At 63.9% G+C, this 110851-nt stretch carries 113 protein-coding genes (2 of these 113 only partly in view); 54 read left to right on the top strand and 59 right to left on the bottom strand.

The window, feature by feature from the left end; all coding sequences use genetic code 11:
* The 6 genes from ACGYLQ_RS12605 to ACGYLQ_RS12580 form a co-directional block, all read right to left on the bottom strand.
* Window positions 1-392 carry the 5' end (the start) of an ABC transporter substrate-binding protein gene (locus tag ACGYLQ_RS12605; protein WP_394443314.1) on the bottom strand. Its footprint begins 889 nt before the window's first position, so only the first 392 of its 1281 coding nucleotides appear in the window; the start codon lies at window positions 390-392; its stop codon lies beyond the left edge, outside the window.
* Between the two features lie 82 nt (window positions 393-474).
* The gene (locus ACGYLQ_RS12600) at window positions 475-1551 is read right to left on the bottom strand and encodes a branched-chain amino acid ABC transporter permease (protein WP_394443312.1); all 1077 of its coding nucleotides are present in this window, start codon (window positions 1549-1551) and stop codon (window positions 475-477) included.
* A gap of 90 nt (window positions 1552-1641) precedes the next feature.
* Entirely contained in the window at window positions 1642-2631 is a 990-nt protein-coding gene (locus tag ACGYLQ_RS12595; RefSeq protein ID WP_394443336.1) for a branched-chain amino acid ABC transporter permease, read from the bottom strand.
* A gap of 56 nt (window positions 2632-2687) precedes the next feature.
* Window positions 2688-3506, bottom strand: coding sequence for an ABC transporter ATP-binding protein (locus ACGYLQ_RS12590; RefSeq protein WP_209218595.1), 819 nt, complete (start codon window positions 3504-3506; stop codon window positions 2688-2690).
* Between the two features lie 44 nt (window positions 3507-3550).
* Window positions 3551-5521 carry an AMP-binding protein gene (locus ACGYLQ_RS12585; RefSeq protein ID WP_394443310.1) on the bottom strand — a complete coding sequence of 657 codons (1971 nt, stop codon included), beginning with the start codon at window positions 5519-5521 and terminating at the stop codon, window positions 3551-3553.
* 159 nt (window positions 5522-5680) lie between these two features.
* Entirely contained in the window at window positions 5681-6103 is a 423-nt protein-coding gene (locus ACGYLQ_RS12580; RefSeq protein WP_394443308.1) for a c-type cytochrome, read from the bottom strand.
* A 127-nt stretch (window positions 6104-6230) separates the two neighbouring features.
* Between ACGYLQ_RS12580 and ACGYLQ_RS12575 the strand changes: the two genes are divergently transcribed.
* Window positions 6231-8141, top strand: a complete 1911-nt coding sequence (locus ACGYLQ_RS12575) for a PAS-domain containing protein (RefSeq protein ID WP_394443306.1) — start codon at window positions 6231-6233, stop codon at window positions 8139-8141.
* Entirely contained in the window at window positions 8138-8854 is a 717-nt protein-coding gene (locus tag ACGYLQ_RS12570; protein WP_271688890.1) for a response regulator transcription factor, read from the top strand. The genes ACGYLQ_RS12575 and ACGYLQ_RS12570 overlap by 4 nt, the downstream gene beginning before the upstream one ends.
* A gap of 6 nt (window positions 8855-8860) precedes the next feature.
* Here the strand turns inward: ACGYLQ_RS12570 and ACGYLQ_RS12565 are convergent, their stop codons facing one another.
* Together ACGYLQ_RS12565 and fdhF are read right to left on the bottom strand one after the other, a co-directional pair.
* Window positions 8861-10054, bottom strand: a complete 1194-nt coding sequence (locus tag ACGYLQ_RS12565) for a hydantoinase/carbamoylase family amidase (protein WP_394443304.1) — start codon at window positions 10052-10054, stop codon at window positions 8861-8863.
* Between the two features lie 15 nt (window positions 10055-10069).
* Entirely contained in the window at window positions 10070-12835 is a 2766-nt protein-coding gene (gene fdhF / locus ACGYLQ_RS12560; protein ID WP_394443302.1) for a formate dehydrogenase subunit alpha, read from the bottom strand.
* Window positions 12836-13008: 173 nt separating this feature from the next.
* Between fdhF and ACGYLQ_RS12555 the strand changes: the two genes are divergently transcribed.
* Genes ACGYLQ_RS12555 through ACGYLQ_RS12545 form a run of 3 tightly spaced genes read left to right on the top strand, consistent with a single transcriptional unit; the run spans window position 13009 to window position 15360 of the window.
* Window positions 13009-13659 (top strand): histidine phosphatase family protein, encoded by a 651-nt coding sequence (locus ACGYLQ_RS12555; RefSeq protein ID WP_209218422.1) that lies wholly within the window; start codon window positions 13009-13011, stop codon window positions 13657-13659.
* A gap of 25 nt (window positions 13660-13684) precedes the next feature.
* A complete protein-coding gene (locus ACGYLQ_RS12550; RefSeq protein ID WP_394443300.1) occupies window positions 13685-14308 on the top strand; it encodes a glutathione S-transferase family protein in 624 nt (207 codons plus the stop codon).
* On the top strand, window positions 14305-15360 hold the full coding sequence (locus ACGYLQ_RS12545) for a saccharopine dehydrogenase (RefSeq protein ID WP_394443298.1): 1056 nt from the start codon (window positions 14305-14307) through the stop codon (window positions 15358-15360). The genes ACGYLQ_RS12550 and ACGYLQ_RS12545 overlap by 4 nt, the downstream gene beginning before the upstream one ends.
* A gap of 3 nt (window positions 15361-15363) precedes the next feature.
* Here the strand turns inward: ACGYLQ_RS12545 and ACGYLQ_RS12540 are convergent, their stop codons facing one another.
* The 12 genes from ACGYLQ_RS12540 to ACGYLQ_RS12485 form a co-directional block, all read right to left on the bottom strand.
* Window positions 15364-16095: an SDR family oxidoreductase gene (locus ACGYLQ_RS12540; protein ID WP_271692936.1), complete on the bottom strand. Its 732-nt coding sequence runs from the start codon at window positions 16093-16095 to the stop codon at window positions 15364-15366.
* Window positions 16092-16658 carry a DUF3833 family protein gene (locus tag ACGYLQ_RS12535; protein WP_394443296.1) on the bottom strand — a complete coding sequence of 189 codons (567 nt, stop codon included), beginning with the start codon at window positions 16656-16658 and terminating at the stop codon, window positions 16092-16094. Before ACGYLQ_RS12535 ends, ACGYLQ_RS12540 begins: the two co-directional genes overlap by 4 nt.
* Complete coding sequence (locus tag ACGYLQ_RS12530; protein ID WP_394443294.1) at window positions 16655-17890, bottom strand: MFS transporter; 1236 nt, start codon at window positions 17888-17890, stop codon at window positions 16655-16657. Before ACGYLQ_RS12530 ends, ACGYLQ_RS12535 begins: the two co-directional genes overlap by 4 nt.
* Entirely contained in the window at window positions 17887-18675 is a 789-nt protein-coding gene (locus ACGYLQ_RS12525) for a DUF1365 domain-containing protein (protein ID WP_394443292.1), read from the bottom strand. Before ACGYLQ_RS12525 ends, ACGYLQ_RS12530 begins: the two co-directional genes overlap by 4 nt.
* On the bottom strand, window positions 18672-19991 hold the full coding sequence (locus ACGYLQ_RS12520) for an NAD(P)/FAD-dependent oxidoreductase (protein ID WP_394443290.1): 1320 nt from the start codon (window positions 19989-19991) through the stop codon (window positions 18672-18674). Before ACGYLQ_RS12520 ends, ACGYLQ_RS12525 begins: the two co-directional genes overlap by 4 nt.
* A 135-nt stretch (window positions 19992-20126) precedes the next feature.
* Entirely contained in the window at window positions 20127-21140 is a 1014-nt protein-coding gene (locus ACGYLQ_RS12515) for a pyridoxal-phosphate dependent enzyme (RefSeq protein WP_394443288.1), read from the bottom strand.
* Window positions 21141-22385 (bottom strand): DNA recombination protein RmuC, encoded by a 1245-nt coding sequence (locus tag ACGYLQ_RS12510; protein ID WP_394443286.1) that lies wholly within the window; start codon window positions 22383-22385, stop codon window positions 21141-21143.
* Window positions 22382-24271: a DNA mismatch repair endonuclease MutL gene (gene mutL / locus ACGYLQ_RS12505; protein WP_394443284.1), complete on the bottom strand. Its 1890-nt coding sequence runs from the start codon at window positions 24269-24271 to the stop codon at window positions 22382-22384. Before mutL ends, ACGYLQ_RS12510 begins: the two co-directional genes overlap by 4 nt.
* A gap of 296 nt (window positions 24272-24567) precedes the next feature.
* Complete coding sequence (locus tag ACGYLQ_RS12500) at window positions 24568-25497, bottom strand: metal ABC transporter permease (RefSeq protein WP_394443282.1); 930 nt, start codon at window positions 25495-25497, stop codon at window positions 24568-24570.
* Complete coding sequence (locus ACGYLQ_RS12495; protein ID WP_394443280.1) at window positions 25494-26699, bottom strand: metal ABC transporter permease; 1206 nt, start codon at window positions 26697-26699, stop codon at window positions 25494-25496. Before ACGYLQ_RS12495 ends, ACGYLQ_RS12500 begins: the two co-directional genes overlap by 4 nt.
* Window positions 26696-27490 (bottom strand): metal ABC transporter ATP-binding protein, encoded by a 795-nt coding sequence (locus tag ACGYLQ_RS12490; RefSeq protein ID WP_394443278.1) that lies wholly within the window; start codon window positions 27488-27490, stop codon window positions 26696-26698. The genes ACGYLQ_RS12495 and ACGYLQ_RS12490 overlap by 4 nt, the downstream gene beginning before the upstream one ends.
* 3 nt (window positions 27491-27493) lie before the next feature.
* Window positions 27494-28483, bottom strand: a complete 990-nt coding sequence (locus tag ACGYLQ_RS12485; protein WP_394443276.1) for a metal ABC transporter solute-binding protein, Zn/Mn family — start codon at window positions 28481-28483, stop codon at window positions 27494-27496.
* 177 nt (window positions 28484-28660) lie between these two features.
* Between ACGYLQ_RS12485 and deoC the strand changes: the two genes are divergently transcribed.
* The gene (gene deoC / locus ACGYLQ_RS12480; protein ID WP_394443274.1) at window positions 28661-29674 is read left to right on the top strand and encodes a deoxyribose-phosphate aldolase; all 1014 of its coding nucleotides are present in this window, start codon (window positions 28661-28663) and stop codon (window positions 29672-29674) included.
* 44 nt (window positions 29675-29718) lie between these two features.
* Window positions 29719-32064, top strand: coding sequence for an aldehyde dehydrogenase family protein (locus ACGYLQ_RS12475; protein WP_394443272.1), 2346 nt, complete (start codon window positions 29719-29721; stop codon window positions 32062-32064).
* Window positions 32065-32120: 56 nt separating this feature from the next.
* Here ACGYLQ_RS12475 and ACGYLQ_RS12470 read toward each other — a convergent pair whose 3' ends face one another.
* From ACGYLQ_RS12470 to ACGYLQ_RS12445, 6 genes are all read right to left on the bottom strand, one after another.
* Entirely contained in the window at window positions 32121-33443 is a 1323-nt protein-coding gene (locus tag ACGYLQ_RS12470) for a M16 family metallopeptidase (RefSeq protein WP_394443270.1), read from the bottom strand.
* On the bottom strand, window positions 33440-34786 hold the full coding sequence (locus ACGYLQ_RS12465) for a M16 family metallopeptidase (protein WP_394443269.1): 1347 nt from the start codon (window positions 34784-34786) through the stop codon (window positions 33440-33442). Before ACGYLQ_RS12465 ends, ACGYLQ_RS12470 begins: the two co-directional genes overlap by 4 nt.
* Window positions 34787-34850: 64 nt before the next feature.
* Window positions 34851-35363 (bottom strand): DUF3035 domain-containing protein, encoded by a 513-nt coding sequence (locus ACGYLQ_RS12460; protein WP_271688871.1) that lies wholly within the window; start codon window positions 35361-35363, stop codon window positions 34851-34853.
* Between the two features lie 52 nt (window positions 35364-35415).
* Window positions 35416-35904 (bottom strand): signal peptidase II, encoded by a 489-nt coding sequence (gene lspA, locus ACGYLQ_RS12455; RefSeq protein ID WP_394443268.1) that lies wholly within the window; start codon window positions 35902-35904, stop codon window positions 35416-35418.
* Window positions 35905-35919: 15 nt separating this feature from the next.
* The gene (gene purH, locus ACGYLQ_RS12450; protein WP_394443267.1) at window positions 35920-37506 is read right to left on the bottom strand and encodes a bifunctional phosphoribosylaminoimidazolecarboxamide formyltransferase/IMP cyclohydrolase; all 1587 of its coding nucleotides are present in this window, start codon (window positions 37504-37506) and stop codon (window positions 35920-35922) included.
* Between the two features lie 16 nt (window positions 37507-37522).
* Window positions 37523-39271, bottom strand: a complete 1749-nt coding sequence (locus tag ACGYLQ_RS12445) for a heparinase II/III family protein (RefSeq protein ID WP_394443265.1) — start codon at window positions 39269-39271, stop codon at window positions 37523-37525.
* Window positions 39272-39435: 164 nt separating this feature from the next.
* Between ACGYLQ_RS12445 and ACGYLQ_RS12440 the strand changes: the two genes are divergently transcribed.
* The gene (locus tag ACGYLQ_RS12440; protein WP_394443263.1) at window positions 39436-40185 is read left to right on the top strand and encodes a phosphate/phosphite/phosphonate ABC transporter substrate-binding protein; all 750 of its coding nucleotides are present in this window, start codon (window positions 39436-39438) and stop codon (window positions 40183-40185) included.
* 3 nt (window positions 40186-40188) lie between these two features.
* Here the strand turns inward: ACGYLQ_RS12440 and ACGYLQ_RS12435 are convergent, their stop codons facing one another.
* Complete coding sequence (locus tag ACGYLQ_RS12435) at window positions 40189-41460, bottom strand: RsmB/NOP family class I SAM-dependent RNA methyltransferase (RefSeq protein WP_394443262.1); 1272 nt, start codon at window positions 41458-41460, stop codon at window positions 40189-40191.
* A 199-nt stretch (window positions 41461-41659) separates the two neighbouring features.
* Between ACGYLQ_RS12435 and ACGYLQ_RS12430 the strand changes: the two genes are divergently transcribed.
* Window positions 41660-41860: a DUF1674 domain-containing protein gene (locus tag ACGYLQ_RS12430; protein WP_271689916.1), complete on the top strand. Its 201-nt coding sequence runs from the start codon at window positions 41660-41662 to the stop codon at window positions 41858-41860.
* Between the two features lie 5 nt (window positions 41861-41865).
* On the opposite strand, the gene ACGYLQ_RS12425 is transcribed toward ACGYLQ_RS12430, so the two are convergent.
* On the bottom strand, window positions 41866-42225 hold the full coding sequence (locus ACGYLQ_RS12425) for a dihydrodipicolinate reductase (RefSeq protein ID WP_394443261.1): 360 nt from the start codon (window positions 42223-42225) through the stop codon (window positions 41866-41868).
* 79 nt (window positions 42226-42304) lie between these two features.
* Window positions 42305-43123 carry a 4-hydroxy-tetrahydrodipicolinate reductase gene (gene dapB / locus ACGYLQ_RS12420; RefSeq protein ID WP_394443259.1) on the bottom strand — a complete coding sequence of 273 codons (819 nt, stop codon included), beginning with the start codon at window positions 43121-43123 and terminating at the stop codon, window positions 42305-42307.
* A gap of 96 nt (window positions 43124-43219) precedes the next feature.
* Between dapB and rbfA the strand changes: the two genes are divergently transcribed.
* The 9 genes from rbfA (at window position 43220) to ACGYLQ_RS12375 (ending at window position 51016) form a co-directional block, all read left to right on the top strand.
* Window positions 43220-43663, top strand: a complete 444-nt coding sequence (rbfA, locus tag ACGYLQ_RS12415) for a 30S ribosome-binding factor RbfA (protein ID WP_067266736.1) — start codon at window positions 43220-43222, stop codon at window positions 43661-43663.
* Window positions 43660-44406 carry a phosphodiester glycosidase family protein gene (locus ACGYLQ_RS12410; RefSeq protein WP_394443258.1) on the top strand — a complete coding sequence of 249 codons (747 nt, stop codon included), beginning with the start codon at window positions 43660-43662 and terminating at the stop codon, window positions 44404-44406. Before rbfA ends, ACGYLQ_RS12410 begins: the two co-directional genes overlap by 4 nt.
* A 78-nt stretch (window positions 44407-44484) precedes the next feature.
* Complete coding sequence (gene truB / locus ACGYLQ_RS12405; protein WP_394443256.1) at window positions 44485-45411, top strand: tRNA pseudouridine(55) synthase TruB; 927 nt, start codon at window positions 44485-44487, stop codon at window positions 45409-45411.
* A 6-nt stretch (window positions 45412-45417) separates the two neighbouring features.
* On the top strand, window positions 45418-45954 hold the full coding sequence (locus tag ACGYLQ_RS12400; RefSeq protein ID WP_394443334.1) for a DUF1643 domain-containing protein: 537 nt from the start codon (window positions 45418-45420) through the stop codon (window positions 45952-45954).
* Window positions 45955-46041: 87 nt separating this feature from the next.
* Window positions 46042-46980 (top strand): calcium-binding protein, encoded by a 939-nt coding sequence (locus ACGYLQ_RS12395; RefSeq protein ID WP_394443255.1) that lies wholly within the window; start codon window positions 46042-46044, stop codon window positions 46978-46980.
* Between the two features lie 168 nt (window positions 46981-47148).
* On the top strand, window positions 47149-47418 hold the full coding sequence (gene rpsO / locus ACGYLQ_RS12390) for a 30S ribosomal protein S15 (RefSeq protein ID WP_067266742.1): 270 nt from the start codon (window positions 47149-47151) through the stop codon (window positions 47416-47418).
* Window positions 47419-47700: 282 nt separating this feature from the next.
* Window positions 47701-49842, top strand: coding sequence for a polyribonucleotide nucleotidyltransferase (gene pnp / locus ACGYLQ_RS12385; protein WP_067266744.1), 2142 nt, complete (start codon window positions 47701-47703; stop codon window positions 49840-49842).
* Window positions 49843-50040: 198 nt separating this feature from the next.
* Entirely contained in the window at window positions 50041-50709 is a 669-nt protein-coding gene (locus ACGYLQ_RS12380) for a stealth family protein (RefSeq protein ID WP_394443253.1), read from the top strand.
* Window positions 50678-51016: a hypothetical protein gene (locus ACGYLQ_RS12375; RefSeq protein ID WP_394443252.1), complete on the top strand. Its 339-nt coding sequence runs from the start codon at window positions 50678-50680 to the stop codon at window positions 51014-51016. Before ACGYLQ_RS12380 ends, ACGYLQ_RS12375 begins: the two co-directional genes overlap by 32 nt.
* 15 nt (window positions 51017-51031) lie before the next feature.
* Here ACGYLQ_RS12375 and ACGYLQ_RS12370 read toward each other — a convergent pair whose 3' ends face one another.
* The 4 genes from ACGYLQ_RS12370 to ACGYLQ_RS12355 all read right to left on the bottom strand — a co-directional run bounded on the left by ACGYLQ_RS12370 (window position 51032) and on the right by ACGYLQ_RS12355 (window position 54270).
* Window positions 51032-51685 carry a peroxiredoxin gene (locus ACGYLQ_RS12370; protein WP_271688855.1) on the bottom strand — a complete coding sequence of 218 codons (654 nt, stop codon included), beginning with the start codon at window positions 51683-51685 and terminating at the stop codon, window positions 51032-51034.
* Window positions 51686-51868: 183 nt separating this feature from the next.
* Window positions 51869-52516 carry a pseudouridine synthase gene (locus ACGYLQ_RS12365; RefSeq protein WP_394430804.1) on the bottom strand — a complete coding sequence of 216 codons (648 nt, stop codon included), beginning with the start codon at window positions 52514-52516 and terminating at the stop codon, window positions 51869-51871.
* A 49-nt stretch (window positions 52517-52565) separates the two neighbouring features.
* Window positions 52566-53024, bottom strand: coding sequence for a GAF domain-containing protein (locus tag ACGYLQ_RS12360; RefSeq protein WP_394443251.1), 459 nt, complete (start codon window positions 53022-53024; stop codon window positions 52566-52568).
* A gap of 73 nt (window positions 53025-53097) precedes the next feature.
* Window positions 53098-54270: a thiolase family protein gene (locus ACGYLQ_RS12355; protein ID WP_394443250.1), complete on the bottom strand. Its 1173-nt coding sequence runs from the start codon at window positions 54268-54270 to the stop codon at window positions 53098-53100.
* 87 nt (window positions 54271-54357) lie between these two features.
* Here ACGYLQ_RS12355 and ACGYLQ_RS12350 point away from each other — a divergent pair, with 87 nt between their 5' ends.
* From ACGYLQ_RS12350 to ACGYLQ_RS12340, 3 genes are all read left to right on the top strand, one after another.
* Window positions 54358-54696, top strand: coding sequence for an STAS domain-containing protein (locus tag ACGYLQ_RS12350; RefSeq protein ID WP_067266757.1), 339 nt, complete (start codon window positions 54358-54360; stop codon window positions 54694-54696).
* Between the two features lie 4 nt (window positions 54697-54700).
* Window positions 54701-55165, top strand: a complete 465-nt coding sequence (locus ACGYLQ_RS12345; RefSeq protein ID WP_394443248.1) for an ATP-binding protein — start codon at window positions 54701-54703, stop codon at window positions 55163-55165.
* Between the two features lie 226 nt (window positions 55166-55391).
* Window positions 55392-56969: a gamma-glutamyltransferase family protein gene (locus ACGYLQ_RS12340; protein ID WP_394443247.1), complete on the top strand. Its 1578-nt coding sequence runs from the start codon at window positions 55392-55394 to the stop codon at window positions 56967-56969.
* Window positions 56970-57007: 38 nt separating this feature from the next.
* On the opposite strand, the gene hspQ is transcribed toward ACGYLQ_RS12340, so the two are convergent.
* Complete coding sequence (gene hspQ, locus ACGYLQ_RS12335) at window positions 57008-57334, bottom strand: heat shock protein HspQ (RefSeq protein WP_067261750.1); 327 nt, start codon at window positions 57332-57334, stop codon at window positions 57008-57010.
* A gap of 305 nt (window positions 57335-57639) precedes the next feature.
* Between hspQ and ACGYLQ_RS12330 the strand changes: the two genes are divergently transcribed.
* Window positions 57640-58230: a lytic transglycosylase gene (locus ACGYLQ_RS12330; protein WP_394443246.1), complete on the top strand. Its 591-nt coding sequence runs from the start codon at window positions 57640-57642 to the stop codon at window positions 58228-58230.
* Between the two features lie 69 nt (window positions 58231-58299).
* Here the strand turns inward: ACGYLQ_RS12330 and ACGYLQ_RS12325 are convergent, their stop codons facing one another.
* The 4 genes from ACGYLQ_RS12325 to ACGYLQ_RS12310 form a co-directional block, all read right to left on the bottom strand.
* Entirely contained in the window at window positions 58300-58905 is a 606-nt protein-coding gene (locus tag ACGYLQ_RS12325) for an outer membrane lipoprotein carrier protein LolA (protein ID WP_067261746.1), read from the bottom strand.
* 171 nt (window positions 58906-59076) lie between these two features.
* Window positions 59077-62013, bottom strand: coding sequence for a DNA translocase FtsK 4TM domain-containing protein (locus tag ACGYLQ_RS12320; protein ID WP_394443244.1), 2937 nt, complete (start codon window positions 62011-62013; stop codon window positions 59077-59079).
* Between the two features lie 12 nt (window positions 62014-62025).
* Window positions 62026-63210 carry an aminotransferase class I/II-fold pyridoxal phosphate-dependent enzyme gene (locus ACGYLQ_RS12315; RefSeq protein ID WP_394443243.1) on the bottom strand — a complete coding sequence of 395 codons (1185 nt, stop codon included), beginning with the start codon at window positions 63208-63210 and terminating at the stop codon, window positions 62026-62028.
* 121 nt (window positions 63211-63331) lie between these two features.
* A complete protein-coding gene (locus ACGYLQ_RS12310; protein WP_394443241.1) occupies window positions 63332-64666 on the bottom strand; it encodes an amidase in 1335 nt (444 codons plus the stop codon).
* 85 nt (window positions 64667-64751) lie between these two features.
* Between ACGYLQ_RS12310 and ACGYLQ_RS12305 the strand changes: the two genes are divergently transcribed.
* On the top strand, window positions 64752-65978 hold the full coding sequence (locus ACGYLQ_RS12305) for an FAD-dependent monooxygenase (RefSeq protein WP_394443240.1): 1227 nt from the start codon (window positions 64752-64754) through the stop codon (window positions 65976-65978).
* A 15-nt stretch (window positions 65979-65993) separates the two neighbouring features.
* Here the strand turns inward: ACGYLQ_RS12305 and ACGYLQ_RS12300 are convergent, their stop codons facing one another.
* The 5 genes from ACGYLQ_RS12300 to ACGYLQ_RS12280 form a co-directional block, all read right to left on the bottom strand.
* The gene (locus ACGYLQ_RS12300) at window positions 65994-66176 is read right to left on the bottom strand and encodes a Trm112 family protein (protein WP_271692896.1); all 183 of its coding nucleotides are present in this window, start codon (window positions 66174-66176) and stop codon (window positions 65994-65996) included.
* Entirely contained in the window at window positions 66173-66817 is a 645-nt protein-coding gene (locus ACGYLQ_RS12295; RefSeq protein ID WP_067261736.1) for an LON peptidase substrate-binding domain-containing protein, read from the bottom strand. Before ACGYLQ_RS12295 ends, ACGYLQ_RS12300 begins: the two co-directional genes overlap by 4 nt.
* Before the next feature lie 27 nt (window positions 66818-66844).
* Window positions 66845-67765 (bottom strand): thioredoxin, encoded by a 921-nt coding sequence (gene trxA / locus ACGYLQ_RS12290; protein WP_394443239.1) that lies wholly within the window; start codon window positions 67763-67765, stop codon window positions 66845-66847.
* A 54-nt stretch (window positions 67766-67819) separates the two neighbouring features.
* The gene (locus ACGYLQ_RS12285) at window positions 67820-68608 is read right to left on the bottom strand and encodes an exodeoxyribonuclease III (RefSeq protein ID WP_067261733.1); all 789 of its coding nucleotides are present in this window, start codon (window positions 68606-68608) and stop codon (window positions 67820-67822) included.
* A 293-nt stretch (window positions 68609-68901) separates the two neighbouring features.
* The gene (locus ACGYLQ_RS12280; protein WP_067261731.1) at window positions 68902-69588 is read right to left on the bottom strand and encodes a response regulator transcription factor; all 687 of its coding nucleotides are present in this window, start codon (window positions 69586-69588) and stop codon (window positions 68902-68904) included.
* Window positions 69589-69750: 162 nt separating this feature from the next.
* Here ACGYLQ_RS12280 and ribA point away from each other — a divergent pair, with 162 nt between their 5' ends.
* Both ribA and ACGYLQ_RS12270 read left to right on the top strand, forming a co-directional pair.
* Window positions 69751-70842 carry a GTP cyclohydrolase II gene (gene ribA / locus ACGYLQ_RS12275; protein ID WP_394443237.1) on the top strand — a complete coding sequence of 364 codons (1092 nt, stop codon included), beginning with the start codon at window positions 69751-69753 and terminating at the stop codon, window positions 70840-70842.
* A complete protein-coding gene (locus tag ACGYLQ_RS12270) occupies window positions 70839-71333 on the top strand; it encodes a L,D-transpeptidase (RefSeq protein WP_394443235.1) in 495 nt (164 codons plus the stop codon). The genes ribA and ACGYLQ_RS12270 overlap by 4 nt, the downstream gene beginning before the upstream one ends.
* On the opposite strand, the gene ACGYLQ_RS12265 is transcribed toward ACGYLQ_RS12270, so the two are convergent.
* Both ACGYLQ_RS12265 and ACGYLQ_RS12260 read right to left on the bottom strand, forming a co-directional pair.
* Complete coding sequence (locus tag ACGYLQ_RS12265) at window positions 71323-71976, bottom strand: YggS family pyridoxal phosphate-dependent enzyme (RefSeq protein WP_394398761.1); 654 nt, start codon at window positions 71974-71976, stop codon at window positions 71323-71325. The genes ACGYLQ_RS12270 and ACGYLQ_RS12265 overlap by 11 nt on opposite strands.
* Before the next feature lie 102 nt (window positions 71977-72078).
* Entirely contained in the window at window positions 72079-73056 is a 978-nt protein-coding gene (locus ACGYLQ_RS12260) for a porin (RefSeq protein WP_394443233.1), read from the bottom strand.
* Window positions 73057-73334: 278 nt separating this feature from the next.
* On the opposite strand from ACGYLQ_RS12260, the gene ACGYLQ_RS12255 reads away from it, so the two are divergent.
* The 5 genes from ACGYLQ_RS12255 to ACGYLQ_RS12235 all read left to right on the top strand — a co-directional run bounded on the left by ACGYLQ_RS12255 (window position 73335) and on the right by ACGYLQ_RS12235 (window position 78553).
* Window positions 73335-73829 carry a DUF3576 domain-containing protein gene (locus tag ACGYLQ_RS12255; protein WP_394398757.1) on the top strand — a complete coding sequence of 165 codons (495 nt, stop codon included), beginning with the start codon at window positions 73335-73337 and terminating at the stop codon, window positions 73827-73829.
* 82 nt (window positions 73830-73911) lie between these two features.
* Window positions 73912-76458 (top strand): leucine--tRNA ligase, encoded by a 2547-nt coding sequence (gene leuS / locus ACGYLQ_RS12250; protein ID WP_394443232.1) that lies wholly within the window; start codon window positions 73912-73914, stop codon window positions 76456-76458.
* Window positions 76445-76945, top strand: a complete 501-nt coding sequence (lptE, locus tag ACGYLQ_RS12245) for an LPS assembly lipoprotein LptE (RefSeq protein ID WP_271688836.1) — start codon at window positions 76445-76447, stop codon at window positions 76943-76945. The genes leuS and lptE overlap by 14 nt, the downstream gene beginning before the upstream one ends.
* On the top strand, window positions 76942-77940 hold the full coding sequence (gene holA, locus ACGYLQ_RS12240) for a DNA polymerase III subunit delta (protein ID WP_394443231.1): 999 nt from the start codon (window positions 76942-76944) through the stop codon (window positions 77938-77940). Before lptE ends, holA begins: the two co-directional genes overlap by 4 nt.
* Window positions 77941-77959: 19 nt before the next feature.
* Window positions 77960-78553, top strand: coding sequence for a glutathione S-transferase family protein (locus ACGYLQ_RS12235; protein WP_394443230.1), 594 nt, complete (start codon window positions 77960-77962; stop codon window positions 78551-78553).
* Here the strand turns inward: ACGYLQ_RS12235 and ACGYLQ_RS12230 are convergent.
* Window positions 78550-79728 carry a TIGR03862 family flavoprotein gene (locus ACGYLQ_RS12230; RefSeq protein ID WP_394443228.1) on the bottom strand — a complete coding sequence of 393 codons (1179 nt, stop codon included), beginning with the start codon at window positions 79726-79728 and terminating at the stop codon, window positions 78550-78552. The two genes, ACGYLQ_RS12235 and ACGYLQ_RS12230, sit on opposite strands and share 4 nt — an antisense overlap.
* Before the next feature lie 121 nt (window positions 79729-79849).
* Between ACGYLQ_RS12230 and ACGYLQ_RS12225 the strand changes: the two genes are divergently transcribed.
* Window positions 79850-80155, top strand: coding sequence for an HNH endonuclease (locus ACGYLQ_RS12225; protein WP_231886283.1), 306 nt, complete (start codon window positions 79850-79852; stop codon window positions 80153-80155).
* Here ACGYLQ_RS12225 and ACGYLQ_RS12220 read toward each other — a convergent pair.
* Together ACGYLQ_RS12220 and ACGYLQ_RS12215 are read right to left on the bottom strand one after the other, a co-directional pair.
* The gene (locus ACGYLQ_RS12220; RefSeq protein WP_394443227.1) at window positions 80152-80766 is read right to left on the bottom strand and encodes an enoyl-CoA hydratase/isomerase family protein; all 615 of its coding nucleotides are present in this window, start codon (window positions 80764-80766) and stop codon (window positions 80152-80154) included. The two genes, ACGYLQ_RS12225 and ACGYLQ_RS12220, sit on opposite strands and share 4 nt — an antisense overlap.
* The gene (locus tag ACGYLQ_RS12215; RefSeq protein ID WP_394443226.1) at window positions 80763-81512 is read right to left on the bottom strand and encodes an SDR family oxidoreductase; all 750 of its coding nucleotides are present in this window, start codon (window positions 81510-81512) and stop codon (window positions 80763-80765) included. Before ACGYLQ_RS12215 ends, ACGYLQ_RS12220 begins: the two co-directional genes overlap by 4 nt.
* Window positions 81513-81654: 142 nt before the next feature.
* Here ACGYLQ_RS12215 and ACGYLQ_RS12210 point away from each other — a divergent pair, with 142 nt between their 5' ends.
* The 6 genes from ACGYLQ_RS12210 (at window position 81655) to lpxK (ending at window position 88053) form a co-directional block, all read left to right on the top strand.
* Window positions 81655-83295, top strand: coding sequence for a DUF2125 domain-containing protein (locus ACGYLQ_RS12210; RefSeq protein WP_394443224.1), 1641 nt, complete (start codon window positions 81655-81657; stop codon window positions 83293-83295).
* 112 nt (window positions 83296-83407) lie between these two features.
* Window positions 83408-84754 (top strand): TldD/PmbA family protein, encoded by a 1347-nt coding sequence (locus tag ACGYLQ_RS12205; protein ID WP_394443222.1) that lies wholly within the window; start codon window positions 83408-83410, stop codon window positions 84752-84754.
* Window positions 84747-85523, top strand: a complete 777-nt coding sequence (locus tag ACGYLQ_RS12200; protein WP_394443332.1) for a 3'(2'),5'-bisphosphate nucleotidase CysQ — start codon at window positions 84747-84749, stop codon at window positions 85521-85523. The genes ACGYLQ_RS12205 and ACGYLQ_RS12200 overlap by 8 nt, the downstream gene beginning before the upstream one ends.
* A gap of 63 nt (window positions 85524-85586) precedes the next feature.
* Window positions 85587-85829, top strand: a complete 243-nt coding sequence (locus ACGYLQ_RS12195) for a DUF4170 domain-containing protein (RefSeq protein WP_067262181.1) — start codon at window positions 85587-85589, stop codon at window positions 85827-85829.
* Window positions 85830-85835: 6 nt separating this feature from the next.
* Complete coding sequence (locus tag ACGYLQ_RS12190) at window positions 85836-87080, top strand: 3-deoxy-D-manno-octulosonic acid transferase (protein ID WP_394443221.1); 1245 nt, start codon at window positions 85836-85838, stop codon at window positions 87078-87080.
* Window positions 87067-88053, top strand: a complete 987-nt coding sequence (gene lpxK, locus ACGYLQ_RS12185; RefSeq protein WP_394443220.1) for a tetraacyldisaccharide 4'-kinase — start codon at window positions 87067-87069, stop codon at window positions 88051-88053. The genes ACGYLQ_RS12190 and lpxK overlap by 14 nt, the downstream gene beginning before the upstream one ends.
* Here lpxK and ACGYLQ_RS12180 read toward each other — a convergent pair.
* Genes ACGYLQ_RS12180 through ACGYLQ_RS12170 form a run of 3 tightly spaced genes read right to left on the bottom strand, consistent with a single transcriptional unit; the run spans window position 88050 to window position 90399 of the window.
* Window positions 88050-89168, bottom strand: coding sequence for a CaiB/BaiF CoA-transferase family protein (locus tag ACGYLQ_RS12180; RefSeq protein ID WP_067624451.1), 1119 nt, complete (start codon window positions 89166-89168; stop codon window positions 88050-88052). The genes lpxK and ACGYLQ_RS12180 overlap by 4 nt on opposite strands.
* Window positions 89168-89854: a DsbA family protein gene (locus ACGYLQ_RS12175; RefSeq protein WP_394443218.1), complete on the bottom strand. Its 687-nt coding sequence runs from the start codon at window positions 89852-89854 to the stop codon at window positions 89168-89170. Before ACGYLQ_RS12175 ends, ACGYLQ_RS12180 begins: the two co-directional genes overlap by 1 nt.
* 35 nt (window positions 89855-89889) lie before the next feature.
* On the bottom strand, window positions 89890-90399 hold the full coding sequence (locus tag ACGYLQ_RS12170; RefSeq protein ID WP_271688827.1) for a DUF721 domain-containing protein: 510 nt from the start codon (window positions 90397-90399) through the stop codon (window positions 89890-89892).
* 82 nt (window positions 90400-90481) lie between these two features.
* Here ACGYLQ_RS12170 and mutY point away from each other — a divergent pair, with 82 nt between their 5' ends.
* The 3 genes from mutY (at window position 90482) to ACGYLQ_RS12155 (ending at window position 93255) form a co-directional block, all read left to right on the top strand.
* Window positions 90482-91546 carry an A/G-specific adenine glycosylase gene (gene mutY / locus ACGYLQ_RS12165; protein WP_394443216.1) on the top strand — a complete coding sequence of 355 codons (1065 nt, stop codon included), beginning with the start codon at window positions 90482-90484 and terminating at the stop codon, window positions 91544-91546.
* A 66-nt stretch (window positions 91547-91612) separates the two neighbouring features.
* Window positions 91613-92761 carry an alkane 1-monooxygenase gene (locus tag ACGYLQ_RS12160; protein ID WP_394443214.1) on the top strand — a complete coding sequence of 383 codons (1149 nt, stop codon included), beginning with the start codon at window positions 91613-91615 and terminating at the stop codon, window positions 92759-92761.
* 68 nt (window positions 92762-92829) lie between these two features.
* Window positions 92830-93255: a response regulator gene (locus ACGYLQ_RS12155; RefSeq protein ID WP_394443212.1), complete on the top strand. Its 426-nt coding sequence runs from the start codon at window positions 92830-92832 to the stop codon at window positions 93253-93255.
* Between the two features lie 124 nt (window positions 93256-93379).
* Here the strand turns inward: ACGYLQ_RS12155 and ACGYLQ_RS12150 are convergent, their stop codons facing one another.
* The 3 genes from ACGYLQ_RS12150 to ACGYLQ_RS12140 all read right to left on the bottom strand — a co-directional run bounded on the left by ACGYLQ_RS12150 (window position 93380) and on the right by ACGYLQ_RS12140 (window position 95904).
* On the bottom strand, window positions 93380-94480 hold the full coding sequence (locus ACGYLQ_RS12150; protein WP_136720258.1) for a site-specific DNA-methyltransferase: 1101 nt from the start codon (window positions 94478-94480) through the stop codon (window positions 93380-93382).
* A gap of 88 nt (window positions 94481-94568) precedes the next feature.
* Window positions 94569-95198, bottom strand: a complete 630-nt coding sequence (locus ACGYLQ_RS12145) for a ribonuclease HII (RefSeq protein WP_394443210.1) — start codon at window positions 95196-95198, stop codon at window positions 94569-94571.
* 124 nt (window positions 95199-95322) lie between these two features.
* A complete protein-coding gene (locus ACGYLQ_RS12140; RefSeq protein ID WP_394443208.1) occupies window positions 95323-95904 on the bottom strand; it encodes a hypothetical protein in 582 nt (193 codons plus the stop codon).
* Between the two features lie 217 nt (window positions 95905-96121).
* On the opposite strand from ACGYLQ_RS12140, the gene ACGYLQ_RS12135 reads away from it, so the two are divergent.
* The 3 genes from ACGYLQ_RS12135 to ACGYLQ_RS12125 all read left to right on the top strand — a co-directional run bounded on the left by ACGYLQ_RS12135 (window position 96122) and on the right by ACGYLQ_RS12125 (window position 98237).
* The gene (locus ACGYLQ_RS12135) at window positions 96122-96430 is read left to right on the top strand and encodes a hypothetical protein (protein WP_120349986.1); all 309 of its coding nucleotides are present in this window, start codon (window positions 96122-96124) and stop codon (window positions 96428-96430) included.
* 1 nt (window position 96431) lies between these two features.
* A complete protein-coding gene (locus ACGYLQ_RS12130) occupies window positions 96432-97106 on the top strand; it encodes a transcriptional regulator (protein WP_394443331.1) in 675 nt (224 codons plus the stop codon).
* Window positions 97107-97214: 108 nt separating this feature from the next.
* Complete coding sequence (locus ACGYLQ_RS12125) at window positions 97215-98237, top strand: aspartate-semialdehyde dehydrogenase (protein ID WP_067266005.1); 1023 nt, start codon at window positions 97215-97217, stop codon at window positions 98235-98237.
* Between the two features lie 72 nt (window positions 98238-98309).
* Here the strand turns inward: ACGYLQ_RS12125 and ACGYLQ_RS12120 are convergent, their stop codons facing one another.
* Window positions 98310-98960 (bottom strand): carbonic anhydrase, encoded by a 651-nt coding sequence (locus ACGYLQ_RS12120; protein WP_322328477.1) that lies wholly within the window; start codon window positions 98958-98960, stop codon window positions 98310-98312.
* Window positions 98961-99115: 155 nt separating this feature from the next.
* Here ACGYLQ_RS12120 and ACGYLQ_RS12115 point away from each other — a divergent pair, with 155 nt between their 5' ends.
* The 3 genes from ACGYLQ_RS12115 (at window position 99116) to ACGYLQ_RS12105 (ending at window position 101718) form a co-directional block, all read left to right on the top strand.
* Complete coding sequence (locus ACGYLQ_RS12115) at window positions 99116-99493, top strand: hypothetical protein (RefSeq protein ID WP_209218490.1); 378 nt, start codon at window positions 99116-99118, stop codon at window positions 99491-99493.
* 63 nt (window positions 99494-99556) lie between these two features.
* Window positions 99557-100939 (top strand): leucyl aminopeptidase family protein, encoded by a 1383-nt coding sequence (locus tag ACGYLQ_RS12110; protein WP_394443206.1) that lies wholly within the window; start codon window positions 99557-99559, stop codon window positions 100937-100939.
* Window positions 100936-101718: a C40 family peptidase gene (locus ACGYLQ_RS12105; RefSeq protein ID WP_394443204.1), complete on the top strand. Its 783-nt coding sequence runs from the start codon at window positions 100936-100938 to the stop codon at window positions 101716-101718. Before ACGYLQ_RS12110 ends, ACGYLQ_RS12105 begins: the two co-directional genes overlap by 4 nt.
* Here ACGYLQ_RS12105 and ACGYLQ_RS12100 read toward each other — a convergent pair.
* A complete protein-coding gene (locus ACGYLQ_RS12100) occupies window positions 101715-102062 on the bottom strand; it encodes a DUF2794 domain-containing protein (RefSeq protein ID WP_394443202.1) in 348 nt (115 codons plus the stop codon). The two genes, ACGYLQ_RS12105 and ACGYLQ_RS12100, sit on opposite strands and share 4 nt — an antisense overlap.
* Window positions 102063-102192: 130 nt before the next feature.
* Here ACGYLQ_RS12100 and paaI point away from each other — a divergent pair, with 130 nt between their 5' ends.
* Window positions 102193-102630 carry a hydroxyphenylacetyl-CoA thioesterase PaaI gene (paaI, locus tag ACGYLQ_RS12095; RefSeq protein WP_394443200.1) on the top strand — a complete coding sequence of 146 codons (438 nt, stop codon included), beginning with the start codon at window positions 102193-102195 and terminating at the stop codon, window positions 102628-102630.
* Window positions 102630-103940, top strand: a complete 1311-nt coding sequence (gene paaK / locus ACGYLQ_RS12090) for a phenylacetate--CoA ligase PaaK (protein ID WP_394443198.1) — start codon at window positions 102630-102632, stop codon at window positions 103938-103940. The genes paaI and paaK overlap by 1 nt, the downstream gene beginning before the upstream one ends.
* Window positions 103941-103949: 9 nt before the next feature.
* On the opposite strand, the gene ACGYLQ_RS12085 is transcribed toward paaK, so the two are convergent.
* Window positions 103950-104411, bottom strand: a complete 462-nt coding sequence (locus ACGYLQ_RS12085) for an I78 family peptidase inhibitor (RefSeq protein WP_394443196.1) — start codon at window positions 104409-104411, stop codon at window positions 103950-103952.
* A 254-nt stretch (window positions 104412-104665) separates the two neighbouring features.
* Here ACGYLQ_RS12085 and ACGYLQ_RS12080 point away from each other — a divergent pair, with 254 nt between their 5' ends.
* Genes ACGYLQ_RS12080 through ACGYLQ_RS12060 form a run of 5 tightly spaced genes read left to right on the top strand, consistent with a single transcriptional unit; the run spans window position 104666 to window position 108477 of the window.
* Complete coding sequence (locus ACGYLQ_RS12080) at window positions 104666-105595, top strand: AEC family transporter (RefSeq protein WP_243266482.1); 930 nt, start codon at window positions 104666-104668, stop codon at window positions 105593-105595.
* Window positions 105596-105623: 28 nt separating this feature from the next.
* Complete coding sequence (gene fghA / locus ACGYLQ_RS12075) at window positions 105624-106457, top strand: S-formylglutathione hydrolase (protein WP_394443194.1); 834 nt, start codon at window positions 105624-105626, stop codon at window positions 106455-106457.
* Between the two features lie 3 nt (window positions 106458-106460).
* Entirely contained in the window at window positions 106461-106913 is a 453-nt protein-coding gene (locus ACGYLQ_RS12070) for a YaiI/YqxD family protein (protein WP_394443192.1), read from the top strand.
* Window positions 106914-106945: 32 nt separating this feature from the next.
* The gene (locus ACGYLQ_RS12065; RefSeq protein WP_394443190.1) at window positions 106946-107566 is read left to right on the top strand and encodes an HAD family hydrolase; all 621 of its coding nucleotides are present in this window, start codon (window positions 106946-106948) and stop codon (window positions 107564-107566) included.
* The gene (locus ACGYLQ_RS12060; protein ID WP_394443188.1) at window positions 107563-108477 is read left to right on the top strand and encodes an ornithine cyclodeaminase family protein; all 915 of its coding nucleotides are present in this window, start codon (window positions 107563-107565) and stop codon (window positions 108475-108477) included. The genes ACGYLQ_RS12065 and ACGYLQ_RS12060 overlap by 4 nt, the downstream gene beginning before the upstream one ends.
* On the opposite strand, the gene ACGYLQ_RS12055 is transcribed toward ACGYLQ_RS12060, so the two are convergent.
* A complete protein-coding gene (locus tag ACGYLQ_RS12055) occupies window positions 108474-109715 on the bottom strand; it encodes an MFS transporter (RefSeq protein ID WP_394443187.1) in 1242 nt (413 codons plus the stop codon). The two genes, ACGYLQ_RS12060 and ACGYLQ_RS12055, sit on opposite strands and share 4 nt — an antisense overlap.
* Before the next feature lie 123 nt (window positions 109716-109838).
* On the opposite strand from ACGYLQ_RS12055, the gene ACGYLQ_RS12050 reads away from it, so the two are divergent.
* Window positions 109839-110270 carry an Lrp/AsnC family transcriptional regulator gene (locus ACGYLQ_RS12050; RefSeq protein ID WP_067262523.1) on the top strand — a complete coding sequence of 144 codons (432 nt, stop codon included), beginning with the start codon at window positions 109839-109841 and terminating at the stop codon, window positions 110268-110270.
* A 1-nt stretch (window position 110271) separates the two neighbouring features.
* Here the strand turns inward: ACGYLQ_RS12050 and ACGYLQ_RS12045 are convergent, their stop codons facing one another.
* Window positions 110272-110851 carry the 3' portion of an OmpA family protein gene (locus ACGYLQ_RS12045; protein ID WP_394443186.1) on the bottom strand. Its footprint extends 371 nt past the window's final position, so 580 of the gene's 951 nt are visible here — the last part of the coding sequence; its start codon lies beyond the right edge, outside the window — the gene reads right to left on this strand; it ends in the stop codon at window positions 110272-110274.

Raw genomic sequence — 110851 nt, 5'->3', positions numbered from 1 at the left:
ACATTGCCGTTCTTGGCCGAGGTGCGGCCCAGACCGGAGGTCAGCATCGAAATGTCATCGGCGGTGACCTTGGGGATCAACTGGTAGGTGATGCCGGTCGAGAGCGGCTGGTACACCAACGCGCCTTCACCCTTGGTGGATTCGTAGCATTCCACGCCCTTCTCGGTGTTATAGGCAGTCTCGCATTCCGGGACGCGGATGGGCTCGCCACCGATGCCGCCGTCACGCTCATTGAGCAGGGTGAAGTAATCGGCATAGCCGTCGGCGAAGGGGATGCCGCCTGCGGCATAGGGCCCGGTGCGATAGCTCAGCGACGGAAAGACGAGGTCCGCCATCACGGGGCTTGCCGCCATCAGGCCAGCTACGGCCAGTGTTCCCAGTTTGTATTTCATCGGTGTTTCCTCCCTTGGATTGTCCGACTTGGGTGTTTGGGCCGGGTTTCCTCCCTCCGGCCTCGCTTTTCATGGCTCCCGCTTAGTGCGGGAAGGGCCACAATCTCAGTTTTTCCTTGGCCACGCGCCACAGCTGCGCCAGCCCGTGCGGCTCTGCGATCAGGAAGACCACGATCAGCCCGCCCACGATCACCAGCTGCAGGTGCGCCACGATATCCGTGGGCCAGCCCAGCCAGTCGACACCGACGATCTTGAGCAAGACAGGCAACAGTACAAGGAACGCCGCCCCGGCGAAGCTGCCAAAGATGCTGCCCAAGCCCCCGATGATGATCATGAAGAGCACGAGGAACGATTTGTTGATGCCAAAGGCTTCGCCCACTTCGACCGCGCCGAGGTAGATCGAGAAGAAGAGCGCGCCGGAGATGCCGATGAAGAAGGAGCTGACCGCGAAGGCCGTAAGCTTGGCGCGCAGCGGGTTCACCCCGATGATCTCGGCGGCGATGTCCATGTCGCGGATGGCCATCCACTTGCGGCCCACCGAGCCGCGCGTCAGGTTGCGCGCCACCAGCGCCGAGCCCACGGTGAAGATCAGGCAGAACATATAGGTCGCCCAGGCTTCGGTATTGGGGCCGGTGATCAGGATGCCGAATGTGTCCCGCTCGGGCGCGCTGATCTGGCCAGAGGCGGAGTAGTTGTAGAACCACGGCACCCGGTTGAAGAGCCACACGAGGAAGAACTGCGCCGCCAGCGTGGCTACGGCAAGGTAAAAGCCTTTAATCCGCAAGCTCGGCAGACCAAAGAGCGCGCCCACCGCGGCGGTGATGCCGCCCGCCAGCAGGATGTGGATGAACATGCTGACCTCGGGCATGGCCGTCATCAGCTTGTAGCAGGCATAAGCCCCCACCGCCATGAAGCCCCCGGTGCCGAGGCTCACCTGCCCGCAATAGCCCACGAGGATGTTCAGCCCGATCGCCGCGATGGCGTAGATCAGGAAGGGCAGGAACAGCGAGTTCACCCAGTAGTCGTTGACCACGAAGGGCACGACAAAAACCGCGATGAACAGCACCAGATAGTAGCGGTACCGGTCGAACCGGATCGGGAAGGTCTGCTGGTCCTGGTCGTAGGATGTGTTGAAATCGCCCGCTTCACGATAGAACATTAGACTGCTTTCCCTTCTGCGGTAGTCATTTGCACTGCGATGCCAGTGATCGCCCCGTAGGGTGCGCGCTCGCCGCGCACCGCGCCTGTCTCAAACCCGTTCAATGATCTTCTCCCCGAACAGGCCCTGCGGGCGGAAGACAAGGAAGACGAGCGCCAGCATGTAAGCGAACCAGTTCTCGGTCGCGCCGCCAAGGAAGGGGGCTCCGATGAGGAACTCGAAGAGCTTCTCGCCCACGCCGATGATCAGCCCGCCGACAATCGCGCCGGGGATCGAGGTGAAGCCGCCCAGCATCAACACCGGCAGCGCCTTCAGCGCGATGAGCGAGAGCGAGAACTGCACGCCCGACTTGGCCCCCCACATGATGCCTGCAACCAGCGCCACGAAACCCGCGAGCGACCAGACGAGGATCCAGATGAAGTTCAGCGAGACACCGACCGAAAGCGCGGCCTGATGGTCATCCGCCACGGCGCGCATGGCGCGGCCCTGTTTGGTGTATTGCGCGAACATCACCAGCCCGATCACGAGGATCGCTGCGACGATGGAGGCTACGATGTCGAGGTTGTCGATGAAAAAGCCGTAGCCGGTGGCGTTATAGGTGAATTCGTCGATCCAGACGTTAATGCCCTGCGGCAGGCCGACGTCGAGGGTCTTGATCTCCGACCCCCACATCAGGTCGCCCACACCTTCAAGGAAATAGGCCAGACCGATGGTCGCCATGAAAAGGATGATCGGCTCTTGCCCCACAAGGTAGCGAAAGACGAAACGCTGCACGCAATAGGCCAGCACGATCATCACGACCATGGTCAGCACGATGGCAAGGAAAGCCGGAATGTGCCAGCCGAAGTGATGCACCTCGGTGCCAAGGATCGCGTTGATCAGATGGCCGAAAGGCACCTGCCCTTCCATGATCCCCACCAGCGTCAGCGCGGCGAAAAGCGCCATGACACCTTGGGCGTAGTTGAAGATGCCCGAAGCCTTGTAGATCAACACAAAACCAAGTGCCACGAGCGCGTAAAGCACCCCGGCCATCAGCCCGTTGAGAAAGACCTCGATCGTAAACGCCAGTTGCTCAGGCATCATTGGCCCTCCCCAAAGTCAGAACGGCAGTGTCGTTGCGGGTGATCAAACGGGCCTCAGTCATGGGCCACCCCCAGATAGGCGTCGATCACCTCTTGGTTGTTGCGCACCTCGTCGGGCGAGCCGTCCCCGATCTTGCGGCCGTAATCCATCACGACCACGCGGTCGGACAGGTCCATGACCACGCCCATGTCGTGTTCAATCAGCGCGATGGTGGTGCCGAACTCGTCGTTCACGTCGAGGATGAAGCGGCTCATGTCCTCCTTCTCTTCGACGTTCATGCCCGCCATCGGCTCGTCCAGCAGCAGGATCGTAGGCTCGGCGGCCAGTGCGCGGGCAAGTTCGACCCGTTTCTTCAGGCCGTAGGGCAGACGCGCCACGGGTGTCTTGCGGATCGCCTGAATTTCCAGAAAGTCGATGACCTTCTCGGCGATCTCGCGGTTCTCAATCTCTTCACGCTCCGCTGCGCCTTTCCAGAAGGATTGCGCCAGCATCCCGGTCTTCATCTGCGTCAGACGCCCCGTCATCACGTTGTCGAGCACCGACATGCCCTCGAAAAGCGCGATGTTCTGGAAGGTCCGGGCGATGCCCTGCTGGGCCACCTGATAGGGTTTCATCGGGGGCCGCTTGGCGCCCTTGTACCAGACCTCGCCCTCCTGCGGGACATAGAAGCCGCTGATCACGTTAAGCATCGAGGACTTGCCCGCCCCGTTCGGCCCGATGATCGCGCGGATCTCGCCCTCGCGGATGTCGAAGGAAATATCCTTGATCGCCTCCACACCGCCAAAACGCAGGGTGATGTTCTTCATCTCCATCACCGTCGGGCCGATGGTGCGGCCGTCATCGGTGACATAGCTGTCAGCCTGATCTTTCACGCTGTCCCTTTCCATAGTTCCCGCCTGCCCGGCGCTGGCCGCGCTCATTCCGCTGCCATCCGGCGGCTGACCGGCTGCACCGCGGCGTCGCGAATTTCGAGCGTCGCCTTGATCGAGCCCTTGCGGCCGTCCTCGTAGGTCACTTCCGTCTCGGTGCTGACCTTGTCGGACCCGTCATAGAGGGCGGCAATGATGTCGGCGTATTTCTCCTCGATGATCTTGCGGCGGACCTTGCGGGTACGCGTCAGCTCGCCATCGTCGGCATCGAGTTCCTTATGCAGCACGACAAAGCGGTGCACCTGACAGCCCGAAAGCATCTCGTCCTCGGCGACCGAGCGGTTCACCTCCTCCACATGAGACTGGATCGTGTCCATCACCTGCGGATGCCGTGCCAGTTCCTGATAGGAAGCGTAGCCGATGTTGTTGCGCTCGGCCCAGTTGCCCACCGCCGTCAGGTCGATGTTGATGAAGGCGGTGCATTCCGTGCGCTTGTTGCCAAAGACCACGGCCTCAAGAATGTTGGGGAAGAACTTGAGCTTGTTCTCCACGTATTTCGGCGCGAAGAGGCTGCCGTCGGCCATCTGGCCTACGTCCTTGGCGCGGTCGATGATGCGCAGATGGCCCGAGCTTTCCTCGATGAAGCCCGCGTCGCCGGTGGCGACCCAGCCTTCCGGGTCCTTGGTGTCGGCGGTGCTTTCGGGGTTCTTGTAGTATTCCACGAAGACGCCGGGCGAGCGGTAGAAGACCTCGCCATTGTCGGCGATCTTCAACTCCACGCCCGGGCAGGTGACGCCCACGGTATCGCTGCGCACTTCGCCATCGGGCTGCGCGGTGATGAAGACCGTCGCCTCGGTCTGGCCGTAGAGCTGCTTGAGGTTGATGCCGAGCGAGCGGTAGAAATCGAAGATTTCAGGCCCAATCGCCTCACCGGCGGTATAGCCCACCCGCACCCGGCTAAAGCCGAGGGTGTTCTTCAGCGGGCCATAGATCATCAACTCGCCCAGTGCGTATTTAGCACGGTCCATGAAGGAGACCTTCTTGCCGTCCAGAATGGCGGGGCCGACCTTGCGGGCATGGGCCATGAAAGTGTCGAAGAGCCACTTCTTGAACCGGCTCGCGTCCTCCATGCGGATCATGACGGAGGTCAGCTGCGTCTCGAAAACACGCGGCGGGGCGAAGTAATAGGTCGGCCCGATCTCGCGCAGGTCGACATGCATCGTGTCGGCGCTTTCGGGGCAGTTGGTGCAGAAGCCGGTCCAAAGCGCCTGACCCACGGAGAAGATAAAGTCCCCCACCCATGCCATCGGCAGATAGGCGAGAATCTCGTCATCGCGCTTGAGATCGTCGAACTCCGACGACGACTTCGCCGTCTCGATCACGTTGCGGTTGCTCAGCACCACGCCCTTAGGCTTGCCGGTGGTGCCCGAGGTATAGAGCATCACGCCGGTGGAATCGTAATCCAGCTTGGCCTGACGCGCCTCCAACTCGGCGATATGTTTCTCGCGGTTGGCACGGCCCATCTCCTGCACGGCGGTATATTGGTCAAGCTTGGAATGATCGTATTTGCGCAGGCCGCGCGGGTCGAGGTAGATCATCCGCTCGAAGTCGGGCAGTTGGTCCTGCACCTCGATGATCTTGTCGACCTGTTCCTGATCGCCCACCACGGCAAGGCGCGCGCCGCAATGGCCCATGACATAGGCCATCTCTTCGGCATTGGCGTCCTGATAGAGCGGCACCGGCACGGCCCCGGCCATTTGGGCTGCCATCATCGCCCAGTAGAGATAGGGACGGTTGCGCCCGATGATGGCGACGAAATCGCCCTCGTTCAGCCCCAGTTCCAGAAACCCGAGGGCCAGCGCCTCGACCTCGTCGCGGGTCTGCGACCAGGTCCAGCTTTGCCAGATCCCGTATTCCTTCTCCCGGTAAGCGGGGGCGTTTGCGAATTCACTTGCGTTGCGGTGCAACAGCGCCGGCACGGACTGAGGTCCGTCGGCACGCGTCAGCGGCTTGGCCAAATTGTCTTCCTCCCATGCCCGCCCTCCCCGGCGGGTTCGATCGCTTGTGCGATTCTATGATCCCACAAGTGACGTTCTCTTTTTTGTGGAGGTCAACTTTTTCCTGATCTTTTCCGAATTCTAACGAATTGTTACAGCGCCCCCGCGGCCCATTTTCCGCTAGTCGATCCCATTGGCGCGCTGCACTTCGCGCACATAGGTCACGATTGATTCCACCTCTGCCGGGGCAATCCCTTCGACCGGGGGCATATTGCCGAAAGACCAGTGATGCTGGCGCACGCCATTAGTGGCGGCGACCATGAAGGATGCGTCGCCGTGGTGGCTGGGCTCATAAATCTTGTGGATCAGCGGCGGACCAACCCCCTCGCGCCCGGCGGCGTTGCCCCCGTGGCAGGCGGCGCATTGCGCCTCGAACGCCTGCGCGCCGATCTGCGCGGGGCCGCTCAAGCTCTCCGGCACGGTGACCTTCACCATGGCCGCGCCGCTGGCAGCGGGGGCCGGGGCCTCTTCGGCCTGCCACCAGATATGCCCGCCTGCGAAAACCAGCGCCGCCGCTGCGCCTGCTCCGATTTTCTTGTTCATGCTCTGCCTTTCCGGTTTCCATTCGGCGCGCTTCTCGGGGCCTCCAGCGCAAGAAGGTCAAGCGCGATTTACGCGCGGCTCTTTGCCTTTCGCCCGCGCGGTGCTAGCCCTATGCGAAAGGATGCCGATGCAGATCACCGACGACCAAACCAAAGCGCTGACCAATGCCGGTCTGAACCTGATCGCTCAGGCGCTGACCATCTATGACAGCGACCTTCGGCTCGCGGTCTGCAACGCCCCGTTTCAATCCATGTTCGACTTGCCCGACCGGCTGGTGACCCCCGGCGCGCCCTTTGAGGATACGATCCGCCATCTGGCTGGCACCGGCGAGTATGGCGAGGTGGGGGATGTCGACGCATTCGTGGCCGAACGGGTGGAACAGGCCCGCGCCTTCGTGCCGCATTACATGGAGCGGACCCGCTCGAACGGGCGCACCATCAGCGTCGAAGGCTCACCCCTGCCGCAGGGCGGCTGGGTCACCGTCTATACCGATATCACCAACACCAAGCGGCAAGAGGCGCTGTTGCGCGCACGTTCAGACGCGCTGAGCGATCAACTGCTGTCCCATGCCGAACAACTGGCCGCCACGAACCGCCAATTGGAGGCGACGATCACCGCACTGGAGGAAGCCAAGCGGCAGGTCACCGAAAGCGAGGCCCGCACCCGGCTGACGACCGAGATGATGCCCGCCCATATCGCCCATGTCGACGCGAGCGGGCGTTACATCTACTCCAACCGCCGCCTTAGCAGCGTGATGCCGGGGCGGCCCAGCAACATCTACGGGCTGCATATCAGTGACGCGCTTGGGGCGGCGGCCTATGCGCGGATCAAGCCTGCGCTGACCCAAGCCTATGCGGGCAGCCCGGCGGTGATCGAATTCACCCATGACGAATCCGCCCGCCGCATTCGCGGTGCCTTTACCCCCGATGGGCGCGGCGGGGTCTATATCCTGTCGATGGACATCACCGAAGAGACCCAGACCCGTGTCGCCCTGCAACAGACGCTGAAACGCGAGTTGGCCTCGCGGATGATCTCTGGGCTGGCGCATGATTTCTCGAACCTTTTGACGATCATCCTCGGCATGCAATCGAAACTGGCCCGCCTGCCCGACATGCCGCCGCAAGCGGGTGAATTGGTCGAAGGCACCTTGGCCGCCGCGCGGCGGGGCGGCACGCTGCTCAGCTCCATCGCCGATGTGACCGAACCCCGCGCCCTGCGCCCCGTGGCCACCGACCCCGCCGCTTTGCTGAGTGAGCTTTCGACCCTCGCCGCCCCCACCCTGCCGCCGAAATGCGCGCTGGTGGTGCGCAATGACGTGCCCGAGGGGGCGGTGCTGCTCGACAAAGGCCGGGTGCAGGATGCGCTGTTGAACCTCATCCTCAATGCCCGCGACGCCTGCGGCGCGCGGGGCACGATCACGCTGACCCAACGGCTGGTGCATAACACATGGATCGAATGGGTGATCCACGACACCGGGCCGGGCTTTGCGCCCTCGGCGCTGGAGCGTGGGGTCGAGCCGTTCTTTACCACCAAGGGCAGCGAGGGGTCAGGGCTGGGCCTGTCGATGGTCTATGACATGACCAAATCCTCAGGCGGGGATCTGCGGCTGAGCAATGCGCCCGAGGGCGGCGCGCAGATCAGCCTGCGCCTGCCCTACCGCGCCGCCGTGCCCGCCACCACCGGGCTGGTGCTGCTGGTCGAGGACACCACCGATATCCGCGCCGTGGTGCGCGACATGCTCATGGATCAGGGCCATTCGGTGATCGAGGCCACCAGCGCGGATGAGGCCACCGCCCTCATCGCCGATCTGCCCGACATCGCGCTGGTGCTGTCGGACATCCAGCTGTCGGGCGAGGGCACCGGGATTGACCTTGCCCGCCGCATCGGCAGCAGCCTGCCGCTCTTGCTGATGACCTCCCTGCCCCCCGATCACCCGCTTTTCGTCGAGGCCCAGACCCTCGCGCCGGTGCTGCGCAAACCCTTTGAAAAAGACGATCTGCAAGCCTTGATCGCCCCATTGAAAGCCACCGCCCCATGAGCCGTGATACCGCCCCGCGCCCGCTGGTCACCATTCTGGATGACGAACCCGAGATCCGGCAGATGCTGTCGGACACGTTGCAGGAAGCGGGCTTCGACACGCTCAGCTTTGGCCGCGCGCGGGCCTTTGAGGCCGCATTGGCCAGCCATACGCCCGATGTCTGCCTTGTCGATCTGTCGCTGCCCGACACCGACGGGCTGACGCTGGTGCACCGTCTGGCGCTTGAGCAGGGCGCCATCGTGATCATCATCTCGGGCCGCGCGCAAGTGCAGGACCGTGTCACGGGGCTGGAACTTGGCGCCGATGACTACATCATCAAACCCTTCGACCCGGCCGAGGTCGTGGCCCGTATCCGCGCCCGCCTGCGCAGCGCTAAACCGACGCCGCAGGCCGGGACTACGGCGCGGTTCAACGGCTGGACCGCGCATTTCGACCGCTATGTCTTGCAGGACGCCTCGGGCGCCGAGGTCACCTTCTCCCATGCCGAGGGCGAGGTGCTGCGGCTCTTCCTCGATGCGCCGAAACGGCTGATCAGCCGCGCGCAGATGCAAGAAAGCCTCGGCGGTGTCGCCTCGGAAAGTTTCGACCGGGCGATGGACGTGCGCATCTCCCGGCTGCGCACGAAGCTTGGCGAAGACCCGAAGAACCCGCAGTTGATCAAGACGATCTACGGCGCGGGCTATATTTTCCTCGGCGATGTGGACTGGGACTGAGCGCGTTTAGAGCGCCGCCACCGCCCGCCCCAACACCTCGACTGCCGCGACCAAATCGGCCTCATCCGTGTCTTCTTCGAAGGCATGGCTGATCCCGTTGATCGACGGCGCGAACAGCATCGCCACGGGCATCAGCCGTGCCACATTGGTCGCGTCATGCAGCGCACCCGAAGGCATCTTGCGCCATTTGCCGGGGGCCACAGCTTCAGCCGCCTTCGCCAACGCATCGCGCAGCCGCGCGTCCATGGCAACCGGCTGCAGTCCCAGCATCGGGCCAAAGGACAGCTCCATCCCGCGGCCCTTGACAACCTCTTCAGCGGTTTCGCGAATGATCTTCTCCATCCGCCCCAAACGGTCGCTATCCCCGTCGCGCCATTGCATGGAGAACACGGCCTTACCCGGCACGATGGACGAGGCATTGGGGTGCAGGCTGACATGGCCGATGGTCCAGACGGTGCTCGGCGTCACCACATTGCGCAGCCGGTCGTTCAACAGACCGTTGAATTCCGACACCGCCTGAAAAGCATCGCGCCGCACCGCCATCGGGGTGGTGCCCGCGTGGTTCTGCTGGCCCTCAAAGGTCACCTTCATATCGCGGATGCCGACGATATCGCTGACCACGCCGATCTGCTCACCGCTGTCATCCAGCGTCGGCCCCTGTTCAATGTGCAACTCGATATAGCCAGTGAACTGCGCGGGATCGACGGGGCCGGTGACCATATCCGTCATCGCGCGGCGCGCCTCGGCCAAGCTGACCCCGGCGTCGTCGGTAAAGCCATCGGCCTCGGCCTGATCCAACGCGCCGGACCAGACGGTCGAACCGGTGGTCACGCCAAAGCGCCCCTCTTCGTCCTGAAAGGACACGACCGAGACTGCAGGCCCTCCGGCCTCACCCGCCGCGCGGGCGACTTCAAGCGCGGCGATCACGCCCAAGGCCCCATCAAGCCAGCCGCCTTCGGGCTGGCTGTCGGAATGCGACCCCAGCAGGATCGACGGGCCCTCAGCAAGCCCAAAGAGGTTGCCCATGGCATCGACCTCGACCTTCAGCCCCGCATCGCGCATCCGCCCGGCAAGCCATTCGCGCGCTTCCACATCGGCGGCGGAATAGGCCGGGCGCACCACGCCCTTGCCCACACCCGCAGCGCCGATAGCGCGCAGATCGTGCAGGTCTTTCAAGAAACGGGCGGCATCAATCTTCATTCTTCCAAACTTTCCTTACTCGGCGGCGACGGCCCCTTTCGCCGCCTCCACCTTGACGGCAGAGAACTTAAACTCCGGGATCTTGCCATAGGGGTCAACCGCTGGATTTGTCAGGATATTCGCCGCCGCTTCGACATAGGCGAAGGGCAGGAAGACCATGTCGGGAGATACCGCCCGATCCTCGCGGGCCATGATCTCGATACTGCCGCGCTTGGTCGACAGCCGCACATGCTCCCCCGGGGCCACGCCGAGACGGCGCAGGGTTGACGGGTGGAGCGAGCAATTCGCCTCGGGCTCCAGCCCATCAAGCACCTTGGAGCGCCGGGTCATCGAGCCGGTGTGCCAATGTTCCAACTGGCGCCCAGTGGTCAGGATCATCGGATAGGCGTCATCCGGCGCGTCATCCGGGGCCACGATCGCGGCGGGGGTGAATTTGGCGCGGCCTTCGGGCCGGGGGAACCCGTCGCTAAAAACAATGGCACGCCCGGGATCGTTTTCGCTGAGCGACGGGTAGGTCACCGCATTCTCCTGCGCCAGCCGCTCCCATGTGATATTGTCGAGCGAGGCCATGTTGCGCTTCATCTCGGCAAAGACCTCTGCCGGGCTTTCGTAGGACCAGCCCAGCCCCAGCCGCTTGGCCAGTTCCACCTCGATCCACCAATCCTCGCGCGCTTCTCCGGGGGGTGTCACCGCCGGGCGGCCCATCTGCACCTGCCGGTTGGTGTTGGTCACCGTGCCGGACTTCTCGGCGAAGGCCGAGGCGGGGAGGATCACGTCGGCGTAATTCGCCGTCTCGGTCAGGAAGATGTCCTGCACCACGAGGTGGTCGAGCTTCGCCAGCGCCGCGCGCGCGTGATCGACATCCGGGTCCGACATCGCCGGGTTCTCGCCCAGCACATACATCGCCTTGATCTCGCCCTCGTGCACCGCGTCCATGATCTCGGTCACCGTCAGCCCCTTCTCGGCGCTGAAATCATCCGAGCCCCAAACCTCGGTGAAGGCCGAGCGCACGCCGTCGTCGTCCACAGGTTGATAATCGGGCAGGAACATCGGAATGAGGCCCGCGTCCGAGGCGCCCTGCACATTGTTCTGCCCGCGCAGGGGGTGCAGACCGGTGCCGGGGCGGCCGACATGGCCGGTCATCAGCGCCAGCGAAATCAGGCAGCGCGAATTGTCGGTGCCGTGGATATGCTGGCTCACCCCCATGCCCCAGAAGATCATCCCCGCCTTGGCCCCGGCAAAGGTCCGCGCCACGTCGCGCAGCACCTCGGCCTCGATGCCGCAGACGGCGGCCATGGCCTCGGGCGGGAAATCCTTTAGATGCGCCTTCTCGGCCTCCCAATTCTCGGTATAGGCCTTAATATATTGCTCGTCGTAGAGACTTTCCTCCACGATCACATGCATGATCGCGTTCAGCATCGCCACGTCGGTGCCGGGGCGGAACTGTAGCATATGCGACGCAAACCGGCGCAGGCCCTGCCCGCGCGGGTCCATGACGATGAGCTTGCCGCCGCGTTTGGTGAACTGCTTGAAATAGGTCGCGGCGACGGGGTGGTTCTCCACCGGGTTGGCCCCGATCACGATGGCCACATCGGCGTTCTCAATCTCGTTGAAGGTGGCGGTGACCGCGCCGCTCCCGACATTCTCCATCAGCGCCGCGACCGAGGAGGCATGACACAGCCGCGTGCAGTGATCGACGTTGTTGTGACCAAACCCCTGCCGGATCATCTTCTGGAACAGATAGGCTTCCTCATTGGTGCATTTGGCACTGCCGAAGCCCGCCACCTCGCGCCCGCGCCCTTTCAGACCCTTGGCGGCAAAGTCGAGCGCCTCGTCCCAGGTCGCCTCGCGGAACACCTCGCCCCAGTTGCCCGGATCGACGTTCAGTCCCTTGGCGGGGGCATCTTCGCGGCGGATCAGCGGCGTGGTCAGGCGGTGCTCGTGGTGGATGTAGTCGAAGCCGAAGCGGCCTTTGACGCAAAGCCGCCCCTCGTTCGCCGGGCCGTTGATCCCTTCGACATATTTGACCTTGTTGTCCTTCACCTTCAGCGAAATCTGGCAGCCCACACCGCAGAAGGGGCAGACGCTGGCGACCTCCGTATCGTAATCGGCGCTGTCGCCGACCTGCGCCTCGTCCACCACGCTGGCGGGCATCAGCGCCCCCGTCGGACAGGCCTGTACGCATTCGCCGCAGGCCACACAGGTCGAGGCGCCCATGGGGTCGTCGATATCGAAGACCGGGTAAGCGTCATGGCCGCGCCCCGCCATGCCGATCACGTCATTGACCTGCACCTCGCGGCAGGCACGGACGCAGAGGTTGCACTGGATGCAGGCGTCGAGATTGACCCGCATCGCGACATGGCTGTCGTCCAAAAGCGGCACGCGGTCGCGCTCCAACTTCGGAAAACGGCTTTCCTCTACGCCATTCAGCGCCGCCATTTCGCGCATGTGGCTCGACTTGTCATGCGCCACGTCCTGCGCAGGCTGGTCGGCCAGCAGCAGTTCCATCACCATCTTGCGCGCATTCTCGGCCCGGGCGTTGTTGGTGGTGACGACCATCCCCTCGGCAGGCTCGCGGATGCACGACGCCGCCAGCACGCGCTCGCCCTCGATCTCAACCATACAGGCGCGGCAATTGCCATCGGGGCGGTAGCCGGGGGCGGGTTTGTGGCACAGATGCGGGATTTTCAAACCCCGACCGTTGGCGACCTCCCAAATGGTCATGCCAGCCTCGGCCTCGACGGTCTGCCCATCAAGCGTGAATGTGATCCTCTCGGCCATGGCTGCCCCCTCCCCTTGGCTGTTGCCCAAACTATAGGCAAAATCCGGCGCTTGTCAGGGGCCAATCCCGACACCCCGGCACGGATAAACGCCGCGCCAGTGCATTGCGGCGCATTGCATTGTATGGCCTGACAAGCTGCCCTATCACTTGGGCGAACAGTGAAAGCCATTTGATGTCCCACATTACCCTGATCCGCCACGGCCAAGCCAATTCCACCGCCAAGGACGAGCTGAGCTATGATCAACTCAGCCCGCTTGGCCATGAGCAAGCCGCGTGGCTGGGCGACCATCTGCGCCAGAGCGAGACCTACCACACAAGGCTCTATACCGGCACGTTGACCCGCCATATCGAAACGGCCGAGGGGATGAACACCGGGCTGGAGCCGATCCGCGATGCGCGGTTGAACGAGTTGGAGTATTTCACCCTCGCCAATCTGATGGAGCAGCAGCACAAGGTGCCCTTCCCCCGCGAGGGCGAATTCGTGCACCACCTGCCGCAGGTCTTTGACTATTGGAAAGCGGGCAAACTTGCCGATACGCCCGAAACCTATGAGAGTTTCGAGACGCGGGTGCAATCCGTCCTCGCCGAGATCGCTGAGGGCGAAGGCCCGGCGCTGGTGGTGACCTCGGGCGGGCTGATCTCTCTGGCGATGGCGCAGGCGATGGGCGTGGGGATTCCGGCGATGGCGCGGCTGGCGCTGGCGATCATGCATACGTCGATGCACCGGCTCTTTCCCATCGGCGGGCATTGGTCGCCGGTGCTGTTCAACGCCGTGCCGCATCTTGACCGGCCCGACCGCCGCCTTGCACAAACGCATATGTAACCCCTCGCCCGCGAAAGGCTGACCCATGCTGAAACTTCACTACGCCCCCGGCACGATCTCGGTCGCCGTTGCCATCGCCCTCGAAGAAGCGGGGCTGGACTATGAGCCGGTGAAGGTCGATTTCGCCAGCGCCGAACAGACCGCAGCACCCTATCTGGCGCTGAACCCCAAGGGCCGCGTGCCGACCCTCGTGACCGAAGCGGGCAGCGCCCTGACCGAGACCGGCGCGCTGTTGGACTATGTCGCCGCCCGCGCGCCCGAGGCAGGGCTGGTCCCTGCCGACCCTGAACGCGCGGCGCATATGCGCGGGGTGATGTATTACCTCGCCTCGACCATGCATGTGGCCCACGCGCATAAAATGCGCGGCCACCGCTGGGCCGATCAGCAATCCAGCTTTGACGATATGAAAGCCAAGGTGCCACAAACCATGGCCGATTGCGCCGCCTATATTGAGAACCACGCCTTCCGGGGTGACTTCGTCGCGGGCGATGCCCTGTCGCTGGCCGATCCCTATCTCTTTGTCGTCTCGGGGTGGCTGGCCGGTGACGGGGTCGACCGCGCGGCTTACCCACGGCTCGACACCTTCGCCGCCCGGCTGGAAGACCGCGACAGCGTCAAGACCATGCGCGCGAAAGGACTTTTGGCATGACCCATCTATGGCTCCGCGCCGAGCAGCGCGACAATGAGACCCGCACCGGGCTGACGCCCGAAGGGGCCGCCGCGCTGATCGCATCAGGCATGAAGGTAAGCGTCGAAGACAGCGACAGCCGCGTGATCCCCACCGCCGCCTATGCGCAGGCGGGCTGTGAGATCGTTCCGGCCCATAGCTGGCCCGAGGCCCCGCGCGATGCGGTGATCTTTGGCCTCAAGGAACTGCCCGAAGACGGCACGCCCCTGCCGCATACGCACATCATGTTCGGCCATGCCTACAAAGGCCAATCCTCGGGCCGCAAACTGTTGCAGCGGTTCAAGGCGGGCGGCGGCGCGCTGCTGGATTTGGAGTATCTGACCGATGACAATGGCCGCCGCGTTGCCGCCTTTGGCTATTGGGCGGGTTTCGCGGGAGCGGCCGTCTCGGTCAAATGCCGCATCGCGCAGCTGCGCGGGGAGACTTGCGGCCCTGTTGCGCCCTACGCTGACGCCGAAGCTCTGAAAGCCGCACTAACCGAAGAACTCGCCCAAGTCGACGCAAGCGGCGACCGCGCGCTGGTCATCGGCGCTTTGGGCCGGGTGGGCCGCGGGGCGAGCGATCTTTGCGCGGCACTTGGCATCCCCGTCACCGGTTGGGACATGGCAGAGACGGCTCACGGCGGGCCCTTCCCCGAAATCCTCGACCACGCCTATTTCTTCAACTGCATCCTCGCGGGGCCAGACACCCCCGCCTTCGTCCGCCCCGATGCCCCTCAGGCCGAGCGTGCCCTGCGCGTGATCGGCGACATCGCCTGCGACCCCGACAGCGCCTTCAACCCCGTGCAGGTCTATGACCGCGCGACCACTTGGGCAGAGCCAGCGCTGCGCGTGCATGACGCCCCGCCGCTGGATGTCATGGCCATCGACAACCTGCCATCCATGCTGCCGCGCGAAAGCTCAGAAGATTTCGCGGGCCAGTTGCTGCCGACCCTGCAGGCGCTGCCAAAGACGGATCATGCCGTCTGGCAACGTGCTCGAGATCTGTTCGATCAGCATGTCGCCGAGGTCTGACCTTCAGGAAAAGAACCGGTAGTACAGCCAGTCCGGCAGAAAGCGCCCCAAACGGAACAGCAGTGAGAAGCCGTACGGGAAGTCCAGTTTAAAACTGTCCCTGTTCATATGCTCGAAGACACGGCGCGCGGCGTCATCGGGCTCCATCAAAAAGGGCATTTTGAAATCGTTCTTGTCGGTCAACTGGGTCTTGATAAAGCCCGGGTTGATCGCCTGCACCTGCACGCCCGTCTTGCGCAGATCGGCATGCATACACTCCGCCAAGGACAGCGTCGCCGCCTTGGAGGCCGTATAGCCGATGGAGCCGGGCAGCCCGCGATAGGCGGTCAGGCTAGAGGTGATGACGATATGCCCATGATCGCGGGCGACCATCTGCGGCACCACCTGCCCCAAGACGCGCATCAAGCCGGTGAAGTTCACATCGGCCATAGTCACCCCATGTTTCGCGTCCCACTCCTGCGCGCCGAAGGGCCAATAGGCCCCCGCCAGATAGACCAGCCCGTCGATTGGCCCCACATCCTTCGCCGCCTGTGCGACGTCTTCGTCATCGGTCACATCCATGACCCGCACCCGCGCCCGCCCCGGCAGCGCCTGCGCGAGTTCGGTCAGCTTGTCTTCGGACCGGGCAGAAAGGATCACCTCGGCCCCGGTGCGGCTTAGCTGATGCGCCAATGCTGCGCCAAGCCCGTCGCTCGCGCCCACCAGCCAATAGGTCTTGCCTTGCCAGTCTTTCATCTTTCCTCCGCCGGTCGCAGGGTGGCGACCAATTCTGCTACTTTGATCCCGAACTTCCGAAACTGGCTGCGATTGACGATGGTGCCATCGGGGGTGAGATACATCCAATCGACGGTTTTCAGCACATGGCTGCCCAGTTCCTCGGGCAGTTGGATACGATAGCGCAACTGCAATGTCGGACCAGCCTGAACGCCCTGCCCCACCCCGATCACATCCGGCGCGGTGCTGGTGAAACGGCCATTCTCGCCCAGTGTCACGGTCCATTCGCGCTGCTGACGCGAGCCATCGTTATAACGAAAACTCTCGGCCACAGTGGCGACATCGCCCTCCCAAGACACGTCGAACTTGGCCGTGAAACTGCTGGTGACCCGACCAAGGGGGCCGAAAATCACCCCCTCGCAAATCATCTGGTCGCGTAGATGCAACCGCAGATCAAAGACGGGGAAGGAATCCACATAGTCGCTGGGCAATTGCCCGTGAAACTCCCCCAACCGGCGGCGCAGGAAGGTGAGCAATAGACCAAGGCCCAGCCCCACAGCGATAAAGATCAGCGGCTCTGTCACGATGTCTCCACGTCTTTTGCACCGGCGAGAAGAGCGATCGCCAGCAATTTCAGGGCGCAAGGTACACCGGCATAGAACCAGATCAACAGGGAGATGGATGTGTCGGAACTGGTCCCCGTTGCGATCTGCAACCCTGCACTTTCTAGGGCGGGAAGTAGGGCCCCCGCCGCGAAAGCCAAGGTCAGTTTGGACACGAAAGACCAAAGGCCAAAGCCTTCGGCTGCCGAGGGGGAAATCTGCGCCATGCGGCTGGCGAACATGGCAGGCAGTAGGGTGAGGTCGGCCCCCAAAACCGCGCCGGAAGCCAGACAGACCAAGGCGAAAAGCACCACATCCCCCGGCCCCAGAAACAGCGCCCCGCCGAAAGCGGCGATGCCCAAGGCCATCGCCGCCAAGAGCACCCGGCGCGGGCCGTGGCGTTCGGCCAGCATCCCCCAAAGTGGTGCTGCCGCAGCCGCCGCGATGAAAAACAGCAGCAAGAGCGGCCCCTCCCATCCCGGTGCCTCAAGCGCCAGTTCGACGTAGAAGAGAAACAGGGTCGAGGTCACGGCAACCGGGGCGGCATTGACCAAGGCGATCAGCAACAGCCGCCGCGCCTGCCCGTCACGCAAGACGGTGCCGAAACCGCTCGCGCCCGGCAGTCCTGTCGCCCGCCACTCCCTGCGCATCGCGACCACGGCCCAGAGCGCCAGAACCGTGAAACCCACCGCAAATCCGGCAAAGGGCTGGTTCAGCGCCATGCCCAGCAGCAGGGGCGCAACAGAGGCGTGACAGACGCCCAAAAGCGCCCCGGTCTCGCGCCAGCGGGCGAGGGTCAGATGCCCGGCCCCCGGCAGGCTGTCGGCCTTGGCCACCCCTTGGGCATAGAAACTGATGGTTAGAAAGCTGAAGGCCGAGAAGACCAGCGTCAGCATCAGCGCGAACCACAGCACGGGCGCCATCGGCGCGGGCACCGCGAAAAGCCCCAGCATCGCCAGCGCCATCACCGCCCCCGCCACCGTCACCGCCAGCCCGCGTTTGTGGCGCAGCGCTTGGGCCAGCCATCCGAGCGCCGGGTCTTGCACCACGTCCAACAGCCGCAATCCAAAAAGCACAGAGCCAAGCGCCGTCAGCGAAACCCCGTATTCATCGACATAGAACTTCGGCGCGTGAATGTAGATTGGCAGCCCCGCCGCGGCGAGCAATGCGGCGAAAAGCGCATAGGCGGGCAGCCGGGCCGCGCGCGCCCTCATCGCCCGCCCGCGCCATGGGCCGCATCGCGGGAAACCTCGACCTGCGGTGCCTCGGGGCGGTTGCGGAACCCGGCCCCTTTGAGCCAGAGCTTCAGCGCCTGCCAATGGATCAACGCCAGCACCCGCCGCGCCCCAAAGGGGCGGCGCAGCAGCGACCAGAGGATACGGCCATTGGTCAGCGGCGCCCGCGGCCCGGTCAATGTGGCGATCAACCCATTCTCCCCATCCGAGAAATCGATCCAGATGCCGATCCGCTCAGCACTTATGTCAAAGCGAAAGACATAGCCGCCCGAGATGTCCTGAAAGGGCGAGACATGCATGAGCTTTGCAGCTCGCAAGCGATCCTCGGACGCGATGGGGCGCAGGTCGGGGTGATGGCAAAGATAGGAATGCCGGTCGCCATAGGTATTCGTGACCTCGGCAATCACGGCAATCAGCGCATCATCGGCCCGACGGCAGAGCCAAAAGCTGACCGGGTTGAAGACATGGCCCAGCACCCGCGGCTGTGCCAATAGTTCGATCCGCGCGACCCCGGTGATGTCATGCGCCGCCAAAACCTCGCGCACCCAAGGGGCGGCGCGCCCCTGCCCCGGCGGGCCGCCGTGGTCGCTGTCATGCAGGCTGGTCACATTCGCACCGTTGCGGGCGAAAAGTGCGGGCGTCCTTAGCGCCTCGGCCTCGGCATCGCAGATCACATAGTCGACCGAATAGCGGAAACGGTTCTCGACCGCGCCCTTGCGGCCATGGAAGGTCTGGCCGCGGATATGATCGACCTGAGCCGTCACTCCGCCGCCAAGGGCGCCGCCCGCGCGGCCCGCATCCGTTCGACCACATCCACCGCGCTGGCCAGCCCGTCTTCGTGGAAACCATTGCGCAGCCACGCCCCGCAGAACCATGTGTTATGGCTGCCGTTGAAGGCGCGTACCTCGTCCTGCGCGGCCAAGGCGGCAAGGTCATAGACCGGATGGCGCAGGGTCACTTGGTCATAGATCAACTCCTCGCGGATGGTGCGTTTGGTGTTGAGCGTGACAAAATGCGGATCGTCCTGCGGGATCGGTTGCAGCGAGTTCATCCAATAGGTCAGGTCGATCCGGTCGGACTTCTGCTCGCGATCCTCGGTATAGACCCATGACGCCCAAGTGGAGCGCCGCTTGGGCATGATATTGGCATCGGCATGCAGCACGATGTCATTGGGCTGGTAGCGGATGGCGCCGAGGGCGCGTTGTTCAGCGTCCGTCGGATCGGAAAGCATCGCCAGCGTGTCATCGGAATGGGTGGCAAAGATCACATCGTCGAAGGTCTCCCACTCCCCGCCATAAGCGCGGACCTCGGCCCCCTGCGCCGTGCGGCGCACCGCCTGCACAGGGCTGTCGGTGCGCAGATCGACACCTTTGGCGCGCAGCGCACTCTCCAACCGGTCAACATATTGGCGCGAGCCGCCTTTGACCGTGTACCACTGATGCTGGCCCGAATAGTTCAGCAGCGCGTGGTTTTCGAAAAAATTGACCATGGCATGGGCGGGGAAATCCATGATCTTTTCCGTCGGCGTAGACCAGATCGCGCCCGACAGGGGCGACAGGTAGAAGTCGCGGAAATATGGCCCGGTGCCCAACTGGTCGAGAAACTCTGCGATGGTCATCGACGGGTCGCGCGACACGGCCAGCGCGTTCTTGTTGAAATGCAGAATGTCCCGCAGCATCCGCAGAAAGGGCGGGCTGAACATATTGCGTTTCTGGGCGAAAACCGCGTTGAAATTGGTCAGCGCATATTCCAGCCGCCCGCCATCGATCGACGCGCCAAAGCTCATGTTCGAGGGTACGACCGGCACGTCCAACTCCGCAAAGAGCGCCGCAAGATGCGGGTAGTTGGCATAGTTGAACACGATGAACCCGGTATCGACCGGCTGATCGCCATTCTTGCCCGCGATCACCGTCCGCGCATGGCCGCCGATCTTGGCCCCCGCCTCATAGAGCGTGACGCGGTCCGCAGGTGCCAGCATATGCGCCGCCCCCATGCCGGAAATCCCGCCGCCAATCACGGCGACACGCCGCCCAAGCGGCTGTTGAGGGAGGGTACTGTCGTTCAGAGCTTCGAAAGGCATAGGCGTCCTGCTTTGGTCCGGAACTTTGGATATGGGGCACCCACGGGTAAAGGGGAGTTAAAGTTGCAGCGCCCGATAGATTTTCTTGGAAGAATGCACGCAGCACCGCGACCGCGTGCAAGCCCTTGGAGGGCACTAGGACAGCAAGCTGTCGAGCGCGGCTTGCCCGCGGCTGAGTTGGCCCAAATAGCTGTCGGTGTCGATATTGGCCCCGCAGACGATCACGCCGACGCGCCGCCCGGCCAATTGCCCGCGCAGAGGGCCGAGCGCGCCCGCCATCGCGGCCCCGGCGGCAGGTTCCACCGCCAGTTTCGCCGCCTGTTGCAGCACCACCATCCCGGCGCAGATCGCATCGTCGCTGACCGTCACCACGTCATCGACATAAACCGCGCAGAGCGCATGGCCGAAAGGCAGCGCCATCGGCGGGCCGAGGCTGTCGGCGATTGTGTTGACCTGGGGGATCGTCACCGGCGCGCCGGAGGCGAGGCTTTGCGACATGCTGTCGGCGCCCTCGGGCTCCACCCCATAGACCCGACAAGCGGGGTTGATCGCCTTGACCGCGGCGGCGACACCGCTGATCAGCCCGCCACCGCCGACAGAGACGACGACCGCGTCCAAATCCGCCACCTGCGCCATCAGTTCCAGCCCCACCCCGGCAGTGCCGAGGGAGGTGTGCAGCCCCTCGAAAGGATGGATAAAGAACCGCCCCTCTTCGCGCACCAGTCGCTCGGCCTCGGCAAAGGTCTCTTGCCCGGCGGGTTTCATGATGACCTCGGCCCCGGTGGCACGGGCGAGGGCGACGCGAAAAGGGTTGGCATTGTCCTGCATCACCACCTTGGCGCTGATGCCAAGCTTGGCCGCGGCCCAGCCTGCGGCGATGGCGTGGTTGCCCGCGCTGGCCGCGGTGATCCCGCGCCCGCGGGTGTCATCGTCAAGCTGTCGCGCCACCGAAAGCGCGCCGCGGGCCTTGAAGGTGCCGGTATGCTGAAAACACTCCAGTTTGAGCGCGACCCGCGCGCCGCCAAGCACATCATCGACCATGGGAGAGGAGAGCATCACCACCGGCGTTTGCAAGATATCGCTGCGCAACGCGGCGGCCCGCGTCTGCATCGCCTCCAGCGTCATCCCGGTAATGTCCACGTCGTTCATTCAGCCGTTCCCTTCGGGTGTCCTTAGGGGAACAATAGCCTCGGTTTTGGCTTCTGCCAGTTCTTCGAAGTCGAAATTATGCAAGCGCCCCGCGCGTTTGGCGGCTTTTTCGCTGCTGACTTTGATCTCTTCCACGTCCCGCCGCGCTTGGGTGAAATGCCGGTCGAGATTGCCCACCCGGGTCGCCAGACGTTCGACGTCCTTGTTCAGATTGCCCAGCTCCTTGCGGATCGCGCCTGCCTGTTCACGCATCCGCGCGTCCTTCAGGATCGCACGCATGGTATTGAGCGTGGCCATGCAGGTGGTCGGGCTGACGATCCAGACGCGTTTCTCAAAGCCTTCGCGCACGAGTTCGGAAAAATTCGCGTGCAACTCGGCATAGACCGCCTCGGAGGGCAGGAACATCAAGGCGCCTTCCGCCGTCTCCCCCTCCAGAATGTATTTGTCGGCGATGGCATTGAGGTGCACCCGCACGGCGGTCTTCATCTGCTGGGCGGCGGCGCGGGTCTCGGCTTCGGTCTTGGCGCGGCGCAGGGCCTCATAGGCCTCCAGCGGGAATTTACTGTCGATCACGATCGGGCCCGGCGGGTTGGGCAGATGGATCAGGCAATCGGGCCGCTTGCCGTTGCTGAGCGTGGCTTGCAGCGAATAGCTGTCGCTTGGCAGGGCTTTCGACACGATATCCCTCAACTGGATTTCACCGAAGGATCCGCGCGTCTGCTTGTTGCTCAGGATGTCTTGCAGCGACAGCACGTCGCCCGACAGTTTGGTGATATTGTCCTGCGCCTTGTCGATGGAGGCGAGCCGTTCCTGCAACTGCGCAAGGCTGGAGGTGGTGCGTTTGGACGAGCCGTGCAGCGTCTCGGTCATGCGCTGCTGCATCTCGGCCAGCGAACGGGCCGAGCGGGCGGCGTTGTCGGCCAGACGGTCCTGCATCTGCTGCTGCACATAGGCCAGCCGCGCTTCCATCGTCTGCATCATCTGCGCTTGGGTATTGCTTTGCGTGTCCGAGACCATTTGCAAGCCACCGCGCAACTGCTCCTGCCCCTGCCCCAATTGCTGCACATGGCCGCCAAGCACCCGCATTTGCTGCGCCAAGGGGGCCGCCACACGGGCCGAACGGCCCGCGGCGCGGACCGCCATGATCAGCAGGATGACGATGAGCAACAGCAGCCCCGCGCCCGCAAGGGCCAAGAGCGTCACAGGGTCGGAGAGGGTCAGGGTCGTGCTGCCAAGCTCCATCAAGTGCGCCCGAAGAGCCGTTCGATATCGGCGAGTTTGAGTTCAACATAGGTGGGCCGCCCGTGGTTGCACTGGCCCGAATGCGGCGTCGCCTCCATCTCGCGCAAGAGCGCGTTCATCTCTTCGGCGCGCATCCAGCGGCCCGAGCGGATCGAGCCATGACAAGCCACCCGGCTCAGGATCGCTTCGATCTTGGCCTGAACGATGTTGCTGCTCTCGCCCTCAGCCAACTCATCGAGCACGTCGAGGATCAGCGCACGGGCGTTCACGGTGCCGAGGATCGCAGGCGTCTCGCGCACTGCGATGGCGCTGCCGCCGAAGGCTTCGATGCCGAGGCCGAGTTTCGCCAGTTCCTCCGCCAGTTCCAGCAGGCGCGCGCAGTCATTGGCGGAGAGTTCGACGATCTCGGGGATCAGCAGCGCTTGGGCCGCGACGCCGTTCTCGTTCATCTGGCGCTTGAGTTTCTCATAGACCAGCCGCTCATGCGCGGCGTGCTGATCGACGATAACCATGCCATTGGCGGTCTGGGCGATGATGTAATTTTCGTGCACCTGCCCCCGCGCGGTGCCAAGCGGGTAGTCGGGGGCGGGCGCGGCCTCTTCCGCTTCGGGGGCGGCGGCATGGCTCGGCGCGGGGGTCTCGGGCAGCGGCGTGCCCTCCACCCGGCCCCAAACGCCTGCGGTCTCGGCAAAACCGGGGGCCTGCGCCTGATAGGCGGCCTCCCGCGCGGCGGGGCTGGGGCGGTCCATGCCCGCGCGGTCCATCTGATAGACCCGCGCGCCCTGCGGCTCGGGCTGCATCGCGCCCAAGGTCGCCTGCGCCACGGTGGTCGAAGCGCGGTGGCCCGCTTCAGCCAGCGCGTGGCGCAGGGCCGAGACGATCAGCCCGCGCGCCAACCCCGGATCGCGAAAGCGCACTTCGGATTTCGCGGGATGCACGTTCACATCGACCAGCGTCGGCGGGCATTCCACGAAAAGCGCCGCCGCCGGGTGACGGTCGCGGCTGAGGAAATCGAAATAGGCGCCGCGCAGTGCGCCCGTCAGCAGCTTGTCCCGCACCGGGCGGCCATTCACGAAGAGATATTGCGCCACGGCAGAGCCGCGCGAGTAGGTCGGCAGAGCAGCGAAACCGGTCAGATGCAGCCCCTCGCGCATCGCATCAATAGGCAGGGCATTCTCGGCAAACTCCCGGCCCAGCACCTGCGCCAGACGGCCATGCAGCGCATCGAAGAGATCGCCCTGCTCGGCCTCGGCGCGGAACACATCGCGGCCCTTACCGTCACCCGCGACATCGCGCAGCACGAAACGCACGAAGGGCTCGGCCATGGCCAGCCGTTTGATAACATCGCCGATCGCCTGCGCTTCGGCTCGGTCGGTGCGCAGGAATTTGAGCCGCGCAGGCGTGGCGAAGAACAGATCGCGCAGGGTGACGATGGTGCCGCCGTTCAACGCCGCCGGGCGCACCTCGCCCATGCGGCCCCCGTCGACAGTGATCTCGGCCCCGTCGAACCCAGCCGCGCGGCTGGTGATCGTGAGCCGCCCGACAGCACCGAGCGAGGGCAGCGCCTCGCCGCGGAAGCCGAAGGTGTGGATATCCAGCAGGTCGGAGCCGTCGATTTTAGAGGTCGCATGACGCGACAGGGCCAGCGGCAAATCTTCGGGCGCGATGCCGCAGCCATCATCCGTCACGCGGATCATCGTCTTGCCGCCATCGGCATATTCCACGGTGATGCGCCGCGCGCCCGCGTCGATGGCGTTCTCAACCAGCTCCTTGACCGCCGAGGCGGGCCGTTCGACCACCTCGCCTGCGGCGATGCGGTTGATCGCGGAATCGTCCAATTGACGGATGACGGGGCGAATTTCGCTTATATTGGGGGTCGGGCTGGGCATACCGCAAGACCTAGCATAGCGGCTTTTGATTCTGCCAGATGTGAATGCGTCTATGAGAGCCGGGTATCAGAGGTTCTGGGCAAAGTCAGCGGACCGCCGCCAAAGGTGGGGCGATCCGCTGCTGGGTCGGCTACTCGGCGCACTGGTGCTTTTGTTATTCCGGTCTTATCAGAGCGGCGGGCGACCCGGGTACAAGTCGTCTCCGGCGGAGCTTGCCACCTGTATAGACGCAGGACGAATCACAGGTCAAAGCAAAAGCGAATCAGTCGCCGATAAAACGAATCGTTGCGATTCGGTTAAGCAATGGGCGCGGCGGCGCCTCTATGCCGATGCGGCCCCATCACTGCCGCGGCGCCAAGGATCAGCCCTGAGACAGTCGCGATCATCCCCGCCGCCGAGACCGAATCCCGCAGCCCGATCCACAGCGGCCCGTAACCTGCCAAGACATAGCCCAAAATCGCGGCCACCGTGGCAAAACCCACCGACCATGCGATCTGATGCTCCAGCCGGTTGGTCATCATCCGCGCGGCAGCGGGCGGGCAGATGAACATGGCGATCACGATGATGCTGCCCACCGCGTCAAAGGCGGCCACGGCGGCAATGGCAGCAACGATCACCAGCCCGAGGCCCAATGGGCCGGTCTTCATCCCGATGGTGCGGGCAAAGCCTTCGTCGAAGGTGCTGATCTTGAGCGGACGCCAAAAGAGCGCCGTGAACAGTGCCACGAAAAGCAGCGTCACCGCCATGCGCGGCAGCTCTACCGGGATGGTCGCCAGCGCCTCGGGGTCGAGCAGCGACGCCCAGCCGGTGGCATCCAGCCAGATTAGGCTTTCGAGATTGCCATAAAGCGCATGTTCCACGTCGAGATGCACATTACTGGTGTCGGATTGTTCCAGCAGCAACACGCCGCCCGCGAACATCGCGGTAAAGACCACGCCCATGGCCGCGCCGGATTCGATCTTGCCCAAACGCCGCACGCCTTCGATGGCCAGCACGGCGCCCAGCGCTGCGCCCGCCGCGCCCAGCAGCATCGGCCAAGTGCTGACCACACCGGTCAGCAGGAACGCCACGACGATCCCCGGCAGCACCACATGGCTAATCGCATCGCCGATCAACGCTTGGCGGCGCAGGACAAGGAAGTTCCCCGGCAAGGCGCAGGCCACCGCCACGAAGATGCCCGTCAGCATCGGCACCAAGGACAGGGGGACAAATTCGGAACCGTTCATGCCATCACCCCGCCGCGCATGTCGATGCGGCTGTCGATTTCGCGGATTTGGTCGGCGGTCAGCACCGTCTCAATGGGGGTCAGACCGTCATATTGCTGGGCCGCCGCCTCGTAAGCCGGATCGCGGCGGATCAGTTGCCAGCGGGTTTCATCGCGCAGCGCCTTGGCCGCGCGGCCCCGGCCCGCCTTGGTGGCGACCCCATCGGGCAGGGCGTAGCCCTCGGCCCGCAGCAGGCGCAGGGTGAGTTGTTCATAGATCGGCTGCCCATGGGCCAAGGCCAAGAGCCCCTGCCGCAGATGGACCAGACGCTGATAGCGCCGATGCCGCAGTAGCGCCGACAGCGCCCCGCGCCCCGGTGCCAACAGCAGCGACAGCGCAAAGAGCGCGAAGCCCACCAGAACAATGATCGGCCCCGTCGGCAGGTTCGGCTGGGCCGCCGACAGCGCCGCGCCGATATAGGCCGCAATGCCGCCGAGCGCGCCCGAAATCAGCACCACATGGTCGGTTCGTTCGCTCCAGAAACGCGCGGTGACGGGCGGGATGATCAGCAGCGCCACGATCAGGATCAGCCCCACGATCTTGAGCCCAACCACCGTCACGGCCAGCACCAGCCCCATCATCGCCAGATCCGTGCGCGGCACGTTCTGCCCGATGGCGGTGCCATATTCGGGATCGAAAGAGGCCAGCGTCAGCGGGCGGCGCAAGAGCAACACCAGCGCCAGCGTCAGCGCCGCCGCCACGGCGATGATCAGCGCATCGCTGCGCAGCATCCCGGCGGTGGAGCCCAAAAGGAAATCCTCTAGCCCCGCCTGTCGCCCCGCGCTCATGGTCTGGATCACCGTGAGCAGCACGATGCCAAGGCCAAAGAAAACCGACAGGACCGAGCCAATCGCCGCATCTTCGGCCAGTCGCGTGCGGTTGCTGAGCCATGAGACCAAGAGCAGCCCCACCCCCGCCGACAGCGCGGCCCCCAGCAGCAGGCCGATCAGATTGCGCCCATCGCCGCCCAAAGCGACCATCACCATGAAGGCCAGCGCTACGCCGGGCAGTGTCGCATGCGAAATCGCATCGCTCACCAACGCCCGTTTGCGCAGAAACAAGAAGGTGCCGCCGACGCCTGCAGCCATGCCCAAAAGCGTGGCCCCCAGCGTCACCAGCGTGGCGTTGTAGCCCAATTGCAGTGTCAGCGCGTCCCAGATCATGACAGTTGCAAAGCATCCATCTGCGCGCCCGCCAAACGCCCGCCATAGGCGTCTTGCAGGTGGTTGGACTTGAAAACCTCAGCGACGCTACCCTCGGCCACGCGGTGGGTGTTGATCAGGAAGACATTGTCGAAATACTCAGGCACCGTGGACAGATCATGGTGCACGGCGACGACCGTCTTGCCCCCATCCCGCAGGGATTTAAGCACCGCGATGATCGCCTTTTCCGTCGCCGCATCGACCCCGGCAAAGGGTTCGTCGAGCAGGTAGAGGTCCGCATCCTGCGCCAAGGCCCGCGCAAGGAACACCCGCTGCTGCTGGCCGCCCGAGAGTTGGCCGATCTGGCGGGTGGCGAAATCCTCCATCCCGACGCGGGCCAGACAATCGGCGGCGCGGGCACGGTGCACGGTGCGGATGCGGCCCAAAAGGCCCAGTTGCGGGTAAAGCCCCATCAGCACCACGTCGATCACGCGGGTCGGGAAATCCCAATCCACGCTTGCACGCTGCGGCACATAGGCGATGCGGTGGCGCTGCTCGGCCACGGGTTTGCCATAGACGGTGGCGGTGCCCGCCAGCGGGGTAAGGATGCCCAAAGCGGCCTTGAGCAGCGTCGATTTCCCCGCCCCGTTCGGCCCGATGATCGCCGTCATCTTGCCCGGCGCGACGGTCATATCCACCGAAAAGACCGCAGGCTTCTGCCCGTAGGAAACGGTCATGCCACGCAGGGCGAGCGGGCTGTCGGCGCGGGCGGTCGGCGCGGTCTCACGCGTGCTGGCGAGTTCGAGTGTCATGGATCAGCTTCCCTGTGCCAGCTTGCCGGTCATCCCGCCCGCATCCACCGGCGCGCCGAGCGCGCGAGCGATGGTGGTGACGTTGTGATCGATCATACCGATATAAGTGCCCTCATAGCTGCCGGGTTCCCCCATGGCGTCACTATAGAGCGACCCGCCGATCACGACCTCATGACCGCGCGCCGCAGCCCCCTCGACCAGCGCGCGCATGTTACGGTCGGACACCGAGGTTTCGACGAAAACCGCGCCAATCTCGCGTTCGACAAGCTCATCGACCAGCGAAGAGATGCGGTTGAGCCCCGCCTCGCTGTTGGTCGAGATGCCTTGAATGCCGATCACCTCGAAGCCGAAGGCGCGCCCGAAGTAGCTGAAAGCGTCATGCGCCGTGACCAAGACGCGCTGGCCTTCGGGCACCTGCGCCACGGTCTCGGCGGCATAGGCGGCGAGTTGGTCCAGTTCCGCACGGTAGGTCTTGGCATTCGCGGCAAAGCTCTCGGCCCCTGCCGGATGTGCTTCGCTCAGCGCGCGGGTCACCTCATCCACCACGGCGGTCCATGTCTTGGGGTCCATCCAGACATGCGGGTCATAGCGGCCCTCGTAATCCGGGTGGCTGAGCAGCCCCTCCTTGGGCAGGGCTTCGGCCACGGCGATCACGGCGCGTTTGCGGCCCAGATCCTCAAAGAACCGCTCCATCTGCGCCTCAAGGTAAAGGCCGTGCCAGAGCACCAGATCGGCCCGGGTCAGCGCCACGATGTCGCTGCGGGTCTGGCGGTAGCTGTGCGGATCGACGCCCGACCCCATGAGCGAGCGGACCTCAACCAGATCGCCACCGATCCGCCGGGCGGCGTCAGCGATCATGCCGGTGGTCGCAACGACGTTGAGCTTTGGCGCGGCAAAGGCAGCGGGCGCGGCCCCGAGCAGGGCAAAAGCGCTCAGGCCGCCGATCAAAGCGCTGCGGCGTGACGGGCGAAAGGGATCAGATGCATGTGTCATGGGGGTATTAATGAGAACGATTCTCAATTAAGTCAACAGTTGAGAATGGTTCTCATTAACAGTTTCCACATTTCGCCTATTTTTCAGGCATTCGACCGGTGACGCGGGGTTAGCGTCGCTTGCTTTGGCCCTTGCCCCATGCCATTTTGCGCGCCTGACCAAACCGGAGAGACCCCGATGGCCACCCAGACGACCCCGCAGCAACGTGAGACAGAGACCGACGCGCCGGGCCATCTGCCCCAGGTCACCGAACCCCGCGTCGAACCGATGCCGCTTGATATGGATTGGCTGCGCTCGGTGCAGGCGAACACCTCGGCGATCGAGCGCCGCGCCGCCGCCCTGCCCGCCCGCCGTTCGCTGAAAAAGGACCACCAAGCCGCGTGGCTGCTGCGCGCGGTGACCTGTATCGACCTGACGACCCTTTCAGGCGACGATACCGCGCGCCGGGTCGAGCGGCTTTGCGCCAAGGCGCGCCAACCGATTGCGCCCGATCTGCTCGAGGCGCTTGGCATGGCGCCGATCACCACCGGCGCGGTCTGCGTCTATCACGAGATGATCCCCGCCGCGCGCCGCGCGCTGGAGGGCACGAACATTCCCATCGCCGCCGTCTCAACCGGGTTCCCGGCAGGGCTGTCGCCCTTGGAACTGCGCATTCGCGAGATCGAGATGAGTGTTGAGGCCGGGGCGAGTGAGATCGACATCGTGATCTCGCGCCGTCATGTGCTCTCAGGCGACTGGCAGGCGCTTTACGATGAGATGCGCGCCTTCCGCGAGGCCTGCGGAGAGGCCCATGTAAAGGCGATCCTCGCCACCGGCGAATTGGGATCGCTGCGCAATGTGGCCCGCGCGTCGCTGGTTTGCATGATGGCCGGGGCCGATTTCATCAAGACCTCGACCGGCAAGGAAAGCGTGAACGCCACCCTGCCCGTGAGCCTCGTCATGATCCGCGCGATCCGCGAGTATTACGCGCGCACCGGCGTGCGCGTAGGCTACAAGCCCGCGGGCGGCATCTCGAAGGCCAAGGATGCGATCACCTATCTGGCGCTGATGAAGGAAGAGCTGGGCGACCGTTGGTTGCAGCCTGACCTGTTCCGCTTTGGGGCGTCCTCGCTCTTGGGCGATATAGAGCGGCAGTTGGAGCATCATGTGACCGGCAATTATTCGGCGGCTTACCGCCACGCGACCGCCTGAGCCCGTTGCAGGCTGCGGGAAGGTATTTGGAAAAGGATGAAGGCATGAGCGTGTCCGACATATTCGAAAGCATGGAATACGGGCCAGCCCCGGAATCGGCGGCAGATGCGCTGGCTTGGCTCGTCGATCAGGGCGGGCGGTTTGGCCATTTCATCGATGGCGCCTTCACCGCGCCGGGGGCGGGGTTTGACAGCACGAACCCGGCGACGGGTGAGGTCTTGGCCAGTCTGACGCAGGCGTCGCAGGGCGATGTGGATGCCGCCGTGAAGGCAGCGCGCAAGGCGCAGCCCAAGTGGGAGAAGCTTGGCGGCCATGGCCGGGCGCGGCATATCTATGCGCTGGCGCGGCTGTTGCAGAAACACGCGCGGTTGTTTGCGGTCTTGGAGGTCTTGGACAACGGCAAGCCCATTCGCGAGGCGCGCGATATCGACGTGCCCTTGGCGCAGCGGCATTTCTATTATCACGCGGGCATGGCGCAGTTGATGGAGAGCGAACTGCCCGATGCGCAGGCGCTTGGGGTTTGCGGGCAGATCATCCCCTGGAACTTCCCCCTGCTGATGCTGGCGTGGAAGATCGCGCCCGCACTGGCGATGGGCAATACCGTGGTGTTGAAACCTGCGGAATACACCTCGCTGACCGCGCTTTTGTTTGCCGATATCTGCCGTCAAGCCGGGCTGCCCAAGGGTGTGGTCAATATCGTGACGGGCGATGGCACCGTCGGTGAGATGATCGTCGGCCATGAGGATATCGACAAGATCGCCTTTACCGGCTCCACCGCCGTAGGCCGCCGCATTCGCGAGGTGACGGCGGGGTCCGGCAAGGCGCTGACCTTGGAGCTGGGTGGCAAATCGCCTTACATCGTTTTCGACGATGCCGATCTGGACAGCGCCGTCGAAGGGCTGGTCGATGCGATCTGGTTCAATCAGGGGCAGGTCTGCTGTGCCGGGTCGCGCTTGCTGGTGCATGAGCCGGTCGCGGATCGGTTCTATGCCAAGCTGCGCGCGCGGATGGAGAAGCTGCGCGTTGGCGATCCCTTGGACAAAAGCATTGACGTGGGCGCGCTGGTCGACCCGGTGCAATACAAGCGCGTGAGCGAGATGGTCGAGGCCAATACCGCCGGTGAGCGTTTCGTGGCACCGGGGGCGATGCCGGAGAACGGCTGTTTCTATCCGCCCACCCTGATTACCGGGCTGAATCCGGCGGATCGGCTGATGCAGGAAGAGATTTTTGGGCCTGTGCTGGTTTCCACCACCTTCCGCACGCCCGGCGAGGCGGTGCAGCTGGCCAATAACACGCGCTACGGTCTGGCGGCGACGGTCTGGACCGAGAATGTGAACCTCGCCCTCGACATCGCACCGAAGCTGGAGACCGGGATCGTTTGGGTCAATGGCACCAATATGATGGATGCCGCAGCCGGGTTCGGCGGCAAGCGTGAGAGCGGCTTTGGCCGCGAGGGCGGTTGGGAAGGTCTGGCGGGCTATACCAAGCCCAAGACGGCGCGGAAGCCTTTGAAGGAGATCGAAGCCTTCGCCGGTGAGGGTGCGCCGGAGGATGGGATCGACCGGACCGCAAAGCTCTATATCGGTGGCAAACAGGCGCGGCCCGATGGCGGCTATTCGGCGCCGGTCTGGGGCAAGTCGGGCGGGCTGTTGGGGCATGTGAGCCTTGCCAACCGCAAGGACCTGCGCAATGCGGTCGAGGCCGCGCATGCGGCGAAGGGCTGGTCGAAAACCACCGGCCATCTGCGGGCGCAGATCCTGTACTACATTGCGGAGAACCTTTCGGCACGGGGCGATGAATTCGCAGCACGTCTGGATGCGATGCAGGGGGCGAAGACGGGCCGTAGGGAGGTCGATGCGGCCATTGACCGGCTTTTCACCTATGCCGCTTGGGCCGATAAATACGACGGTCAGGTGCATGGGGTGCCGATCCGCGGCGTGGCGCTGGCGATGAAGGAACCCGTGGGTGTGATCGGCGCGCTTTGCCCCGCCGAGGCGCCTTTGCTGGGGCTGATCTCTTGCATGGCCCCCGCCATCGCCATGGGCAACCGGGTGATCCTTTCGGCCTCCGAACCCTTCCCGCTGGCGGCGACGGACTTCGTTCAGGTGCTTGAGACATCGGACGTGCCCGCGGGCGTGGTGAATATCCTGACCGGCCCGCAGACGGATTTGGCCGAGGCGATGGCGCGCCATATGGATGTAGATGCGGTCTGGTCCTTCGGCGCCGCGGCGCTTTCCGGCATTGTCGAGAAAGGGGCCGCGAGCAATATCAAACGCAGCTGGGTCAACCACGGCATGGCGCGGGATTGGTTCGGGGCCGAGGGCGCGGGGCGCGACTTCCTGCAGGCCGCGACCGAGGTCAAGAATATCTGGGTGCCCTACGGCGAATAACGCCCACCGCCCGGCCTATGCAGAAGCGCCGCCCTCTTTCGGGAGCGGCGCTTTTTTCATTCCTGCGCCGTGTCTGCGGCCTCTAGCCCTTCGGGCTGGCCGACGACAACGAAATGCAGGTTTTCGGGCTCCAACAGCTCGGCAGCGACGCGTTTGACGTCTGCGAGCGTGACCGCCTCGACCCTGTCGTTGCGGGTGGCGATATAGTCGGTCGGCAGGCCCAGCATCTGCATGCCGACAAGGATGTTGGCAATGGGCGTGTTGCCATCGAAGCGCAGCGGATAGGCGCCGGTGATATAGGTTTTGGCGGCGTCCAATTCCTCTTGCGTGATGCCTTCGGCGGCGGCCTTGGCCCATTCGGCGCGGATCACCTCAATCGCTTCGGCGATGCGGTCATTGGACGAGCTGACGGAGCCAAGATAGGTCTCGGCCAGATCACGCGGGGCGAGGTAGGAATAGACGCCGTAGGTCAGGCCACGTTTCTCGCGCACCTCGGTCATCAGCCGGGATTCGAAACCGCCGCCGCCAAGGACGCGGTTCAGCACCGTCGCGGTGAACCAATCGGGATCGTCCTGCGCGAGGCCGGGCTGACCAAAGAGCGCGACGGACTGCGGCGTGGCGAAATCGACGACCGTGGTGCCACTGGGGATATCGACCTCGGCCCGGGGCGGCATCGGCGCACCTTCGGCGGGCAGGTTGCCCAGCAGCGTGTCGAGCATCTGGCCCAATTCCTCGGGCGTGATGTCGCCCACTGCGCCGACGATGATGCGGTCCCGCGCCAGCACCGCGCGATGCGCGGCTAGCAGATCGTCACGGGTCAGGCCCGCGACGCTTTCCAGCGTACCATTGAGCGAACTGCCATAGGGGTGATCCCCAAAGGCGATCCGGTCAAAGGTCTGTTGGGCGATTTTGTTGGGGTCTTTCTGGTTCGACTGGATGTTCGATATCACTTGGCCGCGCACGCGTTCAATGGCGTCTTCGTCGAAACGCGGCTCCTGAAGGGCCGCGCGCAGAAGGTCGATCGACGGCGCGCGGTTCTCGGTCAGGAAGCGCGCGGAAACGGAGAGCGCATCGTCAGAGACATCAAAGCTGAGGTTCGTGGCCAGCCCTTCGGTCGCGCGACTAAAGCCCCGGGCGTCCATTTCGCCTGCCCCCTCTTCCAAGAGGCCGGTCATCAGGTTGATCGCGCCGCGTTTGCCGGGGGCATCGAGAGACGCGCCGCCACGGAAACGGATTTCCAACGCCACGAAGGGGATCGAATGTTCCTCGACCAGCCAAGCGGTGATGCCGCCGGGGCTGGTCACCTCTTGAATATCGACCTCGGCACGGGCGGGGAGTGCGGCAATTACCGTCAGGATCAGGGCGTAGATCAGTCTCATTGCGCGTCCTCCTTCATCAGCCAGCCGGTGACCGATGCGCGTTTGTCGAACAGGTCGCGGGCGGCCTGCATGATGTCTTCGGCGGTGACGGCCTGAAGCACATCGGGCCAGGCCTGCACGTCTTCGACCGTGAGGCCGATGGCGAGGGCCGAACCATAGCGGTGCGCCACGCGGTCCGCGTCGTCGCGGGCGTAAATTTGGTCGGCGCGCAACTGCGCCTTGAGACGTTCGAGGTGTTCGGGGTCGACACCGGCCTCCATAAACTGCGCGAGCGCCTCGTCCAGCGCCTCTTCGGCCTGTTGCAGGCTGACGCCGGGCACGGGCAGCACGACAAGGTCAAAGGTCGTGTCGTCCAGCGTGTCGGCCTTGTAGAAAGCGCCGGTGTAATTGGCGATCTGCGCGTCGAATTGCAGTTTCTCAGCAAGGTAGGACGTGGTGCCGCCGCCCAGCAATTCGCTGAGCAGCAAGAGCGCCGCCGCTTCCTCCTGTTCGCCGCTGTCGCGTTCCTGCGCAAGGTAGGAGCGGCGGACATAGGGCTGGGCCACGCGGGCGTCTTTGTAGATCAACCGGCGCTCGGCGATCTGGGGCGGCTCTTCGGTGCGCAGACGTTCCGGCAAGGCGGGGTTGGCGGGGATTTGGCCATAGGTGGCCTCGGCCAGTTCGCGCACTTCTTCGGGCGTCACATCGCCCGAAACTACGAGGATCGCGTTATTGGGCGAGTAGTAGAGTTCATAGAACGACAGCGCATCTTCGAGGTCCAACTCCTCCATCTCATGTTTCCAGCCGATGATCGGCACGCCGTAGCGGTGGTTGAGATATTGCGCGGCGTTGAGTTGTTCGCTGAACAGCGCGGCGGGGTTATTCTCGGTCCGCTGGTTGCGCTCTTCGAGGATCACATCGCGTTCGGTTTCGATGTTTTCGGGGGTCAAACGGATGTTCTTCATCCGGTCGGCCTCCATCTCCATCATCAGGCCAAGGCGGTCTGCCGCGACGCGCTGGTAATAGGCGGTGTAATCGTAGCTGGTGAATGCGTTGTCGCGTCCGCCGTTGGCGGCCACGGTGGCGGAAAATTCGCCCGCTTCCAGCTTGTCGGTGGCTTTGAACAGCAGGTGCTCAAGGAAATGCGCCACGCCGGAGGCGCCTTTGGGCTCATCCGCTGAACCTGCGCGGTACCAAACCATTTGCTGCACGACCGGGGCGCGGTGGTCTTCGACGACCACGACCTCCATGCCGTTACCAAGGGTGAAATGGGTGACCGCTTCGTTCTCGGTCTGCCCCGCCTGCGCGGCGGGGGCTGTGAAAAGCGTTGCCACCAGGGCCGCCATCATCGGCAGTCGGATCATTGCTTACCTCGAAATATATCGCCTGCCGCATTACCTACGCGGTCTGGCGCTACTTTCAAGAAGCCTAGCGAAAACGTGTGTCTTGTGGCGGGTAGGACGGCGTGCGCCCGCCTGCCCTGCGCCAGCGCTCCGCCTCGCTATGGGCGTCGAGGATCATGCGCTTGTAGGCTTGGCCGTAGCGATCAACCGGCACGATGCGGAATTGGGTGAAACGGCCCTTGCGCTTGCGGAATTTCGCGTCGGCCTCGGCCAAGCTCTCACGGATGCCGGGCTGCACGCCCATCCGGCCCGCATGTTGGACCAGCGCCGCATCCCCCGCCGGAATGCCAGCAGAGGTATCCAAACGCCCGCCGAATGCTGCCACCCCTTCGGCCACCGCCGAGCGGTCGGTCAGGTTCGCCTGCCCCGGCGCCGGTGTGGGCAGGGTGTTCAGGTTGTCGGGACGTTCCAGCGGCTTGACCGGTTGGATCAGGAACTCATCCGGCCCTTCAGAAGTCGGCTGCAAATCGCGAAGGCCCTGATTGCTGCAGGCGGCGAGGGCCAGCGGGATCAAGCTGATGAGGGCAATGCGGCGCATGGTGTCTCCTTTCGGGGTCTGCTTGTTCAATATCGCAGGCAAGCGGGCAATGTCACTGACCTTTTTTGCCCCGGCGTTTGGGCGCGCTTTTCGGCTCTCCGGTAAAGAGGATCAGCCCCAAGGCCCCGGCAAAGATAAAGACATCCGCCAAGTTGTAGACGAAAGGGTTGTTGATGCCGCAGCAGGAGTTGTTCAGGAAATCGAGCACATAGCCGTAGATCAGTCGGTCCGCTACATTCGCCAGCGCCCCGCCGACCAGCAGGCCACCGCTGAGCTGCGCCCAACGCCCATGCGGGCTGCGCCAGAGCCATAGGGTGACGCCCGCGCAGATCACCAGCGCCACCACGATCAGCACCCATTGGCTCATGTCGCCGCCAAGGCCAAAGTTGATGCCCCGGTTTTCCCCGTAGCGGAAATTCAGCACCGGCGGCAGCACGTCGATGGAGCGGATACGCGCCAGTTCCATCATGTGAATGACCACATATTTGCTGATCTGGTCGATCAGAAAGGCCACGAAGGCCGCGATGCCGAATGTCCGCATGGGGCTCCCCTTCGTTTAGTGCCGGAAGTGGCGCATGCCGGTAAAGACCATGGCAAGCCCCGCCTCATCCGCCGCCGCGATCACCTCGTCGTCACGCATCGAACCGCCGGGCTGGATCAGCGCCGTGGCGCCGGCCTCTGCTGCGGTGATCAGGCCGTCCGCGAAGGGGAAGAAAGCATCGGAGGCCACGACCGAACCCTGCGTCAGGGGGGCGTCGATGTCCATCACCTCGGCCATGTCTTGGGCCTTGCGCGCGGCGATGCGGGTGCTGTCCACACGGCTCATCTGGCCCGCGCCCACGCCGACGGTGGCGCCATCCTTGACGTAGATGATGGCGTTGGACTTGACGTGTTTGGCCACGGTCCAAGCAAAGAGCATGTCATCCAGTTCCTGATCCGAGGGCTTGCGCTTGGTCACGACTTTCAGGTCATCGCGCGTGATGCGACCCACGTCCTTGTCCTGCACAAGGAAGCCGCCCGAGACCTGCCGCACCGCCAGTTCGGCGGCGGTCGGATCGGCGAGGCCCTCGGTGGTCAGCAGGCGCAGGTTTTTCTTGGCGGCGAAGATGCGCTTGGCATCCTCGTCCGCGCCGGGGGCGATGACGACCTCGGTAAAGATCGCGGCGATGGCCTCGGCCGTCGGCCCGTCCAGCGGCTGGTTCAGCGCGATGATGCCCCCGAAGGCCGAGGTGCGGTCACAGTCGAAGGCCCGTTTGTAGGCTTCCAGCAGCGTCTCCCCGCGCGCCACGCCACAGGGGTTGGCGTGTTTGATGATGGCGCAGGCGGGGCCGTCCTTGGGGTCGAACTCGCTAACCAGCGCAAAGGCCGCGTCGGTGTCGTTGATGTTGTTGTAGGACAGTTCCTTGCCCTGATGCTGCACCGCGTTGGCCAGACCGGGGGCGTTCGAGCCATCGGTGTAGAAGGCCGCCTGCTGATGCGGGTTCTCGCCATAGCGCAGGGTCTGGGCCAGCGTGCCGCCGAAGGTGCGACGGCGCGGCGTGGCCTCGACCTGCGCGGCCATCCATGTGCTGACGGCGGTGTCATAGGCGGCGGTGCGGGCATAGGCGGTCTGGGCCAGACGCTGGCGCAGGGCGTAAGTGGTCTGGCCGTCGTTGGCCTCCAGCTCCGCGATGACCTCGGCGTAATCCTCGACATCCACCACCACGTTGACGAAACCGTGGTTCTTGGCCGCCGAGCGGATCATCGCCGGGCCGCCGATGTCGATATTCTCGATCACCTCGGCGTATGCCGCGCCCTTGGCGACGGTTTCCTCGAAGGGGTAGAGGTTCACCACCACCAGATCGATCGCGCCGATGTTATGTTCGTTCATCGCGCCGACGTGTTCGTCATTGTCGCGCAGGGCCAACAGACCGCCGTGCACGACCGGATGCAGCGTTTTCACGCGCCCGTCCATCATCTCGGGAAAGCCGGTCACATCGGCCACATCCAGCACCTCAAGCCCCGCATCGCGCAGCGCTTTCGCGGTGCCGCCGGTGCTGAGCAATTCGACGCCCCGCGCCGCCAAAGCCTTGCCAAGGTCCAAAAGACCGGTCTTGTCGGATACGGAAAGCAGGGCGCGTTTGATGGGATAGAGGTCGGGCATGGGGCTGGTTCCTTGGTCAGTCTTCATCAGCATAGGGATCGTCGATCGACAAATCTCGCACGCCAATCGCAGTTTCCTGCGCTTTTGACAACGACCAGCGCACCCGCGTGGCATAGTTCATGGCATAGCCCGAGAGCACGATCTGCTGCGCGGCGCGCGGTTTCAAGCGGGTTGTCTCGAGGTAAACCCCCGGTTCCAAAGACAGATTATGCGTGCCGTCATGGCGAAACACCCAAATCTCCCCGCTTTTCAGCGCCATTGAGATCGCAGCCCCGCCAAGGTCCAACGTGGCATCTACATCCGGGTGCAGGTGAAACCGGATGTCGAAGGCGACCCCCTTTGACTGGGCCGCGTTCAGCACTTTGTCAAAGCGCCGCTTCTCCGCCCCCTTGATCGCCAGCAGCATATCCTCCCCCGAGAGGCCGCGCCCGTCTGCGGTCAGCTCCAGCCGCCGCGCATGGGTCAGACCGTGGCTGCGCAGATAGGCGTCATGCGCGCCTTCGAAACGCAGCCCATCCGCCGCCTCTCCGATCTCGACAGGCACATGGCGCGGGCCCGCGATCAGCGCCTCCGCCCCGCTATGCGGATCAGGCTCCGCCAGTCGCGCGCTGGAATGGCCGACAAGCGACAGGGCCGAATGCGACGGCGTGGCCCGCCCCGCCCGCCGCCACTCCAACCCGAAAGACGCGCCGGAGCCGCAGTTCACCACCAAGGGCCGCCGCCCCGAGGTGAGCTCGAACGCCAATGTCGAGGCATGGGCGTTGGTCGAGGCCGCACCGCTTGGCGGGGCTGCCGCATCGACGATCACGCTGGTGCGGCCTGCGGACAGTCTTGCAAAGCCCATGGCCAGCCCATCGGGCTGCCGCGTCCTGACCTTGGCCGCCGCCAGCGCGTGGTCCAGCCAGCCCTCCATGCCGCGCCCGCCGCCGTGAAACCGCGCCAGCGCCCCATCGGCATGGCGTAGGCTGCGCAGGGTCGGCGCGATGCGCTCGATCGCGGTCAGATGCTCCTTGGGCGCGCTGCGGCCCGCATCGCTCAGCGCGGCGGCGGCCCATGTCAGCAGGGTGAAGACCGCCAGCAGTTCCTCGGGATTGCGCGTGGGCAGCCCCCCCTCGGCATCGATCTGGCTGGCGCATTCCCGGGCGAGGGCCTTGACCGCCGGATCGGCCAGTTCCGCCAGCCCCTCCAACGATAGGCTGGCATAGATCAGCCCGGCCAGCGCCTCAAAACGCGGCAGGCCGGGGGCCGAACCGCGCCAGCGTTTTGACAGGAACCGGGTCTGCTGTTCAAGGGATCGGTAGAAGGCGTCGCTCTGCTCGGCCTCGGCCCCACGTAGCAGGAAAAGCGCGTGGTTGATCCAACGGATCAGCCGCCGCCCGGCCAGCGCCGGGGTCCAGCCCGGCCCCTGCCCGCGCCCGAAACGGTCGATCCAGCCCCAAAGCCACGCCTGCGCCGCCCCCCGCGCCCGCGCATCGCCCACGGCAGCAAGGTCATCGAGCCACGCAAAACCGTGCAACTCCGCGGCAAAGGCGGGGTCAGGCGGGGTCAGGTCCCACATCGCGGTCTGCGGTGCGGTCAGCAGGCTGCCGGCAAAGAGGTAATTGCCCGCCATCAACTGCCGCCCCCGCGCGAAAGAGCCGATGGTGCGCGGCTCGGGCGAAAAGGTGAACGCGACGACCCGCCCCCGGCCCCGGGTCGCACGCCAAGCGTGCCAGCGGTTCAGAAACCGCGCCCTGCGGGCCATGACGCTGGAAAGATTAATCATATCAAGCTGCCCCTGACGCTCTGCTGGCGTTTGGCGGCAGCATAACCGCGGCCCTACAATGAGTCACCGGATTTTCCCCACGCGGCGGGGGATCGGCGGGGAACCGACGCTTGCCACCGCGCGGCGGCGCGGCCTAAACAGGAACACCCCAAGCGGAGCCGCCGATGATCGCCAGCCTGATGATGTACCTGCGCCCCGAGACCGCCGAGGCGACAGGGCGCTTCTGGGCCATGATCCGTGACGCCCTGCGCGCGCAGGGCATCCCGGCCCCGGAAAGGCTGAGGAATGATGCCGAGGAATTCGCCGTCTGGACCGCGCCCGACCTCACCCTCTCCCAAACCTGCGGGATGCCTTACCGCCTGTGGCTGCACGACCGTGTCACGCTGATCGGCACGCCGGACTTTGGCGTCGCAGGCTGCCCGCCGGGGTATTACAACAGCGTTTTCGTGGTTCGCGCCAATGATCCCCGTGAAACAATTTCCGATTTCCACGCGGCGCGCTTCACCTACAACCAGACGTTCTCGCAATCAGGCTATGCCGCCCCTTACGCGCATTGCCGGGCGCGGGGCTTTTGGTTTGAAAAGCGTAGCCAAAGCCACGGCCACCGCGCCTCGGCCAAGGCTGTGGCCGAGGGTCGCGCGGATATCGCGGCGCTGGATGCAGTGTCGTGGCGGCTGATCGAAAGCCATGACGCTTTCGCGGGTGACCTGCGGGTGCTGGAACGCACGGCCCCGACACCCGGCCTGCCCTATATTGCGGCGGCGGATGCCGATGCGGTGGCAACAGCCACGGCGGTGCGCGCGGCCATCGCCGGGCTTACGCCGGAAGACGCCGCCACGCTGGGGCTGCGTGGGCTGATCGACATTCCGAAAGCAGCCTATCTCGCTGTGCCCTCCCCACCCGACGGGGCATGAGGGTCAGTCCTTGCGCAGACAGGCGATATAGAACCCGTCCATCCCGCCTTGATCGGCCCAGAAATCGGGGCGCAGGCGCAGCCCGCCTTCTTCGGTGTGCCAATCGGCCTCGACCCCCGGCAGTTCCAGCGCGGCGGTGTCGACGGTCATGTCGCCATGCCGCTCCAAGGCTTCGTCGACCTGCACTTCGCCCTCGTCCGGCAGCAGGCTACAGGTGCAGAACACCAACCGCCCGCCGGGTTTCAGCAAGCTCCAGGCATGGTCGATCAACTCGGATTGCAACTCGATCAGATCCCCGAATTCCGATCCATCCTTGGCATAGGGCAGGTCCGGGTGGCGGCGGATGGTGCCGGTGGCGGAGCATGGCGCATCCAGCAGAATGGCGTCGAATGTACCCTGCACGGCGCGCGCGTCCTTGGTCAGCGTCTTGGCCTTCAGCCCGACGCGGGCGAGGTTTTCCTTCACCCGCTGCATCCGGGGGTGCGACTGGTCGACGGCGGTGACAACCGCCCCCGCCGCAGCCAATTGCATCGTCTTACCGCCCGGCGCGGCGCAGAGGTCCAGCACCGTCTCGCCCTCCTTGGGCGCCAGCACCCGCACCGGGATCGCGGCGGCGGCATCTTGCACCCACCAGTCGCCCTCGGCAAAGCCCGGCATGGTTGAGACCTGCCCGGCATCCGTCACCCGAACGGAGCCTGTCGGCAGCAGCGTGCCCCCCACGGCCTCTGCCAAGGCGGCAGCATCGCCCTTGGCGGTCAGATCAAGCGGTGCGCCCGCGAAATGCGCCTGTTCCATCGCGGCCATGGCATCGGTGCCCCAAGCCTCGGCCAGCGGGCCGCGCAGCCATTTCGGCAGGCGCGGCGCGCGCAGGGTATCCCACGCCTCGGGCCCCTGAGCGGCGATCTTGCGCAGCACGGCGTTGGTCAGCCCCTTGAGATGGCTCAGCGTGCGGTGTTGCGAGACGAGGTTCACCATCGCATTCACCACCCCATGCGCGGCCCCACCCTGACAAAGCTCGACCGTGCCGACCCGCAGCACATTGCGCACGGTCAGCGGCGGTGCCTTTTGCAGGTGCTTTTGCAGCAACCGGTCCGCCCGTTCCAACCCGCGCAGCGTGTCCTGCGCCAGACGCTGCGCCCGCGCCCGATCATCGGGGGGCAGCTTGTCCAGCGCGCCCGCGGCAAGAAGCTCGGACATCAGCCGCGGCTCATCGCCCAAAATCTGATCCAGCAGATAAACCGCGCTTCTGCGGGCCTGAACGCCTGTGTCTGCCATGGTCATATCCTATCTGGGTCTGGCTTGAGGGGTTGCCGGGTTGTCTGGGCCAGCGGGCGACGTATATCAAGGGAGAACTTGGCTCAAGAGGACCATGATGCCCGATCAACGCCCCATTCCCGACAGCAAACCCGGCCCTGATCCCACGCCCAGCCCCGCGCCGGACCTGCCCCCGCAGCCCAAACCGGGGCCGAAACCGATCCCCGACACACCGCAAGACCCGACGCCCGCCCCCGGCCCTGATCTGCCCGCCGCCGCCCAGCGCGCCTTGGCCGAGGCTGCCGCCCGGCGTGAGGCGGCAGCCGCGCTCGACATGCCCACCGAACTTGGCGGGCGCGATGGGCCAGAGCCTGTGCGCTATGGCGATTGGGAAAAGAAGGGCATCGCCGTCGATTTCTAAGCGCTTCAGCGCAGGGTCAGCACCGCCGACTCCCCCGCGCCCCTGTCAGAGGTAAAGCGGAGCTTTGCGCCATCGCGGGTGACCAATTGGCAGTTATAGCCCAGATCCTTGCCGCCCCAGACCAGCGTGCGGCAGAAGTAGCCGTCTTTCCACGACCACTTGCCGGTCACCTCCCAAACCGCGCCCTTGCCGAAAATGGCCCCGCCTGAGGTGACCCGCAGGTCAACCAGCGGGCGGGTCAGCCTTTTGCCATTCACCGCCGCAACGAAGTCTGACTTGTTCTGAATACGGGCATATTCCGCCGCAGCGGGCAGACCGACAGCCGCCAGCATCGCTGTCACGACCAGTGCAAAGGTAATCTTCATCGAAACCTCCCTTGGGGTGAGTTGCCTGAGGCACTCACGTAGCCAAGGAAGGTAAAATTTCAGACAATCTGCCTGCGCCTCAGCCCTTCAGGCCAAGCACGTCCAGCATGTCATACTCGCCCGGTGCTTTGCCCTGCCCCCAAAGCGCAGCCTTAAGCGCCCCGCGGGCGAAAAGCGCACGGTCCGAGGCGACATGGCGCAGGATGATCCGCTCTCCGGCGGCGGCGAACATCACGTCATGCTCGCCCACGATATCGCCGCCCCGGATCGCGGTGAAACCGATATCGCCCTTTTGCCGTGCACCGGTGATCCCATCGCGGCCCCGGTCCGAAACATCCGCCAGTTTGACACCGCGCCCTTCGGCGGCGGCTTCGCCCAGCATCAATGCGGTGCCCGAGGGGGCATCGACTTTCTGATTGTGGTGCGATTCGATGATCTCAATGTCGTAATCCACGTCCAGCGCGGCGGCGACCTGCCGGGTCAGCTGCGTCAGCAGGTTCACGCCGAGGCTCATGTTCCCCGCACGGACGATGACGGCCCCCTGTTCGGCGGCGGGGGCAAGCTGCGCGATCTCATCTTCGGTCATGCCGGTGGTGCCGATGACATGGACGATCCCGGCCTTGGCGGCCTCACCGGCGAAAGCGATGGTGGCCTGCGGCGCGGTGAAGTCGATGACGGCCTGCACCTTGCCAAAAGCCTCTGCCGCATCGTCTGTCACGGTCACGCCCGAGGCCGTGCCGCCCATCGCCTCGCCCAGATCGCGGCCAATCCAGTCATGGCCCGGACGCTCTAGCGCCGCAGCCAGATGCATTTTGTCGCTGGCGTTGATCTCACGGATCAACATTTGGCCCATGCGGCCAGAGGCGCCGGTGACGGCAATGCCGGGGGTCTGTGTCATACTCGGTCTCCTGCGGTTCTGGCCGTGACTGGCAGGGCCGGTTTAGCCCGTCGCGGAGCGCTTGGCAAAGTGCAACCGAAGCCTTAGATGGGGGGCATGGCAAAGAACAAGTTTCATGAGGGCCCCGGCCCGTCGCAACGACAACTCCGCGTGGGCGAAACCGTCCGCCGCGCCTTGTCCGATGTCCTCGCACGCGGGGATGTGCATGACACCGATCTCAATCGGATGTCGATCACCGTGGGCGAGGTGCGCATCTCTCCCGACCTCAAGATCGCCACGGCCTATGTGTTGCCCTTGGGCGGGGAGGGTCAGGATGAGGTTCTCAAACTGCTGGCGCGTAACAAAAGCGAATTGCGCCGTCAGGTCGCCAAGAAACTGACGCTCAAGTTCTCGCCCGATCTGCGCTTTCAGCTGGACCAGACCTTTGACCGGATGGACGACACCCGCCGCATGCTGAACCAAGAGGTGGTGCGCCGCGATGCGGATGCCCCCGATGACGACGGTGCCGGTGACAGTGCCGACGGCGCGCCGGATCAGTGATCCGCGCGGGCCTGATCGCATTCGCGCTTCTGGCGCTGAAAGGCACGCCAGCGGACGCTGCCGAATGCCGCAACATTACCTTTGACGGCAGTTCCTACACGATCTGCGAAGTCGATCTGGAGAGGGATGACCTGCGGCTCTTCCTCAACAATGAGGCGGGCGCGCCCTATGGGTTCTTCGGCTCGCTTGACGAGGCGCTGAAGGCGCAGGGGCTGCGGCTTGGCTTTGCCATGAACGCAGGCATGTACCACGAAGACCGCTCTCCGGTTGGGCATTACATCGAAGAAGGGATCGAGACGCGCGGCGTGATCGACAGTGCTGGCCCCGGCAATTTCGGCCTGCTGCCCAATGGGGTCTTTTGCCTGCGCGAGGGCCGCGCCGATGTGATTGAGACCAAGCGCTATCTCAAGGCCAAGCCGAACTGCCGTTTCGCCACGCAATCGGGGCCGATGTTGGTGATCGACGGGGCGCTGCACCCGCGTTTCCTGCCCGACAGCACCTCGCGCTATATCCGAAACGGGGTTGGCACCACGGCAGATGGCAAACGCGCGGTTTTCGCGATTTCCAACGATGTGGTTACCTTTCACGAATTCGCCCGGCTCTACCGGGATGAGTTGGACCTGCCTAACGCGCTGTATTTCGACGGCAATATCTCGCGCCTGCGCGCACCCAGCCTGCGCCGCAGCGGGGCGGGCTTCACCACCTTGGGGCCGATCGTGGGCATCGTGACGCCCGCAAAGTAAGCTTTTCCCCGCTTGGGGGCTGGGCAGCGCGGCGCGGCTCCGATAGAGGGCAGCACCACAAAAGCGAAGGGGCAAGACATGGCACGCAAACGCAAGGGTCGCGATATTTCTGGTTGGCTGGTGGTGGACAAGCCCGCTGGCCCCACCTCGACCGCCGTGGTCAACAAGGTCCGCTGGGCGCTGGAGGCCAAGAAGGCGGGCCACGCAGGCACGCTCGACCCCGAAGCGACCGGCGTTCTGGCCATCGCCTTGGGCGAAGCGACCAAGACCGTGCCCTATATCACCGACGCGCTCAAAGCCTATGAGTTCACCGTGCGGCTCGGCATCGCCACCAATACCGACGACGCCGAAGGCGAAGCCATCGGCACCTCTGACCTGCGCCCCGATGACGCCGCGATCAAGGATGCGCTGAACGGCTTTATCGGTGACATCCAACAGGTGCCGCCGCAGTTCTCCGCCGTGAAGATCGACGGCCAACGCGCCTATAAACGCGCCCGCGACGGCGAAGAGATGGAGATCGCCGCCCGCCCCCTCTGGGTGGAAAGCCTGCTGCTGGTCGACCGCCCCGATGCCGATCATGTCACGCTTGAGATGGTCTGCGGCAAGGGCGGCTATGTCCGCTCCATCGCGCGCGATCTGGGGCAGAAGCTTGGCTGTCTCGGCCACGTCCGCGAATTGCGCCGCACATGGTCCGGCCCGTTCGAAGCAGCCAACGCCCTGACGCTGGCGCAGGTCGATGAGCTGGCCCGGACACCGGAACTCGACACCTATCTGTTGCCGCTGGCCGAAGGGCTGGCCGAGCTGCCCGAGGTCAAAGCCACCCCCGAAGGCGCCACCCGCCTGCGCAACGGCAACCCCGGCATGGTCATCGCCCATGACGTGGAATATGGCGATGAATGCTGGGCCTCGCTCGATGGGCAGCCCGTCGCCGTGGGTCGCTTCAAGGCGGGAGAGCTGCACCCGAGCCGGGTGTTCAACCTGTCGTCGGACGCGAATGAGGGCTGAATGGCCCTGATCACCCGCAGCCACACCAAGGGCGACGCGCCTTCGACCGCGGTCTACTCGCCCTGCGAGCAATACCGCTACAGCCTTACCCGGGTTTGGGAGACAGGCGCGCCGCGGGTGATGTTCGTGATGCTCAACCCCTCCACCGCGACCGAGGTGCAGAACGACCCGACGGTCGAGCGCTGCGAGCGTCGGGCGCGGGTGCTGGGCTTTGGCGGCTTCCGGGTGACCAATATTTTCGCCTTCCGCGCCACCGACCCGCGCGACATGCGCGCCGCAGCCGATCCCATCGGCCCCGACAATGACGCCACGCTGGTCGAGGGGGCCGATTGGGCCGACCAGATCATCGCCGCTTGGGGCGTGCATGGCGCCCATCTCGACCGCGGTCTGGCCGTCGCCGCACGACTGGCTGAGGGGGCGAAACCGCTCTATCACCTCGGCCTCTCCAAAGCCGGGCATCCGCGCCATCCGCTGTACTTGCCCTACACCCAAGAGCCGGTTCTGTGGCAGCCCGAGCCCCCGGCGCGGGCAGGCATTCGTTAACCATTTCCCCGCTATTCCTTTGATTTTACAGCCACGACATGCCCTTTTGAAGCTGGGACGATGTGTGGGGCATCAAGCAATCAACGGGTGGAACTGCGGATGTTGTGGCTGGCTGGGGTAATGGGTCTGATGGCGGTCGGCGCCGTCACTTTCGTGGAAATTGAAACGCCGCCGGAGGACGCGTTGCCTGAGGGGGACAATCCGGGCGGCGGCACCACCACGGTCGGAGATATCCTGTTAGGCAGCGATGACGGTGAGACGGTGCAGGGCGGCCCCGGCGACGACCAGCTTGGCGGCTACGGCGGGGAGGACCTGCTTCGTGGCGGCGGCGGGGATGATGACCTGCACGGCCACGGCGGCAATGACACGCTTCAAGGTGGCGCGGGCGGCGACATCCTGCATGGCAATGACGGGGATGACGACCTTTTTGGCGGCGCGGGCAACGACAGCCTCTTTGGCCACAATGACGATGACTTTCTCTATGGCGGGGCGGGCGATGATGCGCTGCAAGGCGCGGCGGGGGACGACCTGCTGGAGGGCGATGCCGGAAACGATGCCCTGCAAGGCGGGCTTGGCGATGATGCGCTGCGCGGCGGCGCGGGCGTGGATACGCTCTTTGGCGGCTGGGGCGACGACACGCTCACCGGGGCGGATGACCAACAAAGCCCCGATTTCCTGAACGGCGGCGGCGGCGACGACCTGATAATTGCGGGCGCCGGGGATGTGGTGACCTCGGGCGACGGCACCGATCAGATCGCCTTGGGGGACTGGATCGGCCAAGGCGGGGCGGCGCAGATCACGGACTACCACGCGGCGGACGATTCGCTGCTCTTTGTCTGGGACGACAGCAGCGCGGGCGGGGCGGAGCCGCCGCTCTCCATCCTGCCCGACCCGGAGGATGCGGATCAAACCCTCGTCCTGTTGGACGATATCATCGTCGCGCGGGTGGCGGGGGACAGCGTCACGCTGGACGATATCGCGCTGATCCCGCTCTCTGCGGCCTTCGACCTCGGCCTCGCAGCCTAGTGCGCGGCGGAACCCATGCGCAAATCACCCTTTGCCAAAGGCGGAAATTCCTCCTATACGCCCCCATCGCCTGCTGATTCCGTCAGCGGGTGATATCTCCATGGGCCTGCGCTGGACGACATCCCGGCCTGCGCCATCCATTTTAACTCTTTTCGAAAGGAGACCCCGATGTCGATCACTGCTGAAGAAAAAGCAAAAGTCATGAAAGAATTCGGCACCAAAGAAGGCGACACCGGTTCGCCCGAAGTTCAGGTTGCCATTCTGACCTCGCGCATCACCACGCTGACCGAGCACTTCAAGACCCACAAGAAAGACAACCACGGCCGCCGTGGTCTTTTGAAAATGGTCGCGACGCGCCGCAAGCTGCTGGATTACGTTAAGGCCAAAGACGAGTCCCGCTATCAGGACCTGATCAAACGCCTCGGCCTGCGCCGCTAATCGCGCGCAAGCCGCCGGAAGTTCCGGTAACAGGACGACCAAAACCTCCCGGCCCCCGCCGGGAGGTTTTTTGTTGCGCGCAGACCGGGGCGCACTGCGGCGGAAAGAACCTGCCGCAGTGCGCCCCGAAGCGACAGAACGCTTCCCATTTGCCATGAAAACATGTATGCCCGCGCAATCTGAAATCCGGCGCCCGGACTCCAGCGCCTGAAAAAGAAGATACCGGAGTCAGGGGCAATACGGCCCCTATGCAATGGCCAATGGGCCAAAAAGGAAACGTAGATGTTTAATGTAACGAAAAAATCGATCCAGTGGGGCGAAGAGACGCTGACACTGGAAACCGGTAAGGTTGCCCGTCAGGCGGACGGGTCGGTGATTGCCACGCTGGGTGAGACCAGCGTCATGGCCAACGTGACGTATGCACGTCAGCAAAAGCCCGGGCAGGATTTCTTCCCCCTGACCGTGCACTACCAAGAGAAATACTATGCCGCCGGTAAAGTACCGGGTGGCTTCTTCAAGCGTGAGGCCCGCCCCACCGAGAAGGAAACCCTGACCGCGCGTCTGATCGACCGTCCGATCCGCCCGCTCTTCGTGCCCGGCTTCAAAAACGAAGTTCTGGTGATGTGCACCGTGCTGAGCCACGATCTGGTCAACGACCCCGACATGGTCGCCATGATCGCCGCCTCCGCCGCGCTGACACTCTCGGGCGCGCCCTTCATGGGTCCGATCGCGGGCTGCCGTGTGGGCTATGAGGGTGGCGACTATGTGCTGAACCCCACCATCGACGACATGCAAGACCTGCGCACCAACCCCGACCAGCGCCTCGACCTCGTGGTCGCGGGCACCAAGGATGCGGTGATGATGGTCGAATCCGAAGCCTATGAGCTGTCGGAAGAGGAAATGCTGGGCGCCGTGAAATTCGCCCATGAGCAGATCCAGCCGGTCATCGACCTGATCATCGATCTGGCCGAGGAAGCCGCGAAAGAGCCCTTCGACTTCCAGCCCGAAGACTATTCCGATCTGTCGGCTGCCGTGAAAGCCGCTGGCGAAGACGAAATGCGCGCCGCTTTCGCGATCGTGGACAAGCAAGAGCGCACCGCCGCCGTTGCTGCTGCCCGCGAAACCATCAAGAGCAAGCTCACCGAAGAGCAGCTTGAGGACAAGAACCTCAGCTCCGCAATGAAGGGCCTTGAGGCCAGCATCCTGCGTGGCGACGTGGTGAAAACCGGCAAGCGTATCGACGGTCGTCGCACCGACGAGATCCGCGACATCGTGGCCGAAACCGGCATCCTGCCGCGGACCCACGGTTCGGCGCTCTTCACCCGTGGTGAGACGCAGGGCCTCGTGGTGACCACGCTCGGCACCGGCGACGATGAGCAGTTCATCGACGCGCTGCACGGCAACTTCAAATCGAACTTCCTGCTGCACTATAACTTCCCGCCCTACTCGGTCGGCGAAGTGGGTCGCGTGGGCCCTCCCGGACGCCGCGAAGTCGGCCACGGCAAGCTCGCATGGCGCGCCCTGCAGGCGGTTTTGCCCGCGGCAACGGACTTCCCCTACACCATCCGTCTGGTCTCCGAGATCACCGAATCCAACGGCTCCTCGTCGATGGCATCGGTCTGCGGTGGCTCCCTGTCCATGATGGACGCGGGCGTGCCGCTGAAATCGGCCGTGGCCGGTGTTGCCATGGGTCTGATCCTCGAAGATGACGGCTCCTACGCGATCCTGTCGGACATCCTGGGTGACGAAGACCACCTCGGCGACATGGACTTCAAGGTCGCAGGCACCGAAGCGGGCATCACCTCGCTGCAGATGGACATCAAGGTCGCCGGCATCACGCCCGAGATCATGGAGAAAGCCCTGGCACAAGCCAAAGAAGGCCGTATCCACATCCTCGGCGAGATGAACAAGGCGATTTCGGGCGCCGCGGACTTCTCCGTCCACGCCCCGCGTATCGAGACCATGCAAATCCCGACCGACAAGATCCGCGAAGTGATCGGCTCGGGCGGTAAGGTCATCCGCGAGATCGTCGAGGTTTCCGGCGCCAAGGTCGACATCAACGACGAAGGCACCATCAAGATCGCCAGCCCCAACGGCGAAGCGATCAAGAAAGCCTATGACATGATCTATTCGATCGTGGCCGAGCCCGAAGAGGGTGCCATCTACACCGGCACCGTCGTGAAAATCGTCGATTTCGGCGCCTTCGTGAACTTCTTCGGCAAGCGCGACGGTCTGGTCCACGTCTCCCAGATCGAAAACCGCCGCCTGAACCACCCTTCGGACGTTCTGAAGGAAGGTCAGGAAGTGAAAGTCAAGCTTCTGGGCTTCGACGATCGCGGCAAGGTGCGCCTGTCGATGAAAGTCGTCGATCAGGAGACCGGCGAAGAGATCACTGCCGAGAAGAAAGAAGCGGCAGAGGGCTAAACCCCGACCGCGACCTGACTAACGAAGGCCCCTGCGCAGCCGCGCGGGGGCCATTTTCGTAGCATGAAGGTTCGACCTTTCGAACCTCGCCGTCCCGCAAGCGTGCTGATCACATTGCTCCGGTCCGCATGATGTGTCTCCCGCGCTACGGAGACTTTAACGACTTGCGCCGCCGTCTGATGAAGCTATCTAGCGCGCATGACCGAGAAAACGCTTTCACCAATTGATGCCGTCATTGCCTGGGTCGATGGGAACGCCCCCGCCCACGCGGAAAAACGCCGCCGTTATGCGGCCCAAGACGGCGTCCGGCACAAGACATCGCAGGCCTCTACACGCTTCGACAGCCAAGGTGAGATTTACGTCTGCGTGGCCTCCATCCTCAAGTTCTTGCCGTTCATTCGCACCATCTGGATCGTAACCGACGGCCAGCGACCGCCGTTCATCGATAATTTCGCAACGTCTGGGCATTGCTCGGCGGACAAAATCCGGATTGTCGATCACCGTGATATTCTGGGTGACCATCCGGAGGCTCTGCCCACCTTTAACAGCCTGACAATCGAAGCCGCGCTTTGGCGCATTCCGGGGCTGGCGGACCGGCATATCTATTTTAACGACGATATGTTTGTCAAATCGAGCCTTCTTCCGTCCTACTTTTTCGACGAGGATGGGCATCCAAAAGTCCGGGGGCGGATCCTCAGTATGCGATCCACGGGCGGTATCGACTGGCTAAAGCACGACCTGTTGCGCAAGCTCCGTCCAAATCACTGGGGTCGCGCCTCCTTCCGCACAGCTCAGGAGAACGGCGCTCTCGCCGTAAGAGCATTGGCCCCACCCGATGCGAACCACGACGCTTGCGCGCTATTATGAAGAAAACCCTGAGGAGTTTGCCAAACAGGTCCGTCCGCGCTTCCGTGTGCGCGAACAGCATTGGCCGATCTCACTACACAATCATCTCACGACAGTAACAGCCTACGAACCGCCCCGTGTAGCCTATGCAAAACCCGGCCGCCATGTCGATACAATGCTCAGCCAACTGCTGGCCGAAGGTTACGACTTTGGCTGCATGCAGAGCCTAGATGAAATCGACCCCGACAAGACCGCTCGGCTATTCAGCGGTCTTGTCGACATCTATCAGCCCTATCTCGATATGAGAATGCTGGGCGCGGGGGCATAAACCTCCCCGCGCCCCTTAGGCCTTCAATTTGGCTTTGCGCAAATAGGGCAACACCGTCTCGAACGCCCCGAACTTCGCCTTGGCGTCCTCATCCGACACCGTCGCGGGGATGATCACATCCTCACCCACCTGCCAATCCGCAGGCGTGGCCACTGCGTTCTTCGCCGCCGTCTGCAACCCGTCCAAAGCCCGCAGAACCTCGGCAAAGTTCCGGCCCACGTTCATCGGATAGGTCATGCTCAGCTTCAACTGCTTATCCGGCCCGATGATAAAAACCGACCGCACCGTGGCGCTGTCATTGGGCGTGCGGCCATCGGGCAGATAGGCCTCCGCAGGCAGCATATCAAAGGCTTTCGACACCTCCAGCCCCGCATCCGCGATGATCGGGAAACCGGCCTCGGCGCCTGCAACCTTCTCGATATCGCCCTTCCACTTCTTATGCTCTTCAACACCGTCGACACTGACGCCGATCACCTTGGTGCCGCGCTTTTCCCATTCCTCGGAAAGCCGCGCCACGGCGCCGAACTCGGTGGTGCAAACGGGGGTAAAATCCTTGGGGTGGGAGAACAGGATCGCCCAATTGTCACCGACGAAGTCATGCAGGGAAAAACTGCCCTGATCGGTTTCGACTGTAAGATCGGGAATAGTGTCGTTGATACGCAAGCCCATGATATCCTCCGGGTCAATCTGTGAACAGATAGGTCAGAGGTAATCGCAAACTCCGCCGGTTTCACCCCCCGATCGCCACAAAGCCCAACTTCACCGCAGCGCCACGGCCCCTTCCCCTTCATCCTTTCTCAAATACCAATCCCGCCCCCACCTCACGGCCCAAGGCCGGGCACGGAGCGCAGCTCAAAAAGGGGCCTTGGCCCGCACCTTCGTCGATGCGCCACCCTGCGGATGGTTGAACCGCAACTCCTCGCTATGCAGCATCAACCGCGGAAAATCCCGCGCGGGCCCCGTGGCATAGAACGGGTCGCCCAAAATCGGATGCCCAAGCGCCAGCATATGCACGCGCAGCTGATGGCTGCGCCCGGTCTTGGGGAACAGCCGAAGGCGCGCAGTCTCCCCATCGTTCTTGACCATCTTCCAATCGGTCTGCGCGGGTTTGCCAGTCTCATGGCAGACCATCTGCCGGGGGCGGTTGGGCCAATCGACGATCAGCGGCAGATCGACACTACCGGATTTCTCCGCTGGCACGCCCCAGACCCGCGCGACATAGGTCTTGCGCGTCATGCGCTTTTCGAACTGCAACCCGAGGTGACGCTGCGCATGGGGCGTCAGGGCAAAGATCATCACGCCCGAAGTGTCACGATCCAGCCGATGCACCAGCAGCGCTTGGGGAAAGACCGCCTGCACCCGTGCGATCAGGCAATCGGCCAGATGTTCGCCCTTCCCCGGCACGCTGAGCAGCCCCGAAGGTTTGTCGACCAGCAGAACTTCGGCGTCTTCATGCAGAATGACCAACGGGTCCTGCGGCGGGTTATATTCGCTATCCATGGCTCCCCCTCGCAGATGCAGCCCCGCGGATCAAGCGGGGGCGTGGCCGTCAGGCGACGGCGGCGAAACTATCCTTGAGGATCGCGCTCAGCGCATCGGCATCGGCTTGGGTGAAAGCATTTGGCTGGTCGCTGTCGATGTCGAAAACCCCCAGCAACTCCCCCGCGCCGTTCCAGACCGGCAGCACCAATTCCGAACGTGTCGAAGAGGCGCAGGCGATATGGCCCGGAAAGGCATCGACATCCTCAACCAATTGCACCTCGCCCGTGCGCGCCGCAGCCCCGCAGACCCCGCGCGAAAAGGGGATCACGAGACAGCCGTGTCCGCCCTGATAGGGGCCAATCTTCAACAGTTCGGGCGCGGTCACCCGGTAAAAGCCGGTCCAGTCAAAACGGTCATCCGCGTGATGCACCTCGCAGGCGATGGTGGCCATCAGGGCCACGGCATCGTCTTCGTCCTCGGTCAGGGCGGCGATGGTCTTGGCAAGGGTTTGGTAGTCGACGGTCATGGCGATACTCTTATTGCAGACGGAAAAAGGGAGGCAGGCCGCCCCCCTTCGATAGGTTAAATGGCCCGAGGGCTCAGGGGCGTTCGATCGCGATGGCCGTGCCCTCGCCGCCGCCGATGCAGATCGCCGCGACACCGCGTTTCAGCCCGCGTTTTTCCAGCGCGTTCAGCAGGGTCACCATGATCCGCGCTCCCGAGGCACCGATGGGATGGCCAAGCGCGCAGGCGCCGCCGTTGACGTTCACGATATCATGGGAGAGGTCCATCTCATGCATGAAAGCCAGCGGCACGACTGCGAAGGCTTCGTTGACCTCCCACAGATCGACATCCTCTTTCTTCCAGCCGATCCGCTCCAGCAGTTTCTGCGCCGCAGGGACAGGTGCCGTGGTGAACAGCCCCGGCGCTTGGGCGTGGCTGGCGTGGCCGACGATGCGGGCGCGGATGGTCTGGCCGCGGGTCTTGGCAGTCTCCTCATCCGCCAGCACCAGCGCCGCCGCCCCATCTGAAATCGACGAAGAATTCGCCGCCGTCACCGTGCCGCCCTCGCGGAAGGCCGGTTTTAGCTGGGGGATCTTCTCGGGCCGGGCGCTGGCAGGCTGTTCGTCGGCGCTGACCGTGGTGCTGCCGCGGCGCGACCTCACCTCGACCGGGGCGATCTCATCTTCAAAGCCACCGCCCTCCTGCGCCTCGATGGCGCGCGACAGAGAGGCCAGCGCATAGTCGTCCTGCGTTTCGCGGGTGAACTGGAAGCGTTCGGCGCAATCCTCGGCAAAGGTGCCCATCAGGCGGCCCTTGTCATAGGCGTCTTCCAACCCGTCGAGGAACATGTGGTCGATCACCTGCCCATGCCCCAGCCGCGCGCCCCCGCGCATCTTGGGCAGGACGTAGGGCGCGTTGGTCATGCTCTCCATGCCGCCAGCGACCATCACATCGGTCTGGCCAAGCGCGATCTGGTCAAAGGCCATCATCGCCGCCTTCATGCCCGAGCCGCACATCTTGTTCAGCGTGGTCGCGGGCACCTCTTCGCCCAGACCGGCCTTGAACCCGGCCTGACGCGCGGGCGCCTGGCCCTGGCCTGCGGGCAGAACGCAGCCCATCAGCACCTCTTGCACCTCGGCAGGATCCGTCTTGCCCAAAGCCGCCTTGATCGCGCTGCCGCCCAATTCCGCGGCGGTCAGCCCCTCAAAGGCCCCCTGAAAACCGCCCATCGGGGTTCTGGCTGCACCGGTTATCACGACATTGCGCATCACGTTCTCCTAGAGTTGCACCGCATACCAGTTGGTAAGGTTTTACGGTTAATCACGTCTCGAACTTCAAAGTCTCGGGGCATGTTTATGGAAGTTTCCGCCAAAACAGAAGACCGCTTTTGCGTGGTCAGCGTGCTACATGACCGGATCGACGCCGCCGCGGCGCTGGAGTTCAAGGATGCGCTGCGTCGCGCCGCGGCCCATGCGCCGCCGGTGGTGATCCTTGATCTGCACCGGGTCAATTTCATTGATTCCAGCGGGCTCGGCGCGATCGTGGCGGCGATGAAACATCTGGCGCCGCAGCGCGCGCTGGTGCTGGCCGGGCTGACTCCGGCGGTGGAAAAGGTCTTTACCCTCACCCGGATGGATAGGGTCTTTGGCATCTTCCACACGCTTGACGCCGCCCTCACCGCGCATCGAGAATAGCGCGATGCGGCTCTCCGCCGCGCGGCCCGCGCTCTGCCCGTTCGAGATCACCGTTCACAGCGGCCCGCAGGCCGCGCGGGAGGCGCTTACGCTTTTGCTGGACGCGCTTAGCTGCCTTTCGCTCGGGGCCGAGGAGGTCTGCGTGGTGCGTTTGGTTGTCGCCGAAATGCTCAACAATATCGTCGAACACGCCTACCCCGACCCGCACCACCCCGGCCCCATCCATATCGCCTGCCATCACGCGCCCGACGGCCTGCACCTTGCCGTTTCGGACGAAGGGCTGCCGATGCCCGACCTGCAAGTGCCCTTGGGCCTGCCGCAAGAGATCGACCGCCCCGTTTGCGACCTGCCGGAAGGCGGCTTTGGCTGGTTCCTGATCCGCGATCTGGCGAAAGACCTGACCTATCGCCGCTTGGCGCAAGAGAACCGGATCGCCCTGCGGCTCCCGGTTGGCTTACCGCCGCGTTAACATCTGCGGCAGCGCGTCCCGCATATTTCCCAAAACGGCCCCGCTGGGATCACAATTGCGCCTTGGTTGTTGGTCATAAACGGTGCTGTAGCTGCATATGGCTTCCCTCGGTGCCGTGTTTAATAGCCCCCACCCAGTACGCGGTGCCGAGGAACTTTCCCCCGCATTGGCAGAACCGAGATCTCCGTCTAGGGTCACGCTGACGTAATTCAGCGAGGGGCAGCACATGCGCGATTTTCACCTTCCCGGCCGGTCACCGGTCTTGGCCACTAACGGCATCTGCGCCACATCCCATCCGCTGGCCGCGCGGGCGGCGGTCGATATCCTTGCGCGGGGCGGCAACGCGATGGACGCGGCCATCGCCGGGGCGGTGTTGCTCGGCATTTGCGAGCCGCAGATGACCGGGATCGGCGGCGACTGTTTCGTGCTCTACTCTCCGGCGGGGAGCGAGGAGGTCCATGCCCTCAACGGGTCCGGCCGCGCACCAGCGGCGCTGGATGCCGCCAAATTGCGGGACAGGGGCGAGCAGACGGTGCCGCTGCGCTCGGCGGATGCCGTGACCATCCCCACGGCCATCGACGCCTTCTGCCAGCTCTCCGAAAGCACCGGCAAACTGGGGTTGGACGCCCTGCTCGCCCCCGCAATCCACTATGCCGAGGCGGGGGTGCCCGTCGCCCCGCGCGTGGCCTTTGACTGGGCCACCGATGGCGGCACCCTTCAGAGGCGCGCGCGGGATCACTTCCTCATCAACGGTAAAACGCCCCGCACCGGCGACATCTTCCGCGCGCCGGGACAGGCCGAAGTGCTGCGCCGCGTGGCCGCGCAGGGCCGCGATGCCTTCTACACCGGAGAGATCGCCGAAGACATGATCGCCACCTTGCAAGCCGCAGGCGGCAGCCACAGCGCCGAGGATTTCGCCAAGGCCCACGCCGAGGTCACGACGCCCGTGTCAGGCCAGTACAAAGACCTCGAAGTGGTCGAACATCCGCCCAACGGCCAAGGGGCGACCGCCCTGTTGCTGATGAATATCCTTAATCACTTCGACATCGCCGGGATGGACCCGCTGGGGGCCGAGCGGCTGCATATCGAAGCTGAGGCCACCAAACTGGCCTATGACGCGCGCAACCGCTTTCTAGCCGACCCGGACCACACCACCCGGCTTGAACACATGTTGGCGCCTGAGACCGCCCGCGCCCTTGCGGCCCTGATCGACCCCAAACGCGCCATGGCTGCCGCCCCCCCGATCAGCGAGGCGGTGCATAAAGACACGATCTATATCACCGTGGTCGACGGCGACGGCATGTCGGTCTCGCTCATCTATTCGATCTTCCACGGCTTCGGTTCTGGCATCGCCTCGGACAAGTTCGGCATCCTGCTGCAAAACCGTGGCGCGGGTTTCACATTGGAGGAAGGCCACCCCAATGAGCTGAAAGGCGGCAAACGCCCGATGCATACGATCATCCCCGGCATGATCCGCGAGAATGGCCGTGTGACCATGCCCTTTGGCGTGATGGGCGGGGCCTATCAGCCCTGCGGCCACGCGCGCTTTGCCTCGAACCTCACCGATTTCGGCATGGACGTTCAAAGCGCCATCGACGCACCCCGCGCCTTTGCCGATGGGCAGGTGATGAAGGTCGAACGCGGCTTTGGCGACGATGTGCGCCAAAGCTTGAGCGATCTGGGCCATAAGGTCGAAGTGCCTGAAACCGCGATCGGCGGCGCACAGGCGATCCGCATCCGCAAAGATGGCGTGCTGGAGGGCGCGAGCGATCCGCGTAAGGACGGCTGCGCCTTGGGCTATTGATGAAGACCTCTGGCGGGCTGGGAAACGGCCCGCCGGGCTTAGTTCATCTGGAAATGCAGCGGATAGGCACCGTCGGTGAAGGGGCCGAACAGATCGGGGATATCGGGGTGGTCCACAGGCTCCCCCGAATAATCGGCCACGAGGTTCTGCTCCGACACATAGGCCACATAGTAGCTCTGATCGTTCTCGGCCAAGAGATGATAGAACGGCTGATCTTTCACCGGCCGGTTCTCTTCGGGAATCGCCTCATACCATTCTTCGGTGTTGGCGAATTCCGGGTCGACGTCAAAAATCACGCCCCGAAAGGGATGCTTCTTGTGACGGACAATCTGCCCGAGGTGATATTTTGCGCGTGTTCGTATCATAACATGCTGCCCCTACCCCTCGACGGTAGCCCTTTCAAGGGGCTTTTGTCCAATCACAGCGGCTCTGCACGGGGAAACAGACTGTGAACGCCGCGCCGACAGTGGGTTTGCGGCAGCCTACCGCCCGGGGGCGCAACTGCTCTGCCGGCCTCCTGCGAAATACCGCCTGTGCAGGGCTGCGCAGTCAGCGCAATACCGCCCAGACTGCCGCGCATTTTCCCAATTTAGTGATGTGATGGTGAGGGTGAATCGGTTAAACTCCTCCGAAAAAACGTCCCCTACCAAAAACGAGAGGCGAGAGGCAGATGAGCAAGCATTTTTGCGCAATGATGATCGTACTGCTGGTGGCATCCTGCGGCGGCGGGCCTCAAACGGCCCCGCGTGATCTGGATAACGCCTGCACGATCCTGAAAGATCACCCCGACTACCTGCGCGCATTCCGCGCGACCGAGCGGAAATGGGGTGTCCCCATCCACGTTCAAATGGCCACCATCCACCAAGAGAGCAAGTTCGTGGCGGATGCCCGGACGCCGTTCAAATATGTGCTGGGTGTGATCCCAATGGGCCGCCAATCCAGCGCCTTTGGCTATTCGCAGGCTTTGGACGCGACATGGGATGAGTATCTGGAATCCGAGGGCCGCTGGCGCGCCAAACGCGACCGGATTCGCGATGCGAGCGATTTCATGGGCTGGTACATGAACCTGACGCGGGAGCGGAACGGCGTCTCGCTGCATGACGCCCGCAACCAATACCTCGCCTATCACGAGGGGCACACGGGATTTTCCCGGCAAAGCTACAACAGCAAGGCGTGGCTGGTCGGCGTCGCGGGCAAGGTCGAATCCCGCGCCAAACTCTATCAACGGCAGATCGCCGGTTGCCGTCTGGGCCGCTGGTAAACCCGCCCACTCCAATGCAAAACGCCCCGGCCTGATCAGCCGGGGCGTTTTTTGTTTCAACAGTGCCGCTTAGCGTCTGCCGCCTGCCCGTGCGCCCGCGGTGTCGAACAGGCTGTTAGAGATATTGCCCCCCACCTGCATGTCGCCCAGCACAACGGTCGTGGCGCTGCCGTTGCCATCGTTGATGATCCACTGACGCAGCTGCACCGGGTTGCCGGTAAACTTCATCTGGATGTTGCCATATTGCGGATTGGCGGGGTCTTGGGCCGTGACCGTGGTGGCGGTGCCGTCATAGCTGTGGCCCGTCACCATCTTGGCGCGGCCCAGATTGACGTTGTCGGCCAAGATGATCGACAGCGGTGTTCGCGCCAGCGGATAGGTCTCAGCCGGTTGGTTCGACTTCTTGTCGTAGATCACGACCGTATTCGCCCCCGCGACGACCAGCCCGGAGTCCGGCGCGTTATATTCGAAACGTACCTTGCCGGGGCGTTTGATATAGATCGTGCCCGTGCTGATCGACCCGTCGTCGTTGATCTGGGTAAAGTCGCCCTCGGCGGTGCGAAGCTGGTTCAGGTAGCCCGAGATCTCGTTCAGCGACAGTTGCTGCGCCGCCGCCGCGAGGGGGGCCGATACGGCCAGTCCAACCGCCAGAATCGCAGAAGTAAGTTTACGCATGTTGTTCGTCCTGTGTTGCCTCACGTTCTGACATAGGGCGGGCGGGCGTGATATTCGATATCAGGGCGCGGTTTTTCGCTATCGCCCGCCCTGCCCCATAGAAAAACACCGCCGGGAGGGTGGCCCGGCGGTGTTTTTGATTGTCGTTCCCGAGAGGGGGGAGAGGCAGACCTATGCCTGTTCCGGCACCAGAATCTCACGCTTGCCGACATGGTTCGCCGGAGAGACCAGCCCCTCTTCCTCCATCTGCTCGACCAGTCGTGCGGCTTTGTTATAGCCGATCGCCAGTTTGCGCTGGATGTAGGAGGTGGAGCATTTGCGGTCTTTGATCACCACCTGCACGGCAGTGTCATAAAGCGCGTCTTCGCTATCGGTATTGCCGCCAAGGCCCAGCACCGCGTCGATGTTGCTTTCCTTATCCTCGGACGGCCCTTCGACCACGCCCGAGACATAATCCGGCTCGCCGAATTGCTTGAGGTGGTTGACGATCTCTTCGACCTCTTCATCACTCACGAAGGGGCCGTGGCAGCGGGTGATCTTGGCCCCGCCTGCCATATACAGCATGTCGCCCATACCCAAGAGTTGCTCGGCGCCCATTTCGCCCAAGATAGTGCGGCTGTCGATTTTCGATGTCACTTGGAAGGAAATCCGCGTGGGGAAGTTCGCCTTGATCGTGCCGGTGATCACGTCGACCGAGGGGCGTTGTGTGGCCATGATTAGGTGGATGCCGGAGGCCCGCGCCATCTGTGCCAGACGCTGGATGCAGGCTTCGATCTCCTTGCCCGCGACCATCATCAGGTCGGCCATCTCGTCGACGATGACGACGATATAGGGCAGCGCCTCGGGGGTGTTTTCCTCAGTCTCGAAGATCGGCTCGCCGGTGTCCTCGTCAAAGCCGGTCTGCACGGTCCGCGAGAACATCTCGCCCTTCGCCAGCGCCTCGCGGACGCGGCCGTTGTACCCTTCGATGTTGCGCACGCCCATCTTGGACATCTTGCGATAGCGCTCTTCCATCTCGCCCACGACCCATTTTAGCGCCACGACGGCCTTCTTGGGGTCGGTGACGACCGGGCTCAGCAGATGCGGGATGCCGTCGTAGACCGACAGTTCCAGCATCTTGGGGTCGATCATGATCATCCGGCATTCTTCCGGCGTCAGCTTGTAGAGCAACGACAGGATCATCGTGTTGATCGCCACGGATTTACCCGAGCCGGTGGTCCCCGCGATCAGCAGGTGCGGCATCTTGGCGAGGTTGGCCACGACCGGGTCGCCGCCGATGTCCTTGCCGAGCGCCAGCGGCAGGCGATGGTTGCCGTCGCCGAAGTCGCGGCTGGAGAGAATCTCGCGCAGGATCACCTTCTCGCGGTTCTCGTTGGGCAGTTCGATGCCGATCACCGAGCGGCCCGGCACGGTGGAGACGCGCGCCGAAAGCGCGGCCATGGAGCGGGCGATGTCGTCTGCCAGACCGATCACGCGGCTGGCCTTGAGGCCCGGCGCGGGTTCGAGTTCGTACATGGTGACGACGGGGCCGGGCCGCACGGCGACGATCTCACCTTTCACGCCGTAGTCGTCGAGCACGGTTTCCAGCATCCGCGCGTTTTCCTCCAACGCCTCGTCGCTGAGGTGCAGGCGCTGCACGCTCTCGGGGCTTTCCAGAAGGCTCAGCGGCGGCAGTTCGAAACCGGGGTGCGTGTCGTCAAAGGTCAGGGTGGGCTGCGCTTCGACCTGTGCCTGTTTCGAGGGCTGGACGGGTTTGCGGGCGGGCTGCTGCACCACTTTGCGCGGCTCCGCCACGGGGATTTTCATCGCCTCAGGCGCGGGCGCCTGCTGCAACGGCAGGGTCTCAGACGCCACAGTGTCTTCGTAAGGCGCGGCCATCGGCGCCTGCGCTGCCGGTTCCTGAACCATCGGCTCTGGCGTCGGGGCAGGCGCGGGCTGGGCCTGCGGCCTGCGCAGCAGCGGCTCGGGGCGCAGGGTGGCCGGTTCGGCGGTCAAGGGCGGTTCGGCACGCAGCCCGGCGGGCTGGGCGGCGGGCTGGCTGGTGTTCAGCACGAGCGGGTCCGGCCCACGGCCCCGGCCCTTGGTCAAGGGCGCGGTCGTCGGCGTGTGGATCGCATTGGCATGGCGCACGCGGTTCTTGATCACGTCGGCGATCTTGCTTTTGATGCGATCTTCGCCCGGTGTCTCATCCACTATGGCGTCGCTGTAGGTCTCGATCAGTTCCGGCTCAGGCATGTCGTCTTCGGGTTCGGGCCGTTTGATCAGCCCGGGCATCCGACCGAACAGGCTGCGCGGTTCGGCTTCCGGCTCGGCCACCGGGGCGTGCTCTGCGGCATAGCTCTGCTCGGCTTCCTGCGCGGCCCAGGCTTCGGCGTCTTCGGCTTCCTGACGGCGGCGCTCACGACGTTCGGCCTGACGGGCCGAAAGGTTCTGCGCGGCCACGACGGCCCCATTGGCCCCGCGGCCCAGAAGGGTCATCAGCCCGGCATAGGCCATGATCAGACCGACCAGCAGGAACCGCGCAATGCGGAACAGCTCGGCCTTGGTAAAGCCCAAGACGAAGGCGCCCAACGCGAGGATAGCGACGCCCATCAAAAGCGACATCAGCTTGACCGTCAGGGTCGAACCGATGGGCAGGATCGTCAGTAGCGCGCCCATGACGGTATCGCCAAAAAGCCCGCCCAGACCGAAGCTATGGGTCAGCAGCCATTCCTGACCGGGGGCCAGTGTCGCGGCGTAGATTGCCCCAAGTGCCACGGCGATGGGGGCAAAGATCAGCCGCCCAAGCGCGCGGTCATCGCCCTGATGCAGCGCGAAACGTCCGCCCCAGAACAGCAGGACGATGGCGATGCCCCAAGCGCCCCAACCGACGATCATGAACAGCGGCGCAGCGATAGAGGCACCGATCCGGCCCATCCAGTTTTGCACCGGCGCATCGGTCGAGACCATCCAGTTGGGATCGTCGGGCGTGTAGCTGCCGATCATCATGGCGGCCATGATGCCCAGCATGATCAGCGCCAGCCCCAGCAGTTCACGACCGCGCTTTTCGATTGCCTCGGCCATGTTGCTGTCTAGCAATGGATCGCGTCCCCGTGTCTGATATGCCATGTCGTCCCTCGCTTATGCCGAATACAGACAGTCGCGGATCGCTTCCAATCCGCGCGTCGTTTCGTCTTTTGGGGCCACCAAGGCGACCCGAATGTAATTCTGGCCGGGGTTCCCCCCGGCGACGTTCTGCGCCAGATAGCTGCCGGGCAGCACCCGCACGCCGGTCTCGCGCCAGAGTTTCAGCGCCGCGGCCTCGTCATCCTCGACCGGAAGCCAGAGGAAGAACCCCGCCTCGGGGCTCACATAGCCCGGCACATTGCCAAAGATGCGGTCGGCGATGGCGTATTTCTCTTGATAGAGCGCGCGGTTCTCTTCCACATGCGCCTCATCCGCCCAAACGGCGGCGGCGGCCTGCTGCAAGGGCAGCGGCAGCGGCGCGCCCGCGTAGTTGCGCAACTGTTTGATCTGGCGCATCGTCTCGGCCCCGCTGGCGGCAAAGCCTGACCGCAGCCCCGGCAGGTTTGAGCGTTTCGACAGCGAGTGAAAAATAACCACGCGGTTGCGGTCGGTGCCCAGTTCCTTGACCACCTCCAACGCGCCGGTGGGCGGCGTGTCGCGGTAGATCTCGGAATAGCATTCATCGGCGAAGATCAAAAAGTCATACTTCTCGGCCAGCGCGATCAGATCGGCCCAGTAATCGCGCGAGGCGACAACGCCCTGCGGATTGGCGGGGGAGCAGAGATAGGCCGCCGTCGTGCGGCGCAGCACCTCTTCGGGCAGGCTCGCGAAATCTGGCAGATGCCCGGTCTCGGCAGTGGCGGGCACCATGATCGGGTCCGCCTCACCGGAAATCGCGCCGATCATATAGACTTGGTAGAAGGGGTTCGGCATCAGGATGGCCGATTTCTCCCCATTCTTGGTGGGCGGGCAAAGCGCGATGACGGCGTTATAGAGCCCTTCGCGCGTGCCGTTCAGGGCCATCACCTCGCTGTCGTGGTCCATCTCGACCCCGTAGCGGCGGGCGATCCATGCGGCAATCGCCGCGCGCAATTCGGGCGAGCCGTCGTTCGGCGGGTATTTGTTGAACCCTGCGGCGTGTTTCGTGATCTCATCGGTCACCCATGCCGGAAACGCATGTTTCGGCTCGCCAATGGTCATATGGATCGGCGTGCCGCCGCCCTCATGCCCGTCAAGCAATGCGCGCAGGCGCGGCCACACGTGGGCCGGAAGGTTCGAAAACCGCTCGGTATACATCATCAAAACTGCCTCGGATCGGGATCATTCGCGCCCCGTTTGCCCCAAGGTACCCAAGGGCGCCTCTCCCGTCCAGAAAAACCGGGGAGTTTTGCCGCCCTTGTGGCTTTTCGGTCGTGCGGTCTTAGGCCTCGCGCAGGGCCGCTTCAGCCGCTGCACCAAGGCGCAAAAGCTGTTCTTCGGCCCCCGGCGCGCACATCAGAGAAATGCCGCAAGAGGGCGTATCGGTCGGCAAGGTAAGCGCGCAAAGCCCCATGAGATTCGCGACTCGCGTGTTGCGCAAGGACAGGAGATTCTGCGCAAGGTAGTAGTCGTGATCGCTGTTCAGCCGTTCGATGTTCGGCGGCAGCATGGGTGCAGTGGGCACCAGCACGGCGTCATAGCCCGCCACGGCCCGGTCATAGCCTGCCCGCGCCAGATCGAGCTTGGCCCAAGCGGCAACGTAATCGGGGCCGGAGAACCCCTTACCCAACCGGAAACGCTCAAGAATTTCGCTGAACATGGCATCGGGGTCGGCTTCGATCACATCACGCCACAGCCCATAGGCTTCGGTGGTGTAGAGACAGGAACTTAGCGGCATCGCCTCTTCGACTTCGGGCACGGCGATCTCGTCAACCGTGGCACCGGCCTCGCGCAACCGCGCTACCGCCGCTTCAAAAGCGGCTTTGGGCTCATCGGAAAGCTCATCCATGACAACATTGGTCAGCACCGCGAAACGGCAGCCCTCCAACTCGCTCTCTTGCAGATCGGCAGGCTTGCCCCCCTCCAAAGCCGCGAGCAGCAGCGCCGCGTCTTCGACCGAACGGCAAAGCGGGCCAACCGTGTCGAACTTCGCCGCCAGCGGCACGGTCCCGGCAAGGGAGACACGGCCTGCGGTGGTCTTGAGCCCCACCAGATCGTTCCACGCCGCCGGAATGCGCACCGACCCGCCGGTATCCGACCCGATCGCCGCCGCCGCCAAGCCAAAGGCGACCGAGGCCGCCGCGCCTGAGGACGACCCGCCCGAGACGCTGTCCGGCTCGTTGACGCAGGGCGGTGTCGCAGTGCTGGGGTTGTGGCCAAGGCCCGAGAAGGCCAATTCGCTCATATGCGTTTTGCCCAAGCAGACCAGCCCCAAGGCCGTCGCGCTGGCGAGCACTTCGGCGTCGCGCTCAGGAACGCGACCTTCCAGCAGTTTGGAGCCCGCCTCGGTGGCCGTTCCGGCGGTATCAAAGAGGTCTTTCCAAGAGATCGGCACCCCGTCGAGCGGCGACAGGCGCTGGCCGTCGCGGGCACGTTCAGCCGACGCGGCGGCTTCGGCCCGGGCGCGGTCAGGGGTGACGCGGGCATAGATACGGTCGCGCATCGGATGTGCGTCGATGGCATCAAGATAGGCATCGCAAAGCGCCACCGGGTCGATATCGCCCGCCGCGATCCCGCGCCCCAGCTCCGCCGCCGTCATTTCCAACCATTCTTGCATGTCATGCCCCTTACCGCTGTTCTTGGCGAACCTAGCGACCGTTCGGCGCATGGACAATCCCCGCGCGCAGGTCATATCTAGGGCCATGGATTTTGACCACGATATCGCGATCATCGGCGGGGGACTGAACGGCCCCGCCCTTGCCTTGGCCCTCACCCGCGCGGGATTGCGCGTGGCTGTGATTGACGCCCAGCCCGCACAGACCTTTGAGAACGCCGCCTTCGACGGGCGCGCCTATGCGCTGGCGCTGACCTCGGTCAGGTTGATGGAGGGCATCGGCATCTGGCCCGATATCGCGGGCGACGCCCAGCCGATGCTGGAGATCAAGGTCACCGACGGGCGCGCCGGAACCGGCCCCTCTCCCATGTTCATGCATTTCGACCATGCCGAGATCGAAGAAGGCCCGATGGGCCAGATGGTCGAAGACCGCCATCTGCGCCGCGCGCTGCTGAAAGCGGCGGCCGCCGATCCGGCGATCACGATGATGAACGACACCCGCGTTACGGGGCAATCGGTGGCGCCGACCGGCATCACTCTGACACTTGAGGGCGGCAAGACCCTGCGCGCAAGACTGGCGGTGGGGGCCGATGGCCGCGGCAGCGGCACGGCGGAACGCGCGGGAATCAAGCGTGTCGCATGGTCCTATGGTCAGACGGCGCTGGTCTGCGTGGTGGATCACGAAAAGCCGCACCACGGCATCGCGCATCAATTCTTCATGCCCCCCGGCCCGCTGGCGATCCTGCCGCTGACCGGCAACCGCTCGCTGATCGTCTGGAGCGAAGCGAGCGCCAATGCCGCCGCGATCAACGCCCTGCCGGATGCGCAATACCTTGAGGTGCTGCGCCCGCGCTTTGGCAGTTTTTTGGGGGAGCTTTCGCTGACCGGCCCGCGCTACAGCTATCCGCTGGGCCTGTCGCTGGCCCATTCCATGACCGCCCCGCGCGTGGCGCTTTTGGGCGACGCGGCCCATGGGGTGCATCCCATCGCCGGTCAGGGGCTGAACGCGGGCCTGCGCGATGTGGCAGCCTTGGCCGAGGTGATTGCCGATGCGGTTCGCCGCGGGGAAGACCCCGGAAACGACGCGGTCCTCGCGCGCTATCAGGAATGGCGGCGCTTCGACAATGCCAGCCTGGCGCTGGCGACCGACAGTTTCAACCGACTGTTTTCGAACGATAATGCGCTTTTGCGGTTGGCCCGCGACATGGGCATGGCCGCAATCAACGCCCTACCCGGCCTGCGCCGAACCTTTATCCGCGAAGCCGCAGGGCTGACGGGGGAGCTGCCCCGATTAATGCGTGGCAAGCCCCTTTAACGGAGCGGCGGGGCGTTACAGCCTCCGCGCTTCGTCCGGCAGCATGACGGGAATGCCGTTGCGGATGGGATAGGCCAGTCCGGCGGCTTTCGACACCAGCTCTTGCTTTTCCGCGTCATAGGTCAGCGTCGTCTGCGTGCGCGGGCAGATCAATGCCTCCAGCATCCGGCGGTCGAATTGAACGGTCGCATCCGTCATTGCATCAAGCCCTCTTCCTGACCGCCGCGCATCGCGAATTCGATCAATGTCACCAATGTCTCCCGCCGGGTCTCCAGCGAAGGCGCCTCCAGCAGCGCCTGTTTATCCTCGGCCTCGAACTCCAGCATCATCGACAGGGAGTTGATCAGCAACTCATCTTCGGCATCTTTCAACGTGTCCCAATCGGCGGAAAGGCCGCGGCTGTCGAAATAGCGCCCCAGAAGGTCAAGAAACCGCGCCCGGTCAAAGCTGTCGTCGACCTCATCCTCACCCAAGTCACGGTCAAAGCCCGACCAATTCACATCGCAGCGGCGATAGGGGGAAAAGCCCTCGATCTCCTCCACCACGCGAAAGCGCGAGACGCCGCCAAGAGTCACCATATAGCGGCCATCCTCGGTCTCGGAAAACTGGGTGATGCGGCCCGCGCAGCCGATCTGGTGCAGCCCATGGCCGTCACGGCCGGGCAGTTCGTTGGGCTGGACCATGCCGATCAACCGCGTGTCGGTCTTGAGCGCGTCTTCGATCATCTGAAGATAGCGCGGCTCGAAGATATGCAGCGGCAGCCGCGAGCGGGGCAGCAGCAGCGCCCCTGCCAACGGAAAGATCGCAATAGTCTTGGGCAGTTCTGCTGGCTTGATCATGACAAGGGACTTAGCGCGACCGACGCCTCAGGCAAATATCATTGATGACAGTTTGCGACGGCCATTCAGCACCACCGGATCATTGGGCTTAAGTGCCTCGAAAATAGTGAAAAGTTGCGCCTTGGCGGCGCCTTCATTCCACTCCCGATCGCGGCGGAAGAGCTCTAGCAGGTGGTCGACGGCAGCTTCGGCATTGTCATGGGCATAGAGCGCTTGGGCCAGATCGAAGCGCGCCTGATGGTCGTCGGGGTTGGCCTCGACCTTCTCGGTCAACTCGGCTACGGGGCCGGCATCGGCGGCCTGATGCGCCAGTTGCAACTGGGCATGGGCGGCTTCAAGTTCGGGGGCTTTGGAGATTTCGATCGGCGCGCCGTTCAGCAGCGCCTCGGCCTGATCCAAGGCGCCCATGGCGATGTGAGACCGAACCATGCCGCCATAGGCAGGCGCGTTCATCGGGTCTTCTTCGAGGATCGCGGCAAAGGTCTGCGCCGCGTCGGTGGCGGCCCCTTCGGCCAGCATCTCTTCGGCGGCGGCGACGGCATCGGCCAGCGTGTCACCGGGCGCTTCGCCGCCCCCCGCTTTTACCACACGGTCGACGAAGGCTTTGATCTCGGACTGCGGCAGCGCGCCTTGGAAACCGTCAACCGGCTGACCTTTATAGAAGGCATAGACCGTGGGGATTGATTGGATTTGCAACTGACCGGCGATATTCTGGGCCTGATCGACGTTGACCTTCACCATCTTCACCGCGCCTTTGGCCGCGCGCACGGCGTCTTCCAGCATCGGGCCAAGTGTCTTGCAAGGGCCGCACCACGGCGCCCAGAAATCAACGATGACCGGCACCGTTTGCGAGGCATCGACCACATCAGCCATGAAGGTCGCCTCGGTCGTGTCCTTGATCAGATCGGCATCCGCAGGGGCGGCGGTGGAAAGGTTCAGGTCGGTCATGCTGTTATCCTCGCTAATCGCGTTTGGCCTTATATGGACGTGCGGGGGCGCGATTCAAAGGTCAAAACTGGCAAAAACCGGCGCGTGGTCGCTGGGTTTCTCCCAACCGCGCGCATCGCGGACGATGTGGCTGGAGTGCCCGGCTTGCGCGATATCCGATGTGGCCCAGATATGATCCAGCCTGCGGCCCTTGTCAGCGGCATCCCAATCGGCGGCGCGGTAGGACCACCAGCTATAGAGTTTGCCCTCCGGCACATCCTGCCGCGTGATGTCGACCCAATTGCCCGCATCCTGCACCGCGCCAAGCGCTTCGACCTCGACCGGGGTGTGGCTGACGATCTTTAGCAGCTTTTTGTGATCCCAGACGTCATCCTCACGCGGGGCGATGTTGAGGTCGCCCACAAGGATCGACTTCTCGGGCTTGTCGCCATGGAACCAGTCGCGCATCTCAGAGAGGTAATCGAGCTTTTGGCCAAACTTCTCATTGATCTCGCGGTCGGGTTTGTCGCCGCCTGCGGGGACGTAGAAATTGTGGATCGTTGCGCCATTCTCCAGCTTGGCCGCGACATGGCGGGCGTGGCCCAGCATGGCGAAATCCTGATCGCCCGCATCCACCAGCGGCAGTTTCGACAGGATCGCCACCCCGTTGTAGCCCTTCTGCCCCCGCGCGACCATATGGGTGTAGCCCGCCGCCTTGAACGCCTCGACCGGGATCTTGTCCACGGGGCTTTTGCATTCTTGCAGGCAGAGGACATCCGGCCCGTGTTCGGCCAGCAGTTTCAGCACCAAAGGCTCGCGCAGGCGGACGGAGTTGATGTTCCAAGTGGCGAGGGTAAAGGACATGGGGGAGGCTCCGGTCTGGGGGTGGTTCGGCACAGTAACGCGGGCGGCGCGGGGGTGCCATGCGGAAATGGGGCTTCCTTGCGGTGAGGGCCATCGCCTGCGGCTTGATTCCAGTCCAGGGCGACGATCTCCCCCCCCAAAAAAAAGACCGGGCACAAAGGCCCGGCCAGTCCAACAGGGAGGTATGTACCTTTACCCGGGTACAAAAGTCGGGCTTCAAACCGAGGTGCGGGTCATGAAAACCCCGCCTCTCAGGTATTCCAACCACGGGGGTCGGAATTGGTTCCCGGTTTTTATGCCATCAGGCGATAGCCACCGGATTCCGTCACCAGCAAACGGGCGTTCGAGGGGTCAGGCTCGATCTTCTGCCGCAGGCGGTAGATATGGGTTTCAAGCGTATGGGTCGTGACGCCCGCGTTATAGCCCCAGACCTCATGCAGCAGCACATCGCGCGGCACCACACCGTCATTGGAGCGGTAGAGGAACTTGAGGATATTGGTCTCTTTCTCGGTCAGACGCACCTTGCGGTCGTCCTCCGTGGTCAGCACCTTCATCGCGGGTTTGAACGTATAGGGCCCGAGCTGGAACACCGCATCTTCGGACTGTTCATGCTGGCGCAGCTGCGCGCGGATGCGGGCCAGAAGGACGGGAAATTTGAACGGTTTGGTGACATAGTCATTCGCCCCGGCATCAAGGCCGAGGATCGTGTCGGCATCGGTGTCATGGCCCGTCAGCATCAGGATCGGGCTTTTCACCCCCTGTTTGCGCATCAGGCGGCACAGCTCGCGGCCATCGGTATCGGGCAGGCCCACGTCGAGGATGATGAGATCGTAAAGCGCTTCTTTCGCCTTGGTCATCGCCTCGGTGCCATTGGCCGCTTCGAAAACGTCGAAATCCTCGGTCATGATCAACTGCTCGCTCAGCGCTTCGCGCAGGTCATCGTCGTCATCGACAAGCAGGATTTTCTTAAGCTGGGCCATCTGTCTCTCCGTCTGTTGTCTTATACATGCGCCTTGGGCGATGCCCGGACAAGGGATGTGACCGCTGTCTCACAGCCTCGTGTCAACAAAGCGTGAAATGTTTCAATTCCTTGCGATATAACCTAGATAGACGGGGAAGCCTTTGCGGAGTTGCAACAAACCATGAGTTTCGCCCCGGACATCACCGAACAACTGGCGCGTGCGCGGGCCGATCTGCGCATGGGCGTGCCCGTGGTTCTGGCCAATGGGGCGCAGGCCGCCCTCGTGCTGGCAGCAGAGACGCTGACCGCACAGCGCCTTGCGGATGTGCTGGCCTTGGGCGGTGCGCCGATGCTGGCGATCACCGCACGGCGGGCTGAAACGCTCAAGGCGCGGGCCTATGATGGCAATCTCGCCCGGGTGCTGCTGCCTGAGGGGGCGACACCTGCTTGGGTGCAAAGCATCGCCGATCCGGCGGATGACCTGCGCGCCCCGATGAAAGGGCCACTTCAGACCGCGCGAGGCGGCGATACGGCGGCGCATCGCGCCGCGATTGATCTGGTGAAAGCCGCCCGGATGCTGCCCGCCGCACTGGTGCTTGATCTGCCGCAGGGGGCCGATTTCGCGCGGACGCATGGTCTGACCTTGATCGACCTTACCGCCGCCGCCCCGATCCTTGCCGAGCGCAGCGCGCTGCATCCGGTGGTGAACGCCCGCCTGCCGATGGAGGTCTCCGAGGCCGGGCGCCTGCATATCTTCCGCCCCGAGGATGGCGGCGAAGAGCATTACGCCATCGAAATCGGCCGCCCTGCCCGCGACACGCCGGTGCTTTGCCGCCTGCATTCGGCCTGTTTCACCGGCGATTTGATGGGCAGCCTGAAATGCGACTGCGGCCCACAACTGCGCGCCGCGCTGGCGCAGATGGGCGGCGAAGGGCATGGTGTGCTTTTGTACCTCAACCAAGAGGGCCGCGGCATCGGTCTTGCCAACAAGATGCGGGCCTATTCCCTACAGGATCAGGGATTTGACACGGTCGAAGCCAATCATCGGCTAGGGTTCGAGGATGATGAACGCGACTTCCGCCTCGGCGCCGACATCCTGCGCTCGATGGGGTTCTCCGCCGTGCGCCTGCTGACCAACAACCCCCGCAAAGTGGGCATGATGGAGCAAAGCGGCATTGCCGTTAACGAGCGTGTCCCGCTGGCCGTGGGCGAGAACCGCCACAACAGCGCCTATCTCGCCACCAAAGCCGCGAAATCGGGGCATCTGCTATGACCCCGAATGACATGGTGCTGACGCCGACGGGGCTGCGGTTTCAAGGGCGGCGCTATGCCTGTAGTATCGGCAAGGGCGGGCTGACCGATGGCAAACGCGAGGGCGATGGCGCCACGCCGCGCGGGGTGCATCGTCTGGTGGGAATGCTCTACCGGCCTGACCGCATCCCGGCGCCAAGCGCTTGGGCCCAACCGATCGGTCCGGGCGATCTGTGGTCCGACGCCAGTGGCCAACCCGACTACAACCACCGCGTCCGCGCGCCCTACCCCCATAGCCATGAGACCCTGCGCCGCGCCGATCCACTTTACGATCTGGTGATCCTGACCGACTGGAACTGGCCCGACGCCACGGCGGGCCGCGGCTCTGCGATCTTCATTCACCAATGGCGGCGACCCGGCTATCCGACCGAAGGGTGCATTGCTTTTGCACGGAGCGACCTGCATGAAATCGCCGCGCATGTGGGTCCGGCAACGCGGCTGATTATCCGCTAACCCGTTCGCCGAAGATGGCGGAGCCCACACGCACATGGGTGGCGCCCAGTGCGATGGCCTGCTCGAAATCGCCGCTCATGCCCATCGACAAGCCGGTCAGATCGTTGCGCGCAGCGATCTTGGCCAGCAGCGCGAAATGCAGCGACGGCGCCTCATCCACCGGCGGGATGCACATCAGCCCCTTGATCGGCAGGTCGAGCGCGCGACACTCGGCAATGAACGCATCCGCGTCGCGGGGCATCACCCCGGCCTTCTGCTCTTCCTCGCCCGTGTTTACTTGGATGAAGAGGTCAGGGCAGCGGCCAATCTCCTGCGCCAGCCGCGCGATGGTCTTGGCCAATTTGGGGCGGTCGACCGTGTGGATCGCCTCGGCCAGTTCCATCGCCTGCCGGACCTTGTTGCTTTGCAATGGGCCGATGATGTGCAGGTCGATGCCGTCAAAATCCTCGCGAAAACCGGGCCATTTGCCCGCCGCCTCTTGCACGCGGTTCTCTCCGAAAGAGCGGTGCCCCTCTTCCAAGACCGCACGCACACGCGCATCGGGCTGAACCTTGCTGACGGCGATCAGCTTGACCGACCCCGCCGCGCGGCCTGCATCAGCTTCGGCTTTCGAGATGCGGTTTTGGATGTCGCTCAGACTCATTTTCGGCCCTCCATGTCAGGCGCGCAGAAAACAACAGCAGTGGGCAAAAGAAAAGGGGCAGACCGAAAGGCCTGCCCCAATATTCACAGTCTGTCGTTCAACTTAGAAGTTGAAGCGAACACCCATGTCGGCAACGGTGTGACCCTGGAAGAATTTTGCAACGCCACCACGGAGGGACGTGCCGCCACCCAAGTCATGGTTAAAGTCAACACCATAAGAGTTGTTGCTCGTGGGGTTACCGAAGTAGGTTTCCGCATCGGAGACATAGAACTCGATATTAGTCGCGTCGCTGACGTCGTAACGACCGGCGAGCGTCCAGTGGTCGCCGTTCGCACCATTATCGGCATAGGCTAGGCTCACATCAACTGCGCCAAGAGAACCACCGGCCGACGCTAGCCACTCGGTGTCCGTTGCTGAGTTGGAGTCCTGGCCACCCAGCGCGAATGTCCAGCCGCTCCAAGTATAGGCGACATGTGCCGCCACGCGGTCGCGAGCACCCTCCGACGCCGAAACATGCACCGACAAGTCGCCGAAGGAATACATAACTTCAACAGCGTTCTGGAACGGCGCACCAGTACCGGCGCTGCCAGCCGATGCACCTGCGCCATCGGAATCGTAGAAGTCGGCACCGTACTGATAGGGCGAGTATTGGTACTCAAGACCGGTCAGGCCGAGGTCGATGGGATACATGCCGGGCATAGCTTCGATCGCGCCGTAAATGTTTCCAACGCCGACTTCTAAACCACCGGAGCGGGCGAAAAAGCGCGGTGCGTTGATACCGGTGCCAGAGTTGGCTGCATCGTCGACTTCATCGTTTTCTTGTTCGATGCGAACACGCGCACCAAAAACCACGCCGGTATCGGACTCTGCTGTTGCATCCAACTGCAGACGGAAGCGGTACGTCAGGTCGGTGGAGCTGTCTCCCGTTCCATCATCACCAAATGTTTGCGCAAGCCCATCTGGCCCTGCCGCACTGGAATACAGGATACCAAAACGGCCGTAGCCGCCGAATGTTACGTCTGCTGCTGCTACACCGGCGGTCGCAACCAGGGCTGTTGTAGCGAAGAGAACTTTTTTCATGAGTTTTCCCTCGGTTTGAATTCATATGCCCAGACCGGGGAATCCGGTAAGGGTATGAAGGGTGTTTGCCCCCGATGACCTGCACTTGGCAAGGTTCACGCAGCCTTCCCTCTCAATGTCGCCATGGTTGGTGCAGCTATGCCACAGTTTTTCCGACCAGACACCGGGTTAGGCCGTATTTGCCTCGGTTCAGCCGTGGAACGCAGACCCGACATAGACCTTGCCGATAAGGGCCTGCTTGGATAGACCGGAGCGCAAACAGGCAAAGGAAAGCTGCAATGGCCCTTCGTACCGCTTGCAAGATAGCGATCTCCGTTCTGGCGCTCAGCGCGCTTGCCGCCTGTGGTGGGGGCTTTGGCAGCCCTGCCACGGAACGGCCGGATCAGTACACCAACCCCAACAACCCCAATAACATCGAGACCAACCCCGAGAATACGATTTGGTCGATCTTTAACCGCGGCAATGCCGACACCAGTGTTTCGGTGAACAAATACCTATGGTCGGCCTCGCTTGAGGTGCTGAACTTCTTGCCTGTGCAGTCGGTTGATCCTTTCACCGGCGTTATCGTCACAGGTTACGGCACGCCGCCCGGCGGTGGCCAAGCGTATCGCGCCACGGTGCTGATCGACGATCCGGCACTAGATGCACGCTCGCTCAATGTCGCGCTGCAATCCAGCGGCGGGCGCCCTGTCGCCAAGGCCACCTCTCGCGCGGTGGAGGATGCGATCCTCAGCCGGGCGCGCGAGATGCGCATCGCTGACAGCAAGTTCTAAGCCCGCTGAACGCAACACGTTTCCAACGCCGGGCCTTGTGAAAGCAGCAGCCCGGCGTTTTTCATGTCACGAAGGTCCCCTCATGCCCCGCTATACCCCCGCCGAGATCGAAGCCCGCTGGCAGCAAGCCTGGGAAAAGGACGGCATTTTTCAGGCCGTTCGCAACGCTGATAAGCCGAAATACTATGTGCTTGAGATGTTCCCCTACCCTTCCGGGCGCATCCACATGGGCCATGTGCGCAACTACACGATGGGCGACGTGATCGCGCGCTACAAGATCGCGACAGGCCATAACGTGCTGCACCCGATGGGCTGGGACGCCTTCGGCATGCCCGCCGAGAACGCCGCCATGGCGATCGGCGGCCATCCGGCGGACTGGACCTATGACAACATCGCCGAGATGAAAAAGCAGATGAAGCCTTTGGGCCTCAGCATCGACTGGAGCCGCGAGATCGCCACCTGCCATCCCGGCTACTACGGCCAGCAGCAGGCGCTGTTCCTCGATTTCCTCGAAAAGGGTCTCGTCTACCGCAAGAACGCCGTGGTGAACTGGGATCCGGTCGACATGACCGTGCTCGCCAACGAGCAGGTCGAGAACGGTTGCGGCTGGCGTTCCGGTGCACCGGTGGAGCGGCGCGAGCTGACGCAGTGGTTTTTCAAGATTTCCGACCACTCCGAGGAGTTGCTCTCGGCGCTCGACAGTCTCGACAACTGGCCCGCCAAGGTGAAACTGATGCAGGCCAACTGGATCGGCAAGTCGCGCGGATTGCAGTTCGCCTTCTCCACCGTGGACGCCCCCGAGGGGTTCGACCGGATCGAGGTCTATACCACCCGCCCCGACACGCTGCTTGGCGCCTCCTTCGTCGGCATTTCGCCCGACCACCCGCTTGCCAAGACGCTGGAGCGCGACGATGAGAAGATCGCCGCATTCTGCGCCGAATGCCGCAAGGGCGGCACCACCGAAGAGGCGATCGAAACCGCCGAGAAGCTCGGGATGGACACCGGCATCCGCGTGAGGCACCCCTTTGACACCGCGCAAGAGCTGCCCGTCTATATCGCGAACTTCATCTTGATGGATTATGGCACCGGTGCGATCTTCGGCTGCCCGGGCCACGATCCGCGCGATTTCGACTTCGCCAGCAAATACGACCTGCCGATCATCTCGACCTTCCTGCCATCCGAGGATGCTTCGCCTGAGCTCGACGCCGCTTTCGTGCCGCCGAAGACCGAAAAAGTATTCTACAACCGCGGCTTCGCGGGCGATCCGTGGCAGACCGGCGAAGAGGGCGTCGACGCCGCCATCGCCTTTTGCGAGGAGAACGGCATCGGCACCGGCGTCACAAAATACCGCCTGCGCGACTGGGGCCTCTCGCGCCAGCGCTACTGGGGCTGCCCGATTCCGGTTGTGCATTGCGACGCCTGTGGTGTCGTGCCGGAAAAGAAAGAAAACCTGCCAATCGAGCTTCCTTACGACGTCAGCTTCGACACGCCGGGCAACCCGCTCGACCGGCACCCGACATGGCGCAACTGCGCCTGCCCCGCCTGCGGCAAGGATGCGCTGCGCGAGACCGATACGATGGACACTTTCGTCGACAGCTCGTGGTATTTCGCCCGTTTCACCGCGCCGCGTGCCGAGACGCCGACCGTCATGGAAGACGCGCAATACTGGATGAACGTCGATCAATATATCGGCGGCATCGAACATGCGATCTTGCACCTGCTTTACTCGCGCTTCTTCGCCCGTGCGATGCAGATCACCGGCCATCTGCCCGAAAGCGCGGTGGAGCCGTTTGACGCGCTCTTTACCCAAGGCATGGTGACCCATGAGATCTACCAGACCCGCGACGATAATGACCGCCCGGTCTATCACCTCCCCGAAGAGGTGACCGATGGCAAACTTGCCGATGGCACCGAGGTTGAGATCATCCCCTCCGCCAAGATGTCGAAGTCCAAGAAGAACGTTGTCGACCCGCTGCACATCATCTCGAACTACGGCGCCGATACCGCGCGTTGGTTCGTGCTGAGCGATTCGCCCCCCGAGCGGGACGTGGAATGGACAGCCTCCGGCGCGGAAGCCGCCTATAAACATCTCTCGCGCGTGTGGAACATCTGTGACCGCGTGGCCGAGATGGACCGCGAGGCGGCGGGCTCGGGCGACGACGAGTTGCTGCGCGCCATGCATAAGACGATCCATGACATGACCATGGGCATCGAATCCTTTGGCTTTAACGCCGCGATTGCCAAGCTCTATGCCTTCACCGCGACCTTGCAGAAGTCCAAGGCGGGCTATGCCGCGCAGCGCGAAGCGATCATGACGCTGGCGCAGCTGATGTCGCCGATGACCCCGCACCTGTCGGAAGACATTTGGGCGCATCAGGGCGGCGAAGGGCTGATCGCCAAGGCCCCATGGCCCAAAGCGGATGAGAAGATGCTGGTCGACGACACCGTGACCCTGCCGATCCAGATCAACGGCAAACGCCGGGCGGAAATCCAAGTGCCCGCCGATATGCCGAAGGAAGAGGTTGAAAAAACCGCGCTGGCGCATGAAGCTGTCATTCGTACGCTGGACGGGGCCACGCCGAAAAAGGTCATCGTCGTGCCCGGACGGATTGTGAATGTCGTTGCCTAAGACCACCCATATGCGCCGCCGCTTCCTGCTGGCCCTGCCCCTACTGGCGCTTGCCGCCTGCGGGTTCGAGCCGGTCTATGGGCCCGGCGGCGCAGGCACGGCGTTGCAAAACCGTGTGTTGGTGGACGCGCCGGAAGATCGCTTTGGCTATTTTCTGGTGCGCGAGGTGGAAAGCCGCCTTGGCCGCGCGGCCACCCCCCGCTGGGGGCTGGCGCTGACCACCACCACGGTCGAAGACGGGCTGGCCATCGACAGCGAAGGCAACACGCGGCGCTACAACCTTGTCGGCACCACCGCCTATGCGCTGCGTGACCTCGACAGCGGGCAGATCGTGACCTCGGGCAAGGTCGAAAGCTTCACCGGCTATTCCGCCACCGGCACCACCGTGGCGACCCGCGCGGCGGAACTGGACGCGCAGGAACGTCTGATGACCATCCTCGCGGACCTCGTGATCAGCCGCCTTTATGCGGCAGACCTGCCCCAATGAAACTGACCCCACGCGAGGCAAAACCCTATTTCGCGCGGCCTGATCCCGCGCGGACGGGGCTGTTGATCTATGGCAGCGACGCGATGCGCGTGGCGCTGAAACGGCAGGAATTCCTGAAAAACCTGCTCGGCCCTAATGCCGAAGAGGAAATGCGCCTCAGCCGCATGTCCGCGGGCGAGCTGCGCCGCGATCCGGCGATGCTGCTGGACGCGATCAAGGCTGTCGGCTTCTTCCCCGGCCCGCGTGCCGCGCTGGTGGAAGAGGCGAATGACAATATCGCGAAAATCCTGCTCGACGCGCTGAAGGAATGGCAGCCGGGCGATGCGCAGATCGTGGTCACCGGCGGCGATCTCAAGAAGACCTCGAAGGTGCTGAAGGCCTTTGAGAGCCACCCCAACGCCTTTGCCACCGCGATCTACGACAACCCGCCCGACCGGGCCGAGATCGAGCAGATGCTGAAGGACGCGAAGCTCACGCCTGAGGCCGACGCCATGGCCGCCCTGACCGATCTGGCCCGCACCCTCGACCCCGGCGATTTCCGGCAAACGCTGGAGAAGATCACGCTCTATAAACTGAGCGACAGCAGCAACATCGGGCTGGATGACATCGCCGCCTGCGCCCCCACCTCGACCGAGGCCGAGGTCGACGACATCCTGCATGTGGTGGCCGAGACCCGCGCCGCCGAGATCGGCCCGGTGATGAGCAAGCTGCAAGGCCAAGGCGTGAACCCGGTGACGCTCACCATCATGGCGACCCGGCATTTCCGCACCCTCTACCGCATCGCCGCCAACCCCGGCGCGCCGATCTACGGCGTGCGCGACCGCGACCGTGCGATGCGACAGGCGCGCAACTGGGGCGCGGTAAAGCTGGAAACCGCGCTGGCGGTGCTGACCGAGACGGACCTCAAGCTGCGCTCCGCAGGCCAGCACGCCCCGGCGTTGGCGCTGGTCGAACGGGCCTTTATCCGTCTCGCGATGCTGGGCGCACAACGTTGATTTTGGGAGAGGAAATTCAATGTACACAGTCATCGGCGGCACCAAGACCCGCGCCTTTCGCGTCATGTGGATGCTCGAAGAATTGGGCCAGCCCTACGATTTGAACCCCGCAGCGCCCCGCTCGGACGAGGCGCGCAAATTCAACCCTTCGGGCAAGATCCCGGCGCTTGTGGATGGCGATGAGGTGCTGACCGATTCCGTCGCCATCATGACCTATCTCGCCGACAAACACGGCGCGCTCACCGCCCCCGCCGGAACGCCCGCGCGGGCGCGGCAGGATGCGATGACCTTTTGGCTGATCGACGAATTCGACGCGGTGCTCTGGGCCGCGGCAAAGCACAGTTTCGTCTTTCCCGAAGAGGCCCGCGTGCCCGCCATCAAGGACAGCCTGAAGGCCGAGTTCGAGCGGGCGGCCAGCATCCTGTCCGACCGGCTTGAGGGGCCGTTCCTGATGGGCGATCAGATCACCCTGCCCGACCTTTTGGCGGTGCATTGCATCAACTGGTCGATCGGCGCGAAATTCCCACGGGTGGATGACAAACTGAACCTCTGGGCGAAATCCCTGCGTGAACGCCCCGCTTTCGTGGCCGCGATGACCAAGGAAAACGGTTAACCCCGCGCCCATTCCACAGCATGGCGGCCTGCCCAATGGCCGGTCGCCAGACAGCCGTTGATCAGATAGCCGCCCGTGGGCGCTTCCCAATCCAGCATTTCCCCTGCGGCAAAGACGCCCGGCACCGCGCGCAGCATCAGCCCTGTGTCCAGCGCGTCGAGCCCTATCCCCCCCGCCGTCGAAATCGCCTCATCCATCGGGCGCAGCCCGGCGTGGGCGATGGGCAGGTCTTTCAGCAAGGCGGCCAGCGCCTCGGCCTCCTGCGGCAGCGGGCGGGCCATCTCTTGCAGCAGCGCGATCTGGGCGGGGCTGAGCTTCAGCCGTTTGCGCAGATGGTTGGCCTGACTGTCCTTGCCGCGCGGCTTTGCCAAACGCGCCGTCACCTCATGAGCCTTCAAGTCCGGCAGTAGATCAAGCGTCAGCCCCTGCCCCTCGCGCAGCCCGCGCGAGACGCTATAGATGCCGCCCCCCTCCAGCCCACGGGCCGAGATCACCGCCTCCCCGCGCGAGCGGTAGGGGCCGGCGCGCCATGCCACCCCTTTCAGCGCCGCGCCGAAATGGCGGGTCATATGCGGGGACCAATCGACCAACAGCCCGACATTGGCTGGGGCAAAATTCTGCACATCCACGCCACGCGCCACCAGCAGGGGCGCCCATTCGCCAGTGGCGCCAAGCCGCCGCCAACTCGCCCCGCCAAGGGCCAGCACCGTCACATCGGCCTCGACCAATTCCCGCCCGGCGGGCGTATCGAAGGTGAATGCATCCCCCTCCCAGCCCCGCCAGTGCCACCGGGTGTTGATCGTCACCCCGCTTTCCGCCAGCCGCGCGAGCCATGCCCGTAGCAGGGGCGAGGCTTTCATCGCCCGGGGGAAAACCCGCCCGGTGGAGCCGGTAAAGACCTCTTGCCCCAGCCCTTCGGCCCAGTCCTGCACCGCTTGGGCATCGAAAGCCTCCAGCATCGGACGCAAGGCAGGCTGCGCTTCTTCATAGGCGGCGAGGAAGGGGGCGAAGGGCTCGGACTTGGTCAGGTTCAACCCGGATTTACCCGCCATCAAGAACTTGCGCCCGACCGAGGGTTTCGCCTCGCAAAGCGTGACCGACAGCCCCGCCTGTGCCATGACCTCTGCCGCCATCAGCCCTGCGGGGCCGCCCCCGATGACCAAGGCGCGGGTCACGCGGCGCGCCCTTGGGTCTGCTTGTCTGACGGGGAAGCCATGGGCCTGTCCTTGCCTTAGGGAGGATTTGACACATCCTCTTGCCTGCCGTGGCCCTGCAATGCAAGCGAAAGGGAGGACCGTGACCCAAGGCGAAACCGTGCCACATTGCCCACTCTGCCACCGGCCCATCCCTGAGGACGTGCCGCAGAGCCTGCATCACCTGATCCCCAAGCTGCGCGGTGGCAAGGGCGGGCCGACGGTGCTGATGCATCACATCTGCCACCGAGAGGTGCATGCAGCCCTGACTGAGACCGAACTGGCGCGGCACTACAACACGCCCGAAGCGCTGCGCAGCCACCCGCGGCTGGCCAAATTCGCCGCATGGGTGGCGAAACGCCCGCCCGGCTTCCGCTCCAAAGTGCCGGGCGGCACGCGCAAACGTTAGGCGGGGCCGCACATCCGTTTGATTTCCTGCGCGATGTCCGGGCTTGCCGCCACTGTGTCGGTGGCCAGCGCCTGCGCGTGATCTTGCACCTCCTCCGCCGCGACGATGCGGTCGATCAGGCCAAAAGTCAGCGCCTCCTCCGCCGTGATCTTCTGCCCGCCCATCAGCAAAAGCTTGGTCCGCGCAGGCCCGATCAGCGCCGCCATCCGCGCCGGGTCAGAGGGCTGCGGCAAAAAGCCCAGCTTCATCACCGGATAGAAGAACTTCGCCCCCGGCACCGCAATGCGCAGATCACAGGCCAGCGCCATGCCCATCGCACCGCCCGCCAACGTGCCGTTAAGCGCGGCGATGCTCAACCCCGGCAAGGCGGCCACCGCGCCCGAAAGACGCTCCCAAACATCCGACTTCGCAAGGCCCGCACGGGCTTCGTCCAGATCGGCCCCGGCGCTGAACACCTTGCCGCGCCCGGTCAAGATCACCGCGCGGGCGGCCTGCGCCTCTTCCATGATCTCAGCCAATTCGACCAGCATCGCATGGGTCAGGGAATTGGCCTTGTCGGGGCGGTTGATCGTGACGGTCCAGATGTCGCCCGCGCGGTCAAGCTCGATCATATGAGGCCCACCGCCTTGCGGATGCCTTCGTCCCGCAGGGAAATTTCATCCCCCAAGAAACGATCCGCCTCCGGGCCGCACATCCATAGCAGCGCGCGGGCGGGCCAATCGGCGGGGATATGCACGTCCCAATCCAACTGGCTGACCGGGTTCACGCCGCTGTCCTTGATGTCGCGCTGCATGTCGGTGGCCACGGTGCCGGGAGACAGGCCGATGGCGCGGATGCCGTTGCCGCCCTCTTCGTGGTGCAAACACTGGGTCAGCATATTCGCCGCCGCCTTGGAGGCACAGTAGTGGCTCCACGCCTCGACCGGGTTATGCGCCGCGCCCGAAGAGATCGTCAGCACCGAGCCGCCGCCGTTTTCCTTCATCAAGGGCAGCGCCGCGCGCATGCCGTGGAAGACACCCGTCACGTTGATGTTGATCGCCTTGGCCCAATCCGCGGGATCGGCCTCTCCCATGAGCGAGATCGGGTCGATCACGCCTGCGTTGTTGATCAGAACGTCGAGGCCACCAAAGGCCCGGCGCGTGGTCTCGACCGCCGAGGTCATCTCGTTATAGCGGGTCACGTCGCAGGGGATGGCGATGGCCTGTTTGCCCAACTCTCCGGCCAATTCGGCGATGGCATCCTGACTGCGCGCCAACAGGGCGACATTGCCGCCCGCCTCTGCGAACACACGCGCGGCGGCGGCGCCGATGCCCCGGCTGGCGCCGGTAATCATGATCGTCTTGCCTGTCATGTCCATGGGGGATCCTTCCGCTTGTTTTGTACATTGCTTGAGGGCTGTGGTAATCTGCCGATCAACCCGGGTCCAGCCTCGCATCGCTTGACCCTGCGCGGGGATTGGCAGACCCTATGCGTAACTCATTGCCGAAAAGGATTTTCCGATGTCTCGCATTTCCACCGCGTCGCTATTCCTCGCCCTGCCGGTCACGCTGGCTTCGACGCCCCTCTGGGCCGATCTGACCCCTTCCGACGTCTGGGGCGATTGGCGCCAGTATATGGAGAGCATGGGCTATGAGGTCGAGGCGAGCGAAGCCTTCAGCGGCGATGACCTGACCGTCAGCGATGTGACCCTGAAGATGGACATGGCCGAAGAGGGCGGCGATTTCTCCATGTCGCTCGGCACGCTGAGCTTTGAGCCCGAAGGCGACGGGGCGGTCAATATCCGCATGCCCACCGTCATGCCGATGACGATCAACGTTGCGCCCGAAACGCCCGAGGATAAACCGGTGTCGATGGTGTTGAACTACGCCCAGACCGCGCCGGTGATGCGCGCCAGCGGCAGCGTCGAGGCACTGCAATACGACTATGCCGCCGACAGCATTTCGCTCACGCTGGCCGGGCTCAAAGTGGGCGAGCAAAGCTATACCGAGGAAGAAGCCAAGTTCACCCTGATCGGCACCGGCGTCAGCAGCCGGACCGAGATGACCGGCACCGAGACGCGCCGCTATGATCAATCGGGCCGCATCGACAGCCTGCAATATGACGTGGTGATGAAAACCCCCGAAGACCCGGCCCGCGTCGCGGTGAAGGGCAGTGTGGATCAGGTGGTTTTTGACGGCAGCGGCACCTTGCCGATGATCGACGCAGGCGCCGACGTGGCCGCAGAAAAGCTCAAAGAATTGAGATCTGGCACCAACCTGAACACCGAAATGGATAGCATTGACCCGCAGGAAGCAGACCCTGAGGACGAGAGTAAGGGCACTAATGTCGCCGCGATGATGCGTGAAGGCTTGGCCTTCGACGGCAGCTTTACCGCTGGCGCGGGCCGCACCGACATGCAGGTTTCCGACCCCGAGAATGGGGAGTTTCAACTGATCTCAAGCTCGACCGGGGCGAAGCTCGGCGTGGCCATGGGGCCGGAGGGGCTTTCCTATGACGGCGGCCAGCAGGACATCGAAGTCAGCGTGACCGCCGCCGACATGCCCTTCCCGATCCAGTTCAGCATGGCAGAGAGCGCCTTTAACCTCAAAATGCCGGTGTTGAAGTCCGAAGAGCCGCAGGATTTCGCCTTTGGCGTGACGCTCGACCGTTTTGAGATGTCGGACATGATCTGGGGCATCTTCGACCCCACCGGCCAATTGCCCCGCGACCCGGCGACCTTGGTCGTGGACCTGTCGGGCAAGGCCAAACTGCTGTTCGAACTGATGGACCCCGAAGTCACCGCCACCATGGGCGATGAGGCACCGGGCGAGATTCACGCGCTGAACGTGAACGAAGTGTCGCTGGACGTGGCCGGGGCCGAGTTCGACGCCTCGGGCGCAATCACCTTTGACAATGACGATATGCAAACCGTGCCCGGCATGCCGAAACCCGTGGGCGCGCTGGATCTGTCGCTGGTCGGCGGCGTGGCCCTGCTCGACAAACTGGTGGCGATGGGCCTCGTGCCGCAGGAGCAGGCGATGGGCGCGCGGATGATGATGGGCCTCTTCACCGTTCCGGGCGAGGGCGAAGATTCCCTGACCTCCAGAATCGAGTTCACCGAAGAGGGCGGCATCCTCGCCAACGGTCAGCAGATCAAATAAACGGCGGCGCGGCCCTGCGCCGCGCCTGCCCTATCTGGGAAAATAGAGCCCAGCCCTTGCCCCCCGCGGGGCGGGGGATTACCCCTTTTCCAACCCCAAAAGGAGCCAGACCATGCCAGACGCCCTTGATGCATTGACCAAGTCCCTCCTTCACGCGGCCACCAAGGCCGGGGCGGATGCGGCCGATGCCATGGCGATCACCGCAAGCTCTGTCTCGATCGAAGTGCGCGGCGGGGCGCTGGAACAGGCCGAACGCTCCGAAGGGACGGACATCGGGCTGCGGGTCTTCGTCGGCCAACGTTCGGCCAATGTCTCGGCCTCCGACACGTCATCGCGCACGATCGAAGAGATGGCCGAACGCGCCGTCGCCATGGCCCGAGAAGCGCCCGAAGATCCCTATGCGGGGCTGGCCGACCCCGATCAACTCTCACCCCGCCGCGATGCCGAAGGGCTGGAGCTTTGCGACCCCACGCCCGAACCCTCCCCCGAAGCCCTGCAAGAGGATGCCGCCCGCGCCGAGGCCGCCGCGCTGGCCGTCAAAGGGGTTAGCCAAGTGCAATCGGCGGGCGCGGGCTATGGCGCGCAAGAGATTTACCTCGCCGCGACAAACGGGTTCGAGGGCGGCTATGCCCGCAGCGAACGCGGGCTGTCCTGTGTCGCCATCGCAGGCAGCGGCACCGGGATGGAGCGGGACTACGACGGCGACAGCCGCATCTTTCAGGCCGATCTGCGCGACGCGCAGGAGATCGGCACACGCGCCGGCGAACGCGCGCTGGCGCGGCTCGATGCCCGTAAGCCCCCCACCGGCAGCTACCCGGTGCTGTTTGACGAACGCATCGCCGCTTCGCTGATCGGGCACCTGCTGGGGGCGATCAACGGTCAGGCGATTGCGCGCGGCGCGTCCTTCCTGCGCGATGCCAAGGGCGAACAGGTGCTGCCCGAAGCCCTGTCCCTGATCGAAGACCCGACCCGCATCCGCGCCACCGGCTCGCGCCCCTTTGACGCCGAAGGGCTGCCGACCCAGCGGCGGGCCATCGTCGACAAAGGCATCTTGCAAGATTGGACACTCGACCTCGCCACCGCCCGCAAGCTGGAACTCAGCCCCACCGGCAACGCCGCGCGCGGCCCCGGCTCTGGCCCGCAGCCGTCGAACTGGAACATCGCGCTGACCCAGGGCGAGGCCAGCCGCGACGATCTGATTGCCGAGATGGGCACGGGGCTATTGGTGACCTCCATGATCGGCAGCACGATCAACCCCAACACGGGCGACTATTCGCGCGGCGCCTCGGGCCTCTGGGTCGAGAATGGTGAGATCACCCATGCGATCAACGAATGCACCATCGCGGGCAATCTGCGCGACATGCTGCGGGCGATGATCCCTGCCAATGATGCGCGCACCCATCTCAGCCGCGTCGTGCCTTCGCTGCTGGTGCCGGGAATGACCCTTGCCGGTGCCTGAGGACGATCTCACCCTCCTGATCGACGCCGCCCGCAAGGCGGGTGCCGTGGCGCGCGGCTTTGTAGGGGCCACGGCGAAACGCTGGGATAAGCCCGATAACGCAGGCCCGGTGACCGAAGCCGATCTGGCAGTGAACGATCTACTGCTGTCGGAGTTGCGCAGGGCGCGGCCCGACTATGGCTGGCTGTCCGAGGAGACGGAGGACAATACCGACCGGCTGGGGCATGAGCGGGTGTTCATCATCGACCCGATCGACGGCACCCGCAGCTTTGTCGAAGGGTCCGATACATGGGCGCATTCGCTGGCGGTGGCCGAGGCGGGTGAGGTCACGGCGGCGGTGGTCTATCTGCCGATGCGCGACATGCTCTATGCCGCGCACCGGGGCGGCGGGGCCACGTTGAACGGCACGCCGATCCGCACCTCCGAGGTGGGCAGGCTGGCCGAGGCGACCGTGCTTGCTGCGCGGCCCGCGCTGGTGGCCGAACGCTGGCACGGCGGGGCGGCACCGGTGTTCAAACGCAGCTACCGCCCCTCGCTCGCCTACCGTATGGCGCTGGTGGCCGATGCTTCTTTCGACGCGATGATCACCCTGCGCCGCACATGGGAATGGGACATCGCCGCGGGCACGCTGATCGTGGCCGAAGCGGGCGGCAGTTGCACCACCGCCACGGGCGCGCCGCTCAGGTTCAACAACCGCGACCCGCGTGTTGATGGCATCGTGGCGGGTGGCCCATCGGCGCAGCGCGCGCTGATTGACGCCCTTGCGTGACCGGCCTCATCTGCTAGGCACTATGCGCAGCACCGCAGCTTTGACAGATCAAAGGACAGCTCCATGACCCAACGCCTGCACCTTGTTTTCGGTGGCGAACTTGTCGATCCGACCAAGAACGCGTTCAAGAATGTCGACGACATCCATATCGTCGGGATCTTCCCCAATTACGCCAGCGCCTATGACGCATGGAAATCCGAAGCGCATCGCACCGTCGATAACGCGCATATGCGCTATTACATCGCCCATCTGCACCGCCTGCGCGACGAAGAGACCTCGGCCTCGCCCACCGAAGAGCTGGAATAAACCACTATGGCGGCGCGGTCGCTGGGGCTTGCAGCCTATCGCGCCCTCGTGCGCCGGGGCGGGGCCGAAGACGCGCCGCCCTACGCCCCCCGTCCCGAGGGGGAACTGGTCTGGATGCATGCCGCCGAAGCGGGCAACGTGCTGGCCGTGCTCGACCTTGCCAAACGGTTCATGGCGATGCGCGACCGGGTCGCGGTGCTGGTCACCCTCTCGGATGGCGCGGCGGCACAAGAGCTGCCCACGCCCGAGACGCGCGATCTGTTCATCCTCCCCGCCCCTAGCGAACACCCCGACAATGTGGCGCGCTTCCTTGACCATTGGCGGCCCGATTTCTGCCTGTGGACATGGGGCGGGCTGAGGCCCAACCTCGTGTTGGAGACCGCAGGGCGCGGCTGCCCCATGATGATGATCGACGCCGACAGCGCCGGTTTCGATGGCCGCCGGGACCGTTGGCTGCCCGATGTGACGCGGCAGTTGCTGGCGGCTTTCGAACAGGCGCTGACCCGTTCCCCCGCCGTGCTGCGCCGTCTCGTGCAACTGGGCCTGCCGCGCAACAAGGGGCAGGTGACCTCGCCGCTGCTGGCGGGTGGTCAGGCGCTGCGCTGCGCGGAATCGGATTTGGCGGATATGTCGGCCTGTCTGGTCGGGCGTCCGGTTTGGTATGCAACGCAGGTTTTGGCCGAAGAGATACCCGTCGTGCTGACCGCCCATCGCCAAGCGCTGCGCCTGTCGCATCGGTTGCTGCTTATCCTGCACACCCATGATTACCCGACCGCCGATATCGCCCATGAGCGCGCCCGCGCGCGGGGGTTCACCACGATGCGGTGGGGCGACGACCCTTACCCCGACGAGACGACGCAGGTCATGGTGGCGGACGATCCGGGCGACCGGGGGCTGTTCTTTCGGGTGGCGCCGGTGTCTTTCCTCGGGTCTTCGCTGGTCTCGGGCCACGGCGGCTGCGACCCGTTCGAGGCCGCGGCACTTGGCTCGGCGGTGCTCTACGGCCCCAAGGTGCGCAACTTCCTGCCCTCCTACGGGCGGCTCGCCACGGCAGGCGCGGCGCGGATCGTCAATGACGCGGGCGCGCTTGGCAATGCGGTGTCGCGTTTGATCGCGCCGGATCAGGCCGCCACCATGGCCCATGCGGGCTGGGACGTGATCAGCGAAGGGGCCGAACTGGCCGATAGGGTGATTGAAATGGTGCAAGACCGGCTCGACGAAGAAATGGGTGCATCCGATGCGCGCGCCTGATTTCTGGCATCTGCCCCGCCCCGACTGGCGCGCACGGTTGTTGCAACCGCTGGGCGCGCTTTATGCGACGGCCACCGCGCGGCGGCTGGCGGGCGGCACGCCGCTGCGGTTGGGGGTGCCGGTGATCTGCGTCGGCAACATCAACGCAGGCGGCACCGGCAAGACGCCCACGGTGATGGCCGTGCTGCAATATCTGCTGGAGCGCGGCCATCGCCCGCATGTCGTCTCTCGCGGTTATGGTGGCACGTTAGAGGGGCCGGTGCGGGTCGACCCCCTGCAGCACAGCGCCGAGGAGGTCGGGGACGAGCCACTGCTGCTCGCCGCCTTTGCGGATGTCTGGGTCGCCCGGGATCGCGCAGCGGGCGCGCAGGCCGCCGAAGCGGCGGGGGCAACGGTGGTGGTGCTGGATGACGGTTTTCAGAACCCCGCGCTGGTGCAGGATTTGAGCATCGTCGTGGTGGATGCGGTCAAAGGGTTCGGCAACGGCCTCTGCCTGCCCGCTGGGCCGTTGCGTGAGCCTGTCGCGGCAGGGCTGGCGCGGGCTGACCTGTTGCTCTCTATCGGGGATGAGGCGGCGCAGGCGCGCTTTGCGAAACGGCTGCCCAAGACGGACCTGCCCCATGCACGCGCCGAACTCGCGCCGTTGCAAACCGGGATGGATTGGTCGGATTCCCAAGTCCTCGCCTTTGCGGGCATCGGCCATCCTGAGAAGTTTTTCGCCACGCTCCGCGGGCTGGGGGCAACGATCCTTCACGCCGAGGCGCTGGAGGATCACCAGCCGCTGACCTCGCGGCTGATGTTGCGGCTGGAGGCCGAGGCCGCGATGCGCGGCGCCCAGCTTGTTACAACCGAGAAAGACGCGGTGCGCCTGCCGATGGAGTTCCGCGCCAAGGTGCTGACCCTGCCGGTGCGCCTGTCCCTGCCCGAAGGCAACGCGCTGTACGCAGCGCTGGACAGGCTGCCACCGCCTTAGGCCTTGTTGTCTTCGCCCAGTTTAGGGGCGGGCCGGTGCAGCGAAAGCTCGGCCCCCGAAAAGGTAAAGGGCGACCGCAGCCCGGGCACCCCGTCGAGTTCGATCTGCATGCCCCGCGCTACGACCTGCGGATCGGCCATCACATCGGCCATGTCATTGATCGGCCCGGCAGGCACGCCATGCGCTTCGCAAGCGGCCAAAAGGTCGTCACGGCTGCGCAGACGGGTCGCCCCGGTTAGGCGGCGGATCATCTCGGGCCGGTTGGCAACCCGGTCGGCGTTCTTGAGGTACTCCGGCGCGGTGGCCATGTCATCCAGCCCCAGCAATTGACACAGGCGCTGGTACTGCCCGTCATTGCCCGTGGCGATGATGAGATGGCCGTCGGAACACTCAAACACCTCATAGGGCGTCAGGTTGGGATGCGCGTTGCCCATCCGCGTCGGCGCCTTGCCGGTGGTCAGATAGTTCATCGCCTGATTGCCGGTGATCGCCACGGCGCAATCCAAAAGCGCCATATCGATATGCTGGCCGACGCCGGTTTGGTGGCGCTGGTGAACGGCGGCGAGAATCGCGGTGCTGGCATAGACCCCGGTAAAGATATCGGTGATCGCCATGCCGGATTTCTGCGGCTGGCCGTCCGGCTCCCCGGTGATCGACATCAGGCCTGACATGCCTTGGATGATGAAATCATAACCCGCGCGATGGGCGTAAGGCCCGGTATGGCCGAACCCCGTGATCGAACAATAGATCAGTTTCGGGAACTGCGCAGACAGGCTGGCATAGTCCAACCCGTATTTCGCCAATCCCCCGGTCTTGAAATTCTCGATCAGAATATCCGCATCGGCCAAAAGCTCTTTGACCTGCGCCTGACCTTCCTCAGTGCGGAAATCCACGGTGACCGAGGCTTTGCCCCGGTTGGTCGAGTGGAAATAGGAAGCGGTGACATCCTCGTCCCGGGTGACGAAGGGCGGGCCCCATTGGCGGGTGTCATCCCCCGCCGGGCTTTCCACTTTGATCACCTCGCATCCGAGGTCCGACAGTGTCTGACCGGCCCAAGGGCCAGCCAGAACACGCGCCAATTCGACGACTTTCAGTCCTGCAAGCGGTGCGGTCATTAGCCAGCCAGCGCTTCGTCGAGGATTTCCTTCATGTCGGCATAGGACATGTTGGAGTGTTTCTTGCCGTCGATGACAAAGCTCGGCGTGCTTGAGATGTCATCCTCTTTGGCGTTTGCGGTGTACCATGCCACCAGCGCCTCGGCCTTTTCGCCGTCTTTCAGGCATTCATCGAGCGTCTCGTTATCGAGCCCGGCCAGACGGCCAATCTTGCGCAGCTCGTCGACGATGGCGGCAGGCTCGCCCGCGCGGGTCCATTCGCTTTGCGATTTGTAGATCAGGTCGGCGATGCCAAAGAACTTCTCCTGACCGCCGCAGCGCGCCACCATGGAGGCCCAGAGACCGTAGCGGTCGAAATAGACTTCGCGGTAGATGAACTTGACCTTGCCACTGTCGATGTAATCGGCCTTCAGCTTTTTGAAGGTGTCGTTGTGGAAGGTCGCGCAATGCGGGCAGGTGAAAGAGGCGTATTCGACAACCGTCACCGGCGCGTTTTCATCGCCCAGGACCATCTCGGTGATGCCGGAGGTGTCGACTTCGCCCTCGGTCGTTTGCGCGTTCGCAGCGCCGACGAAGGGGGTCAGCGCAGTGCTGCCGAGGGGGGCCGAGCCAAAGCTGCTGGCGGCGAACCAGCCGCCGACGCCGAGGGTGGCAAGACCGCCAAGGATTACGTTTCTGCGATTCATAGGATGTTCCTTCCGTTTGACCAGCTATCAGATCGTCAGCTTTGGTTCTTGTTCAATATGTTCTCGCCCAGACGTGCAAGGGCCTCGCGCAGCCCCTCATCGGCCACCGGCTTGGCGGCCTCGGCTGCTTTTTGTTGCAACGCGGGGTTGGGGCGGGGCTTCTCGCCCTTGGGCTTGTGATCGAAAGCGACGCGCCCTTCGGCAAAGCCGGTCGCCGCTGTCTGGGTGATCCGCACCCGCGCGATGGCGTTGTAGCCATAGACCGCGTTGACCCGCGCGCGCAGTTGCTCCTTTTGCATCTCCAACATGGGCGCATTGGCCCCGGTGGTCAGCAGGGTCAGAGTGGCACCGATGCCCTCCTTGCGGCCATAGCTGACCTCGACAGGGCGCGAGATGGCGGCGGTTGCCTCGCCCGCGATCTCGGCCCAATGGGTCAGCAGACGCGATTGCGCAAAGCCGCGCGTCTCGCTCGCCTTGCGGATCTGTTGCGAGAGCAGGCTGTTGGTGCGTTTGAACCCTTTTGTAGTCGTACGACGTGGCGGCATGGCTTTGTTTCCCGAATGTGCTGACATACATAACCATTTGCCCCAGCGTCACCAGCCCCTGCCCCGTCGAAAGGCCTAAACATTGCGTGAGAAAACCCGCGTCAGCGAGCTGCCGCCGATCCTGCTAGAGTGGTACGACACCCACGCCCGCGCCCTGCCATGGCGGGTGCCGCCGCAGGACCGGATCGCCGGGATCATGCCCGACCCCTATCGCATCTGGCTGAGCGAGGTCATGTTGCAGCAGACCACCGTGGCCACGGTAAAGGACTACTTCGCACGGTTCACCGCCCGCTGGCCGGATGTCGCCGCCCTCGCCGCTGCCGAGGATGCCGATGTGATGGCCGAATGGGCCGGGCTTGGCTATTATGCCCGCGCCCGCAACCTGCTGAAATGCGCGCGGGTGGTGGTGGATGAGCATGGCGGCAACTTCCCCGCGGATCACGACGCGCTGCTGAAACTGCCGGGGATCGGGCCCTATACGGCGGCGGCGATTGCCTCCATCGCCTTCGATTTGCCCCATGCGGTGCTCGACGGCAATGTGGAGCGGGTGATGGCGCGGGTCTATGACATCCATACGCCCCTGCCCGCCGCCAAGCCCGAGCTGATGGCCCGCGCCGCCGCCCTGACCCCGGCGGCCCGGCCCGGCGACTATGCCCAAGCGGTGATGGATCTGGGCGCCACGATCTGCACCCCGAAATCCCCCGCCTGCGGCATCTGCCCTTGGCGCGATCCCTGCGCCGCGCGGGCGGAAGGCACGGCAGCGCTCTTGCCCAAGAAGACGCCGAAGAAACCGAAACCCGTCCGTCACGGCACGGTCTATCTGGCAGAGCGCGAGGATGGCGCATGGCTACTAGAGACCCGGCCCGAAAAGGGGCTGCTTGGCGGCATGCTCGGCTGGCCCGGCTCCGACTGGGTCGACACGTCAGAGCCGCGGCCCGACGGCACACCGCCCTTGGCCGCCGATTGGCGCGCCCTGCCGGGTGAGGTACGCCACACCTTCACCCATTTCCATCTGATGTTGACGGTACAGCACGCCCGGGTCGGCCATGACAGCCGTCCCGAAAGCGGTGAATTCATCGGCCAGAACCAGTTCCGCCCCAGCGATCTGCCCACCGTGATGCGCAAGGCCTTCGACCTCGCGCGCTAGCGCCGCGTCAGGCTTTGAGCCTCGGGCAAACTGCGGTATATCTGGCGCGCAACTATGAGGTGCCCCATGGCCAACCGCATCATCGCCGCCCAAGACCTCGCCCGCCTGTCGCGCGCCCTGCCTTTCTGGATGTCCCTGCTGCTGATCCCGCTGGCGTGGTTCTGTGCGGCGCAGGGCGGCTGGACCATCGCGCTGCTGCCGCTGGTGACATGGTATCTGTTTTCGATGCTCGACGCGGTGCTGGGGCTGAACCTCGACAACGCCGATCTGGAGGCGACGGAGGATGATCTTTATTGGTACCGCCTCGTCACCCTGCTCTGGACACCGCTGCAATGCCTGACCGTCTTTGGCCTGATCTACTACGCCACACGCGCCGGGCATCTGGACACGGCAGAGCGGATCTTTCTGTTCTTCGGCGTGGGCGTCATCACCGGCACCATCGGGATCAACTACAGCCATGAGCTGATGCACCAACGCAACAAGACCGAGCGGCGGCTGGCGGATATCCTGCTGGCCATGGTGCTTTATTCGCATTTCCGGTCTGAGCATCTGTTGGTGCACCACCGCCATGTCGGCACCCCGCGCGACACGGTGACGGCGCGCTACAACGAAGGGTTTCATCGCTTCTACCCCCGCGTGCTGCGCGAGTCGCTGACATCGGCCTTTCAAGCGGAAAAGAACATGCTGGCCCGCAAGGGGCTGCCTTGGACCGATCCGGGCAATCCGTTTTTCAAATACTGGGCGCTGCAAGCCACCTTTCTGCTGCTGGCGCTGATCTTGGGCGGTTGGAGCGGGCTGGGCCTGTTCCTTGTCCAAGCCGGGGTGGCGATCTGGCAATTGGAACTGGTCAATTACATCGAACACTACGGGCTGACGCGTAAACATCTGGGCGGCGGGAAATATGAACATGTCCAACCGCGCCATTCGTGGAACGCGGCGCATAAGGCCAGCAACTGGCTGCTGATCAACCTGCAACGCCATTCCGATCACCACTACAAACCCGACCGGCGCTTTCCGGTCTTGCAAACCTACGGCACGGGCGATGCGCCGCAGCTTCCTTACGGCTATCCGGTGATGACCATGGCCGCCATGGTGCCGCCGCTGTGGCGGCGCGTTATGAACCCGCGGGTGCGCAAATGGCGCGAGATGTACTACCCCGAGATCACCGATTGGAAAGCCTACAACAAGGCCAGCAATCCCCTGCCCCGGCTCTGATCACGGCAACGCAAAGTTAAACTTTGCCTGCCAGAAAAGCTGCGATTGTTACCAGTGGAGTGGTATTGATGCAGCACCAACAAACGCCCGCGCGGGCGGCCTATGATGGCACCTGTCTGATCGTCGAAGACAGTGAGTTTGACCGAGAAAGACTGCGCCGCGTTCTGGCCCGCGCCTATGGCGGGATGCAGGTCGAATTCGCCCCCAGCATCGAAGCGGCACGCCGGGCGCTCAGCGCCGGGGACAAGGCGCTGATCCTGCTCGACAACAACCTGCCCGATGGGCTGGGCGCGAATTTCGCGCTGGAACTGGCCTGTGACGATCGCCACGCCCAAACCCCTGTCATCATGCTCAGCGATTGGCCCTCTCCGGTCATGTGGGAGAAAGCCGCCTCTGCCGGGGTGCTCTATGTGGTGAATAAATGCGACTTCGATGCCACCTACCTCGCCGCTGCGCTGCGCGCGCTTCAGGGCCGCAACCGGCAGATGCATTAGGCCAGCCTCACAGGCTGATTCAAAAAAACCCCGCCATCGGGCGGGGTCAAGGTAGGCACCCGTGTGCATGCCCCTCACGCAGAGGGGCCACGGGTGCCGGCGGTGTTCGATTATCCGGGGTGGATCAGTTCGCCATCTCGGCCCTGATCTGCTGACGCAGAATGTCGATGGGGACATTCTTGCCGTCTTTCTTGTAGCACCAATAGGTCCAGCCGTTGCAGCTTGGCGCTTTCTCATAGGCCGCGCCAACCTGATGGATCGACCCTTTGACATCGCTGCCAATGAGGGTGCCATCGGCGCGGACCTTGGCCTTGTGGCGGCCATTCATGGAATAGAGGTTCTCGCCCGGGCGCAGCATGCCACGCTCGACCAACTGGCCGAAAGGCACACGCGGCTCGGCGCGTTTGGAGGTGGTGGTTTGCAGCGCTTCGTTGTCGAACTTGCGCACCATCGAGATCCGCTTTTCAGCAACCTTGCGATAGGCTTCCTCACGTTCGATCCCGATAAAATCGCGGCCCAGCATCTTGGCCACGGCGCCGGTGGTGCCGGTGCCGAAGAACGGGTCGAGGATCACGTCGCCGGGGTTGGTCGAGCCGACAAGAATGCGGTGTAGCAGGCTTTCGGGCTTCTGCGTCGGATGCGCTTTCTCGCCCGCCTCATCCTTCAGACGCTCATGGCCGGTGCAGATCGGCAGCACCCAATCGCTGCGCATCTGAATGCCTTCGTTCAGCGCCTTCAGCGCCTCATAGTTGAAGGTATATTTGCTGTTCTCGCTCTTGCCGGCCCAGATCATCGTCTCATGGGCATTGGTAAAGCGCTTGCCGCGGAAGTTCGGCATCGGGTTGGATTTGCGCCAGACCACATCGTTGAGGATCCAGAAGCCTTGATCCTGAAGCGCGGCACCGACGCGGAAGATGTTGTGATAGCTGCCGATCACCCAGATCGCACCATCGGGCTTGAGCAGACGCCGCGCGGCTTTAAGCCATGCGCGGGTGAATTCGTCATAGGCTTTGAAGCTGGCGAATTGGTCCCATTCGTCATCAACTGCATCGACCTTGGAGTTGTCGGGGCGATGCAAATCACCTCGCAACTGCAAGTTGTAGGGCGGATCCGCGAAGATCAGATCCACCGATTCTGCTGGGAGGGCGTTCATTGCCTCAATGCAATCGCCCGCAACAATAGTGTTCAAGGGAAGCGCCGCGGCGCCCTTTGTCATCGTTTTCATATCTCTGCCTCATTACCCGGCGCTTAAGCGCTCATTGGTTGTGGATAAAATGAGCCATCAGAGAATCGTGGTCAATTTCTTTTTTGAATCAATCGGTTAACAAATTGGCTTGATACAAGATATTGTGTACCGGTTTGAACAAACGTCTATGGTGTGGGGTGACACCAAGATCCTGCAGGGCGGCGATGTGGCTTTTCGAGCCATAGCCCATATTGGTTTCCCAACCGTAACCCGGATGCTGTTGCGCCAAATCCACCATGAGGTTATCGCGCACGGTTTTCGCAACGATAGAAGCCGCTGAGATCGACAGACAGCGCGCATCGCCCTTCACCACAGGTTGCGCGGGCAGCGCCAAATCACGCGGAAGCATATTGCCGTCGATCAGCGCATAGTCCGCTTTGCAGGCCAATCCGGCCAATGCACGGGTCATGGCCAGATGGCTGGCACGCAAGATGTTGTGTTCCTCGATCTCTTCGACCGTGGCATGGGCCACGCAGACCACGGCGACCGACATGATCTCTTCATAAAGCCTTTCACGGGCGCGGGCGGTCAGTTTCTTGGAATCGTTCAACCCCTGAGGGATCTGCCCTTCGGCAAAGACCACGGCAGCGGCAGTGACCGGCCCGGCCAGTGGGCCACGGCCCACTTCGTCCACACCGGCGATGGTGCGAAAGCCGCGGGTCATCGCCCCGCGTTCGAGTTCATAGTCAGGTATCATGGGGCTGGTGAAACCGCATGCGCCCCAAAGGTGCAACAGAAAAGAGAAAGGGGAGGCGCCCGAACACCCCCCCTTTCAAAACCCGAGCGACAGGGACGTGCCGCTCGGTCAAGGCACGCCGGAGTTACCGACGCGCCAAGCTGTAACCCGAGTCGCGCAGACAGCGGGCGTCATAGCCGTAGCGCGCGCCCTCGGCGGTACTGACGCGTTTGGCGCAGTAGCGGGGCAGGCGATCGGCATAGGAGTAATTTTTCTCAAGGCAGGGCTCGCCAAACATCATGACCTTGCCCTCATCGCCCTCATAGCTGCGGAAGCACTGCTGCGGCAGCAGCTTGCGGTCCACGCGCTCAGGCAGGGGGCGCACTTCGCGCTCAGGGTAGGTGGTACGGTCGCGCTCAGGGCGGGTCCAGTCGCTGCGACGCGGTGCGGGGCGCGGGTCAACATAGGGGCGCTGATGGGGCCGCTTGGAAACCGTCGGGTAATACCGGGGCGCCTCATAGACCGGCGCGGCACGGCGACGGGTCACGGTCTCACGCTCTTTACGCTCTTTGTTGTTGTCGTAGATCATCTTGCCCACGATCGCGACACCCGCAATCGCGGCGAGCGTGCGCAGCACCTCTTTTTCATCGGCAGCAGCCGGGCGGGCGCCAAAGGCAGTGATGGCAACCGACAGGGCGGCGATGGTAGCAATGAACTTGCGGTACATGGGTCTGGTCCCTTCTCGTTATCGGCGCGTTTCGCTGCGCCCTTGATCCTCTGCGGCCATAACTCGGGGGCCGCGTATCGGTTCGTATGTCTGTTGGTGCCAACAAATTGGGATGAGGGCCAAAGACAGGCAATAACAGGGGGCCGTTATCCAATAACAAGACGCTCAAATCGCCTTGGTTATTGAATATCAGCGGGTGAAAGCGCATTAAAAACATATGAAAAACCCATGCCTCTCAAACCCATGTCTCTCCTTGCTGACCGCGCTGGCGGTCATTCTGGCCCTGCCGGCCGCGGCAACGGCTGGATGCTTTGCCGATTACAAGGCCAAGCAAGACAATCCGCTGCGCCTTCACTATGGGGTGGCGCAGATCTCCGGGGCCTGTGAGCCAGCCTCCGCCGAAACCGAACTCACGCCGCGTCTTGCAGCGGAGGGCTGGACATTGTTGAATGTGCTGTCTGTTTTCGGTGACGAAGGCTTGGATCAAAGGAAAGACAGTGCAGGAACATTCTACCTCCGCTTCTGACATGCGCAGATTTGGCGGGCGTTTCGTGATCGGTGGCATCGCCACCGTGGTCGCCGTGCTTTTGGTCGGGGCGCTTGTGCTGCTCTGGGCGCTGCCGGATGCGAACGTCTTTAACGCCCGGGTCGAGCGGATCTTTATCGAGAACGATGATCTGACCACCCAGGCCGAGATCAAGCTGCTGGAAATCCTCGCCCAGTCCGGCACCGCCTTTTCCGAGACTTTGGCCAGCTACCGCATCGTGATCGTGGTGCTCTTGGTCTTTGCCAGCGCCATGCTGGTCGCGGCGATGGTGTTTCTGTTCATGCTGATCGGCTTCAACCGCCGCATGGCCCAGATCGAGCGGACGGGCATTCAGGTCAATTCCCTGCTGATCAGCCGGGAAGAGAATACCGTCTATCTCAATAACCTCGGCTTCAAACTGACGGCTGCTGCGATGGAGACGATGGCAGTCCTTGCTGAGGCGCGGATGGATGACGACGTGCTGTCGGGCTCTGAGATCGAAGGCATGATCTCGGGCCGCAGCCCCGCCGACTGTGATGAGGCCGCGGGTGCCACGCGGATCAAACGCCTGCGCGACACGCTTGGCAACCAGCTGGTGTCGGAACTGCTGGTCAAGAACATCGCCCGGCGCGGCTATATGCTCGCGATCAACAAGGACGTGATCAAGGTTCTTTAACCCCGGCAAAGCACCGCCCTGCCCCGCCCTCACGCGGCTGGCCCTAGCCAATGCCCCGCAGGCACGTTAAATGGCGTCAAATTAAATTGGACAGACTGGAGTAATCAAATGGGTTATCGCGTCGCCGTCGTCGGTGCCACAGGCAATGTGGGCCGTGAAATGTTGAACATCCTTGCGGAGCGTCAGTTCCCCGTGGACGAGATCGTGGCTCTTGCCAGCCGCCGTTCGCTCGGGACTGAGATCACCTTCGGGGACAAGACCCTGAAGACCAAAGACCTCGACACTTTCGATTTCACCGGCTGGGACATGGCGCTTTTCGCCGTGGGCTCGGAAGCGACCAAGAAATACGCCCCTGCCGCTGCCAAAGCGGGCTGCGTGGTGATCGATAACTCTTCGCTCTACCGCTACGACAACGAAGTGCCGCTGATCGTGCCGGAAGTGAACCCCGAAGACGTGCACGGTTACTCCAAGAAGAACATCATCGCCAACCCCAACTGCTCCACCGCGCAGATGGTCGTGGCGCTGAAGCCGCTGCACGACCGCGCCAAGATCAAGCGCGTCGTTGTCAGCACTTACCAGTCGGTTTCCGGCTCGGGCAAAGAGGCCATCGACGAGCTCTGGGACCAGACCAAATCGGTCTACAACCCGACCGACAATTACGAGGCCAAGGTCTACCCCAAGCAGATCGCCTTTAACGTGATTCCGCATATCGACGTCTTCCTCGAAGACGGTTCGACCAAGGAAGAATGGAAGATGGTCGCCGAGACCAAGAAGATCGTCGACCCGTCGATCAAGGTCACCGCAACCTGCGTGCGCGTGCCGGTTTTCGTGGGCCATGCGGAATCGATCAATATCGAATTCGAAGACCACCTTGATGAGGCCGAAGCCCGAGATATCCTGCGTGAAGCGCCCGGCATCATGGTGATCGACAAGCGCGAAGACGGGGGCTACGTCACGCCCGTCGAATGCGTCGGCGATTTCGCCACCTTCATCAGCCGCATCCGTCAGGACAGCACCATCGACAACGGTATCAACCTGTGGTGCGTCAGCGACAACCTGCGCAAGGGTGCCGCCCTGAACGCCGTACAGATCGCCGAGCTGCTGGGCCGCGAAGTGCTGAAAAAGGGCTGAGGTTTAGCCACAGCTTAGGAGTAAGAAAGGGGGCCAAGCGGCCCCCTTTTTCGTTCTACGATTCATCGACGGTCAGACCGGCTCGAACGCGCCCAATTCGGGCAGGTAATGCTCCAACCCGCCCTCGCCAATGTCGGTCCAAAGACCGTGCAACGACAGCTCGTCCTTATCGACCGCCTCTTTCAGCCATGGGAAGGTCATCAGGTTTTCCAGCGAGGTGACAACGGCGAGTTTTTCAAGCTGACGCTCCTGCTCTCGCTTGTCCTTGATGCTGGACACGGAATCGAAGGTCGGGCGCAGGATGTCCATCCAGCGGCCCACGAAACTGTCTTTCTTCTCAAGCTCCGGCGCCTCGCCCCGGCACATGGCGGCACAGCCCGCCACACCGCCGCAGCTGGAATGGCCCAACACGATCACATGCGCGACCTTCAGCGCCGTCACCGCATATTCGATCGCCGCCGAGGTGCCGTGCTGGTTGCCGTCGGGCTGGTAAGGCGGCACGAGGTTGGCGATGTTGCGGTGGATAAAGAACTCGCCCTGATCGGCCCCGAAGATCGAGGTCACATGCACCCGGCTGTCGCAGCAGGAAATTACCATGGCCCGTGGATGCTGCCCTTCGGAAGCAAGGCGGCGATACCACGACTGGTTCTCGGCATAGCCCGTCGCCTTCCACCCCTGATAGCGTTGCAACAGATACGACGGCAGAGCCTTGGCCTTGTCCATGTGTAAACGTCCCCTAATGCGTGATGCGGTTTTAGCGCAGATAGCGCAAATGCCATACGAATTCGAGAGAAAAGGCACAATCATCGCAACCCTTTGCACACCTTCATGCGCCATATTGCCCCTGAGGCCGTGGGGGCGATCGAAGGATGACTGGAATGCAACTTATGCAAATTCGCCCGACCGAACAGGTCTGCGTCGATCAAGAGCGGCTGGCGCTGCTCTACACACAACTGGGTGAGGTGGGGGCCGAGGATGTTCTCTGCCGCGCGATGGAGGAATTGGCCCTGCGCCTGTCCCATTGCAAAAGGCTCCATGAGGGCCAAGACCGCGCCGGGCTGCGCAAAAGCGTGCACCGCCTGATCGCCATCGCCGATCAAATCGGCATGGCGCTCGTCGCCCGGGTGGCGGCGGATGTGATGGTCTGTATCGACGCCGGGGATGACATCGCCACGGCGGCCACGCTGTCGCGGCTGATCCGCAGCGGCGAACGGTCGCTGACCGCGATATGGGACCTGCCCGAGATCACGATCTGATCGCTTGCGGGTGGCGATGGAAAAGGTAGGCTGCGCGCAAATCCAGATTTGCAAAGGTTTGTCATGTCCGCCGAATTCGCCGCCCCCTCCGCCAATGCCCTGCCGCTTCATGTCTTGAGCGAGACCGCGCTTGAAGGCTGGCTTGCCGATCAGCCCGGCGCTGTGCAGGCATGGGTGAAGGCCAGCGGCTTTGTGGGCGGCCTTGGTCAGGCGCTTGTCGTGCCGGGTGCCGAGGGCGCGCCGGTGATGGCACTGGCGGGCTACGGGTCCGAGGCTGCCCGCCGCCGGGGCCGCTTTCACCTCGCCGCCGCTGCAGCCAAGCTTCCTGCCGGGGATTACCGGATCGAAAGCGGCCTGCCCGAGGATCAGGCGGCGACAGAGGCGCTCGGTTGGCTGCTGGCGGGCTACCGATTTGACCGCTACCGCGAACAGTCCCCGCTGACTGCCGGCCTCGTCGCGCCCGAGGGGGTCGACGCCGAACAGATCACCGCGCTGGCCACGGGTGAGATGCTGACCCGCGACCTGATCAACACACCCGCCTCCGACATGGGGCCGCCCGACCTTGAAGCCGCCGCGCGCAAACTGGCCGAGCGGCATGGCGCGCAGATCGAGGTGACAACCGGCGATGCCCTGCTGGAAAACAACCTGCCGATGATCCACACCGTGGGCCGCGCCGCCGACCGCGCGCCGCGGCTGATCGACATGACATGGGGCAACGCGGGGCCAAAGCTGACACTGGTGGGCAAGGGCGTTTGTTTCGACACCGGCGGGCTGAACCTGAAACCCGGCGCCTCGATGGCACTGATGAAGAAGGACATGGGCGGGGCCGCCGCTGTGCTGGGGCTGGCGCATATGATCATGGCCACCGGCATGGAAGTGCAACTGCGCGTGCTGATCCCGGCGGTGGAGAATTCGGTCTCCGGCAACGCCTTCCGCCCCGGCGACATCCTGACCTCACGCAAGGGGCTGACGGTTGAGATCAACAACACCGATGCCGAAGGGCGTCTTGTGCTGGCCGATGCGCTGGCGCTGGCGGATGAAGACAGGCCCGATCAGATCATCTCAATGGCGACGCTGACCGGGGCCGCACGGGTGGCCGTGGGGCCGGACCTTGCGCCCTATTACAGTGACGACGCCGCCTTCGTCGCGGCTTTGGAAAGCGCCGCTGCCGGGTCTGCCGATCCGGTCTGGCGGATGCCATTCCACGATGCCTACGAGGCGCTGATCGAGCCCGGCATCGCCGACCTCGACAACGCGCCCAAGGGCGGCTTTGCCGGGTCGATCACCGCCGCGCTCTTCCTGCGCCGCTTTGTGACCGACAGCAAATACGCGCATTTCGACATCTACGGCTGGCAACCTGCCGACGCCCCCGCCCGCCCGAAAGGCGGCACCGGCCAAGGCACTCGCGCGATCTATGCCGCCCTGCCCGCCTTGCTGAAATCATGAGCGATCCGCGTCTTATCCCGGACCCGGCGCTGGCGACCCAGAACCGCCCCGCGCAGGTGGCGGTGCCGGTGGCCGACCTCTGCCGCCGCCCTGACGGGCCACGCGACCGGCAGCTGCTGTTTGGCGAGCAGGTCACCGTGCTGCATGAGGCGTCGGGCTGGGCCTATGTGCAGGCCGAGAAGGATGGCTATTGCGGCCATGTTCTGCAAAGCACCCTCGGCACACCGCGCAGCGCCACCCACCGCGTCTGCGTGCCTGCCACCCATGCCTATCGCAATGCCGATCTGAAATCGCCGGACCTGCTCAGCCTCAGCTACGGCGCGCCCGTCACGGTCACGGCAGAGACCAAAGATTTCGCCGAAACCCCGCAGGGGCACATTCCGCTGGGCCACCTTGCCCCTGTTGAGAGCCGAGAGGCCGACCCCGCGCAAATCGCCGCGCTGTTCCTTGGCACGCCCTATCTCTGGGGCGGCAACAGCCGTTGGGGGATCGATTGTTCGGGCCTCGTGCAGGCGGCGCTGCTGGCCTGCGGCACCCCCTGCCCCGGAGACAGCGACCAGCAGGAAAAGACCGTGGGCACCCTCGTCAGCGGCGCCTATCAGCGCAATGATCTGTTGTTCTGGAAAGGCCATGTCGCGCTGGTGGTGGACGGCGAGACGATGATCCACGCCAACGCCCACGCCATGGCCGTGTGCTATGAAAACATCACCGAGGCCATCGCCCGGATCGAAGCGGGCGGTGACGGCCCGGTGACGGCACATCGCCGCCCCGGCGTTTAATCTACTGCGCGGATCAGCTTGCGCTCCAACACGCGCAGCACGGCCTTCAGGTCACGGCCCCGGCGCAGCACCTGCCCGCCGGTGCCCACCACCGCATACATCCCCTGCCGGTTGCGCAGCTTGGGACGCTTTTCGATCCGGTAAAGCGGTATCTCAGCCGTGCGGCGAAAGACCGAAAAAACGGCCACGTCCTTAAGGTGCGAAATCCCGTAATCCCGCCACTCCCCCGCGGCGACCATACGCCCGTAGAGCGATAGGATCAGCGACAGTTCGGTGCGGTGAAAGGCGACCTGTTCGGCAGGGCGCTCGAAAGCCGTGATCGGCGATGGGGGCTCTATGCTCATAGCTTTACAGTTGACCCTGACGGGGGCCAAATCAAGCCCTGACATTGCCGAAAGCGCCGCTCAAAATTTCTTGAAAGCGTTACAGAATTGTGCAACCAATCTTGAAAATGAAACACAAAGGCATGACGGAATGACCCCAGACGCCCGCGCCCGCAAATGTGCCGAGGTGATGTTCGCCCGAGATTCCGCCTCGGCCGGATTGGGCATGAGGATCGACGAGGTCACCCCCGGCGGCGCGGTTTTGTCGATGTCGGTGCGCCCGGACATGCTGAACGGGCATGGGATTTGCCACGGCGGTTTCATCTTCACTCTGGCCGACAGCGCCTTTGCCTTTGCCTGCAACAGCTACAACCAGACCACTGTCGCCCAGCAGAACCAGATCACCTATCTCAGCCCCGGCCAGCCGGAGGAGCGGCTGACCGCCACCGCCCGCGAAGTGTCGCGCAGCGGTCGGTCGGGCATCTATGACGTGACCGTCACGGGCGAGGATGACCGTATCGTGGCCCTGTTTCGCGGGCTGTCCCGCAGCATTAAGGGCCAGCTATTTACCGAGGAGGAGCCGACCTGATGAAAGACCTGACCCCCGCGAAGGATACGCTCGACCCGATTGAGATCGCCAGCCGGGACGAGATCAGCGCCCTGCAATTGGACCGTTTGAAATGGTCCCTGCGCCATGCCTATGACAACGTCCCCTTCTACAAGCAAAGCTTTGACGATGCGGGCGTGCATCCTGATGATCTGAAACAGCTTTCCGATCTTTCGCGCTTTCCCTTCACGGTAAAGACTGACCTGCGCGACAATTATCCCTTTGGCATGTTCGCCGTGCCGCGCGATCAGGTGGCGCGCATTCACGCGTCCTCCGGCACCACCGGGCAGCCGACGGTGGTGGGCTATACCAAGGACGATCTGGCGAACTGGGGGCAAGTCGTCGCCCGCTCCCTACGCGCGGCGGGGATGCGCCCGGGCGACATGCTGCACAATGCCTATGGCTATGGGCTGTTCACCGGCGGCTTGGGCATCCACCTCGGCGCCGATGCGCTTGGCCTGTCGACCGTGCCGATCTCGGGCGGGATGACCCCGCGCCAAGTGCGCCTGATCGAAGATTTCGCCCCCAAGGGCATCACGGTCACCCCGTCCTACGCGCTGTCGATCTTGGATGAGTTTGCCAAACAAGGCATCGACCCGCGTCAATCCTCGCTCGAAGTCGGCATCTTCGGGGCCGAGCCTTGGACCAATGCCATGCGGCAGGAGATCGAGCAGGCTTTCGACATGCATGCGGTCGATATCTATGGGCTCAGCGAAGTCATGGGGCCGGGCGTGTCGATGGAATGTGTGGAGACCAAGGATGGGCTGCACATCTGGGAAGACCACTTCTACCCCGAGATCATCAACCCCGAGACGGGCGCCCCTGTGGAGGATGGCGAAATGGGCGAGTTGGTCTTCACCTCGCTGACGAAACAGGCCTTCCCAATCATCCGCTACCGCACCCGCGATCTGACCCGGCTGCTGGCGGGCACCGCGCGTTCCATGCGGCGGATGGAGAAGGTGACCGGGCGCAGCGACGACATGATTATCCTCCGCGGCGTCAACGTCTTCCCCACCCAGATCGAAGAGGCGCTGATGGCCACGCCCGGCTTGGCCCCGCATTTCCAGATCGAACTTTCGCGCCCCGACCGGATGGATCAGATGCGCGTGCTGTGTGAATGCGCTGACGCCAGCGTCACCACCGACGCCCGGGGCACCGCGATCAAGGCATTGTCGGCACAGATCAAACAGACCGTCGGCATTTCGGTCACGGTTGAGGTCATGGACGTGGGCGGCGTTGCCCGGTCCGAGGGCAAAGCCGTGCGTATTCTCGACAACCGCCCCAAGGGCTAGGGAAAGACCCTAGCCGCAGGTGACTTTGGCGATTTTGCCTTCCGCGTCCAAGACGATGTTGGTGCGGTTGGGATTGGCGTCCATCGTCACCGGGTCGCCCTCTATATAGACGCGCTTGGGCTCTGAGACGATGCTCGCCGCCGATTGCGGGCGTCCGATCAGCCCCCACCAACTGCCCTCTTTGCAGGTGTCGGTCGGCGGCTCGGCGGCGGCAAGCTCTTCTTGCCCGTCATCTTCAGAGGGGCTGGAGCTGTCGTTCACCGCGTTGACGACCGACTCCGGCAGCGGTTTGGGCTTGGCCGCGCTGCTGGGGGTTTCGGACCGCACCGGGGCCGAAGGCTCGGGTTCCTGCGATGGCGGCGGGGGTGTGGTGGCCGCAGGCGCGGGGGCCGGGATCGGGTTCTGCACCGGCGCTGTCGACAATTCAGCGCATCCGGCCAGCACTAGGGGTGCCAAGAAAACTACTCTCATATTCCAAACCTCGTTCTTCGCGTGGCGTCCATCCCGCAACAGGTAGCTCCCTGACCCGCCCCGCCAAGGGCCGAGCGCTTTGCCCTTGCCGGAACCTGCCGATAGGACTGCTGGGGCGGCGAGATCACGGAGCCGCCCGGGGCGTTCCCGCTGGCCGCAGCCGCTTGAGCGCGCGGGTGGTGCCGATCGGTTCAGCCAAGGCCCAAGCCCCTCCCCCATTGCACCCCAAGGGCGGGCTGGCTAATGCTTGACCCATGGTCGCGATCTTCCTGAAAACCCTGCCGTTCTTTGCGCTGATCGGCCTTGGCTACTGGGCCGGGCGCACGCGGTTCTTCTCTGCCGAAGCGACGGCCTATCTCACCAAATTCGTCTTCTACTTCGCCCTCTCGGCGATGCTGTTCCGCTTTTCCGCCAATCTGTCCTTGGCCGAGGTGTGGGACAGCCGCCTTGTTGCCGCCTACCTCTGGGGCACGGCCTTCGTCTATGCCATCGCCAGCCTCGTCGGATTTTTGCGCGGGCTCGACGTGGCCACCAACGGGATCGAGGCGCAATGCGCCGTGATCGGCAACACCGGCTTTCTGGGCGTGCCGATGCTGACGCTGCTCTTGGGGCCAGAGGCGATTGGCCCCGTGCTGCTGGCGCTGACCGTCGACATGATCATCTTTTCCAGCCTCATCGTGATCCTGATCACCGGCTCCCGCGAGGGGCAATTGCGGCTGGCGACGCTCAAGATCGTCGGGATCGGCCTGCTGAAAAACCCGATGATCGTCGCCATCACGCTGGGGTTCCTCTGGTCCGGCTTCGGCATCCCGATCCCCGTGCCGCTGAACGAATTTCTGGCCATCCTTGGCGGCGCTGCCACCCCCGGTGCGCTGTTCGCCATCGGCGCCTCGCTGGCCTCAAAATCCGCCGAGCGGATCGAGATCGCGGGCTGGCTGACCTTTTGCAAACTGGTGCTGCACCCGCTCTTCGTGGCCTTTGGCGCGCTGTTTCTCTTCGGCGTCGACCCGTATAAAGCCGGGGTCATCATCGCCACGGCCTCTCTCCCGGTCGCAGGCAATGTCTATATGCTCGCCCAACATTACGGCGTCGCCCCCCAGCGGGTCTCTGCCGCCATTCTCGTTTCAACTACGGTCAGTATCGTGACCGTCAGCCTTGTCGTAGGCTGGGTCTCGGCCCTGTGACACACTCAAGTTCGAAAGGAACGCTGCCATGAAAACCATCTCGGAAAACGCCTGTTTCGGTGGCACGCAGGGGGTCTACTCCCACGCCTCCGACACCTGCGGCTGCGACATGACATTCGGCCTGTTTCTCCCTGCCGAGGCGCAGGACGGCCCGGTCCCGGTGCTGTGGTATCTCTCGGGCCTGACCTGCACCCATGAGAACGCCATGACCAAGGCGGGCGCGCAGGCTTGGGCCGCGGAACACGGCATCGCGCTGGTCTTCCCCGACACCTCCCCGCGTGGTGAAGCTGTGGCCGATGATGACGCTTACGACCTTGGCAAAGGCGCGGGGTTCTATGTGGACGCGACCCAAGACCCTTGGGCGGCGCACTACCAGATGTGGGACTATTTGGCCGAGGAACTGCCGCGCCTGCTGAGCGAGAATTTCGCCCTCGATATGGAGCGTCAAGGCATCACCGGCCACTCCATGGGCGGGCACGGCGCGCTGACGCTGGCGATGAACCTGCCGGGGCGCTTCCTCTCAGTCTCCGCCTTCGCGCCGATCACCCACCCGACGGCGAGCGACTGGGGCAAGAAGCAGCTCACCGCCTATCTCGGGTCCGACGAGAGCACATGGACGAAACACGACAGCACGCTCCTGATGCGCGAAAAGGGCTTCGACGGGCCCGTGCTGATCGACCAAGGGGCGAGCGACCAGTTCCTCGACCTCTTGATGCCCGAAGCGCTGGCCGAGGCCATGGCGGCAAAACGCCAACAGGGCAGCTTCCGCATGCAGCCGGGCTATGACCACAGCTATTTCTTCGTGGCGAGTTTCATCGAGGATCACGTCGCCTTTCATGCCGACGCGCTCTACGCGGGCTGAGCGATGACCGCGCTTTACATCGACGCCGACGCCTGCCCTGTGAAGGCCGAGGCCGAGCGGGTGGCGACCCGGCACAAGATCAAGATGTATCTAGTCTCCAACGGCGGGCTGCGCCTGTCGCAGAACCCGCTGGTGGAGGTGGTGATCGTGCCCGACGGGCCCGACATCGCCGATATGTGGATCGCCGAGCGTTGCGGACCGGGCGACGTCGTGGTCACCGGGGACATCCCGCTGGCAGCCAAATGCGTCGAAGCGGGGGCAAGGGTGCTGAAACACAACGGCGAGGCGCTGACCGCGCGCAATATCGGCAACGTGCTGGCCACCCGCGACCTGATGGCCGACCTGCGCGCCGCCGACCCCTTCCGCCAAGGCGGCGGCAAGGGGTTTACAAAGGCCGACCGCTCCCGTTTCCTCGAAGCATTGGAGCGGGAACTGCGCGCGGCGGCGCGGGGGTAGGCCCGCGTTAAGCAATTGTTAGGGCAAGCGATATGACACCACAGGCGGTCGTTTTCGACATCGGCAACGTATTGATCGAATGGCAACCGGAGCGGTTTTACGACAGCGTCATCGGCGAAGATCGCCGCCGCGCCATGTTCGACGCCGTGGACCTGCACGGCATGAACGACCGCGTCGACAGCGGCGAGAATTTCCGCGACACGATCTATGCCATGGCCGAGGCGACGCCTGAGTGGGGCGATGAAATCCGCCTCTGGCACGACCGCTGGATCGAGATGGCCGCCCCGGTGATCGGCCACTCCCTGCGGTTGAAGAATGCGCTGCAAGCGCGTGGCGTTCCGGTCTTCTCGCTCACCAACTTCGGCATTCAAAGCTATGATTTGGCCGCCACCCACTACCCTTTCCTGCGCGAATTCGACCGTGATTTCATTTCCGGCCACCTCGGCATGATCAAACCCGCGCCCTCGATCTACGAGGCCGTGGAGCAAGGCAGCGGCCTGCCGCCCGAAGCTCTGCTTTTCACCGACGACCGCGCCGACAACATCGCCGCCGCCGCCGCGCGGGGCTGGCAAACCCATCATTTCACCGGACCACAAGGCTGGGCCGACCGTCTGGTCGCCGCAGGCCTGCTGACCCGGGAGGAGGCCGCATGACCGACATCCCGAACATTTCCTTCGACGCGGGCGAGGCGCTGCTGGATTGGATCGCGCTTACCGATGCGCTGGCCGCGGGCCACGACCTGCCGAAGGCCGAGATCGGTGACACCTTCCTCTATCGTGGCAAGGACACGCTTCTAAGCCGCGCGGCATGGATCGACGGGCTGGGCATCGCGGTGAAATCCGCCACGATCTTCCCCGGCAACCCGGACCGCGAGATGCCGATGGTCAACGGCGGCGTCTCGCTTTTCGATGACGAAACCGGCAGGCTCTCCGCCATCGTGGACTTCCACCTTGTCACCAAGTGGAAGACCGCGGGCGACAGCCTCTTGGCCGCGCGCCGTCTTGCCCGACCGGACAGTGAGAACATCCTGATCGTCGGCGCTGGCACCCAAGGCCGGGCGCTACACGCCGCCTATTCCGCGGCCTTCCCGCAGGCCCGTTTTACCGTCTGGAACCGCACCGCGAAGAACGCCGAGGCGATGGCCGCAGAGCTCAAGATCAACGTGGCGACCGATCTGGAGCAGGCGGTGCGCGCCGCCGATATCGTCACCTCTGCCACCATGTCGACCGACCCGCTAATCAAGGGCGATTGGTTGCAGCCCGGCCAGCACGTCGATCTCATCGGCGCCTACCGCCCCGACATGCGCGAGGTGGACGACACGGCGCTGCTGCGCGCCCGCGTCTTCGTCGACAGTTTCGACACCACCATCGGCCATATCGGAGAGATCAACATACCGCTTGAGGCAGGCACCATCACCCGCGATCACCTGATCGCGGATTACTACGACCTTTCGGCCTTCACCCGGCAGAGCGATGACGAAATCACCCTATTCAAGAACGGCGGCGGCGCGCATCTGGACCTGATGACCGCCAACCACATCCTCGAACGCTGGCGCGCGCGTTAAGCGGTCACCAGCCCCTCGAGCCGTTTCTCGCGGATCGGCAGATGCACCACGGCGCTGAAGGCGCCCACGGCCACGCCAACCCACCAGACGGCGGTGTAGCTGCCGTAGATGTCGTACATCCGCCCGCCCAGCCAAACGCCGAGGAAACTGCCCAGCTGGTGGCTGAAGAACACGATGCCGTAAAGCGTGCCCATGTAGCGCAGCCCGTAGATATGCGCGACGAGGCCGGAGGTCAGCGGCACCGTGGCAAGCCAGAGCGCGCCCATCCCCACAGAGAATAGGATCACCGTCATCGGCGTGATCGGGAACATGATGAAGGCCGCGGCGATCACCGTGCGCCCAACGTAAATCCCTGCCAGCAGGTATTTCTTGGAATAGCGCTTGCCCGCCCAGCCTGCCAGCAGCGTGCCCGCGATATTGGCGAGGCCAATGAGTGAAATCGCTACGGCACCGAGCGCCGAGGTGGTGGTGATGCCGATGTTATGCAGCACACCTCCGGCCAAGATCGGGCCGCACATCTCGGTCACGAAGGCCGGGAAATGGGCGGTGATGAAGGCGAGTTGATAGCCGCAGGAAAAGAAGCCCAGAAAGATCAGCGTATAGGAGGGATCGCGGAAGGCCTTGCCGAGGATCTGGCCCATCGATTCTTCCAGCTCGGCCCGGCTCGCCATGGCGGGCGCGCGCATCAAGGGCAAGGTCAGCAGCATCAGCAGGATCACCCCCGCGAAGCTGACGAAGGTCATCTGCCATGACATGAAGCTTAGCATCCATTCCGCCACCGGCGCGCCAAAGACTTGGCCCGCGCTGCCCGCCGCTGTGGCGATGGCCAGCGCCATCGAGCGGTTCTCGTCCGAGGCCGCCCGCCCCACCACGGCGAGGATCACGCCAAAGCCAGTGCCCGCGATGCCGAAGCCGACAAGCCAAGCGTAGGTCTGATGCTCGATCGGCGTCGCGGAATTGGCCGACAAGAGCAGCCCCACCGCATAGACCACCGCCCCGATGATAATCGCCCGCCTATCGCCAATCTTCTCGGCCAGCGCGCCAAAGATCGGCTGGCCGATGCCCCAGGCGAGGTTCTGGATCGCGATGGCGAGGGAGAACTCGCTGCGCGCCCATGCGAATTCCTCGGCAATCGGGATCTGGAACACGCCGAAGGAGGCACGCACGGCGAAGCTGACCATGATGATGATACATCCGACCATCAGGACCGGGGTGAACAGGGGCGCGCGGCTTTGCATGGAAGTGTTCCTTTCCGCGGCAGATTATGGGTTTCCCCGCCGCCGTCAATTGCGCATCCCCAAAGACTGGCCAGCCTGCCCGCGCTGCCGTAAACATGGCCCGGTGCAAAAGGCAGGAAGCTGATGGACGAGATCGACAACAAGATCATCGCGGAACTGCGCCGCGACGCGCGGATGTCCTATTCCGCGCTGGCCGCCACCACCGGCCTGTCGCGGGTGACGGTGCGGGCGCGGGTGGAGCGTCTGGTCAGTTCCGGTGCGATCTTGGGCTTTACGCTGATCCTGAAAGAAGACATGCGTCACAGCCCGATCCGGGGCCATACGCTCTTGGCCATCGAAGGGGCGGGCACCGACCGGATCAAACGCATTCTTGCAGGCATGCCCGCGGTGCAGGCAATCCATGCGACCAATGGTAAATGGGATTTGATTGTCGAGACGGGGACAGAGACCGTCGAAGAACTCGACAGCGTGTTGGGCCAAATCCGCCGCATTCAGGGGGTAAGCTCAAGCGAGACGAACCTGCTGCTGGCCACCCAGATGACGGTCACGACCTAGGCTATTGCACCGAGAGGACGACCACCTCGACCCGCCGGTTCTGTTCGCGCCCCGCTTCGGTGAGGTTGCTGTCGCGCGGCGCGAGATAGCCCGCGCCCTGCGCCTCCAGCCGGTTAGGGGCTACGGCATAGCGCTCAACCAGCCGATCCCGCACCGCTTCTGCCCGTTTGCGTGACAAGGCGGTATTGGCCTCCAAACTGCCCACCGCATCGGTATGACCCACCAGCGCCACCCGCAGACCCGGCTCTGCCTTGAGCAATTCGGCAAGCCGCGCGAGGGTCGCAAAGGGGCCGGGGCCAAGCGCGGAGGTGCCGGTCTCGAACTCCAACCGGTTGAGCACCAGATGCCCCTCGGCCTTCAGCACCGCCGCGAAATCCTCCGTGGCGGTGGCAAGGGGCACCGCGCCGGTCGGGGCGGGCGTGACGGGGGTGCCGTCTTCCGGCGCATCGGCGCTGCGGGCTTGGATGATCTGCACATAGGCCGAGGTGGCCGCCGTGCTGGCAAGAATGCTGATCGCCTCGGTCGGTGTGCCATCCTCATCTCGCCGCAGGGCGGTGATGAAGTGGAAGGCGCGCAGGTTC

The organism is Sulfitobacter sp. 1A12779 (genome assembly GCF_043557315.1).
Taxonomy (GTDB): Bacteria; Pseudomonadota; Alphaproteobacteria; order Rhodobacterales; family Rhodobacteraceae; genus Sulfitobacter; species Sulfitobacter faviae.
Note: the sequence above shows the minus strand (reverse complement) of the source record. Positions and strands in the feature narration are given on the sequence as shown.

Excerpts from the sequence above, each read along its gene's own strand:
- ACGYLQ_RS12600 (WP_394443312.1), bottom strand. The coding sequence starts at position 1,551 with ATGTTCTATCGTGAAGCGGGCGATTTCAACACATCCTACGACCAGGAC.
- ACGYLQ_RS12595 (WP_394443336.1), bottom strand. The coding sequence starts at position 2,631 with ATGCCTGAGCAACTGGCGTTTACGATCGAGGTCTTTCTCAACGGGCTG.
- ACGYLQ_RS12580 (WP_394443308.1), bottom strand. The coding sequence starts at position 6,103 with ATGAACAAGAAAATCGGAGCAGGCGCAGCGGCGGCGCTGGTTTTCGCA.
- ACGYLQ_RS12575 (WP_394443306.1), top strand. The coding sequence starts at position 6,231 with ATGCAGATCACCGACGACCAAACCAAAGCGCTGACCAATGCCGGTCTG.
- ACGYLQ_RS12570 (WP_271688890.1), top strand. The coding sequence starts at position 8,138 with ATGAGCCGTGATACCGCCCCGCGCCCGCTGGTCACCATTCTGGATGAC.
- ACGYLQ_RS12565 (WP_394443304.1), bottom strand. The coding sequence starts at position 10,054 with ATGAAGATTGATGCCGCCCGTTTCTTGAAAGACCTGCACGATCTGCGC.
- fdhF (WP_394443302.1), bottom strand. The coding sequence starts at position 12,835 with ATGGCCGAGAGGATCACATTCACGCTTGATGGGCAGACCGTCGAGGCC.
- ACGYLQ_RS12555 (WP_209218422.1), top strand. The coding sequence starts at position 13,009 with ATGTCCCACATTACCCTGATCCGCCACGGCCAAGCCAATTCCACCGCC.
- ACGYLQ_RS12550 (WP_394443300.1), top strand. The coding sequence starts at position 13,685 with ATGCTGAAACTTCACTACGCCCCCGGCACGATCTCGGTCGCCGTTGCC.
- ACGYLQ_RS12545 (WP_394443298.1), top strand. The coding sequence starts at position 14,305 with ATGACCCATCTATGGCTCCGCGCCGAGCAGCGCGACAATGAGACCCGC.
- ACGYLQ_RS12540 (WP_271692936.1), bottom strand. The coding sequence starts at position 16,095 with ATGAAAGACTGGCAAGGCAAGACCTATTGGCTGGTGGGCGCGAGCGAC.
- ACGYLQ_RS12530 (WP_394443294.1), bottom strand. The coding sequence starts at position 17,890 with ATGAGGGCGCGCGCGGCCCGGCTGCCCGCCTATGCGCTTTTCGCCGCA.
- ACGYLQ_RS12520 (WP_394443290.1), bottom strand. The coding sequence starts at position 19,991 with ATGCCTTTCGAAGCTCTGAACGACAGTACCCTCCCTCAACAGCCGCTT.
- ACGYLQ_RS12515 (WP_394443288.1), bottom strand. The coding sequence starts at position 21,140 with ATGAACGACGTGGACATTACCGGGATGACGCTGGAGGCGATGCAGACG.
- mutL (WP_394443284.1), bottom strand. The coding sequence starts at position 24,271 with ATGCCCAGCCCGACCCCCAATATAAGCGAAATTCGCCCCGTCATCCGT.
- ACGYLQ_RS12500 (WP_394443282.1), bottom strand. The coding sequence starts at position 25,497 with ATGAACGGTTCCGAATTTGTCCCCCTGTCCTTGGTGCCGATGCTGACG.
- ACGYLQ_RS12495 (WP_394443280.1), bottom strand. The coding sequence starts at position 26,699 with ATGATCTGGGACGCGCTGACACTGCAATTGGGCTACAACGCCACGCTG.
- ACGYLQ_RS12490 (WP_394443278.1), bottom strand. The coding sequence starts at position 27,490 with ATGACACTCGAACTCGCCAGCACGCGTGAGACCGCGCCGACCGCCCGC.
- ACGYLQ_RS12485 (WP_394443276.1), bottom strand. The coding sequence starts at position 28,483 with ATGACACATGCATCTGATCCCTTTCGCCCGTCACGCCGCAGCGCTTTG.
- deoC (WP_394443274.1), top strand. The coding sequence starts at position 28,661 with ATGGCCACCCAGACGACCCCGCAGCAACGTGAGACAGAGACCGACGCG.
- ACGYLQ_RS12475 (WP_394443272.1), top strand. The coding sequence starts at position 29,719 with ATGAGCGTGTCCGACATATTCGAAAGCATGGAATACGGGCCAGCCCCG.
- ACGYLQ_RS12470 (WP_394443270.1), bottom strand. The coding sequence starts at position 33,443 with ATGAGACTGATCTACGCCCTGATCCTGACGGTAATTGCCGCACTCCCC.
- ACGYLQ_RS12465 (WP_394443269.1), bottom strand. The coding sequence starts at position 34,786 with ATGATCCGACTGCCGATGATGGCGGCCCTGGTGGCAACGCTTTTCACA.
- ACGYLQ_RS12460 (WP_271688871.1), bottom strand. The coding sequence starts at position 35,363 with ATGCGCCGCATTGCCCTCATCAGCTTGATCCCGCTGGCCCTCGCCGCC.
- lspA (WP_394443268.1), bottom strand. The coding sequence starts at position 35,904 with ATGCGGACATTCGGCATCGCGGCCTTCGTGGCCTTTCTGATCGACCAG.
- purH (WP_394443267.1), bottom strand. The coding sequence starts at position 37,506 with ATGCCCGACCTCTATCCCATCAAACGCGCCCTGCTTTCCGTATCCGAC.
- ACGYLQ_RS12445 (WP_394443265.1), bottom strand. The coding sequence starts at position 39,271 with ATGATTAATCTTTCCAGCGTCATGGCCCGCAGGGCGCGGTTTCTGAAC.
- ACGYLQ_RS12440 (WP_394443263.1), top strand. The coding sequence starts at position 39,436 with ATGATCGCCAGCCTGATGATGTACCTGCGCCCCGAGACCGCCGAGGCG.
- ACGYLQ_RS12435 (WP_394443262.1), bottom strand. The coding sequence starts at position 41,460 with ATGGCAGACACAGGCGTTCAGGCCCGCAGAAGCGCGGTTTATCTGCTG.
- ACGYLQ_RS12425 (WP_394443261.1), bottom strand. The coding sequence starts at position 42,225 with ATGAAGATTACCTTTGCACTGGTCGTGACAGCGATGCTGGCGGCTGTC.
- dapB (WP_394443259.1), bottom strand. The coding sequence starts at position 43,123 with ATGACACAGACCCCCGGCATTGCCGTCACCGGCGCCTCTGGCCGCATG.
- rbfA (WP_067266736.1), top strand. The coding sequence starts at position 43,220 with ATGGCAAAGAACAAGTTTCATGAGGGCCCCGGCCCGTCGCAACGACAA.
- truB (WP_394443256.1), top strand. The coding sequence starts at position 44,485 with ATGGCACGCAAACGCAAGGGTCGCGATATTTCTGGTTGGCTGGTGGTG.
- rpsO (WP_067266742.1), top strand. The coding sequence starts at position 47,149 with ATGTCGATCACTGCTGAAGAAAAAGCAAAAGTCATGAAAGAATTCGGC.
- pnp (WP_067266744.1), top strand. The coding sequence starts at position 47,701 with ATGTTTAATGTAACGAAAAAATCGATCCAGTGGGGCGAAGAGACGCTG.
- ACGYLQ_RS12380 (WP_394443253.1), top strand. The coding sequence starts at position 50,041 with ATGACCGAGAAAACGCTTTCACCAATTGATGCCGTCATTGCCTGGGTC.
- ACGYLQ_RS12375 (WP_394443252.1), top strand. The coding sequence starts at position 50,678 with ATGCGAACCACGACGCTTGCGCGCTATTATGAAGAAAACCCTGAGGAG.
- ACGYLQ_RS12370 (WP_271688855.1), bottom strand. The coding sequence starts at position 51,685 with ATGGGCTTGCGTATCAACGACACTATTCCCGATCTTACAGTCGAAACC.
- ACGYLQ_RS12365 (WP_394430804.1), bottom strand. The coding sequence starts at position 52,516 with ATGGATAGCGAATATAACCCGCCGCAGGACCCGTTGGTCATTCTGCAT.
- ACGYLQ_RS12360 (WP_394443251.1), bottom strand. The coding sequence starts at position 53,024 with ATGACCGTCGACTACCAAACCCTTGCCAAGACCATCGCCGCCCTGACC.
- ACGYLQ_RS12355 (WP_394443250.1), bottom strand. The coding sequence starts at position 54,270 with ATGCGCAATGTCGTGATAACCGGTGCAGCCAGAACCCCGATGGGCGGT.
- ACGYLQ_RS12350 (WP_067266757.1), top strand. The coding sequence starts at position 54,358 with ATGGAAGTTTCCGCCAAAACAGAAGACCGCTTTTGCGTGGTCAGCGTG.
- ACGYLQ_RS12345 (WP_394443248.1), top strand. The coding sequence starts at position 54,701 with ATGCGGCTCTCCGCCGCGCGGCCCGCGCTCTGCCCGTTCGAGATCACC.
- ACGYLQ_RS12340 (WP_394443247.1), top strand. The coding sequence starts at position 55,392 with ATGCGCGATTTTCACCTTCCCGGCCGGTCACCGGTCTTGGCCACTAAC.
- hspQ (WP_067261750.1), bottom strand. The coding sequence starts at position 57,334 with ATGATACGAACACGCGCAAAATATCACCTCGGGCAGATTGTCCGTCAC.
- ACGYLQ_RS12330 (WP_394443246.1), top strand. The coding sequence starts at position 57,640 with ATGAGCAAGCATTTTTGCGCAATGATGATCGTACTGCTGGTGGCATCC.
- ACGYLQ_RS12325 (WP_067261746.1), bottom strand. The coding sequence starts at position 58,905 with ATGCGTAAACTTACTTCTGCGATTCTGGCGGTTGGACTGGCCGTATCG.
- ACGYLQ_RS12320 (WP_394443244.1), bottom strand. The coding sequence starts at position 62,013 with ATGGCATATCAGACACGGGGACGCGATCCATTGCTAGACAGCAACATG.
- ACGYLQ_RS12315 (WP_394443243.1), bottom strand. The coding sequence starts at position 63,210 with ATGATGTATACCGAGCGGTTTTCGAACCTTCCGGCCCACGTGTGGCCG.
- ACGYLQ_RS12310 (WP_394443241.1), bottom strand. The coding sequence starts at position 64,666 with ATGCAAGAATGGTTGGAAATGACGGCGGCGGAGCTGGGGCGCGGGATC.
- ACGYLQ_RS12305 (WP_394443240.1), top strand. The coding sequence starts at position 64,752 with ATGGATTTTGACCACGATATCGCGATCATCGGCGGGGGACTGAACGGC.
- ACGYLQ_RS12300 (WP_271692896.1), bottom strand. The coding sequence starts at position 66,176 with ATGACGGATGCGACCGTTCAATTCGACCGCCGGATGCTGGAGGCATTG.
- ACGYLQ_RS12295 (WP_067261736.1), bottom strand. The coding sequence starts at position 66,817 with ATGATCAAGCCAGCAGAACTGCCCAAGACTATTGCGATCTTTCCGTTG.
- trxA (WP_394443239.1), bottom strand. The coding sequence starts at position 67,765 with ATGACCGACCTGAACCTTTCCACCGCCGCCCCTGCGGATGCCGATCTG.
- ACGYLQ_RS12285 (WP_067261733.1), bottom strand. The coding sequence starts at position 68,608 with ATGTCCTTTACCCTCGCCACTTGGAACATCAACTCCGTCCGCCTGCGC.
- ACGYLQ_RS12280 (WP_067261731.1), bottom strand. The coding sequence starts at position 69,588 with ATGGCCCAGCTTAAGAAAATCCTGCTTGTCGATGACGACGATGACCTG.
- ribA (WP_394443237.1), top strand. The coding sequence starts at position 69,751 with ATGAGTTTCGCCCCGGACATCACCGAACAACTGGCGCGTGCGCGGGCC.
- ACGYLQ_RS12270 (WP_394443235.1), top strand. The coding sequence starts at position 70,839 with ATGACCCCGAATGACATGGTGCTGACGCCGACGGGGCTGCGGTTTCAA.
- ACGYLQ_RS12265 (WP_394398761.1), bottom strand. The coding sequence starts at position 71,976 with ATGAGTCTGAGCGACATCCAAAACCGCATCTCGAAAGCCGAAGCTGAT.
- ACGYLQ_RS12260 (WP_394443233.1), bottom strand. The coding sequence starts at position 73,056 with ATGAAAAAAGTTCTCTTCGCTACAACAGCCCTGGTTGCGACCGCCGGT.
- ACGYLQ_RS12255 (WP_394398757.1), top strand. The coding sequence starts at position 73,335 with ATGGCCCTTCGTACCGCTTGCAAGATAGCGATCTCCGTTCTGGCGCTC.
- leuS (WP_394443232.1), top strand. The coding sequence starts at position 73,912 with ATGCCCCGCTATACCCCCGCCGAGATCGAAGCCCGCTGGCAGCAAGCC.
- lptE (WP_271688836.1), top strand. The coding sequence starts at position 76,445 with ATGTCGTTGCCTAAGACCACCCATATGCGCCGCCGCTTCCTGCTGGCC.
- holA (WP_394443231.1), top strand. The coding sequence starts at position 76,942 with ATGAAACTGACCCCACGCGAGGCAAAACCCTATTTCGCGCGGCCTGAT.
- ACGYLQ_RS12235 (WP_394443230.1), top strand. The coding sequence starts at position 77,960 with ATGTACACAGTCATCGGCGGCACCAAGACCCGCGCCTTTCGCGTCATG.
- ACGYLQ_RS12220 (WP_394443227.1), bottom strand. The coding sequence starts at position 80,766 with ATGATCGAGCTTGACCGCGCGGGCGACATCTGGACCGTCACGATCAAC.
- ACGYLQ_RS12215 (WP_394443226.1), bottom strand. The coding sequence starts at position 81,512 with ATGGACATGACAGGCAAGACGATCATGATTACCGGCGCCAGCCGGGGC.
- ACGYLQ_RS12210 (WP_394443224.1), top strand. The coding sequence starts at position 81,655 with ATGTCTCGCATTTCCACCGCGTCGCTATTCCTCGCCCTGCCGGTCACG.
- ACGYLQ_RS12205 (WP_394443222.1), top strand. The coding sequence starts at position 83,408 with ATGCCAGACGCCCTTGATGCATTGACCAAGTCCCTCCTTCACGCGGCC.
- ACGYLQ_RS12195 (WP_067262181.1), top strand. The coding sequence starts at position 85,587 with ATGACCCAACGCCTGCACCTTGTTTTCGGTGGCGAACTTGTCGATCCG.
- ACGYLQ_RS12190 (WP_394443221.1), top strand. The coding sequence starts at position 85,836 with ATGGCGGCGCGGTCGCTGGGGCTTGCAGCCTATCGCGCCCTCGTGCGC.
- lpxK (WP_394443220.1), top strand. The coding sequence starts at position 87,067 with ATGCGCGCGCCTGATTTCTGGCATCTGCCCCGCCCCGACTGGCGCGCA.
- ACGYLQ_RS12180 (WP_067624451.1), bottom strand. The coding sequence starts at position 89,168 with ATGACCGCACCGCTTGCAGGACTGAAAGTCGTCGAATTGGCGCGTGTT.
- ACGYLQ_RS12175 (WP_394443218.1), bottom strand. The coding sequence starts at position 89,854 with ATGAATCGCAGAAACGTAATCCTTGGCGGTCTTGCCACCCTCGGCGTC.
- ACGYLQ_RS12170 (WP_271688827.1), bottom strand. The coding sequence starts at position 90,399 with ATGCCGCCACGTCGTACGACTACAAAAGGGTTCAAACGCACCAACAGC.
- ACGYLQ_RS12160 (WP_394443214.1), top strand. The coding sequence starts at position 91,613 with ATGGCCAACCGCATCATCGCCGCCCAAGACCTCGCCCGCCTGTCGCGC.
- ACGYLQ_RS12155 (WP_394443212.1), top strand. The coding sequence starts at position 92,830 with ATGCAGCACCAACAAACGCCCGCGCGGGCGGCCTATGATGGCACCTGT.
- ACGYLQ_RS12150 (WP_136720258.1), bottom strand. The coding sequence starts at position 94,480 with ATGAAAACGATGACAAAGGGCGCCGCGGCGCTTCCCTTGAACACTATT.
- ACGYLQ_RS12145 (WP_394443210.1), bottom strand. The coding sequence starts at position 95,198 with ATGATACCTGACTATGAACTCGAACGCGGGGCGATGACCCGCGGCTTT.
- ACGYLQ_RS12140 (WP_394443208.1), bottom strand. The coding sequence starts at position 95,904 with ATGTACCGCAAGTTCATTGCTACCATCGCCGCCCTGTCGGTTGCCATC.
- ACGYLQ_RS12135 (WP_120349986.1), top strand. The coding sequence starts at position 96,122 with ATGAAAAACCCATGCCTCTCAAACCCATGTCTCTCCTTGCTGACCGCG.
- ACGYLQ_RS12130 (WP_394443331.1), top strand. The coding sequence starts at position 96,432 with ATGCGCAGATTTGGCGGGCGTTTCGTGATCGGTGGCATCGCCACCGTG.
- ACGYLQ_RS12125 (WP_067266005.1), top strand. The coding sequence starts at position 97,215 with ATGGGTTATCGCGTCGCCGTCGTCGGTGCCACAGGCAATGTGGGCCGT.
- ACGYLQ_RS12120 (WP_322328477.1), bottom strand. The coding sequence starts at position 98,960 with ATGGACAAGGCCAAGGCTCTGCCGTCGTATCTGTTGCAACGCTATCAG.
- ACGYLQ_RS12115 (WP_209218490.1), top strand. The coding sequence starts at position 99,116 with ATGCAACTTATGCAAATTCGCCCGACCGAACAGGTCTGCGTCGATCAA.
- ACGYLQ_RS12110 (WP_394443206.1), top strand. The coding sequence starts at position 99,557 with ATGTCCGCCGAATTCGCCGCCCCCTCCGCCAATGCCCTGCCGCTTCAT.
- ACGYLQ_RS12105 (WP_394443204.1), top strand. The coding sequence starts at position 100,936 with ATGAGCGATCCGCGTCTTATCCCGGACCCGGCGCTGGCGACCCAGAAC.
- ACGYLQ_RS12100 (WP_394443202.1), bottom strand. The coding sequence starts at position 102,062 with ATGAGCATAGAGCCCCCATCGCCGATCACGGCTTTCGAGCGCCCTGCC.
- paaI (WP_394443200.1), top strand. The coding sequence starts at position 102,193 with ATGACCCCAGACGCCCGCGCCCGCAAATGTGCCGAGGTGATGTTCGCC.
- paaK (WP_394443198.1), top strand. The coding sequence starts at position 102,630 with ATGAAAGACCTGACCCCCGCGAAGGATACGCTCGACCCGATTGAGATC.
- ACGYLQ_RS12085 (WP_394443196.1), bottom strand. The coding sequence starts at position 104,411 with ATGAGAGTAGTTTTCTTGGCACCCCTAGTGCTGGCCGGATGCGCTGAA.
- ACGYLQ_RS12080 (WP_243266482.1), top strand. The coding sequence starts at position 104,666 with ATGGTCGCGATCTTCCTGAAAACCCTGCCGTTCTTTGCGCTGATCGGC.
- fghA (WP_394443194.1), top strand. The coding sequence starts at position 105,624 with ATGAAAACCATCTCGGAAAACGCCTGTTTCGGTGGCACGCAGGGGGTC.
- ACGYLQ_RS12070 (WP_394443192.1), top strand. The coding sequence starts at position 106,461 with ATGACCGCGCTTTACATCGACGCCGACGCCTGCCCTGTGAAGGCCGAG.
- ACGYLQ_RS12065 (WP_394443190.1), top strand. The coding sequence starts at position 106,946 with ATGACACCACAGGCGGTCGTTTTCGACATCGGCAACGTATTGATCGAA.
- ACGYLQ_RS12060 (WP_394443188.1), top strand. The coding sequence starts at position 107,563 with ATGACCGACATCCCGAACATTTCCTTCGACGCGGGCGAGGCGCTGCTG.
- ACGYLQ_RS12055 (WP_394443187.1), bottom strand. The coding sequence starts at position 109,715 with ATGCAAAGCCGCGCGCCCCTGTTCACCCCGGTCCTGATGGTCGGATGT.
- ACGYLQ_RS12050 (WP_067262523.1), top strand. The coding sequence starts at position 109,839 with ATGGACGAGATCGACAACAAGATCATCGCGGAACTGCGCCGCGACGCG.